General features: G+C 41.9%; 124 protein-coding genes, 1 tRNA gene and 1 pseudogene (1 of these 126 only partly in view). 49 read left to right on the forward strand and 77 right to left on the reverse strand.

The window, feature by feature from the left end:
- From DWY31_RS01390 to DWY31_RS01405, 4 genes are all read left to right on the forward strand, one after another.
- Window positions 1-332, forward strand: partial view of a ZIP family metal transporter gene (locus DWY31_RS01390; protein WP_118519342.1) — the 3' portion only. It extends 442 nt beyond the left edge of the window; 332 of the gene's 774 nt are visible here — the last part of the coding sequence; the start codon falls outside the window, past its left edge; its stop codon occupies window positions 330-332.
- A 49-nt stretch (window positions 333-381) separates the two neighbouring features.
- Window positions 382-2,442: a HelD family protein gene (locus DWY31_RS01395; protein ID WP_118519429.1), complete on the forward strand. Its 2,061-nt coding sequence runs from the start codon at window positions 382-384 to the stop codon at window positions 2,440-2,442.
- Window positions 2,439-2,918 carry a 23S rRNA (pseudouridine(1915)-N(3))-methyltransferase RlmH gene (gene rlmH / locus DWY31_RS01400; RefSeq protein WP_118519343.1) on the forward strand — a complete coding sequence of 160 codons (480 nt, stop codon included), beginning with the start codon at window positions 2,439-2,441 and terminating at the stop codon, window positions 2,916-2,918. Before DWY31_RS01395 ends, rlmH begins: the two co-directional genes overlap by 4 nt.
- A 102-nt stretch (window positions 2,919-3,020) precedes the next feature.
- Window positions 3,021-4,379: an MATE family efflux transporter gene (locus DWY31_RS01405; RefSeq protein WP_118519344.1), complete on the forward strand. Its 1,359-nt coding sequence runs from the start codon at window positions 3,021-3,023 to the stop codon at window positions 4,377-4,379.
- A 57-nt stretch (window positions 4,380-4,436) separates the two neighbouring features.
- Here the strand turns inward: DWY31_RS01405 and DWY31_RS01410 are convergent, their stop codons facing one another.
- Window positions 4,437-5,054: a hypothetical protein gene (locus DWY31_RS01410; protein ID WP_117537207.1), complete on the reverse strand. Its 618-nt coding sequence runs from the start codon at window positions 5,052-5,054 to the stop codon at window positions 4,437-4,439.
- On the reverse strand, window positions 5,051-5,383 hold the full coding sequence (locus tag DWY31_RS01415) for a PadR family transcriptional regulator (RefSeq protein ID WP_021861024.1): 333 nt from the start codon (window positions 5,381-5,383) through the stop codon (window positions 5,051-5,053). The genes DWY31_RS01410 and DWY31_RS01415 overlap by 4 nt, the downstream gene beginning before the upstream one ends.
- 220 nt (window positions 5,384-5,603) lie before the next feature.
- Between DWY31_RS01415 and DWY31_RS01420 the strand changes: the two genes are divergently transcribed.
- Window positions 5,604-6,923 carry a M18 family aminopeptidase gene (locus DWY31_RS01420; protein ID WP_118519345.1) on the forward strand — a complete coding sequence of 440 codons (1,320 nt, stop codon included), beginning with the start codon at window positions 5,604-5,606 and terminating at the stop codon, window positions 6,921-6,923.
- A 140-nt stretch (window positions 6,924-7,063) separates the two neighbouring features.
- On the opposite strand, the gene DWY31_RS01425 is transcribed toward DWY31_RS01420, so the two are convergent.
- Window positions 7,064-7,342 (reverse strand): type II toxin-antitoxin system HicB family antitoxin, encoded by a 279-nt coding sequence (locus tag DWY31_RS01425; RefSeq protein WP_021861022.1) that lies wholly within the window; start codon window positions 7,340-7,342, stop codon window positions 7,064-7,066.
- 325 nt (window positions 7,343-7,667) lie between these two features.
- Between DWY31_RS01425 and DWY31_RS01430 the strand changes: the two genes are divergently transcribed.
- The 31 genes from DWY31_RS01430 to DWY31_RS01575 all read left to right on the forward strand — a co-directional run bounded on the left by DWY31_RS01430 (window position 7,668) and on the right by DWY31_RS01575 (window position 37,819).
- The gene (locus tag DWY31_RS01430) at window positions 7,668-8,111 is read left to right on the forward strand and encodes a GNAT family N-acetyltransferase (RefSeq protein ID WP_021861021.1); all 444 of its coding nucleotides are present in this window, start codon (window positions 7,668-7,670) and stop codon (window positions 8,109-8,111) included.
- Between the two features lie 94 nt (window positions 8,112-8,205).
- On the forward strand, window positions 8,206-8,892 hold the full coding sequence (locus DWY31_RS01435; protein WP_118519346.1) for a SanA/YdcF family protein: 687 nt from the start codon (window positions 8,206-8,208) through the stop codon (window positions 8,890-8,892).
- Between the two features lie 82 nt (window positions 8,893-8,974).
- Complete coding sequence (locus DWY31_RS01440) at window positions 8,975-9,223, forward strand: YabP/YqfC family sporulation protein (protein ID WP_021861019.1); 249 nt, start codon at window positions 8,975-8,977, stop codon at window positions 9,221-9,223.
- A 16-nt stretch (window positions 9,224-9,239) separates the two neighbouring features.
- Window positions 9,240-10,547 (forward strand): sporulation protein YqfD, encoded by a 1,308-nt coding sequence (locus DWY31_RS01445; RefSeq protein WP_118519347.1) that lies wholly within the window; start codon window positions 9,240-9,242, stop codon window positions 10,545-10,547.
- Complete coding sequence (locus tag DWY31_RS01450; RefSeq protein WP_021861017.1) at window positions 10,522-11,520, forward strand: PhoH family protein; 999 nt, start codon at window positions 10,522-10,524, stop codon at window positions 11,518-11,520. Before DWY31_RS01445 ends, DWY31_RS01450 begins: the two co-directional genes overlap by 26 nt.
- A complete protein-coding gene (gene ybeY / locus DWY31_RS01455; protein WP_118519348.1) occupies window positions 11,520-12,014 on the forward strand; it encodes an rRNA maturation RNase YbeY in 495 nt (164 codons plus the stop codon). The genes DWY31_RS01450 and ybeY overlap by 1 nt, the downstream gene beginning before the upstream one ends.
- Before the next feature lie 13 nt (window positions 12,015-12,027).
- Window positions 12,028-13,686 (forward strand): putative polysaccharide biosynthesis protein, encoded by a 1,659-nt coding sequence (locus tag DWY31_RS01460; protein WP_021861015.1) that lies wholly within the window; start codon window positions 12,028-12,030, stop codon window positions 13,684-13,686.
- A 58-nt stretch (window positions 13,687-13,744) separates the two neighbouring features.
- On the forward strand, window positions 13,745-14,095 hold the full coding sequence (locus tag DWY31_RS01465) for a hypothetical protein (protein WP_207722375.1): 351 nt from the start codon (window positions 13,745-13,747) through the stop codon (window positions 14,093-14,095).
- Between the two features lie 61 nt (window positions 14,096-14,156).
- The gene (locus DWY31_RS14090; protein WP_021861013.1) at window positions 14,157-14,390 is read left to right on the forward strand and encodes a DUF896 domain-containing protein; all 234 of its coding nucleotides are present in this window, start codon (window positions 14,157-14,159) and stop codon (window positions 14,388-14,390) included.
- Window positions 14,368-14,925, forward strand: coding sequence for a 5-formyltetrahydrofolate cyclo-ligase (locus DWY31_RS01470; protein WP_243060345.1), 558 nt, complete (start codon window positions 14,368-14,370; stop codon window positions 14,923-14,925). The genes DWY31_RS14090 and DWY31_RS01470 overlap by 23 nt, the downstream gene beginning before the upstream one ends.
- Window positions 14,925-15,101 (forward strand): DUF4250 domain-containing protein, encoded by a 177-nt coding sequence (locus DWY31_RS01475; RefSeq protein ID WP_021861011.1) that lies wholly within the window; start codon window positions 14,925-14,927, stop codon window positions 15,099-15,101. The genes DWY31_RS01470 and DWY31_RS01475 overlap by 1 nt, the downstream gene beginning before the upstream one ends.
- Before the next feature lie 15 nt (window positions 15,102-15,116).
- Window positions 15,117-16,562, forward strand: a complete 1,446-nt coding sequence (gene miaB, locus DWY31_RS01480; protein WP_118287882.1) for a tRNA (N6-isopentenyl adenosine(37)-C2)-methylthiotransferase MiaB — start codon at window positions 15,117-15,119, stop codon at window positions 16,560-16,562.
- Window positions 16,563-16,644: 82 nt separating this feature from the next.
- Complete coding sequence (locus DWY31_RS01485; RefSeq protein WP_021861009.1) at window positions 16,645-17,064, forward strand: putative ABC transporter permease; 420 nt, start codon at window positions 16,645-16,647, stop codon at window positions 17,062-17,064.
- 78 nt (window positions 17,065-17,142) lie between these two features.
- On the forward strand, window positions 17,143-19,788 hold the full coding sequence (gene mutS / locus DWY31_RS01490) for a DNA mismatch repair protein MutS (protein ID WP_021861008.1): 2,646 nt from the start codon (window positions 17,143-17,145) through the stop codon (window positions 19,786-19,788).
- Between the two features lie 3 nt (window positions 19,789-19,791).
- Window positions 19,792-21,912, forward strand: coding sequence for a DNA mismatch repair endonuclease MutL (gene mutL / locus DWY31_RS01495; protein ID WP_118519349.1), 2,121 nt, complete (start codon window positions 19,792-19,794; stop codon window positions 21,910-21,912).
- Window positions 21,912-22,862 (forward strand): tRNA (adenosine(37)-N6)-dimethylallyltransferase MiaA, encoded by a 951-nt coding sequence (miaA, locus tag DWY31_RS01500; RefSeq protein ID WP_118519350.1) that lies wholly within the window; start codon window positions 21,912-21,914, stop codon window positions 22,860-22,862. Before mutL ends, miaA begins: the two co-directional genes overlap by 1 nt.
- Window positions 22,863-22,886: 24 nt before the next feature.
- Entirely contained in the window at window positions 22,887-24,170 is a 1,284-nt protein-coding gene (locus DWY31_RS01505; protein WP_021861005.1) for a methionine gamma-lyase family protein, read from the forward strand.
- Window positions 24,171-24,192: 22 nt separating this feature from the next.
- Window positions 24,193-25,458 (forward strand): NAD(P)/FAD-dependent oxidoreductase, encoded by a 1,266-nt coding sequence (locus tag DWY31_RS01510; protein ID WP_118519351.1) that lies wholly within the window; start codon window positions 24,193-24,195, stop codon window positions 25,456-25,458.
- Window positions 25,459-25,487: 29 nt separating this feature from the next.
- On the forward strand, window positions 25,488-27,113 hold the full coding sequence (locus DWY31_RS01515; protein ID WP_118519352.1) for an NAD(P)/FAD-dependent oxidoreductase: 1,626 nt from the start codon (window positions 25,488-25,490) through the stop codon (window positions 27,111-27,113).
- Window positions 27,114-27,209: 96 nt separating this feature from the next.
- Window positions 27,210-27,470 (forward strand): DUF4321 domain-containing protein, encoded by a 261-nt coding sequence (locus DWY31_RS01520; protein ID WP_021861002.1) that lies wholly within the window; start codon window positions 27,210-27,212, stop codon window positions 27,468-27,470.
- A gap of 42 nt (window positions 27,471-27,512) precedes the next feature.
- Window positions 27,513-28,214 carry a RadC family protein gene (gene radC / locus DWY31_RS01525; protein WP_118519353.1) on the forward strand — a complete coding sequence of 234 codons (702 nt, stop codon included), beginning with the start codon at window positions 27,513-27,515 and terminating at the stop codon, window positions 28,212-28,214.
- Window positions 28,215-28,231: 17 nt separating this feature from the next.
- Window positions 28,232-29,254, forward strand: a complete 1,023-nt coding sequence (locus DWY31_RS01530) for a rod shape-determining protein (RefSeq protein WP_021861000.1) — start codon at window positions 28,232-28,234, stop codon at window positions 29,252-29,254.
- 1 nt (window position 29,255) lies between these two features.
- Window positions 29,256-30,125 (forward strand): rod shape-determining protein MreC, encoded by an 870-nt coding sequence (gene mreC / locus DWY31_RS01535; RefSeq protein ID WP_021860999.1) that lies wholly within the window; start codon window positions 29,256-29,258, stop codon window positions 30,123-30,125.
- A gap of 16 nt (window positions 30,126-30,141) precedes the next feature.
- A complete protein-coding gene (gene mreD / locus DWY31_RS01540; protein ID WP_118519354.1) occupies window positions 30,142-30,660 on the forward strand; it encodes a rod shape-determining protein MreD in 519 nt (172 codons plus the stop codon).
- Window positions 30,653-33,592, forward strand: a complete 2,940-nt coding sequence (locus DWY31_RS01545; protein WP_199671900.1) for a penicillin-binding transpeptidase domain-containing protein — start codon at window positions 30,653-30,655, stop codon at window positions 33,590-33,592. Before mreD ends, DWY31_RS01545 begins: the two co-directional genes overlap by 8 nt.
- 19 nt (window positions 33,593-33,611) lie before the next feature.
- A complete protein-coding gene (locus DWY31_RS01550) occupies window positions 33,612-34,274 on the forward strand; it encodes a septum site-determining protein MinC (protein ID WP_021860996.1) in 663 nt (220 codons plus the stop codon).
- Window positions 34,256-35,047: a septum site-determining protein MinD gene (gene minD / locus DWY31_RS01555; RefSeq protein ID WP_021860995.1), complete on the forward strand. Its 792-nt coding sequence runs from the start codon at window positions 34,256-34,258 to the stop codon at window positions 35,045-35,047. Before DWY31_RS01550 ends, minD begins: the two co-directional genes overlap by 19 nt.
- A 12-nt stretch (window positions 35,048-35,059) precedes the next feature.
- Entirely contained in the window at window positions 35,060-35,272 is a 213-nt protein-coding gene (locus DWY31_RS01560) for a cell division topological specificity factor MinE (protein ID WP_118287876.1), read from the forward strand.
- Window positions 35,269-36,393 carry an FtsW/RodA/SpoVE family cell cycle protein gene (locus DWY31_RS01565; protein WP_118287875.1) on the forward strand — a complete coding sequence of 375 codons (1,125 nt, stop codon included), beginning with the start codon at window positions 35,269-35,271 and terminating at the stop codon, window positions 36,391-36,393. Before DWY31_RS01560 ends, DWY31_RS01565 begins: the two co-directional genes overlap by 4 nt.
- 12 nt (window positions 36,394-36,405) lie before the next feature.
- Window positions 36,406-36,801, forward strand: a complete 396-nt coding sequence (mgsA, locus tag DWY31_RS01570; protein WP_021860992.1) for a methylglyoxal synthase — start codon at window positions 36,406-36,408, stop codon at window positions 36,799-36,801.
- Window positions 36,785-37,819 (forward strand): D-alanyl-D-alanine carboxypeptidase family protein, encoded by a 1,035-nt coding sequence (locus tag DWY31_RS01575; protein ID WP_021860991.1) that lies wholly within the window; start codon window positions 36,785-36,787, stop codon window positions 37,817-37,819. Before mgsA ends, DWY31_RS01575 begins: the two co-directional genes overlap by 17 nt.
- Window positions 37,820-37,870: 51 nt before the next feature.
- Here the strand turns inward: DWY31_RS01575 and DWY31_RS01580 are convergent, their stop codons facing one another.
- The gene (locus DWY31_RS01580) at window positions 37,871-38,074 is read right to left on the reverse strand and encodes a DUF378 domain-containing protein (protein ID WP_021860990.1); all 204 of its coding nucleotides are present in this window, start codon (window positions 38,072-38,074) and stop codon (window positions 37,871-37,873) included.
- 94 nt (window positions 38,075-38,168) lie between these two features.
- On the opposite strand from DWY31_RS01580, the gene DWY31_RS01585 reads away from it, so the two are divergent.
- From DWY31_RS01585 to DWY31_RS01620, 8 genes are all read left to right on the forward strand, one after another.
- Window positions 38,169-39,119: a TIGR01212 family radical SAM protein gene (locus tag DWY31_RS01585; RefSeq protein WP_118287874.1), complete on the forward strand. Its 951-nt coding sequence runs from the start codon at window positions 38,169-38,171 to the stop codon at window positions 39,117-39,119.
- An 11-nt stretch (window positions 39,120-39,130) separates the two neighbouring features.
- Window positions 39,131-40,510 (forward strand): HlyD family efflux transporter periplasmic adaptor subunit, encoded by a 1,380-nt coding sequence (locus tag DWY31_RS01590; RefSeq protein ID WP_118287873.1) that lies wholly within the window; start codon window positions 39,131-39,133, stop codon window positions 40,508-40,510.
- Between the two features lie 12 nt (window positions 40,511-40,522).
- Window positions 40,523-41,218: a YggS family pyridoxal phosphate-dependent enzyme gene (locus DWY31_RS01595; protein WP_021860987.1), complete on the forward strand. Its 696-nt coding sequence runs from the start codon at window positions 40,523-40,525 to the stop codon at window positions 41,216-41,218.
- Between the two features lie 24 nt (window positions 41,219-41,242).
- Window positions 41,243-41,794 (forward strand): cell division protein SepF, encoded by a 552-nt coding sequence (locus tag DWY31_RS01600; protein WP_021860986.1) that lies wholly within the window; start codon window positions 41,243-41,245, stop codon window positions 41,792-41,794.
- Between the two features lie 20 nt (window positions 41,795-41,814).
- A complete protein-coding gene (locus DWY31_RS01605) occupies window positions 41,815-42,570 on the forward strand; it encodes a YlmH family RNA-binding protein (RefSeq protein WP_118287872.1) in 756 nt (251 codons plus the stop codon).
- Window positions 42,571-42,588: 18 nt separating this feature from the next.
- Window positions 42,589-43,110: a signal peptidase II gene (lspA, locus tag DWY31_RS01610; RefSeq protein WP_118287871.1), complete on the forward strand. Its 522-nt coding sequence runs from the start codon at window positions 42,589-42,591 to the stop codon at window positions 43,108-43,110.
- Window positions 43,076-43,996, forward strand: a complete 921-nt coding sequence (locus DWY31_RS01615; RefSeq protein ID WP_118287870.1) for an RluA family pseudouridine synthase — start codon at window positions 43,076-43,078, stop codon at window positions 43,994-43,996. The genes lspA and DWY31_RS01615 overlap by 35 nt, the downstream gene beginning before the upstream one ends.
- A gap of 117 nt (window positions 43,997-44,113) precedes the next feature.
- Window positions 44,114-44,758, forward strand: coding sequence for a cytidylate kinase-like family protein (locus DWY31_RS01620; RefSeq protein ID WP_021860982.1), 645 nt, complete (start codon window positions 44,114-44,116; stop codon window positions 44,756-44,758).
- 71 nt (window positions 44,759-44,829) lie between these two features.
- On the opposite strand, the gene DWY31_RS01625 is transcribed toward DWY31_RS01620, so the two are convergent.
- The 3 genes from DWY31_RS01625 to DWY31_RS01635 form a co-directional block, all read right to left on the reverse strand.
- On the reverse strand, window positions 44,830-45,885 hold the full coding sequence (locus DWY31_RS01625) for a tyrosine-type recombinase/integrase (protein ID WP_021860981.1): 1,056 nt from the start codon (window positions 45,883-45,885) through the stop codon (window positions 44,830-44,832).
- Window positions 45,886-46,338: 453 nt separating this feature from the next.
- Window positions 46,339-47,334, reverse strand: a complete 996-nt coding sequence (locus DWY31_RS01630; RefSeq protein WP_021860980.1) for a dipeptidase — start codon at window positions 47,332-47,334, stop codon at window positions 46,339-46,341.
- Between the two features lie 344 nt (window positions 47,335-47,678).
- Window positions 47,679-48,038, reverse strand: a complete 360-nt coding sequence (locus DWY31_RS01635) for a LysM peptidoglycan-binding domain-containing protein (RefSeq protein ID WP_021860979.1) — start codon at window positions 48,036-48,038, stop codon at window positions 47,679-47,681.
- A gap of 271 nt (window positions 48,039-48,309) precedes the next feature.
- On the opposite strand from DWY31_RS01635, the gene lexA reads away from it, so the two are divergent.
- Window positions 48,310-48,927, forward strand: a complete 618-nt coding sequence (gene lexA / locus DWY31_RS01640; protein ID WP_021860978.1) for a transcriptional repressor LexA — start codon at window positions 48,310-48,312, stop codon at window positions 48,925-48,927.
- A gap of 200 nt (window positions 48,928-49,127) precedes the next feature.
- Here the strand turns inward: lexA and rsfS are convergent, their stop codons facing one another.
- The 37 genes from rsfS to DWY31_RS01825 all read right to left on the reverse strand — a co-directional run bounded on the left by rsfS (window position 49,128) and on the right by DWY31_RS01825 (window position 82,483).
- The gene (gene rsfS, locus DWY31_RS01645) at window positions 49,128-49,469 is read right to left on the reverse strand and encodes a ribosome silencing factor (RefSeq protein ID WP_021860977.1); all 342 of its coding nucleotides are present in this window, start codon (window positions 49,467-49,469) and stop codon (window positions 49,128-49,130) included.
- A gap of 2 nt (window positions 49,470-49,471) precedes the next feature.
- Entirely contained in the window at window positions 49,472-50,056 is a 585-nt protein-coding gene (gene yqeK / locus DWY31_RS01650) for a bis(5'-nucleosyl)-tetraphosphatase (symmetrical) YqeK (protein ID WP_021860976.1), read from the reverse strand.
- Entirely contained in the window at window positions 50,046-50,654 is a 609-nt protein-coding gene (gene nadD / locus DWY31_RS01655; RefSeq protein ID WP_118519355.1) for a nicotinate-nucleotide adenylyltransferase, read from the reverse strand. The genes yqeK and nadD overlap by 11 nt, the downstream gene beginning before the upstream one ends.
- Before the next feature lie 46 nt (window positions 50,655-50,700).
- On the reverse strand, window positions 50,701-50,991 hold the full coding sequence (yhbY, locus tag DWY31_RS01660; RefSeq protein ID WP_021860974.1) for a ribosome assembly RNA-binding protein YhbY: 291 nt from the start codon (window positions 50,989-50,991) through the stop codon (window positions 50,701-50,703).
- 25 nt (window positions 50,992-51,016) lie between these two features.
- Window positions 51,017-52,300 (reverse strand): GTPase ObgE, encoded by a 1,284-nt coding sequence (gene obgE, locus DWY31_RS01665; RefSeq protein ID WP_118519356.1) that lies wholly within the window; start codon window positions 52,298-52,300, stop codon window positions 51,017-51,019.
- A 126-nt stretch (window positions 52,301-52,426) separates the two neighbouring features.
- Window positions 52,427-52,711 carry a 50S ribosomal protein L27 gene (rpmA, locus tag DWY31_RS01670; RefSeq protein ID WP_021860972.1) on the reverse strand — a complete coding sequence of 95 codons (285 nt, stop codon included), beginning with the start codon at window positions 52,709-52,711 and terminating at the stop codon, window positions 52,427-52,429.
- Window positions 52,712-52,716: 5 nt separating this feature from the next.
- Window positions 52,717-53,049, reverse strand: a complete 333-nt coding sequence (locus tag DWY31_RS01675) for a ribosomal-processing cysteine protease Prp (RefSeq protein ID WP_118519357.1) — start codon at window positions 53,047-53,049, stop codon at window positions 52,717-52,719.
- 15 nt (window positions 53,050-53,064) lie between these two features.
- Window positions 53,065-53,373 (reverse strand): 50S ribosomal protein L21, encoded by a 309-nt coding sequence (gene rplU, locus DWY31_RS01680; protein ID WP_021860970.1) that lies wholly within the window; start codon window positions 53,371-53,373, stop codon window positions 53,065-53,067.
- A 95-nt stretch (window positions 53,374-53,468) separates the two neighbouring features.
- On the reverse strand, window positions 53,469-54,272 hold the full coding sequence (locus DWY31_RS01685; protein WP_118519358.1) for an amidohydrolase family protein: 804 nt from the start codon (window positions 54,270-54,272) through the stop codon (window positions 53,469-53,471).
- Window positions 54,262-54,684 (reverse strand): CBS domain-containing protein, encoded by a 423-nt coding sequence (locus tag DWY31_RS01690; RefSeq protein WP_118519359.1) that lies wholly within the window; start codon window positions 54,682-54,684, stop codon window positions 54,262-54,264. Before DWY31_RS01690 ends, DWY31_RS01685 begins: the two co-directional genes overlap by 11 nt.
- A gap of 15 nt (window positions 54,685-54,699) precedes the next feature.
- The gene (locus tag DWY31_RS01695) at window positions 54,700-56,052 is read right to left on the reverse strand and encodes an aspartate kinase (RefSeq protein ID WP_021860967.1); all 1,353 of its coding nucleotides are present in this window, start codon (window positions 56,050-56,052) and stop codon (window positions 54,700-54,702) included.
- Window positions 56,053-56,100: 48 nt separating this feature from the next.
- Window positions 56,101-56,709 (reverse strand): HAD family hydrolase, encoded by a 609-nt coding sequence (locus tag DWY31_RS01700; RefSeq protein WP_118519431.1) that lies wholly within the window; start codon window positions 56,707-56,709, stop codon window positions 56,101-56,103.
- A gap of 79 nt (window positions 56,710-56,788) precedes the next feature.
- Window positions 56,789-57,274 (reverse strand): Cys-tRNA(Pro) deacylase, encoded by a 486-nt coding sequence (gene ybaK, locus DWY31_RS01705; protein WP_021860965.1) that lies wholly within the window; start codon window positions 57,272-57,274, stop codon window positions 56,789-56,791.
- A gap of 54 nt (window positions 57,275-57,328) precedes the next feature.
- Window positions 57,329-58,039, reverse strand: a complete 711-nt coding sequence (locus DWY31_RS01710; protein WP_243060357.1) for a TIGR03936 family radical SAM-associated protein — start codon at window positions 58,037-58,039, stop codon at window positions 57,329-57,331.
- A 19-nt stretch (window positions 58,040-58,058) separates the two neighbouring features.
- Window positions 58,059-59,924, reverse strand: a complete 1,866-nt coding sequence (locus tag DWY31_RS01715; protein ID WP_118519361.1) for a TIGR03960 family B12-binding radical SAM protein — start codon at window positions 59,922-59,924, stop codon at window positions 58,059-58,061.
- 202 nt (window positions 59,925-60,126) lie between these two features.
- Window positions 60,127-61,098, reverse strand: a complete 972-nt coding sequence (locus DWY31_RS01720) for a dipeptidase (protein ID WP_021860962.1) — start codon at window positions 61,096-61,098, stop codon at window positions 60,127-60,129.
- Window positions 61,099-61,239: 141 nt separating this feature from the next.
- Window positions 61,240-62,499 (reverse strand): DUF819 family protein, encoded by a 1,260-nt coding sequence (locus tag DWY31_RS01725; protein ID WP_118519362.1) that lies wholly within the window; start codon window positions 62,497-62,499, stop codon window positions 61,240-61,242.
- Window positions 62,500-62,874: 375 nt separating this feature from the next.
- On the reverse strand, window positions 62,875-63,435 hold the full coding sequence (locus DWY31_RS01730) for a chromate transporter (protein WP_021860960.1): 561 nt from the start codon (window positions 63,433-63,435) through the stop codon (window positions 62,875-62,877).
- Window positions 63,432-63,998 (reverse strand): chromate transporter, encoded by a 567-nt coding sequence (locus tag DWY31_RS01735; RefSeq protein WP_118519363.1) that lies wholly within the window; start codon window positions 63,996-63,998, stop codon window positions 63,432-63,434. The genes DWY31_RS01730 and DWY31_RS01735 overlap by 4 nt, the downstream gene beginning before the upstream one ends.
- A 9-nt stretch (window positions 63,999-64,007) precedes the next feature.
- A complete protein-coding gene (gene bioB / locus DWY31_RS01740) occupies window positions 64,008-64,991 on the reverse strand; it encodes a biotin synthase BioB (protein WP_118519364.1) in 984 nt (327 codons plus the stop codon).
- A gap of 21 nt (window positions 64,992-65,012) precedes the next feature.
- Window positions 65,013-66,302 carry a dicarboxylate/amino acid:cation symporter gene (locus DWY31_RS01745; protein WP_118519365.1) on the reverse strand — a complete coding sequence of 430 codons (1,290 nt, stop codon included), beginning with the start codon at window positions 66,300-66,302 and terminating at the stop codon, window positions 65,013-65,015.
- Window positions 66,295-67,152 (reverse strand): dTDP-4-dehydrorhamnose reductase, encoded by an 858-nt coding sequence (gene rfbD, locus DWY31_RS01750; protein WP_118519366.1) that lies wholly within the window; start codon window positions 67,150-67,152, stop codon window positions 66,295-66,297. Before rfbD ends, DWY31_RS01745 begins: the two co-directional genes overlap by 8 nt.
- 39 nt (window positions 67,153-67,191) lie before the next feature.
- Window positions 67,192-67,494, reverse strand: a complete 303-nt coding sequence (locus tag DWY31_RS01755) for a hypothetical protein (RefSeq protein WP_118519367.1) — start codon at window positions 67,492-67,494, stop codon at window positions 67,192-67,194.
- 75 nt (window positions 67,495-67,569) lie between these two features.
- Window positions 67,570-68,853, reverse strand: a complete 1,284-nt coding sequence (gene hisIE / locus DWY31_RS01760; protein ID WP_021860454.1) for a bifunctional phosphoribosyl-AMP cyclohydrolase/phosphoribosyl-ATP diphosphatase HisIE — start codon at window positions 68,851-68,853, stop codon at window positions 67,570-67,572.
- A gap of 18 nt (window positions 68,854-68,871) precedes the next feature.
- Window positions 68,872-69,459 (reverse strand): imidazoleglycerol-phosphate dehydratase HisB, encoded by a 588-nt coding sequence (gene hisB, locus DWY31_RS01765; RefSeq protein WP_118519368.1) that lies wholly within the window; start codon window positions 69,457-69,459, stop codon window positions 68,872-68,874.
- 14 nt (window positions 69,460-69,473) lie between these two features.
- A complete protein-coding gene (gene hisD / locus DWY31_RS01770; RefSeq protein ID WP_118519369.1) occupies window positions 69,474-70,769 on the reverse strand; it encodes a histidinol dehydrogenase in 1,296 nt (431 codons plus the stop codon).
- A gap of 18 nt (window positions 70,770-70,787) precedes the next feature.
- On the reverse strand, window positions 70,788-71,423 hold the full coding sequence (gene hisG / locus DWY31_RS01775) for an ATP phosphoribosyltransferase (RefSeq protein ID WP_021860457.1): 636 nt from the start codon (window positions 71,421-71,423) through the stop codon (window positions 70,788-70,790).
- A gap of 25 nt (window positions 71,424-71,448) precedes the next feature.
- On the reverse strand, window positions 71,449-72,708 hold the full coding sequence (hisZ, locus tag DWY31_RS01780) for an ATP phosphoribosyltransferase regulatory subunit (protein ID WP_118519370.1): 1,260 nt from the start codon (window positions 72,706-72,708) through the stop codon (window positions 71,449-71,451).
- 106 nt (window positions 72,709-72,814) lie between these two features.
- Complete coding sequence (locus DWY31_RS01785) at window positions 72,815-73,360, reverse strand: Holliday junction resolvase RecU (RefSeq protein WP_021860459.1); 546 nt, start codon at window positions 73,358-73,360, stop codon at window positions 72,815-72,817.
- The gene (locus DWY31_RS01790) at window positions 73,318-74,340 is read right to left on the reverse strand and encodes an RluA family pseudouridine synthase (RefSeq protein WP_118519371.1); all 1,023 of its coding nucleotides are present in this window, start codon (window positions 74,338-74,340) and stop codon (window positions 73,318-73,320) included. Before DWY31_RS01790 ends, DWY31_RS01785 begins: the two co-directional genes overlap by 43 nt.
- Window positions 74,341-74,363: 23 nt before the next feature.
- Window positions 74,364-74,939: a hypothetical protein gene (locus DWY31_RS01795; RefSeq protein ID WP_021860461.1), complete on the reverse strand. Its 576-nt coding sequence runs from the start codon at window positions 74,937-74,939 to the stop codon at window positions 74,364-74,366.
- Window positions 74,940-75,002: 63 nt separating this feature from the next.
- Window positions 75,003-75,764 carry an SDR family NAD(P)-dependent oxidoreductase gene (locus DWY31_RS01800; RefSeq protein WP_118519372.1) on the reverse strand — a complete coding sequence of 254 codons (762 nt, stop codon included), beginning with the start codon at window positions 75,762-75,764 and terminating at the stop codon, window positions 75,003-75,005.
- 4 nt (window positions 75,765-75,768) lie between these two features.
- Window positions 75,769-77,730, reverse strand: coding sequence for a YgiQ family radical SAM protein (locus DWY31_RS01805; RefSeq protein ID WP_021860463.1), 1,962 nt, complete (start codon window positions 77,728-77,730; stop codon window positions 75,769-75,771).
- Window positions 77,731-77,804: 74 nt separating this feature from the next.
- A complete protein-coding gene (locus DWY31_RS01810; RefSeq protein WP_118519373.1) occupies window positions 77,805-78,518 on the reverse strand; it encodes a pseudouridine synthase in 714 nt (237 codons plus the stop codon).
- Entirely contained in the window at window positions 78,518-79,903 is a 1,386-nt protein-coding gene (locus DWY31_RS01815) for an RsmF rRNA methyltransferase first C-terminal domain-containing protein (RefSeq protein WP_021860465.1), read from the reverse strand. Before DWY31_RS01815 ends, DWY31_RS01810 begins: the two co-directional genes overlap by 1 nt.
- A 128-nt stretch (window positions 79,904-80,031) precedes the next feature.
- Window positions 80,032-80,631, reverse strand: a complete 600-nt coding sequence (locus DWY31_RS01820; RefSeq protein WP_243060347.1) for a M23 family metallopeptidase — start codon at window positions 80,629-80,631, stop codon at window positions 80,032-80,034.
- 403 nt (window positions 80,632-81,034) lie between these two features.
- On the reverse strand, window positions 81,035-82,483 hold the full coding sequence (locus tag DWY31_RS01825; RefSeq protein WP_021860467.1) for an aminoacyl-histidine dipeptidase: 1,449 nt from the start codon (window positions 82,481-82,483) through the stop codon (window positions 81,035-81,037).
- Window positions 82,484-82,594: 111 nt separating this feature from the next.
- Here DWY31_RS01825 and DWY31_RS01830 point away from each other — a divergent pair, with 111 nt between their 5' ends.
- The gene (locus tag DWY31_RS01830) at window positions 82,595-83,512 is read left to right on the forward strand and encodes a nucleoside recognition domain-containing protein (protein WP_021860468.1); all 918 of its coding nucleotides are present in this window, start codon (window positions 82,595-82,597) and stop codon (window positions 83,510-83,512) included.
- Window positions 83,513-83,548: 36 nt separating this feature from the next.
- Here DWY31_RS01830 and DWY31_RS01835 read toward each other — a convergent pair whose 3' ends face one another.
- The 20 genes from DWY31_RS01835 to DWY31_RS01925 all read right to left on the reverse strand — a co-directional run bounded on the left by DWY31_RS01835 (window position 83,549) and on the right by DWY31_RS01925 (window position 100,732).
- Window positions 83,549-84,193, reverse strand: a complete 645-nt coding sequence (locus tag DWY31_RS01835; RefSeq protein WP_021860469.1) for a hypothetical protein — start codon at window positions 84,191-84,193, stop codon at window positions 83,549-83,551.
- The gene (gene coaD, locus DWY31_RS01840; RefSeq protein WP_021860470.1) at window positions 84,193-84,687 is read right to left on the reverse strand and encodes a pantetheine-phosphate adenylyltransferase; all 495 of its coding nucleotides are present in this window, start codon (window positions 84,685-84,687) and stop codon (window positions 84,193-84,195) included. Before coaD ends, DWY31_RS01835 begins: the two co-directional genes overlap by 1 nt.
- Window positions 84,681-85,247, reverse strand: coding sequence for a 16S rRNA (guanine(966)-N(2))-methyltransferase RsmD (gene rsmD / locus DWY31_RS01845; protein ID WP_021860471.1), 567 nt, complete (start codon window positions 85,245-85,247; stop codon window positions 84,681-84,683). The genes coaD and rsmD overlap by 7 nt, the downstream gene beginning before the upstream one ends.
- 152 nt (window positions 85,248-85,399) lie before the next feature.
- Window positions 85,400-85,606 carry an alpha/beta-type small acid-soluble spore protein gene (locus tag DWY31_RS01850; protein ID WP_021860472.1) on the reverse strand — a complete coding sequence of 69 codons (207 nt, stop codon included), beginning with the start codon at window positions 85,604-85,606 and terminating at the stop codon, window positions 85,400-85,402.
- A gap of 84 nt (window positions 85,607-85,690) precedes the next feature.
- Window positions 85,691-87,721: an ATP-dependent DNA helicase RecG gene (gene recG / locus DWY31_RS01855; protein WP_118519374.1), complete on the reverse strand. Its 2,031-nt coding sequence runs from the start codon at window positions 87,719-87,721 to the stop codon at window positions 85,691-85,693.
- A gap of 72 nt (window positions 87,722-87,793) precedes the next feature.
- Window positions 87,794-89,455, reverse strand: a complete 1,662-nt coding sequence (locus DWY31_RS01860; protein ID WP_117537187.1) for a DAK2 domain-containing protein — start codon at window positions 89,453-89,455, stop codon at window positions 87,794-87,796.
- A gap of 19 nt (window positions 89,456-89,474) precedes the next feature.
- A complete protein-coding gene (locus DWY31_RS01865; protein WP_021860475.1) occupies window positions 89,475-89,834 on the reverse strand; it encodes an Asp23/Gls24 family envelope stress response protein in 360 nt (119 codons plus the stop codon).
- A 194-nt stretch (window positions 89,835-90,028) separates the two neighbouring features.
- Entirely contained in the window at window positions 90,029-90,217 is a 189-nt protein-coding gene (rpmB, locus tag DWY31_RS01870; RefSeq protein WP_021860476.1) for a 50S ribosomal protein L28, read from the reverse strand.
- 166 nt (window positions 90,218-90,383) lie between these two features.
- Window positions 90,384-90,521, reverse strand: a complete 138-nt coding sequence (locus DWY31_RS13985) for a hypothetical protein (protein WP_186855190.1) — start codon at window positions 90,519-90,521, stop codon at window positions 90,384-90,386.
- 80 nt (window positions 90,522-90,601) lie between these two features.
- Complete coding sequence (locus tag DWY31_RS01875) at window positions 90,602-90,985, reverse strand: GerW family sporulation protein (RefSeq protein WP_021860477.1); 384 nt, start codon at window positions 90,983-90,985, stop codon at window positions 90,602-90,604.
- Window positions 90,986-91,002: 17 nt separating this feature from the next.
- Entirely contained in the window at window positions 91,003-92,031 is a 1,029-nt protein-coding gene (locus DWY31_RS01880) for a DUF2953 domain-containing protein (RefSeq protein WP_118519375.1), read from the reverse strand.
- A 1-nt stretch (window position 92,032) separates the two neighbouring features.
- Complete coding sequence (locus DWY31_RS01885; RefSeq protein WP_118519433.1) at window positions 92,033-92,356, reverse strand: hypothetical protein; 324 nt, start codon at window positions 92,354-92,356, stop codon at window positions 92,033-92,035.
- 16 nt (window positions 92,357-92,372) lie between these two features.
- A complete protein-coding gene (locus DWY31_RS01890; RefSeq protein WP_199537823.1) occupies window positions 92,373-93,704 on the reverse strand; it encodes a peptidoglycan D,D-transpeptidase FtsI family protein in 1,332 nt (443 codons plus the stop codon).
- Between the two features lie 37 nt (window positions 93,705-93,741).
- Window positions 93,742-95,214: an FtsW/RodA/SpoVE family cell cycle protein gene (locus DWY31_RS01895; protein ID WP_118519376.1), complete on the reverse strand. Its 1,473-nt coding sequence runs from the start codon at window positions 95,212-95,214 to the stop codon at window positions 93,742-93,744.
- Between the two features lie 8 nt (window positions 95,215-95,222).
- Entirely contained in the window at window positions 95,223-97,394 is a 2,172-nt protein-coding gene (locus DWY31_RS01900; protein ID WP_118519377.1) for a peptidase U32 family protein, read from the reverse strand.
- A gap of 289 nt (window positions 97,395-97,683) precedes the next feature.
- Entirely contained in the window at window positions 97,684-98,088 is a 405-nt protein-coding gene (gene zapA, locus DWY31_RS01905) for a cell division protein ZapA (protein ID WP_021860483.1), read from the reverse strand.
- Window positions 98,089-98,187: 99 nt separating this feature from the next.
- Complete coding sequence (gene ruvB / locus DWY31_RS01910) at window positions 98,188-99,192, reverse strand: Holliday junction branch migration DNA helicase RuvB (RefSeq protein ID WP_117537183.1); 1,005 nt, start codon at window positions 99,190-99,192, stop codon at window positions 98,188-98,190.
- Window positions 99,193-99,205: 13 nt separating this feature from the next.
- Window positions 99,206-99,814, reverse strand: a complete 609-nt coding sequence (gene ruvA, locus DWY31_RS01915) for a Holliday junction branch migration protein RuvA (protein WP_021860485.1) — start codon at window positions 99,812-99,814, stop codon at window positions 99,206-99,208.
- Window positions 99,815-99,830: 16 nt separating this feature from the next.
- Window positions 99,831-100,322, reverse strand: coding sequence for a Gx transporter family protein (locus DWY31_RS01920; RefSeq protein ID WP_118287862.1), 492 nt, complete (start codon window positions 100,320-100,322; stop codon window positions 99,831-99,833).
- Window positions 100,323-100,354: 32 nt separating this feature from the next.
- Complete coding sequence (locus DWY31_RS01925) at window positions 100,355-100,732, reverse strand: NusG domain II-containing protein (RefSeq protein ID WP_021860487.1); 378 nt, start codon at window positions 100,730-100,732, stop codon at window positions 100,355-100,357.
- A gap of 129 nt (window positions 100,733-100,861) precedes the next feature.
- Between DWY31_RS01925 and DWY31_RS01930 the strand changes: the two genes are divergently transcribed.
- Window positions 100,862-101,848 carry an FAD:protein FMN transferase gene (locus DWY31_RS01930; protein ID WP_021860488.1) on the forward strand — a complete coding sequence of 329 codons (987 nt, stop codon included), beginning with the start codon at window positions 100,862-100,864 and terminating at the stop codon, window positions 101,846-101,848.
- Between the two features lie 172 nt (window positions 101,849-102,020).
- Here the strand turns inward: DWY31_RS01930 and DWY31_RS01935 are convergent, their stop codons facing one another.
- From DWY31_RS01935 to DWY31_RS01980, 9 genes and pseudogenes are all read right to left on the reverse strand, one after another.
- Window positions 102,021-102,878: a DegV family protein gene (locus DWY31_RS01935; RefSeq protein WP_118519378.1), complete on the reverse strand. Its 858-nt coding sequence runs from the start codon at window positions 102,876-102,878 to the stop codon at window positions 102,021-102,023.
- A gap of 13 nt (window positions 102,879-102,891) precedes the next feature.
- Window positions 102,892-103,176 (reverse strand): annotated as a pseudogene (locus DWY31_RS01940) (DUF711 family protein); the annotation flags it as partial.
- A 121-nt stretch (window positions 103,177-103,297) separates the two neighbouring features.
- On the reverse strand, window positions 103,298-104,095 hold the full coding sequence (locus tag DWY31_RS01950; RefSeq protein WP_117537182.1) for an MBL fold metallo-hydrolase: 798 nt from the start codon (window positions 104,093-104,095) through the stop codon (window positions 103,298-103,300).
- Between the two features lie 69 nt (window positions 104,096-104,164).
- Window positions 104,165-104,755 carry a dephospho-CoA kinase gene (gene coaE, locus DWY31_RS01955; protein WP_118519379.1) on the reverse strand — a complete coding sequence of 197 codons (591 nt, stop codon included), beginning with the start codon at window positions 104,753-104,755 and terminating at the stop codon, window positions 104,165-104,167.
- 13 nt (window positions 104,756-104,768) lie between these two features.
- The gene (gene polA, locus DWY31_RS01960) at window positions 104,769-107,384 is read right to left on the reverse strand and encodes a DNA polymerase I (RefSeq protein WP_118519380.1); all 2,616 of its coding nucleotides are present in this window, start codon (window positions 107,382-107,384) and stop codon (window positions 104,769-104,771) included.
- 60 nt (window positions 107,385-107,444) lie between these two features.
- The gene (locus DWY31_RS01965; RefSeq protein ID WP_118519381.1) at window positions 107,445-108,146 is read right to left on the reverse strand and encodes a YoaK family protein; all 702 of its coding nucleotides are present in this window, start codon (window positions 108,144-108,146) and stop codon (window positions 107,445-107,447) included.
- Window positions 108,147-108,165: 19 nt separating this feature from the next.
- Window positions 108,166-108,726, reverse strand: coding sequence for a Fe-S-containing hydro-lyase (locus DWY31_RS01970; RefSeq protein ID WP_118519382.1), 561 nt, complete (start codon window positions 108,724-108,726; stop codon window positions 108,166-108,168).
- A gap of 1 nt (window position 108,727) precedes the next feature.
- The gene (locus DWY31_RS01975; protein ID WP_117537177.1) at window positions 108,728-109,570 is read right to left on the reverse strand and encodes a fumarate hydratase; all 843 of its coding nucleotides are present in this window, start codon (window positions 109,568-109,570) and stop codon (window positions 108,728-108,730) included.
- Window positions 109,563-111,020, reverse strand: a complete 1,458-nt coding sequence (locus DWY31_RS01980) for a B12-binding domain-containing radical SAM protein (RefSeq protein ID WP_118519383.1) — start codon at window positions 111,018-111,020, stop codon at window positions 109,563-109,565. Before DWY31_RS01980 ends, DWY31_RS01975 begins: the two co-directional genes overlap by 8 nt.
- A gap of 136 nt (window positions 111,021-111,156) precedes the next feature.
- Here DWY31_RS01980 and DWY31_RS01985 point away from each other — a divergent pair.
- Window positions 111,157-111,239, forward strand: a tRNA-Leu gene (locus DWY31_RS01985).
- Between the two features lie 157 nt (window positions 111,240-111,396).
- Here DWY31_RS01985 and DWY31_RS01990 read toward each other — a convergent pair.
- Window positions 111,397-111,888, reverse strand: a complete 492-nt coding sequence (locus DWY31_RS01990; protein ID WP_117537175.1) for an OB-fold protein — start codon at window positions 111,886-111,888, stop codon at window positions 111,397-111,399.
- A 160-nt stretch (window positions 111,889-112,048) separates the two neighbouring features.
- Between DWY31_RS01990 and DWY31_RS01995 the strand changes: the two genes are divergently transcribed.
- Window positions 112,049-112,336: a helix-turn-helix domain-containing protein gene (locus tag DWY31_RS01995; protein WP_021860501.1), complete on the forward strand. Its 288-nt coding sequence runs from the start codon at window positions 112,049-112,051 to the stop codon at window positions 112,334-112,336.
- A gap of 155 nt (window positions 112,337-112,491) precedes the next feature.
- Here DWY31_RS01995 and DWY31_RS02000 read toward each other — a convergent pair whose 3' ends face one another.
- From DWY31_RS02000 to DWY31_RS02010, 3 genes are all read right to left on the reverse strand, one after another.
- Entirely contained in the window at window positions 112,492-113,136 is a 645-nt protein-coding gene (locus DWY31_RS02000) for a hypothetical protein (RefSeq protein ID WP_118519384.1), read from the reverse strand.
- Window positions 113,137-113,224: 88 nt separating this feature from the next.
- Window positions 113,225-114,496 carry a diaminopimelate decarboxylase gene (locus DWY31_RS02005; protein ID WP_118519385.1) on the reverse strand — a complete coding sequence of 424 codons (1,272 nt, stop codon included), beginning with the start codon at window positions 114,494-114,496 and terminating at the stop codon, window positions 113,225-113,227.
- On the reverse strand, window positions 114,493-115,209 hold the full coding sequence (locus DWY31_RS02010; protein ID WP_021860505.1) for a TrmB family transcriptional regulator: 717 nt from the start codon (window positions 115,207-115,209) through the stop codon (window positions 114,493-114,495). Before DWY31_RS02010 ends, DWY31_RS02005 begins: the two co-directional genes overlap by 4 nt.
- Window positions 115,210-115,343 lie beyond the last annotated feature (134 nt).

Consider the following 115,343-nt stretch of genomic DNA (forward strand, 5'->3'; position numbering starts at 1 on the left):
CTCTGTCTATTGGTATTGCAATCCAGAATCTTCCGGAGGGATTTATTGTCTCTCTGCCAATAAGAAGTGAAAATGGACGTGGAAAGGCATTTTTCTATGGTATGCTTTCTGGAATCGTTGAACCGATCGCGGGTGGGATTACTGTATTATTTGCTTCTTTTATTACACCGGGATTGCCGTATCTGCTTGCATTTGCGGCAGGGGCGATGATCTATGTTGTCGTTGAGGAATTGATTCCGGAGGCAGCGGAAGGTGAACACAGTAATATTGGAACCATCGGATTTGCAGCAGGATTCGTATTAATGATGATTCTGGATGTGGCACTGGGATAAAAGTGCTGTATATCAGAAAGTAACAATAAATAAAAGGACACGAACAGCTATGGGACAGAACCTTGAGGATATCCGCTTTGACGGAGAACTTTTTTTAGAAGACGTATTAGAAAAATTACATAAAAAGATGGATGAACTGAAAGAGGATCTGACTGCCGGGGAACAGGAGATCCGCCAGATGCATGACTATTACTGGGAAAATTATACCGAGATGGACCAGTATGGATATGAAGATTATGACAATCAGCAGGCACTTTTGCATCAGGTGAATGCAAATCAGGAAAAACTGCGCATGCAGCAGAGAATTGCAAGGCTCATGGATGCCCCTTTTTTTGGACGAGTGGATTTCATCTATGATGGAGAAGACGAATCGGAGCCATTTTATATTGGAATCGGAAATTTTGCGCCGGAAGCGGGTATGTGTCCGCTGATCTATGACTGGCGTGCGCCGGTCTGTGGACTTTTCTATGATTATGATGCCGGAGAAGCTTCCTATGAGGCGCCATCCGGTACGATCACAGGAAAAATTGCATCCAAATGGCAGTATAAGATCCGTAAGGGAAAAATGATCTATGCCTTTGAGAGCGATACGAAGATTGATGATGAGATTTTAAAACAGGAGCTTGGAAGCAACAGCGATGTACAGTTAAAGAATATTGTGCGCACGATCCAGAAGGAACAGAACGCAATCATCCGTAACCGCAAAGACCAGATCCTTGTGATCCAGGGTGTGGCAGGAAGTGGCAAGACATCGGTAGCGCTTCATCGTGTGGCATATCTTCTGTATCATGACAGAGAACATCTGAAAGCGTCAAATGTGCTGATCTTATCGCCGAACAGTGTGTTTTCGGATTATATTTCGCATATTCTGCCGGAACTTGGAGAAGAAAATATCCGCGAGATGAGCTTTGATCTTTTTGCATACAAAGAACTGCATAGTATTGTAAATGACTGTGAAGACCGCTATGACGAACTGGAACATCAGATGCAGTTCCCGGACGCAGCTGCAAAGAAGCAGTATGAATTGAAACAGTCACCGGAGATCATCGGAATGATGGAGGCATTTCTTGCACTTTTGGAAGAAGAGCTGGTTGATCTGAAAGAGATCTCTTATAAAGGATATACTAAGTCAGAGAGTGAAATTATCTCTCTCTTTTATTTCAAATTCCAGAATACACCGCTGCTTGCGAGAATGGATGCAGTCATGGATTATTTTAAAGATGAATTTGTGACCTTAAGAGGCAGGGAACTCTCCGAGGAAGAAGAGGAATATCTGAAAGAAAAGGCAGGGCAGATGTATATGGAACGTGATATTTATCATATTTATAACCGCTTTCTGGAGTTTGCAGGTTATGAAACATTACCAGATCTGCCATATGAAAAAAGGATCCTTTCTTATGAAGATGTCTATCCGATGTTATATTTAAAATACCGCCTGTGCGGAGCCACACAGCATAAAAATGTCAAACATCTTGTCATCGATGAGATGCAGGATTATTCTTATCTGCAGTACAGTATTCTTGCCATGTTATTCCCGTGCAGAATGACGATCCTCGGCGACCGCATGCAGACAATGGATGAAAAGCAACAGGATGTCACCCGGTTTCTTCCGAAGATTTTTGACCGGAAAGTAAGGAAACTGGAGATGAATAAAAGTTATCGTAATACTGTCGAGATCGCAGAGTATGCAAGAGCACTGAGCGGCGATCAGGAGCTGGAACTTCTGATGCGTCATGGACAGGGTGTTACAGAACAGACATTTGCTTCAAAAGAAGCGTTGCTGGATCAGGTTCTTATAGATGTAAATCTGGAAAAATACGAGACTGCTGCCATTTTAACACTGACAGAAGAAGATGCTTTAACCGTCTGTCAGATTTTGAAGGACAGGGGAGAAAATTATCATTATATTGATCGCAATACATCTGCGTTTGAAAAAGGACTTACCGTGACAACCTTTTATCTGGCAAAAGGGCTGGAATTTGACCAGGTATTCACTGCATTTTTCCATCGTGACAATCCACTTTACAAGCAGGCGGCTTATATCAGTGCAACAAGGGCGCTGCATGAACTTTTTGTCTGTCAGACACAAGGAGAATTAAAGAATCTATGAAAATAACTATAATAACCGTAGGGAAAATAAAAGAAAAATATCTAAAAGATGCAATTGCAGAATACAGCAAACGGCTCAGCCGTTACTGCAAACTGGAGATTCTGGAAGTTGCTGATGAGAAGACACCGGATGGTGCAAGTGAGATAGTAGAAGAGAATATCCGCGAAAAAGAAGGCGAGCGGACTTTAAAGCTGATCAAAGAGGATGCATATGTCATCACGCTGGAAATCAGCGGAAAGATGTTAACTTCTGAGGAACTGGCAGACCGGATCGAGACACTTGGAATCCAGGGGAAAAGCCACCTGGTATTCGTGATCGGCGGATCGATCGGACTTGGAAGGGAAGTTTTAAGGCGTTCCGACTATGCACTCAGTTTTTCGAAAATGACATTTCCGCATCAGCTTATGCGCGTCATTTTGCTGGAGCAGATTTACAGAAGTTATCGCATTATCAATGGAGAGCCGTATCATAAATAAGATGATATCAGATAAGGTGTGGTGAAAGTGCATAGTACGTAATTATCTGCAGACATCGCAACATCAACATTATATAGATTATATAGAACAGAAGGTTAGAACATGAACGAAGATAAAGAATTTTTAGGAACAGAACCAATTGGAAAATTATTATTAAGACTGGCGCTTCCAACCCTAGCGGCTCAGATTATCAATATGCTGTACAATATTGTAGACCGTATTTATATCGGGCATATCCCACATGTAGGTGCGGCGGCACTGACAGGAGTCGGTGTCTGCATGCCACTGATTATGATTGTGTCTGCATTTGCAGCACTGGTTGGATATGGAGGCTCGCCGAGAGCATCCATTTATCTCGGAAAGAAAGATGCTGAATCGGCAGAGAAGATTTTAGGAAACTGCTTTACAATGCAGATTCTTGTATCGCTGATACTGACAGCAGTTTTGCTTATCTGGAATCGGGATCTTCTGCTTGCATTCGGTGCCAGTGAAAATACAATTCCCTATGCGAACAGCTATATGAATCTTTATGCACTTGGAACGCTGTTTGTAGAACTGACACTTGGTATGAACGCATTTATTACGACACAGGGATTTGCTAAGACTGGAATGTATTCCGTTTTGATTGGTGCAGTTGCCAATATCATCCTGGATCCTGTGTTTATCTTTTTACTTGGTATGGGAGTGAGAGGAGCGGCGCTTGCTACAATACTTTCGCAGGCTCTTTCCTGCATCTGGGTCGTGAGTTTTCTGTGTGGGAAGAAGACATTTATCCGTATCCGGAAAGAGAATCTGAAACTGATACCAAAAGTAATTTTACCGTGTCTTGCACTTGGATCTGCAACTTTTATTATGCAGGCAAGTGAGAGCGTTATTTCGGTATGCTTCAATTCTTCGCTTCAGAAATACGGCGGAGATATGGCAGTTGGAGCTATGACAATCCTTACAAGTGTCATGCAGTTTGCAATGCTTCCACTTCAGGGATTCGGCCAGGGTGCACAGCCAATCATGAGTTACAATTACGGCGCAAAAAATGTAAAGCGTGTAAAAGCCGCCTTTTTATTACTGTTAAAGATCAGTATGATCTATGCAGTTATTTTATGGGGCTGCGTCATGTTCTTCCCACAGATTTTTGCCGGAATCTTCACAACAGATGCGGCACTGGTTGCATTTACGGCAAAAGCGCTCCGTGTATATCTTGCAGTGATGTTTCTGTTCGGTATCCAGATTTCCTGCCAGATGGCGTTTAATTCACTTGGAAGAGCTGTGGAATCCATTATCGTTGCAGTTGTACGTAAGTTCGTGCTTCTGATTCCGCTTATCTATATTATTCCGCAGATCTTCCGCGCGGATCAGACAACAGCGGTTTATATGGCAGAGCCGGTCGCAGATTTGATCGCAGTTACATTTACGGCAATTTTATTTTCTGTTCGATTCAAAAAGGCGCTTAGAGCAATCTAAGCGCCTTTTTGAATCGGATGCATAATCTGTCATTAGCAGATTATACGTTGCAGTATATTAAATTTCATTTGGAGAGTGTGCTCGGTTACGTCTGGCTCCGATGATATAGATAAGCGTCATCGGATAATCTAATATCAACCCGAAAAGGAAAATAATACAATCACCCGTTTCAATCGGGCTGTCAATACTCATAATGGCATTATAAATGTCATTTCCGGCTATGAATATGAGGAAAATAAGTCCAAGTGCAAGGATTTTATTTCCCTTTTCTGGTGTATTACAGCCATGTTCGGCATAATATCCCATAAAGAAAGCATAAGCTGCAAATATATTATAATAAATAATTTCCGTCGCAGAAAGACCACCAAATACAGCCACCAGTCCCATTGAGATTGGGAGAAGTCCATAAAGCTGAAAATAGATTCCGCTGATTCGCAATAATTTTCTGCCGCCAAGTGCCTGCATTCCGCCGATGGAATATACAAGATCTTCACAGAATTCCCGAATCGGTTTTCCGATAACCTCCATAAAATCTTCCCCTCGTTCCTGTGATTCTAATGCCATTCCAGTAATGTCCTCTTCAATCTGACGAATCTCTTCAGTAGAAAGAGGGAACGTACGGATATATCGTTTTGCTTTTCTCATAATTTTTTCATTTTCCTTTGTTAGTTTCATAATGATTCCTCCATATTTAAGATTTCATTTACTGATTTCTGCACCTGATTCCAACAGTTTATAAATCCATGCAGATAGGTAAGTCCTTCGTCGGTAATGGAATAGTATTTGCGCCTTGGTCCAAGAGGAGACGGACGCAGAGTTGAACTAATATAATTCTTCTTCTCCAATCTGACGAGAAGTGGATAAATCGTTCCTTCTTTAATATCCTCAAAACCATACTCTGTAAGGCTGGTTACAATCTGGTAGCCGTAAGTGGTTTCCCGAGACAGAATCTGTAAAATACAACCTTCCAGTGTCCCGCGCATAAGCTGTGACTTGTCATACATATTGTAATCACCATCCTTTTTTCAAATTCTTTATTTACTACCTTACAATACATAGTAGCTATTGACTATATTGTAACACATAGTAGTGAGATGTCAAGTGAAACATAAAAATGATTTACAGATAAGGAAAGCATATATTGCGTCTGGGAATAGTCCTTGTGAGAAAATGCGATCTGCTGTATGATGTGTATATAATAAAAATTAGAGAGGGCATAATAAAATGGAAATAAACAGGATAACTGAATTAACGGATTTTATAGAGCAGTCACCGACCGCTTTCCATGCGGTACAAAATTTGAAAACCATGCTGGATAAAGATGGATTCCAAGAATTAAAGGAAGCTGAAAAATGGCATCTGGAACCAGACGGAAAATACTATGTCACAAGAAATAATTCCAGCATTATTGCATTGAAAATAGGAAATGCTTTGGATGAATACAGCTTTCATGTGACGGCATCCCACAGCGATTCACCGACATTCAAATTAAAAGAAAATATCGAGATAAATGTCGCTGGAAAGTATACCGTGCTCAACACAGAAGGATACGGCGGTATGATCTGTTCTACATGGTTCGACAGACCGCTTTCAGTGGCAGGCCGTGTTATGGTAAAAGATGGAAACGGTATTGAAACAAAATTAGTGAAAATCAATCGTGATCTGCTTATGATTCCAAGTCTTGCCATTCATATGGACCGCAAAATAAACGATGGAAAATCCTACAACAAACAGATCGACATGCTTCCGGTTTTGTCCGGCAGTGTAAAAGAATCCGGCGAGATAAAAGTGATCATTGCAAAAGAACTGGATGTAGAAACAGAGGATATTTATGGAATGGATCTTTTCTTATATAACCGTATGAAAGCGGTACGCTGGGGAAGTGAAGAAGAGTTTATCGGTTGTCCGAGACTGGATGATTTAGAGTGTGCATTTACTTCTGCAAAAGCATTCCTGACAGCCGGTAATCAGAAAAATATCAATGTCTTTGCCTGCTTTGATAATGAAGAAGTCGGTTCCGGAACGAAACAAGGAGCCAAGTCTACCTTCCTTTTTGATGTATTGTGGCGCGCTAATCAAGCACTGGGATACAGCGAAGAAGATTTTTACCGTGCACTTGCAGGAAGCTTTCTGTTAAGCTGCGACAATGCACATGCTGTGCATCCGAATTACAGGCAGAAAACAGATACGACGAACTGTACTTATATGAACGAAGGAATTGTTGTGAAATCACATGCCGGTCAGAAATATACAAGTGATGCGGTCAGTGTTGCGGTATTTAAGATGATCTGTGAAAAAGCGGGTGTTCCGGTACAGTTTTTCGCAAACCGTTCGGATGAAGCAGGTGGCAGTACGCTTGGTAATCTTGCTATGGCTCAGGTGTCCATGAACACGGTTGATATCGGGCTGCCACAGCTTGGCATGCATTCCGCATATGAGACAGCCGGTGTCAAAGATGTGGATTCTATGATACGTGCCATACAGGAATTTTATCAGACGCACATAAAAGCAAACGCGGATGGGAATTACATTCTCAAAGAATAAAATCAGAAATAAATTTACAAAACATTGTGTGAAAGAGTTCGCTGAACGAAATAATAATAAAAGAAAATCTCTGGGAAAACAGGAGCAGTCACGCTCTTTATTTCCAGAGATTTTTATCTTACATGCTTTCTGTTATCTCTTTATTCATCCCATCCTTCATAAAAACGGATGTTCATGGAAATGTTGCGGACAATATCGCCTTCTTCCAAAGTCAGATCTTCCAGATCACTGACATATGGGATGAGTGGTTCGTCTTCGGATAATTCCAGTGTCAACCAGTCTTTTCCGGCATCGTTGATACTGTCGATGGCGTCATCCAGAGTCTCCCCTTCTCCGTAACAATATTCCAGGTCCGGGAAATAACCTTTGTAGCTGCCTTCTTCAGTCTGACGGAAGATGGCAGGATATATAAATTTCATAAAATAGTTCCTCCTTCATTCGGTAAATGCATATCTTGTACTATTATAGCATCCAGAAATCAGAATGCAAGGTCTAAGAGACTATACAGGCGGAATAAACTCATGTATAATGTTAGATGCCAGGGGCAAAAGCCTAAAACTACGATGTGCTTGCACATGAGTAGTTTTATGGCTTAATGCCCCGCCCCGATATGAGCATAAAAGTGGAGCGTAAGCTTCACGATATGCGAATATTGGGTAGAATTGTGGGAGTACGAAGTGCGAAACAATTCGTATGGAATCTGTATATAACAGATGTGAAATAAGAAAAGTATCGGAGGTTTTTATGTTTACAATCAGAGATGTTAAAGAGACAGACAGAGAAGTCCTTTTTGCGATGGAGAAGGAATTTTATGAAGGACCGGCGTGTGACCACACGGTTCCGGAAGAAAATTTTGAGGCAACACTTAAGGAATGCCTGCGCAGCCGACAGTATGCGAGAATGTTGATGCTGGAAGATGAAACCGGCGTTGTCGGATATTTTAATATGTCTCTTACTTGGAGCAACGAGGCGGGAGGACAGACAGTTCTCTTAGAAGAACTTTTCTTCAAACCGGAAGCGAGAGGCAAAGGTTATGGAACAAAAGTATTTGCATGGGTAGAAGAAGAATACCCGGATGCTAAGAGATACCGCCTGGAGGCAACACCGTGCAATGAAAAAGCAATCGCGTTATACAAAAGGCTTGGATATGAAGGACTTGATTATTATCAAATGATTAAGGAACGTTAAAATACAGCACATGCAAAATTTGCTATTGGCAGTTTTCTTCAGATGCTATGGCGACAAAGAATTGTAGTTAAGTAAAAAAGAAATGGGGAAGTATATGAAAAGACAAAAGAAAAAAAGATTGATACTGCGTATTTTCAGAAATCTGATCTGTATCGGATTGTTTGTTATTCTTGCAGCACTTCTTGGAAATGCATGGGTGATCGGAAGCACGAAAGGTCTGATCAAAAAGGAATCTGAAGTGAAATCTTCAAAAGCAGACTGTATCCTTGTACTTGGAGCAGGCGTACACAAGGACAATTCACCGTCGCTTATGTTACGGGACCGTCTGGAGACGGCATGCAGACTTTATGAAGAAGGAGCAGCATCCAAGATCATTATGAGTGGCGATCATGGCAGAAAAGACTATGACGAAGTACAGGTTATGAAAGATTATGCCATAGACAAAGGGATTCCGTCTTCAGATATTTTTATGGATCATGCCGGATTTTCCACTTATGAGAGTATGTATCGTGCAAAGGCGGTTTTTCAGGTAAAGAATATGATCGTTGTGTCACAGAAATATCATCTGTATCGTGCACTGTACAGTGGCAAGGGGCTTGGAATGAAGGTGACCGGAGTTCCGGCAAAGGAAACGCGCTATGCAGGACAGATGTACCGGGATCTGCGGGAACTTCTGGCAAGAGATAAAGACGTTGTATCGGTATTGCGCAAGACAAAACCGACATATCTTGGAGAAGCGATCCCGGTGAGCGGAGACGGGGATGCAACCAACGATCAGTAAAGTTTTTTGCGTGGATGTGAGCATATTGAAATAAAGATCTGCATAGATTACAATAACATCCATAAGAAGGCAGTCGGTGTGTATGGAGTTTGCAGAGATACCGAAAGATGTACTTCCGGGGCTGTCGGTTCTGACAGTAACCGGTAATGTGGAGCTTACGCTGGAGAACTACCGTGGGATTCTGGAATATACAGGCGAACTTGTCCGGGTGCAGGTAAAAGGCGGCCAGTTAAAAGTTACCGGAGAGCATCTGATGATCTCCTATTATACGAATGATGAGATGAAAATGACCGGATGGATCCGGGATATCGAATATCATTGCAGTGAATAAGGAGGTGTCGGAAAAGATGCTGATCCGTTTGTGGAGATATACCCGGGGATATTTAAGAATCCGTATTACAGGCTCCGGAACCGAGCGTTTTATTAATGGCTGTCGTCACAGGAACATCCGTCTCTGGAATCTGCAGGTGGTAAATGGCGCATATGAAGTAAATATGTTCGTATGCGATTTCAAAAAACTGAAAACGATTCTTCGAAAGACCGGTACGAAAGTCACGATCGTGAAGCGTATTGGTCTTCCTTTTTTTCTGCTCCGCTATCGCAGGAGAAAATTATTTTTTACGGGATGTGTACTGTGTTTTGCATTACTGGTCATGCTGACACGTTTTATCTGGGATATTGATCTGTCGGGAAATCAGATCTATACGAGAGAGCAGATTCTTCATTATTTGGAAAATAATAAGGTACATACCGGAATGGTGAAATCGAAAGTAAACTGCGGCAAGATTGCAGCAGATCTTAGAAGGAATTATAAAAATATCATATGGGTTTCAGCGAGCATTGACGGCAATCGGCTCTGTATCCGTGTCCGGGAAAATATGGATGCATACAGAAGTAAGACAAAGAAACTGACGGAAAATAGAAAAGAGAAAGCCGTGTCCCCTTATGATCTTGTCGCAGATACAGATGGTGTGATCACAGAAATTGTTCCAAGGGAAGGTATTCCCAGAATCCGGAAAGGAAAGAAGGTCAGAAAGGGACAGGTGCTTGTGTCCGGTCAGGTTCCGGTAAAGGATGACAGTCAGACAGTGATCGATTACCAGTATCACAGGGCAGATGCGGATATCAAAGCGGAAGTAAAGATTCCATATAAAGAGGTTTTAGCAAACAGTTATACGAAAAAAGTTTATGGAACAATAAAGAAGAAAGAAGACTATATAAGGATTGCAGACTGGCAGTTTCAGACCGGAGATATTTTCCCCGAAAAACAGACAGAACAGACGAAAAAACAGGAAATTTATATCACAAATCATCCACTCTGCCTTTTTGACCGCATCAAACTGCCGGTTTCTTATGGCACGAAAACAACAGTTTTTTACAGAATAAGTCAGAAAAATCATACAACAAAGGAAAAACAGCAGCTTTTAAGCCATACATTTTCACAATATTGCCGTGATTTGGAGAAAAAAGGGGTAGAAATTCTGGAGAATGATGTTAAAATATACACAGGGTCAGGAAACGCCAGTGCGAGAGGCACAATCACTGCAGTCAGGAGTATCGGTGTTTTGAGACCGTCGAAGATAAAAAAGATTCCGCGAAATTCAAAATCGCAACAAGGAGAGAATATAGATGGGCATGATGGAAACAGTCATTGAGATTCCGACCGAGCATGAGCAGAATGTGTTCGGTCAGTTCGATGTTTATGCGAAAAAAATTGAAAGATCTTTACATGTCACACTTATAGCAAGAGATGAACATGTAAAGATCATGGGTGAAGCTGCCCGCGTTGAGAAAGCGAAAAGCGTACTTGCGAATCTGGTAAAACTGTCCGAACGTGGTGGTGGTATCACAGAACAGCAGGTAGATTATACACTTTCACTTGCAATGGAAGACAGCGAAGACAGTGTATTGGAGATTGATAAAGATATTATCTGTCATACGATCCAGGGTAAGCCGATCAAGCCAAAGACGTTGGGACAGAAAAAATACGTCGATGCGATCCGTAAGCAGATGATTACCTTCGGTCTCGGACCAGCAGGAACTGGAAAGACCTACCTTGCAATGGCGATGGCGATCACGGCATTTAAAAATAATGAAGTAGGACGTATCATTCTTACAAGACCGGCAATTGAAGCAGGAGAAAAACTTGGATTTCTTCCTGGAGATCTGCAGAGCAAGATCGATCCTTATTTAAGGCCACTGTATGATGCACTGTATCAGATCATGGGGGCGGAGAGCTTTCTGAAAAATTCTGAAAAAGGTCTGATCGAGGTGGCGCCACTTGCTTACATGCGCGGTCGTACACTGGACAATGCATTTATTATTCTGGATGAAGCGCAGAATACAACTCCGGCACAGATGAAGATGTTCCTTACCCGTATCGGTTTTGGCTCCAAAGTCATTATCACCGGAGATGAGACGCAGAAAGACCTGCCGTCCGGTCAGATTTCCGGTCTGGATACAGCTGTAAAAGTTGTAAAAAACATTAATGATATCAGCATCTGCCGCTTGTCAAGCAAGGATGTTGTGCGTCATCCACTTGTACAGAAGATTGTAAAAGCTTATGAAGAATATGAAAATAAAGCAAATGCCGCCAAGGTACGCGGACGTGAAAAAAGGAGAAAATAATGACGGTTTACTTTGAAGAAGAGGGTGCCCTCACATTGCCTGTAAATGCAAAAGAGATTGCCGAAGAAGTCGTGGAAGGAGCACTGGATTATATCGGATGTCCTTATGAAGCGGAGGTGAATCTGCTTCTTACCATGAATGAACAAATCCATGAGATGAATCTTGAATTCCGAGAGATTGACAGACCGACGGATGTCCTGTCATTTCCGATGCTTGATTATGAAGAGGCAGGTAATTTTGATTTCCTTGAAGACTGTGAGGAAGCTTTTGATCCGGAAAGCGGAGAGCTTGTTCTTGGAGATATTGTCATATCAAAGGAAAAAGTTCTCGCACAGGCTGAAGAATACGGACATTCTCCCCGTAGAGAATATGCTTTTTTAATTGCACATTCTGTGTTACACTTATGTGGATATGACCATATGGAGGAAGAAGAACGCCTCGTTATGGAACAGAAGCAAAGAGAGATTTTAGAAAAATTAGAAATATTACGTTAAGATGGAGTAGAACATGTCGGAAAAACAACAAAGCGAAAAAAATCTGCTGATCCAGGGGACAATTCTGGCAGCCGCAGGAGTGATTACCAAGATCATCGGTGCGGTATACAGAGTTCCGCTGGTTGGTATTCTTGGTGATAAAGGCCTGGGATATTACGGTGTTGCGTTCCAGATTTATGCGATTGCGCTGACACTGACTTCGTACAGTCTCCCAGTTGCTGTTTCCAAACTGGTATCCGCCAGAGTTGCAGTCGGCGAATATAAAAATGCATATAAAGTATTCCGTGGTGCGCTTGCATTTGCAATCACAGTAGGAGGAACGGCAGCACTGATTATATTCTTCGGCGCGGGAGTCATTGCCAAAAATATTATGGCGATGAGCATGAGTGTCTATGCACTTCGCGTACTTGCACCCTGTATTCTGATTGTAGCGATTCTTGGTGTATTCCGTGGTTTCTTTCAGGGCAACGGCTCTATGATGCCGACGGCAATCTCGCAGATCTTAGAGCAGATCATCAATGCGGTTGTCAGCATCGGTGGCGCTTATGTCTTATTAAAAGCAGGACGTGCGGTTGGAAAGACAAGAGGTGATTCCTCTTACGGAGAAGCTTATGGTGCGGCCGGTGGTACATTAGGAACGGTTGCCGGTGCAGCGGCAGCACTTGTGCTTGTAGTCTTTATCTTTCTCGTTTACCAGAGAGTTGTAAAGAAAAAAATGAAAAAAGACAGAAGCAGGCATAAGGAAACTTATGAAGAGATATTCCGGGTTCTGCTTTTGACGATCGCACCGGTTATTTTAAGTGCGACGGTATATAATATCTGTGGTGTTATTGACAATGCAATGTTTGGCAAGATCATGGCAGCACAGGGGCACAAGGAGAGTGAATACGCAGCACTTCTTGGAATCATCAGTGGTAAGTACGATACGCTGATCAACGTTCCACTTGCCTTTTCCAGTGCGATCGCATCTGCGATGATGCCGAGTATTGTAGCGGCAGTTAAGAACAGAAGTCGCAAACAGTTACATAATAAGATTGAACTTTTCAGCCGTTTTACAATGGTTGTGGCACTTCCAAGTGCAGTGGGATTTATCGTGCTGGCAAAACCGCTTCTGGATCTTATTTTCTTTACAGAAGATAACCGGATTGCAGCCGTGACACTGCAGTTTGGAGCATTGTCAGTTATTTTCTACTGTTTGTCAACAATCACAAATGCGGCATTACAGGGCATGGATCGTATGATGACACCGGTATACAGTGCAGCGGCAGCACTTGTTGTACATATTATTTCATTGTTTATTATGATGGTTGTATTTAAGTGGGGCATTTATGCTGTTGTATTAAGTAAGATTGTATTCTCTGTTACTGCTTGTATTTTCAATGCACATGCCTTAAGAGAATATGCCGGCTTTGTACAGGAACGCAAGAAGACATTTATTATACCTGCGATCGCCTCTGTGATCATGGGTGTTGTGGCATTAGTTGTACACCTGTTCTTTGAGTTGTTCCTTGGAACACATATTGCTACAATTCTGGCACTTCTTGCGGCGGTAGCTGTTTATGGTACAGCAATCATCCTGCTTGGCGGTCTTACCGAAGCAGAAATGCGGCAGATGCCGATGGGAACAAAACTGGTTGCCGTTTGTAAAAAATGCCGTCTGTTTCCGTCTTAGGAGCGTATAAAAAAGATTTTACATGCCAATACTATACTAAAAAGGAGTTGTCCTTATTATGAATAAGTATGGTATTGGCTTTTTCACGACAGCAGTTCTGGCAGTGCTGATCCTGACATTTGCCTATCAGTTCAGTTTCCAGAAGGCAAGAGAACACGCACAGGAAGAAGCGGAAGTAAAAAGAGAGACGCAGACAGTTCCTGCGGATGCAAATAAAAAAGAAGGATATTATCTGATAGAGGAAGGCGGATTCCTGGTTGTATATGCCAGTGATCGTAAAACGGTATATGAATATACAGATATTGCTTATGATGATCTGCCGGAGAAGGTCCGCAATGAGATCCGCTATGGAAAATATATCCGTTCCCAGGCAGATCTGTACGGATTTCTGGAAAATTATTCCAGCTGAAACCATAGAAAATGAAAAGATTTAAATGAATACAGATAAATGACGGAAAGGACAAAAGAGAATGGACGAGAAGAAAATCGCAAGAATTAACGAATTATATCATAAATCAAAAGAAGGAACACTTACTGAAGAAGAGAGAAAGGAACAGCAGATCCTGCGCCGCGAATATATTGATTCTGTCCGGATGAACCTGCGCGGTCAGCTTAATAATATTTCTATCAAAGAACATGACGGAAGTGTTACAGATCTGGGAAAAAGACATGCAGAAAAATATGGAAACAAAAAAGGAAATTAGATCCTGCATTTTAAAACAGCGGAGAGCACAGTCCAAAGAGACATGTGAGAAATCAAGCATGGTGATCGCCGAAAAACTGCTTGCCCTGCCGGAATACCGGAAAGCGAAGAATATTTACGCATATATGGATTTTTCGGGGGAAGTAAAGACAGAAATGATACTGAAAGAATCTCTCCGACTTGGCAAGAATCTGTGGCTTCCGAGAGTGAACGGTAATATTATGGATTTCTTCCGGGTCAGATCGAAAGATGACTTCGAGATCGGAGCATACGGAATCCTGGAGCCAAAAGGCGAGAGTAAAGCCGGGAAAGAAGAAGCAAGAGATGGCTTCATGGTTGTGCCGGGTGTTGCTTTTGATGCAGACAGAAACCGCATCGGCTTCGGCGGTGGTTACTATGATAAATACCTGGAACTATATCCGGAGCTTTTTACGGCTGCGGTTGCATTCGGATTTCAGATTGTGGAAGGTGTGCCGACAGAGGCGAATGATATCCGTCCACAGAAATTGATCACAGAAGAAAGGATATATGAATAATGAATTTACCAAAAGATCCGATGCTGCTTTTAAGCGTCGTGAATACAAAACTGCGCGACCAGTATACATCTCTTGATGCGTTGTGTGAGGATATGCAGGCAGACAGAGAAAAGATGGAAACTAAATTACAGAACATTGATTACACTTACGACGAAAATACCAACCAATTTGTATAGAAGAAAGGAAACAATATGTCAGATCATATGAAATACAACATCGATCTTATGCAAACTCCACCAGAGGAAGATACTGCGAGACAGTATTATTACATAGAAAAAGCAAAAAAATATGTACAGAAAGAGGCTGAGGAAGCAGGACGTCCACTGACTGCATGTATTACTACTTTTGGATGTCAGATGAACGCAAGAGATTCTGAAAAATTAAGGGGAATCTTACTGGATATCGGATATATGGAAGCACCTGAAGACGAAGCAGATTTTGTAATCTTCAATACATGTACCGTGCGTGAAAATGCCAATACCCGTGTGTACGGAAGACTGGGACAGTTAAAGCCTCATAAGAAGAAAAATTCACATATGAAGATTGGACTCTGTGGCTGTATGATGCAGGAGCCGGAAGTTATTGAAAAATTAAAGAAGAGCTATTCATTTGTGGATCTTGTATTTGGAACGCACAATATTTACAAATTTGCAGAGCTTATATGCCAGCGCTATGAAAGCGGTAAGATGGTTGTCGATATTTGGAAAGATACCGATAAAATCGTAGAAGATCTTCCGAATAAGAGAAAATATTCATTCAAATCGGGAATCAATATTATGTTCGGTTGTAATAACTTCTGTAGCTACTGCATTGTACCATATGTAAGAGGCCGTGAGCGAAGCAGAAAGCCGGAAGATATTATCCGGGAGATTGAGCGCCTTGTTTCAGACGGTGTCACGGAAGTTATGCTTCTCGGACAGAATGTCAATTCCTATGGAAAGACACTGGATGAGCCGATAAGTTTTGCGCAGTTATTGCAGAAAATTCAAAAGATTGAAGGACTTAAACGTATCCGATTTATGACTTCCCATCCAAAGGATCTTTCTGATGAACTGATCGATGTAATGGCAACTTCAAAGAAAATCTGTAAGCATTTGCACCTTCCGGTACAGTCAGGAAGTACAGAAATCTTAAAGAAAATGAACCGTCATTATACGAAAGAATCTTATCTGGAACTGGTAGAAAAGCTGCGTGCGAAAGTGCCGGATATTTCTCTTACCACAGATATTATCGTCGGATTTCCGGGGGAGACAGAAGAAGATTTTGAAGAGACGCTAGACGTTGTAAGAAAAGTCCGCTATGACAGCGCATTTACATTTATTTATTCCAAACGTACCGGAACACCTGCCGCAAAAATGGAAAACCAGGTACCGGCAGATGTTGTGAAAAAGAGATTTGATCGCCTTCTTCATGAAGTTCAATCCATCGCAGCTGAAGTATGTGCGGTTCATGAAGGAACAACACAGGAAGTATTGATTGAGTCTGTCAGCGATCATGATTCGACTATGGTGACCGGACGTATGAGTAATAACCTGCTTGTACATTTAAAAGGAGAGGCTTCCATGATCGGAAGCTATGTCAATGCACACCTGACAGAATGTAAAGGATTCTATTATCTGGGAGAACTTGCAGAATAAAATCATTTGCAATATCTTCCACCTATAAAGAGATACAAAAACGCTCAAACTATCTGGTAAGAAGGATAGTGAGGGCGTTTTTATGGGTAGAACCGGAAAATATCTCTGCCTCATCGGAATCGGAGGCAGTCTGTATTATGTATTTGAACAATTGTTTCGTGGATTTTCGCACTGGAGCATGTTTCTGCTTGGTGGAATCTGTTTCCTGTTTATTTATCTGCAGGGCAGCAAGATTGGATGGGATGAACCACTGTGGAAACAAATTTTGAGATGCGATATTTTTGTAGTTTCCATGGAATTTATGACAGGAATCGTTGTAAACTGTATGTGGCATATGAATGTATGGGATTATACAGATATGCCATTTCAGATCTTAGGGCAGATCTGTCTGCCTTTTGCAATCATTTTTGCAGGACTCTGTGCGGTTGGAATTTTTCTTTCCAGCTACCTTGCCTGTTACCTGTTCGGCGAAGAAAAACCTGTTTTTCATGTTCTGAGATGAGAAATTCTATCTTTTCCCACCGGAAAAATAATGTTATAATGAAATGTAAACTTAGAATCGATACAAAGGAGAATAGATGTGGCTGAATTAACACCAATGATGCAGCAATACATGAAAACAAAAGAAGAATACAAAGACTGTATCTTGTTTTATAGACTGGGAGATTTTTATGAAATGTTCTTTGACGATGCAATCACAGCATCAAAAGAACTGGAGATCACCCTGACAGGGAAGAACTGCGGACTAGAGGAACGGGCACCAATGTGTGGAGTACCTTATCACGCTGTGGACAGTTACCTGAACCGGCTTGTGTCCAAAGGATATAAAGTTGCAATCTGTGAACAGGTGGAAGATCCTGCGACAGCGAAAGGAATTGTAAAGAGAGAAGTTGTCAGGATCGCAACACCGGGTACGAATCTGGATACCCAGGCATTGGATGAGACGAAGAACAATTATCTTATGTGTGTCGCATACATTGCAGACCGGTATGGTGTATCGGTTGCGGATGTGACAACCGGAGATTATTTTGTGACCGAGATAGAAGACAGTGAAAAGTTATTTGATGAAATTTACAAATTTATGCCCTCAGAGCTTATTTGCAATGAGGCTTTTTATATGAGTGGCATGGATTTTGACGATTTAAGAGAACGTCTTGGTATCACCGTTTACTCGCTGGATGCATGGTATTTTGATGATGAAATCTGTACGAAGACGCTGGAAGAGCATTTCCACTGTGCAACACTGGAAGGGCTTGGACTTGCGGATTATGACTGCGGTATTGTAGCGGCAGGTGCACTGTTCCAGTATCTGAAGGAGACGCAGAAGAATGCACTGACACATATGTCCAGACTGATACCGTATACGAATGGCAAATATATGCTTCTCGACAGTTCTACAAGACGGAATCTGGAACTTTGTGAAACAATGCGTGAGAAGCAGAAAAGAGGTTCCCTACTCTGGGTTCTCGATAAGACGAAAACTGCGATGGGAGCGCGGACACTGCGCAAGTATATTGAACAGCCATTGTTACATAAAAAAGAAATTGATGAGAGACTGGATGCGGTAGAGGAATTTAAAAACAATGCGATCGCAAGAGAAGAGATTCGAGAATACCTGACACCGGTCTATGACCTGGAACGTCTCGTCAGCAAGATTACATACCAGTCTGCCAATCCAAGAGATCTGACTGCTTTTGAGAGTTCCCTCTCCATGTTGCCACATGTAAAGACAATCTTAAGTGACATGCAAAGTACCCTGAACCGGGAACTGTACGATGCGTTAGATCCACTGGAAGATCTGTGTACACTGGTGAAAAAGGCAATTAAGGATGAGCCACCGCTTGCCATGAAAGAGGGTGGCATCATCCGGGATGGTTACAATGCAGAAGTAGACAAGTTAAGACATGCCAAGTCTGACGGAAAAGAATGGCTTGCCAAGTTGGAAGAAGACGAGCGGGAAAAGACCGGAATCAAGAATCTCAAAATCAAATATAATAAAGTATTCGGCTATTATCTGGAAGTAACTAATTCTTTCAAGAATCTGGTGCCGGAGTACTATACAAGGAAACAGACACTTGCCAATGCGGAACGCTACATTATTCCAGAATTAAAAGAACTGGAAGACACGATCCTCGGTGCAGAAGATAAGCTGTATGCGCTGGAATATCAGCTCTACTGTGAGGTGCGTGACACGATTGCAAAAGAAGTTGTGCGTATCCAGACAACAGCGAAAGCGGTTGCGAAGATTGATACTCTGGCTTCTCTGGCACTGGTCGCTGAACGTAATAATTATGTGCGTCCGAAGATCAATGAGAAAGGTGTCATTGATATTAAAGACGGCAGACATCCGGTCGTAGAGAAGATGATTCCGAATGATATGTTCATTACAAATGATACTTATCTGAATGATAAGAAGAAAAGAATTTCTATCATCACCGGACCGAACATGGCTGGAAAGTCAACTTATATGCGCCAGACAGCCTTGATCGTACTGATGGCACAGATTGGATCCTACGTTCCGGCATCTTCGGCAAATATCGGACTTGTTGACCGTATTTTCACCCGAGTGGGAGCATCGGATGATCTGGCTTCCGGACAGAGTACCTTTATGGTAGAGATGACAGAAGTCGCGAATATTTTACGAAATGCGACAAGCAAGAGTCTCCTGATCCTTGATGAGATTGGGCGTGGAACAAGTACCTTTGACGGACTGAGTATTGCATGGGCAGTGATTGAGCATATCAGCAACAGTAAACTGCTAGGAGCAAAGACATTATTTGCAACGCATTATCATGAGCTGACGGAACTGGAAGGAAAGATTGATAACGTGAATAATTACTGCATTGCCGTGAAAGAAAAAGGCGATGACATTATCTTCCTTCGTAAAATCGTAAGCGGTGGTGCGGACAAAAGTTATGGTATTCAAGTGGCGCGTCTTGCCGGTGTCCCAGCTTCTGTTACAGACCGTGCAAAAGAAATTGTAGAAGAACTGGTGCAGGCAGACATCACGTCACGGATCAAAGATATTGCAGTGGCAGGAAGTGAGTCGAAACACAAAGCAAAGAAATATGATGATGTGGATCTGGCACAGATGTCATTGTTTGATACCGTCAAAGATGATGATGTACTTCAGGAACTCAAAAACCTGGATGTAACGAATCTGACGCCGATTGACGCACTGAATACACTGTATCAGTTGCAGAACAAGTTAAAAAACAGGTGGTAGTTTATGTCAAACATACATGTATTAGATCAGATAACAATTGATAAGATCGCAGCCGGAGAAGTGATTGAACGTCCGGCTTCTGTCGTAAAAGAGCTGGTAGAAAATGCCATTGATGCCGGTTCCGGTTCTGTGACTGTAGAGATCAAAGAAGGCGGCATTTCTTATATGCGCATTGCTGACAACGGCTGCGGAATTGCACGGGACGATGTTCAGAATGCATTTCTCAGACATTCTACGAGCAAGATCCGCGCTGCCGAAGATCTGGAACATATTGCATCTTTAGGCTTTCGTGGTGAAGCGTTGTCCAGTATTGCGGCTGTCTCACAGGTCGAGATGATTACAAAAACAAAGGAACAGCTTCTTGGAACGCGTTACCAGATCGCCGGTGGAAAAGAAGAAGAACTGGAAGATACCGGAGCTTCGGATGGAACAACATTTCTGATCCGTCAGCTTTTTTATAATGTGCCGGCGAGACGGAAATTTTTAAAGACACCGATCACCGAAGCAAGCCATGTCGGCGATCTGATGACGAGACTTGCACTGTCGCACCCGGAGATTTCTTTCCAGTTCATCAATAACGGGCAGTCCAGACTGCATACATCCGGAAATGGAAATTTAAAAGATGTCATTTATCACGTATATGGAAGAGAGATTACTGCTAATCTCATTCCTCTGGAATATAAGAATAACGGGCTTTCCTTAAGCGGCTACATTGGAGCGCCGCTCATTTCCAGAGGAAACCGTAATTTTGAAAATTATTTTATTAATGGCCGCTACGTGAAAAGTAATATTATTTACCGTGCCATTGAAGATGCATATAAAGATTTTTCCATGCAGCATAAGTTCCCATTTACCGTCTTTCACATTACGATTGATGGAGAACATGTAGATGTGAATGTCCATCCAACAAAGATGGAGCTTCGGTTTAACAATCAGCAGGAAGTGTATAATACACTCTATGAAGCAATCGACTCGGCACTTCACGGAAGAGAACTGATTCCGAAGGTGACACTAGATGAGCCGAAAGTGCCGAGGGCAGAGGCTGTGCCGGTAACGAAGGAAAAGCAAAATTTCCGTACGACCGGATCTTCGGTCAGCTTTGCATCAACTGCCGGGAATATGACAAAAAAGGCAGCGCAATCAGAAATGTGGGCTGGGGTGCAGACACCGGTGAAACAAAAAACGAAAATACCGCCGAAAGAAGAGAGGAATCTGGATTATTTCATGGAACAGATGAAAAAGCGTGTAACATCTTATCACCAGCAGAATTCATCTGCGGAAGTAAAGAGCCGGTCAGATATTTTTAAGCCTGAACGGCAGGCAGACCGGATAAGAGAAGCGGTGTCGCAGTACAAAGCGGCTGCAAGGGATGCGAAGAAACAAGAGTTTCCTAAAAAGACAGATGTAACACCAGAAATACCGGGAACTGCTAAAACAACGGCTGAAAAGACAACAGCAAATGGACAAGGTATTGACATCAAAGCAAATGAAAAACCGGAACAGATGGATCTCTTTGAAGATCGTTTTCTTGACAAAGAACGGAAAGCAGATTATACGTTGATTGGGCAGATTTTCGATACCTACTGGCTTGTCCAGTTCGAAAATAGTCTGTATATTATCGACCAGCATGCAGCACATGAAAGAGTTCTGTATGAACGGACATTGCGGGAAATGAAAAACCGGGAATTCACATCCCAGATGATCAGCCCGCCGATCATTCTGAACCTGACGATGCAAGAGGCGGAGCTGCTCAGACAGTACATGGATCGCTTTACAAGAATTGGATTTGAGTTTGAAGAATTCGGGCAGGATTCTTTTGCGGTAAGAAGTGTTCCGGATAATCTGTTCAGCATTGCCAAAAAAGATCTGCTTCTGGAAATGATTGACCATTTATCGGATGAGCTTAACAGAAACCAGCCGTCCGACCTGATTGATGAGAAGATTGCGTCTATGTCCTGCAAAGCGGCAGTAAAAGGCAATATGAGTCTTTCTGCTGCAGAAGTCGACACCTTGATCGGCGAACTGCTTCTTCTGGATAATCCGTATCATTGTCCACACGGAAGACCGACGATTATTTCCATGACTAAACGGGAGTTAGAAAAGAAATTTAAGAGGATTGTATAATGAAGAAAAAACCATTGATCATTCTTACCGGTCCGACGGCCGTTGGCAAAACAAAGGCCTCCATCGGACTTGCAAAAGCAGTTGACGGCGAGATTATTTCCGCTGACTCGATGCAGGTTTACCGGCATATGGATATCGGCTCTGCGAAGATAAAACCAGAAGAGATGGAAGGCATACCGCATCACCTGATTGATGTACTGGAGCCGGATGATGAATTTCATGTTGTAAAATTTCAGGAGCTTGCCAAAAAAGCGATGCGGGAAATCTGGGAACGCGGGCATATTCCGATCGTTACCGGTGGAACCGGCTTCTATATCCAGGCATTGCTTTATGATATTGATTTTGATGAAAATGAAAAAGAAGATGCATGCCGGAAAGAACTGGAAGCTTATGCCAGAGAACATGGAGCAGAAGCTTTGCATGAGAAGCTTGCTTTGGTTGATCCGGCATCTGCTGAAATGATTCATCCAAATAACATCAAGCGTGTGATACGTGCGCTGGAATTTTATGAGCAGACCGGAAAACGAATTTCCGAACACAACGAGACACAGCGTCAAAGGGAGTCCCCGTATGCATTTGCCTATTTTGTGCTGACAGATGACAGAGCACATCTGTACGAACGTATTAACCGGCGTGTCGATCAAATGATTGAGGAAGGTCTGGTAAATGAAGTACAGGCTTTAAAAGACAAGGGCTATACAAAGCAGCTTGTTTCCATGCAGGGACTTGGCTACAAAGAAATTCTGGATTATCTGGATGGCAATTGTACGCTGGAAGAAGCTATTTATACAATTAAGCGGGATACAAGGCATTTCGCCAAACGTCAGCTCACCTGGTTTAAGAGAGAGCGGGATGTAATCTGGATCAACAAACAGTCATTTGGTTATGAGGCGGAGCAGATTTTAGACGAAATGCTTTCAAAACTCCCGTGGAAAGCAGAAAAAAAATAATATATATAATGAGAGGATAAGAACATGTCAGAGATTACAAATATGTATGAAAAAATGGGTATTCGCCCGGAAGTACTGAAATTTGGAAATACTATTGAAAAAGATTTAAAAGAACGTTTTGGCGAGATTGATCAGCGTGCCGAGTACAATCAGTTAAAAGTATTGCACGCTATGCAGAAAAATCACGTAAGTGCAGACTGCTTTAACTATGTCAGCGGATATGGATATGACGATCATGGAAGAGATACACTGGAGAAAATTTACGCAGATGTCTTCCATACAGAAAGTGCACTGGTTCGCCCACAGATTACCTGTGGAACACATGCGCTGGCACTTTCTCTTGCAGCGAATTTACGCCCGGGAGACGAGCTTTTGGCGGCTGGCGGCAAGCCTTACGACACACTGGAGGAAGTAATCGGTATCCGCCCTTCCAAAGGATCGCTTGCAGAATATGGGATTTCTTACAGACAGGTAGACCTTCTGGAAGATGGGACATTTGATTTTGATTCCATCCGTGAAGCAATCAATGAAAAAACAAAGATGGTTACGGTACAACGTTCCAAAGGTTACCAGACGCGTCCGAGCTTTTCTGTTGCACAGATCGGGGAAGTGATCCGTTTTGTCAAAGAGATCAAACCAGGAGTGATCTGCATGGTTGATAACTGCTACGGAGAATTTGTAGAAGAAATCGAGCCAAGTGATGTAGGTGCGGATATGGTTGTCGGTTCTCTGATCAAAAATCCGGGAGGCGGACTTGCGCCGATCGGCGGCTATATTGCCGGTAAAGAAGAACTGATTGAAAACTGTGCATATCGTCTGACTTCTCCAGGACTTGGAAAAGAAGTCGGCGCATCTCTCGGAATCATGCAGTCATTCTATCAGGGACTGTTCCTTGCCCCGACAGTTGTAGCAAGTGCATTAAAGGGTGCTATTCTTGCGGCAAAAATTTATGAAAAACTGGGGTACCCGGTTGTACCAAACGGAACGGAAAGCCGTCATGATATTATCCAGGCAGTAGAACTTGGCTCTGCCGAGGCAATGATTGCCTTTTGTCATGGTATCCAGGCGGCCGCACCGGTAGATTCCTATGTTGCTCCGGAACCGTGGGCAATGCCGGGATATGACAGTGATGTAATTATGGCGGCGGGTACATTTGTACAGGGCTCTTCGATTGAGCTGAGCGCAGACGGACCAATCAAACCGCCGTATGCGGTTTATTTCCAGGGCGGTTTAACATGGCCAAGCGCAAAACTTGGAATCCTGATGTCTCTGGAACATCTTGTAAGAGCCGGTATTGTAAAATTATAAGCAATAAATATAAGGAGTATTTATGGCAAAGATCGTAATCATCGGAGGCGGTGCGGCAGGCATGACGGCAGCGATCGCAGCAGCCTGGGCAGATCCGTCTCATGAGATTCTTATATTAGAACATAAAAATCAATTAGGAAAGAAATTATTATCTACCGGAAACGGTCGCTGTAATTTCACAAATGCTTATATGGAAAAAGAATGTTTTTACAGTGATTCGAAAGATGTGATACCGTGTGTTCTTGATAAATTCGGAACAGATGAGACGCTGGATTTCTTTCGAAAATTAGGTGTATATCCGAAAGACCGGAACGGTTATTACTATCCGAGATCGGATCAGGCACAGACAATCCAGCAGCTGTTGATTCTTGAATTAAAAGCACTGGGCGTAACATATAAGACAGACATTCATGTAACCGAAGTGCAGCGAAATAAAAAAGGATTCCGCATTTTTACAGATACACCGGGAATGAGTATTCATGCCGATCGGTTGATTCTCGCATGTGGTGGACGCGCAGCGGCTGTTCTTGGTTCAGACGGAAGCGGATATACACTTGCAAAGATGCTTGGACATTCGCTTGTTCCGGTTGTTCCGGCACTTGTGCAGTTAAAAGTAAAATCGCATCCACTGGCAAAGGCTTCCGGTGTGCGTACAGAAACAAAAGTTGAAATCTTTGATGGAAGCGATACGAACAATCACCCCGTAATTCTCGGAAGCGACACCGGAGAAGTTCAGATCACTGCTTATGGCATTTCCGGTATACCGGTATTTCAGATCAGCCGTCTGGCGGCAAAACTTTTGTATGAGAAAAAGACGCCGGTTGTACGGATAGATTTCTTTCCTGGAATGTCTGAAGAAGAATTAAAATCCTATTTACAGAAACGTACACAGAACCGTGAAACTTATATGGTTTCCGAATTTCTACTCGGTCTTCTGAATCAGAAACTAATCACAGTGCTTTTAAAAACAGCCGGAATACCGGAAAAACTGTATGTGAAAAAGTTGAAAACACCGGATTGGGATAGACTTATTTCTACATTAAAGAGGTTGGAACTTGTCATTTCTGACACGAATGGATTTGACAATGCACAGGTTTGCGCCGGAGGTGTAAATCTTACAGAGATTGCATCTGATACAATGGAGTCGCGTATCTGTAAAGACCTGTATCTTGCCGGAGAGCTGCTGGATGTTGACGGCATCTGCGGAGGCTACAATCTGCAATGGGCATGGGCAAGTGGGTATCTTGCCGGATGTGCTGCCGCAGGTAAGAAAAACACCGGAAAATAAAAGTAATAAAATAACAGGAGTTAAAACGGATGATCCAAATTTCAAATCTGAAACTACAGATTCCACATACAACAAAGCGTCTTAAGGAAAAAGCTTTAAAACAACTGCACATCCGCGAGCAGGACCTTATCGGATTCCGGATTGCAAAACGTTCTCTGGATGCACGGAAAAAGCCGGTGTTGTATTATGTCTATACACTGGAACTGTCAGTAAAAAACGAAGCAGGATTACAGAAGAAAAATCTGCCGAAAAATGTAAACGTCTGCAAAGCAAAGCCGATATATGCACCGGTTCCAACCGGCACAGAAACACTTGCACATGCGCCGATAATCGCCGGAAGCGGACCGGCAGGATTATTCTGTGCATATAGCCTGGCAAAAATGGGCTATGCACCGGTTCTTGTAGAGCGTGGAGAAGATGTGGATACACGAATGCAGGATGTAGAAGCGTTCTGGAACGGAGGCTCTTTAAAGTCCAATTCCAATGTCCAGTTCGGAGAAGGTGGAGCCGGAACGTTTTCAGACGGGAAACTGAATACGCTGGTTCACGATAAAGAGGGCAGAGGCAGAGCTGTTCTGGAAACATTTGTAAAATTCGGAGCGCCTAAAAAAATTCTTTATGATAATAAACCACATGTAGGGACAGATATTCTGGCTGTTGTTGTAAAACGTATGAGAGAAGAAATCTGCCGTCTGGGCGGACAGGTCCATTTTCATACACAGGTAACAGAACTTTTAACAGAAGAGGGAAAGCTTACCGGAATAAAACTTCAGGATACACATAGTGGCGAAGTGACAGACAAGCCAACGCAGGCACTTGTCCTTGCGATCGGGCACAGTGCAAGAGATACATTTGAAATGCTGAAAAGAAAAGAAATTCCGATGACAACAAAGGCTTTTGCGGTTGGTGTCCGTGTGGAACATAAACAGTCCATGATCAATGAAAATCAGTATGGAAGCGCACAGCCGGATGGACTTCCGGCAGCTCCATATAAATTGACTGCCAATCTGGAAAATGGAAGAGGCGTCTATACTTTCTGTATGTGTCCGGGCGGATATGTCGTGAATGCATCTTCGGAAGCTGGAAGACTTGCCGTAAATGGAATGAGTTACAGTGGCAGAGATGGTCAAAATGCGAACAGTGCAGTTATTGTCACGGTAACACCGGAAGATTACGGCACGGATGATGTACTTGCAGGAATGGCATTTCAGCGAAAACTCGAAGAAGCCGCATACAGAGCAGGAGAAGGGAAAATCCCGGTGCAGTTATTCGGAGATTTCTGTGAAGACAAAGCTTCTGAAGCAGAAGGCAGAGTTACCCCACAGATGAAAGGTGCATATCACTGGACGAACCTGCGTCCGGTATTCCCGGAAGTGATCGCTGATTCACTGGAAAAGGGGATACGCTCGTTTGATCAGAAGATAAAAGGATATGCGGATGCGGATACGGTGCTTTCAGGAGTGGAGAGCCGGACATCCTCTCCGGTACGCATTCTGCGGGATGAGACACTGCAGAGCAGCGTGCGCGGACTTTACCCTTGCGGAGAGGGCGCAGGGTATGCCGGAGGAATTACTTCCGCTGCAATGGATGGGCTTAAGACAGCCGAAGCAATCAGCCGGGTTTACCGTCCTTTCGACATATCTGGTACATGTTAAGAAAAAATTAATGGGATAACTCTATACACTTTTTCGGAAATATGATAAAATGTATTGAGTTTTTCGAAGAGATAAACACGAGGAGGAGTACATATTATGAAGGGAAAAGGAGGCAAAAACGCCTGGGCTTTATTTCTGCTATTACTGGCAGGGATTGTTCTTGGTGGTTTTATCGGCATGCTGGCAGACGGTGTATCTTCACTGAACTGGCTCAGCTATGGACAGACGTTCGGACTGGATGATCCGGTGGTTCTGAATCTGGGACTGCTTGTTGTGACATTCGGACTTACAATTAAAATTACCATTGCAAGCATCATTGGCGTGATTGTAGCAATTTTCATTTATCGTTTCCTTTAATTTAAGATTTTAAAGGGATCGTCGTACGAATCTAAAGATGAGATGAATCAATCAAATACCATGAAAGAAATTCCAAGTGTGGAACGGCCTTATGAGAAATGTGTGGAGATGGGACCGGAGAGTTTGACAGATATCGAACTTCTGGCGGTGTTTCTCCGTACGGGGACCAAAGGTGAGAATGCTGTTGAACTGGCGAAAAGGATCTTATATGATTCCGGTCAGAACGGGATTCTGGGTATTCACCATTTTTCCTTACCCAGGCTTCTTAAGCTTAAGGGAATAGGGAAAGTGAAAGCCATACAGATTCTGTGTCTGTCAGAGCTGGCAAAACGATTGGCAAAAGCGTCTGCGAAAGAGCATCTCAGATTTTCATCCCCCACATCAATAGCTGATTATTATATGGAAGATTTACGGCATGAGAGTCAGGAAGTTATGAAACTTCTGATGCTGAATACAAAAGCGGAACTGATCTGTGAACGAAACATTTCAAAAGGAACAGTGAAAGCATCGATCATTACGCCGCGAGAGCTTTTTGTGGAAGCTTTGAAACAGGAAGCTGTATCCATTGTGCTGTTACATAATCATCCGAGCGGAGATCCGACTCCGAGCACGGATGACCGACTGATCACAGGTCGTATCGCACAGGCAGGAGCGCTGGTTGGAATTGATTTGTTAGATCATATTATTATTGGCAATCATTGTTATATGAGCTTTCGCGAAGAAGGACTATTAGAAAATGCTTGAGAAAGGATAAATATCAGATGGCAAGAAATACTTACGGACTGGATCTTGGATCTTATGAGATCAAGGTATATGATAAGAAAAAAGATACGATCTGGAAAGAAAAAGATGTAATTGCGATCAAAGACGGTACGGAGATTTTCGCTGTCGGAGATGATGCATATGGCATGTATGAGAAAGCACCGGACAACATTAATGTTGTATTTCCAATGAAGGAGGGTGTAATTTCCCATTTTAATGATATGCAGTTTTTGCTCCAGAATCTGTTGAAGAAAGGAAGACAGTTCGCCAGAGGTTCGGAATATGTAATCGCAGTTCCGACGGATGTGACAGAAGTTGAGAAAAAGGCATTCTTTGACCTGGTGATCCATTCTACTGCAAAGGCAAAAGAAGTAAATATCGTGGAGCGTTCCATTGCAGATGCAGTCGGGCTCGGACTTGATGTCAAAGAGACAAAGGGTGTGCTTATCGTGAATTTTGGCGGTGAGACAACAGAACTATCGGTTCTTGCAGAAGGCGGTATGGTTTTGAACCGGCTGTTAAAGCTTGGCGGAACAGCCTATGACCAGGCAATCGTCAATCTGGTGCGGCACAGCCATGATTTCCTGATCGGTCATCATACAGCTGAAATCTTAAGAAAACGTTTCGGCGTTTTTACCGGCGAGAAAGATGCAGCACTGTCTGTTGCAGGACGTGATCTAATCACAGGACTTCCAATGCGTAAGACAATTTCTTATACATTGATCCGTGCAGCGCTTCGTGATCCTTTGCTGGACTGCGTACGCGCCATTCATTCCTTACTTGACAGGACACCACCGGAAGTACGCAAAGCGATTCATGAGAACGGGATCTACCTGACCGGTGGCATGGCATATATGCCGGGACTTGAGACCTATATCGAGAAGGCAACCGGTATCCATACATCGACGTCGTCGGAACCGGACATTTGTGTCGTAAACGGATTGGAGAAAATCATTAAATCAAAAGAATTAAGCAAACTTGCATACTCAATGTTAGATCAAAATTATAGGTGGATGAGATAATATGAAGATAAAGAATCAATCGTCACTTCCAAGCAAATACTGGCTTCTGATCATAGCGGTTGTCTGTATACTTCTGATGGGAATTGAACATTTTACCGGCCATGCCGGTCCGGTTACTTTTGTTGCCAACTATACGGTTATTCCAATGGAAAAAGGGATCAGCTATGCCGGTACATGGATGAGTGACGTATCCAAAAACTTTCAGACAATGAAAGATATGACGAAGGAAAATAAAAAATTACAGAAAAAAGTAGATGAGCTTACAACCGATAATACAAGGCTCCGTCAGGAACAGTATGAACTGGACAGGCTTAAGCAGTTATACAAACTGGATGAAAACTACTCTGATTATAAGAAGATCGGAGCGCATGTCATTGCCGATAATGGCACGAACTGGTTCAGTGATTTTATAATTGATAAGGGAAGCAAAGACGGTATCAAAAAGAACTGCAACGTTCTTGCCGGAAGCGGTCTGGTCGGTATTGTCACAGAAGTCGGACCACATTATGCAAGAGTTCGTGCATTGATTGATGATGCAAGCAATGTCAGTGCAATGATGCTTTCTACTTCAGATACCTGTATTGTCCGCGGAGATTTAAAACTTGCCTCTGACGGACGACTCCGTTTTGAAAAACTTGCCAATAACGACAATAAGATTGAAGTGGGAGAGCAGGTTGTCACATCCCACGTCAGTGACCGCTACTTACAGGGACTGTTTATCGGATATGTCAGTGAAGTGAAGGTGGATTCCAACAATCTGACGCGTTCTGGTTATATTACACCAGCTGTTGATTACAGCAAGATCCAGGAAGTGCTTGTCATTACAAAAACCAAGCAGGAGATGATCAGCAGCCGGTCAAAAAAGAAGTAAGAAGGAGTAAGGATTCATGAAAAGAAAAGTAATTACTTTTTTCATCATATTAATCAGTTTCCTTTTGCAAAGTACGCTATTTGTCAAACTGAAATTCGGTGCAGTAAGTCCGAATCTTATGCTCGTAGTAACGTCCTCCTTCGGATTTATGAGAGGACGCAAATCCGGAATAGCTGTCGGTGCCATATCCGGACTTTTAGTAGATATATTCTGGGGACAGCTCCTTGGATTTCATACACTGCTATATACCGTGATCGGATATCTGAACGGTTCGTTTGAGCGCCTTTTTTACGATGAAGATGTCAAACTTCCGATCGTACTGATCTCCGCAAGCGAATTCTTATATGGAATCTGTATCTATGTATTTGTATATATGCTGCAGGGAGACTTTGCATTTGGAACATACCTGTTCAGTATTATTATACCGGAACTTGTATACACCATACTGGTAACCCTGATCCTTTATCAGGTGATCCTTCATATTAACCGAAAACTTGAATCAGAAGAACAAAGGAGTGCTAGTAAATTTGTCTAATTTATTCGAACGATTGAGAGATCGTATTGCAGAAATATTTAAATCCAGAATATTTGTTGCCGTGGTTGTATTCTGTATTATGTCTGCGGTTTTGGTACAACGTGTCTTTTATTTGCAGATTGTAAAAGGACAGGAATATCTGGATAACTATAAACTGCAAATCCAGAAAACAAAAGATGTTGAAGGTACCCGCGGGAATATTTATGACCGTAACGGAAAGCTGCTTGCTTATAATGAACTGGCATATTCTGTTACGATTGAAGATAACGGAGAGTATGATACTTTAAAAGAAAAGAACAAAGCTCTGAACAAGATCATCACAACGGTAATCAAGATGGTTGAATCAAATGGTGATACGGTGATCAATAACTTTGGTATTATTCTTGACAAGGATAAAGAATATGTATTTGCCGCAGAATCAGATACACAGAGACTTCGTTTTGTTGCCGATGTTTACGGCAAGAAGACGATCGATGAACTCAGCAAAGAGCAGAAAAATGAATCTGCTGCAGATATTATCCATTATCTCTGCACAGACAAGCGGAGTGGTTACGGAATCAATGAGAAGAAGCTGGATAAGCAGAGTGTTCTTAAGCTGATCAATATTCGCTATGCGATCGCTTTGAACAGTTATCAGAAATACATTGCAACAACGATTGCAGAAGATGTCAGCGATGATACCGTTGCAGATGTAATGGAAAATATGGATCATTTACAGGGAGTCAATATCGATGAGAAATCACTCCGTAAATATACGAACAGCAAATGTTTCGCCAATCTGATCGGTTATACCGGACAGATTTCTACGGAAGAATACGATGCGTTGAGCCAAAAAAAACAGAAAGAATACGATAAGACCGATACCGTTGGTAAAGCCGGTATTGAAAAAACAATGGATACAACCTTAAAAGGTAAAAAAGGAACAGTCAAGCTGTATGTTAATAACGTAGGTAAAGTTCTGGATACTGTTCAGGGCAAGAAGGCAAAAGCAGGAAACGACCTTTATCTTACAATTGATGCGGATCTGCAGGTTGCAGCTTATAATATTCTGGAACAGGAACTTGCCGGAATTATATTAAGTAAATTGCAGAATACTTTGAATTATGACCGTACGAAGGTATCCGACGGAAGTGATGTGATCATTCCGGTTGGTGATGTATATAATTCCTTCATTTCCAATGATATTCTGGATATGACACATTTTTCGGATGATGATGCCAAGTCTACAGAAAAGGCAGTTCACAAAACATTTTCATCCAATAAAAAAGCCGTGCTTAAAAAGCTCAAAAAAATGTTAAACAGTTCAGGTGCTGCCGCATATAAAGATCAGTCAAAGGAATATCAGGCATACTTGAGTTACCTTGTTAATGATATGCTGACAAGCAATAATAAAGTACTGCTTTCAGGAAAAATCGATTCCAGTGACAAAACTTACAAAGCATGGCATGATTCTGAGACAATCAACATTAAAAAGTATCTGAACTATGCGATTTCCAAGAACTGGATTGATACTTCAAAATTAACAAATTATATGCCGAAGAGCGGAAAATATTCGGATTCTACAGAGCTATACAAAGCACTTGTTTCGTATATCATGGACGGACTGAAATCAAACAGCAGTTTTGATAAGATGATATACAAGTACATGATCAAAGCCGGTACAATCACCGGACGCCAGATTTGTCTGATGTTATATGAGCAGAATGTGCTGAAGAAGAGTGATGCACAGTATGCACAGTTAAAAGCCGGTAGTCTTGGCTCTTATGATTTTATCCGTGCAAAGATCAAGAAACTGGAAATCACGCCGGGCGAGCTGGGACTGGAACCATCTACAGGCTCACTTGTCATGACGGATCCAAATAATGGAGATGTGCTGGCATGTGTATCTTATCCGGGATATGACAATAACAAGCTGGCAAATACAATGGATTCCAATTATTACAGCAAGCTGTTAAATGACAGTTCCAGACCGTTATATAACAGTGCAACGCAGGAAAAGACAGCGCCCGGTTCCACATACAAGCCACTGTCTGCAATTGCCGGATTATCGGAAGGTGTTATTACAACATCATCTATTATTAATTGTTCCGGTATTTATAAGAAAGTAACACCGAATCCAAAATGCTGGGCTTATCCGAGTGCGCATGGAAGTCTGAACGTCTCACAGGCAATCCAGCATTCCTGCAACAGCTTCTTCTATGAAGTCGGATACCGTCTGAGTCTGAAACAGAATGGACTGAATCAGATACAGTCAGACAATGCAGAAGGAAAAGCAACTTCTTCTTATTATTCCAGCGACCGTGGACTTAATGTACTGAAGAAATATGCGAAAAAATTCGGACTTGGAAGTACTTCCGGTATTGAGATTCCGGAGGCGCAGCCACAGATTTCTGATGATTCTTCTGTTCCGTCAGCAATTGGACAAGGTACAAATAACTACACGACCAGCCAGCTTGCAAGATATATTACAACTGTTGCAAATAAAGGAACTGTATACAATTTGACAGTTCTTGATAAAGTAACCAATGTTAAAGGAAAGAGGATCAAATCTTACAAAGCCAAAGTAAAGAATAAGATCACAGATGTTCCGGATTCCACTTGGAGTGCAGTACACACAGGTATGCGTAATGTGGTACTTCTGGAACATAATGATATTTTCTCGAGCCTGAATCATACAAATCTCGCAATTTCCGGTAAAACCGGTACTGCACAGCAGGGAAAGACACATCCGGATCATGGATTGTTTGTCGGATTTGCGCCAAGCAATTCTCCGGAAGTCGCATGGGCAATCCGTATTGCAAACGGATACAGCTCTTCCCGTGCGGCCGAAGTCGGAAGAGATGTTATGAAATACTATTACAACAAAGGCGACAAGAAGAAGATCATCACCGGAGAAGCTGCAACGATTGGAAGCGGTTCCGGAGGCGACTAAAAGAAAGAGGTGGTTCTATGTGAAAGATCCTGTTCTGATCAAGAGTAACAGATATGGTATGACTCTTCGTTTTGATCCGGAACTTCCGTTTGATCTGTTAAGAGAACGGGTTCACGAAAAACTGCATGCATTTACTCATTTTTTTAATCATGCATGTATGGTAGTAACTTTTGAAGGGCGTACGTTTACGAAAGAGGAAGAACAGGCAATGGCAGAGACAATTGAAGAATCTGCCGGGATTCAGATTCTGTGCCTGACAGACACGGAAGATAATACACAGGAAACACATACTATAACAGATACTCCGGTGTCTGGCAGACATCTGTGCCGTAAGACAAGAGACAATACTTCTAATGATACAGCAGGTGAAGCTTATGACTCCGCAGAGACAATACACACAGAGTATGGACTGTTCTACAGAGGCAATCTGAGAGGACGTGCCATCCTTGAAGCGGATAAAAGCATTGTAATTGTTGGAGATATTGAGACAGGCGCAACTGTCATATGTAAGGGCAGCGTTACAGTGACCGGGACGATATACGGAACAGTCATTGCAGGCGCAACTGGAGATTATAATGCGATGATCGCAGCAATTGATATGAAGCCAGAATTGCTTCGAATCGGTGAGATCGAAGTAAAACCAGTAATAGGAGGAAGTTATTCATGGGCGAGGTTATTGTAATTACTTCAGGAAAAGGCGGTGTAGGTAAAACAACTACAACAGCAAATATCGGTGCCGGCTTATCAGAAGCCGGCAAGAAGGTTGTCGTGATCGATACCGATCTCGGCCTTCGGAACCTGGATGTAGTCATGGGACTGGAAAATCTCATCGTATACAACCTGGTAGATGTGATCGAAGGCTCCTGCCGCTTAAAACAGGCGCTTATAAGAGATAAACGATATGAGAATCTATATCTTCTGCCTTCTGCACAGACGAAGGACAAGTCGGCAATATCACCGGGACAAATGAAAAAGCTGACTTCTGAATTAAAAGAAGATTTTGATTATATCCTGCTGGATTGCCCGGCGGGAATTGAGCAGGGCTTCCATAATGCGATCGCAGGTGCTGACCGCGCACTTGTAGTCACAACTCCGGAAGTGTCTGCGATCCGTGACGCAGACCGTATCATCGGACTGCTGGAAAAAAGCGGTCTCAGGGATAACGCATTGATCATTAACCGGATCCGCATGGATATGGTCAGACGCGGCGATATGATGTCCGTGGATGATGTGACAGAGATTCTGTCGATCCCTCTGATCGGTGCATTGCCGGATGATGAACACGTCGTCATTGGCACAAACCAGGGAGAACCCGTCATCGGAATTGACTCTCTGGCTGGAAAAGCGTATCGTAATATCAGCAGAAGAATTATGGGTGAAGATGTTCCATTTATGGATCTTAACAGCAGCCACAAATTCTTTTCAAAGCTTTCTGGAATTTTCCGGAAAGGGTAGGAGGCAGAGCCTATGTTAAAAAAATCTTCTGTTTTTGTTGCAAAAAACCGTTTAAAAGCACTGGTTACCAGCGACAGGGTGAAATGCACACCAGATTCTTATGATAAAATATGTCGGGAATTGTATGAGACGCTTTCCAAGTATATGGAATTTACAGAAGAGGATTTTAAAGTAGAAATATTCAGAACACAAATTTTAATTAGTTTTTCAGGAGAAGAAGAGTGAAATTACCAAAATTTACGAAACCGTATCGGTTAAGAGATTACAATTTTACATTAGTTACACTTGTTTTTATCTTATCTGTAATTGGAATACTTGTTGTAGGAAGTGCCAAGCAGGTATATCAGAGCCGTCAGGTACTGGGGGTCATGATCGGAATTGTCTTTATGATGATCGTCACATTCATTGATTATGTCTGGCTGCTTGATTTTTACTGGTTTTTCTATGGCTTTTCTATTTTTATACTGGGGCTGGTACTTGTTGCAGGTAAAAAGGTCGGCGGAGCGACTAGATGGATCGATCTGGGATTTACTACCTTCCAGCCATCTGAGATGGCAAAGATCCTGCTGATACTTTTTTTCGCAAAGTTCCTGATGGAACATGAACGGGATGTAAACGACCGTAGCACACTTTGCAAATATGCGATTCTTGCGGGATTACCGTTGGCGCTTATCATTATGGAGCCAAACCTTTCCACAACGATCTGTACTGCTGTGGTAATCTGTTTTCTGATTTATATTGCAGGACTCAGTTACCGCTTTATCGGAACTGTTTTGATAATTCTGATTCCGACAGCAATTATCTTTTTGAGCATTGTTGTGCAGCCGAACCAGCCATTCCTGAAAGATTACCAGCAGGAACGTATTCTTTCCTTCCTTGAACCGGATAAATATGCAGATGATGGAGCCTATCAGCAGAACAACTCTGTTATGGCAATTGGTTCCGGACAGCTTTCCGGAAAAGGACTGAATAATAATACAACAACCTCTGTAAAAAATGGTAACTTTATTCTGGAGCCACAGACTGATTTTATTTTTGCGATCATAGGTGAAGAATTAGGTTTCATTGGAAGTTGCGTTGTTATTGCTTTATTATTATTAATTGTGCTACAATGTATTCTGATAGGAATTCGAGCGAAGGACCTCGCAGGGAGGATCATCTGCTGCGGGGTAGGCGGACTCATAGGAGTCCAGAGCTTTATCAATATCGGTGTTGCGACAGGATTGATTCCGAACACAGGAGTTCCACTTCCGTTTGTCAGTTACGGAATGACTTCTCTTGTCAGTCTGTACATTGGTATCGGAATTGTATTGAATGTTGGTTTACAGCCGAAAAAATACAAATAAGGAGAGAATACAATGAACATAGGTCTAATTGCACACGATTCAAAGAAAACATTAATGCAGAATTTTTGTATCGCATACAGAGGTATTTTAAGCAGACATCATTTATATGCAACCGGGACGACCGGACGTTTGATCGAGGAAGTGACGAATCTTAATATTCACAAATATCTTGCAGGTTCCCTGGGGGGACAGCAGCAGTTAGGAGCACAGATCGCACAGAATGATATCGATGCACTGATTTTCTTAAGAGAACCATATGCACCGAAGCCAAACGATCCGGATCTTAATGATGTGATTCGGATGTGCGATACTTATAATATTCCGTTAGCAACGAATCTTGCTACGGCTGAACTTATTATTTTATCAATTGACAGAGGAGATCTTGACTGGCGTGAAATGTACCGATAATAACAGAAAAAAGAAATCATATTCCAGAAGGAGAAGACAACGTCAGCGGACACTGCGCCTGATGACAGGAATCTTTCTTGTGTTATGTGTTGTTGCCGGCTATCTTATCATTTCCGGCGGAATGGGAACGAAACAGCTTGTCTATGCCTATGAAAAGAAGCAGTATAATAAAGCAATATATACCGGTGAATTATTTGCAAAGGATCTGTGTCTTGTGAATGGCGATACAGAGATGTCCGGTGCTCCGGACAGTTCCACGTATAAAGCTGCGGCGCTGTTTGATGTGAACAATTCTAAGACCACGTATGCATATAATGCAACTGCAAAGATGTATCCTGCAAGTATTACGAAGATTATGACGGCTCTTGTTGCAATAGAGAGTGCAGATCTATCCGAAGAGGTCACCGTAGAAGTAGATTCCTCAGATTTTGCAGCCGATGAACAGACCTGCGGAATCCACAAAGGAGATAAACTGACACTGGAAGCGTTGTTAAACGGATTACTTCTGTATTCCGGCAATGACAATGCAGAGGCAATCGCTTATTACATTGGCGGAAGTATCGAAGGCTTCGCAGATATGATGAATAAGAAAGCACAGGAATTAATGGCTACTAACACTCATTTTGCAAATCCAAGCGGATTACATGATGAGAACCATTATACGACTGCCTATGATATTTATCTGATCTTCAATGAATGTGTCAAACACAAAGAGTTTACAGATATCATCGGAAGATCATCTTATACTGCGGACATTCAGAGTGCCAATGGAACAACACGAAAAGTAACCTGGAAACCGACGAACTACTATGCAACCGGAGAAGCTAAACGCCCATCAGGAGCGACTGTAGTAGGCGGTAAGACCGGAACTACCGCAAAAGCTGGAAACTGCCTTGTTCTTCTTGACCAGACAGATGAGAAGGCACCATATATATCGATTATAATGGGGGCTACATCAAAAGAATTGTTATATAAAGATATGTCATCCATTATTGATCAGATACCAAATACAAATTAGAATTTATATGTAAGGGGCAGCCAGAAATGATTGCCCCTTTTGTGTGTATGATTAATCGGACATGGAACCGATTCTTCCATACAGACTGATCAGATACAGCCCGCAGAGACCTACCAGTGTATAGATAATTCTGGAAAGCCATGTCAGATTTCCAAAAAGAAATGCCACAAAGTCAAAGCGAAAAATACCGATCAGAAGCCAATTGACGGCGCCAATAATGACAAGTGTTAATGATGTATTGTCAAACCATTTCATATTAGAAATACCTCCTTTTTGCTAGTATTACTAATATGACGGAAAATATACAGGATCTGTCATTTTATTCTATTTTAGAGGGACGAAATTCAAAATGGTAAAAGAATCACCGCTATACTATCCTTATTCGGATTATTTAAAAAATAAATATGGAGAGAAAGTATACAAGCTTCCAATTAATCTGCCAATCACCTGTCCAAACCGTTTAAACGGCAAACGTGGCTGCAGCTTCTGCGCAGAATGTGGAACCGGATTTGAATCTTTAGATGCAGTTTATACCGTTACCGAACAGCTTGCAAAAAATCAGGAACATATTGCAAAGAAATACAAAGCGAAGAAGTATATCGCTTATTTCCAGAATTATACAAATACATTTCTTCCACTTAATGATTTCCGGAAATATATGGAAGAAGCAGCACAGTTTCCAGATATTACAGAGCTTGCTGTCTCTACAAGACCGGATTGTATCAAAGTGGAATATCTTGATGTTTTACGTAGTGTTTCTGAACAATACCACTGCAATATCACGATTGAACTAGGACTGCAGACCGCAAATTATCATACACTTTTGAAGATTGACCGTGGACATACACTTGCAGAATATATTGATGCCGCAATACAGATAAAACGATACGGTTTTGATCTTTGCACACATGTAATACTAAATCTGCCGGGAGATACGATCACAGACAGCATCGAAACCGCAAAAATCTTAAGTGCTCTTTCTAATGATTGCGTGAAGGTACATTCCCTTTACATTGCAAAAAACACGCGGTTGTGTGAAGAATACGAAAATGGTACAATAACTTTGTGTTCCAAAGAAGAATATTTCCGGCGTGTAACGGTATTTCTTGAGTATCTGAAACCACGCATTGCAGTAGAGCGGCTTTTCAGCCGTATTCCGGAAAAAGATGCTGTATTCTGCAACTGGCAGACAAGCTGGTGGAAATTAAAAGACGAACTTGAAGCACATATGATAGCCGGAGAGCATTATCAGGGAAGATTATCCGGATATCTTGACGGTGCTGCACTAAATGAAAAATAGGGGGCTGTATTTTGGCAGATAACAAAATGACAAATATTGCGGTTTACCGCAAAAAAACACATATAAATATCGGGATCATTATATTTGGTGCTGTTTTCATTTACCTGTTTGCAACGGTACTGATGTATCTGACCAATAAGCATGTTTCTGCTTATGAAGTAAGAGAGGGATCCATTGTAAAAGATAATACTTATACCGGATTTGTAATTCGTGAGGAGAGTACCATCACCGCAGACCGGGATGGCTACGTGAATTATTTTGCTCCGGAGGAGAGCAAAGTCGGTGCAAGAACCAGTGTTTATACATCATCTGCGAAGAAATTAAATCTAAATAACAGTACTTCCACTGAAACAAATGAACTGAGCAGTGAAGAAGAAGAGGCGATGCTTGTAAAGATTCAGAATTTCAGCGAGAATTTCAAAGAAGATTCTTTTCGGGATGTATATTCCGTAAAGGATTCTGTAAAATCCGTACTGGACAACAAATCCAGTCAGAATCGTCAGGCACAGTTGTCGGATATTCTGACTTCCAATACCGGAACCGTGAGTGTATATAAGGGAACGAAGGACGGCGTTGTTTTTTATTCTTATGACGGATATGAAAGCACGACGGCGAACCAGGTCACGGAGCAGATGATTTCCGGTAAATCTTATGAAAAAAAGATTTTATCCAATAACCAGTATGTAAAAGCGCAGAATCCGGTATACCGTCTTGTTACAGGAGATTCCTGGACAGTGATCATTCCGCTGGATTCCACAACTGCAGATTCTCTGAAAAAGCAGTCCATGGTCAAAGTGCGGTTTCTGAAAGATAATGAAACAGCTTCCGCAGGTCTCACGATCAAAGAGAAAGATGGAGGCTATCTTGCATATTTAAGTTTCCGGAATGGGATGATCCGTTATGCAGATGAACGATTCCTTGACCTGGAACTTATACTGGAAGACGAATCAGGACTTAAGATTCCAAAATCCTCTGTTGTTTCCAAAGATTTTTATGCAGTTCCGGAAGATTACCTGACACAGGGCGGCAACAGCAAGAGTACGGGCGTCCTGCTGGATAATGGATCGGAGAATGCGGAATTTCAGGTCGAAACGATTTATTACCGCGATTCGAAAAAGGGACTTGTTTATCTGAATCCAGCTGATTTTAAAGAAGGGGCTGTACTAATCAAGCCGGATTCTACACAGAAATATACATTAAGTGAGACAAAATCGCTGAAAGGCGTTTATAATATTAACAAAGGTTATGCTGTATTCAAACAGATCAATATTTTATGTAAGAGCGATGAATATTACATTGTGGAAGAGGGAAACGATTATGGTCTGTCTAATTATGACCATATTGCATTAGACGGTAAATCTGTTCAGGATAATGATATCGTCTTTGAATAAAGGAGGTACAACATGTTAAAAGAAAATCTGGAAAGCGTAGAAGAAAAAATTCAGGAAGCATGTAAAAAAAGTGGTCGTAACAGAGAGGATGTAACACTGATCGCGGTCAGTAAAACAAAACCTGTAGAGACACTTCAGGAAGCTTATGATCTTGGTGTCCGTGTCTTCGGAGAGAACAAAGTACAGGAACTGACAGAAAAATACGACTCACTTCCAAAAGATATACACTGGCATATGATCGGTCATCTGCAGCGCAATAAAGTCAAATATATTATTGATAAAGTAGATCTGATCCACTCTGTAGATTCCATCCGTCTTGCTGAGACAATTGACAAAGAAGCGCAGAAACATGATCTGATCGCAAACATTCTTGTAGAAGTCAATGTTGCAAAAGAAGAAAGCAAATTCGGACTTATGCCGGAAGAAGTAGACGGCTTCATTGATGAAATTGCAAACTTAAAACATATTCAGGTAAAAGGACTTATGACAATTGCTCCATTTGTAGAAAATCCAGAAAAAAATCGTACAGTTTTCGCTGATTTACGTAAATTATCTGTTGACATTGCAAAGAAAAACGTTGATAATGTTAATGTGAGTATACTTTCTATGGGTATGACGAATGATTATCAAGTAGCCGTAGAAGAGGGGGCAACAATGGTTCGTGTCGGAACAGGTATTTTCGGTGCGCGCAATTATGCTCAAGTATAAACGGAAGATAGGAGATTATTGAAAATGGGAGTATTAGATAAGTTTTTAGACATCATGAAGTTAAGCGATGACGAAGATTACGATGATGACTTTTATGATGATGAGTATGATGACGATTTTGAAGAAAAACCGAAAAAGAGCTTTTTCAAAAAAAATAATAAGGGAAAAGATTTTGATGATGAAGAAGCAGAAGAGGACTTTGATCTTCCGGAAAAATCTACAAAACCGGTTCATTCAAGCAATAAAGTTACTCCGATGCGTCAGCCTGCAAGAAGAAGCAATGTTAATATGGAAGTTTGTGTTATCAAACCAAATTCCGTAGAAGATGCACGCGAGATTACAGAGACACTTCTGAGTGGAAGAACTGTAATTCTGAATCTGGAAGGATTGGATCTGGAAGTGGCTCAGCGTATTATCGACTTTACTTCCGGAGCTGCGTTTGCAATCAGCGGTAATCTTCAGAAGATTTCAAATTACATATTCCTGGTAACACCGACAGATGTAGATATTTCCGGTGATCTTCAGGATCTTTTAAATACTTCTTTTGATGCTTCTTCCATGCGATCAAGATTTTAAGGATCTTTAACAGCAAAGCTATGAACAAAGAAGAACTTATGTTAAGAAAACGTCTGATTGAATTATCGAATCAGGCTTATCAGAGAGATATCGTAACATTTTCAGATTTTCTGAATCTGAATGAATTAAATATACTTCATACTACGCCAAAGGATCAGTTTCCGGTTGCCTACGAAACTTACGGTGGGTATGACACAGCAGAGCGTCAGATGGTTGCATTTCTACCTGATGCTCTTTGTTATGAATATTTTTATCCAATGAAAACAGTGATAATCGAACCGTTAAATCTGAATTTTTCAGAATCACTGACACATCGAGATTACCTTGGCGCTTTAATGAATCTTGGTATTGAAAGAAGCCGTATGGGCGATATTCTCATTGACGGCCAGAGAGCAATCGTATTTGTTAAACCGGAGATTGCTGACTTTATCGCCGATAATCTGACACGTATCCGTCACACTACAGTACAGACTAAGATTCAGGAACCAGGAGACATTTCCTATGAACCCAAATACCAACAGATAAAGGGGACGGTTCCGTCGGTAAGACTGGATACGATCCTTTCTGTGGCATATCCATTGTCCCGCAGCAAGCTGACCGCTTATATTCAAGCTGGGAAAGTATTTGTAAATGGAAAGCTTATCACAAGCAACGGATGCCATCTGAAAGAGGGAGATTTTATTTCCGTACGCGGGCTCGGCAGGATTATGTATGAAGAAACAATTGCTGCTACGAAAAAAGGGCGTTATATGGTAACTGTCAGAAAATATATTTAAAAGAAAAAGAGGAAAATTATGAAGAAAGAACAATCACGTCCGGTACATTATTTCATTGCAATTATCGCAGTTGCTGCCGGAGTTTTATTTGATCAGTGGACCAAATTGCTGGTACTTACGCATCTTAAAGGACACGATTCTTATATTGTTATAAAGAATGTATTTGAACTTGAATATCTTGAAAACAGAGGCGCTGCTTTTGGAATGCTGCAGGGCAAACAGTTTTTCTTTATTTTCTGTGTCGCTCTTATTGCGTTTTTTTCCATATATTTTTACAGGACAGTTCCGATGACGAAACATTTTTTGCCACTTCGTATCTGTGCGGTATTTATATTAGCAGGGGCGTTCGGTAATATGATCGATCGTGTGATCCGGCATTATGTAGTGGATTTCTTTTATTTTTCTCTCATTGATTTCCCTATATTTAATGTTGCTGATATTTATGTAACGGTTTCGGCATTTGGACTGATTATTTTATTATTATTTTATTATAAGGAGGAAGACCTTGAGCAGATCTTTCATAATCGAAAAGGAAAATAACGGGGCTCGGATTGACCGTTTTCTCGCTGATGCAGCACCGGAGCTTTCCCGATCACGGATTCAGAAGTTAATAAAAGATGCACATATTACTGTCAATGAGAAGCCTGTAAAATCCAATTACAGGCTTCTTACAGATGATGTAATATCTTTGTCCATTCCAGAGCTAAAAGAGCCGGATATCCTCCCTGAGGCACTTCCACTGGATATTCTGTATGAAGACAAGGATGTTATCGTTGTAAATAAACCAAAGGGGATGGTTGTCCATCCGGCTCCAGGCCATTATACAGGTACGCTGGTAAACGCATTGTTGTATCATTGCAAAGATCAGTTGTCCGGAATCAATGGTGATTTAAGACCTGGTATTGTCCATCGTATCGATATGGATACGACAGGCTCTCTGATCGTCTGTAAAAACGATCTGGCACACCAGAACCTGTCTGAACAGCTTAAAGAACACTCAATCCACCGGATTTATATTGCAATTGTACACGGCAATATAAAAGAAGACGAAGGCACCGTAAATGCTCCGATCGGCAGACATCCCATTGACCGGAAAAAAATGAGTACGCATGCAAAGCAAAGCAGGCATGCAGTAACACATTATAAAGTACTGGAGCGTTTCGGCAATTATACTTATATCCAATGTAAGCTGGAGACCGGACGTACACATCAAATCCGCGTGCATATGTCCAGTATCGGACATCCACTGTTAGGGGATCAGGTGTACGGACCGAAAAAATGTCCATTTCCAGGACTTACCGGTCAGACACTTCATGCAAAAACGCTTGGTTTCATTCATCCGCGCTCCGGTGAATATATTGAAGTAGATGCGCCAATTCCAGAGTATTTTAACAATCTTCTTGATATACTTAGAAAAAAAGCATAAATTATCTAAAAATTATATACATTTCACTTGAATTATTGTATAATAATAGATATACAGAGAACCTGTTATCTTCAGCTTCTCTTGTATACGCAGGTATAAAAAAGGAGCGTGATGGATATGGAAAAAACAAATACAATCATTACAATAGGAAGACAATTTGGAAGTGCCGGACGTGAGATCGGATATAAAGTTGCAAAAGATCTTGGAATTAAGCTGTACGATAAAGAAATGCTTGCAAGAGCGGCAAAAGAAAGTGGGCTCTGCGAAGAATTATTTGAGACACATGATGAGAAACCAACGAACAGTTTCCTTTATTCTCTTGTAATGGATACTTATTCTCTTGGATATTCATCCGGAAGTTATGCGGATATGCCAATCAACCATAAAGTATTTCTTGCACAGTTTGATGCGATCAAGAAGATTGCTTCTGAAGGACCGTGTATTCTTGTAGGAAGATGTGCAGATTACGCATTGGAAGATAATGAGAATTTGTTGAGTGTATTTATTCATGCCGATCTGGATGCAAGGATCCGCAGAATTGCCAGAATCTATGATCTGACAGATGCAAAAGCAAAAGATATGATCATGAAAACAGATAAAAAGCGTGCAAGCTATTATAATTACTACAGCAATAAGAAATGGGGATCTGCAGAAAGTTATCATATGAGCCTGGACAGCTCCGTGCTTGGTATCGATGGAACTGCAGAGGCTATTGAGAAACTTGTAGAACTGAAAGAACGCGACAGTAATAAGAAGCTGTAATATCGGAATTTAATTATAGAACCACGCGACTATCGCGTGGTTTTCTTAATACAAGAAAAAGAGAAAGCCGGTCAGCTCTCTCTTAATTTTACAGCAGAAGCGGCAAGACGACGCCGGTTTTCGTCAATTGCGGCATAATGCTTCTTTGTCGTATTTACATCTTTGTGTCCTAGAACATCCGCAACAAGATAAATATCACCGGTTTCTTTATAGAGCGCCGTACCATAAGTGCTGCGCAGCTTATGCGGTGTTATTTTTTTGTTCGGTGTCACCTGTCTGGCATATTTTTTCACCATATTTTCTATAGCTTGAACACCCATACGTGTGCGCCTAGTAGATAAAAAAAGTGCATTTTCATGACCGGAGAGAGGTGTGGCTGCTTTTCTGTCTCCACAGATGTAAGTATCCAATGCATTCGCAACCTCTGACCCAAAATAAACAACCATCTGATTACCACCTTTTCGTGTAACTGTAATTCCATTATTTTTAAAATCTACATCTGTAAGATCCAGTCCCACGCACTCTGAAACACGGATTCCAGTGCCAAGAAGCAATGTCAGGATTGCCAGATCACGATCTCTTGTTTTCCTGTAATATGTTAGTGATTGACCGGTTAAATGTTCGCCTGCATGTTCTACATAGTCAAGCAAGAGCGCTACCTCGTCCGTATCCAGACGAATAATCGCTTTTTCATGTAATTTGGGCATATCAACCAGCAATGTCGGATTTTTCTCAATCATCTGATGTTTGAAATAATACTGGTAAAAGCTACGCAGAGCTGACATCTTCCTGGAAAGCCCTTTTTCACTGTTCGTGATCCGTTCGCCTTCACGGTTATATACTTTCAAATATTCCATATATTCTTCGATATCTACCGGTTTTAAACGCTCCAGATCACTGACTTTAAACTGATCGATTGTGTAATTCTTATAAAACGAATTATTTTCCATCAGGAAATGAAAGAAAACCCGGATATCATATGCATAATTCATTCTTGTTTTTGCGGAAGATCTGGGCTCTATGGCACGAAAATAATCTTTGGCAAATGGCGGCAGCGTCTGCAGGATTTCTCTTAATCGTATCGTTTCGTCAATCTGAATCTGTTCGTGGTATGTTTTGGTCTGCATATATCTTGTGACTCCTTATTATACAATTTATTTACTTTATTTACTATTTGAACTTATTTACACAATATAGATATACTCAACTTAAAAGCTAACTAACATCAATATGAAAAGACTTAGTATCAAGATTAATTTTAATTGCCGTGTATTATATTGACAACTGTATTATACCATATTTTTGATTTTCGTGTCTATATCTTTTGGAAAAATCGGTATTTGTCGTATAGATATATTATGAATAACATTCTCTTTTTGGTAACAGACTACGAGATATAATATTATGAATATGGAAAATAAAAACTTTTATTTTATAATGAGAGAAAAGATGGATGTTTGATACAGCAGGAAGGTCAGATGATTCTCTATCAACTGACCTTCCTGCTAAAAAATATTATGAAGAGATTATGCGTTTATTCATAAATTAAATTATAATAAAATATTTTTTATCTGCATCTCTTATTTTAATACCTGTTTGTATACTCTGTAGAAGTTCTTATAAGCAATCTTTTCAAGATCTTCATCACTGTAGCCTTTTTTCTTCAATGTCTCAATGAAGTTCCAAGCATCTGCTGCAGATAACAGGCCTTTTGTTCCAAGCGGATTCTCGTCCGGTGCACCATTCTTAGAAAGTGCATCTGAACTCAAATAATCTTCAAAATCAAATCCGCATCCGACATGATCAATACCTACCAGATTGACGATATAATCTACATGTTCTGCCAGACCTTCTACGGACTGTTTTGCTTTATCAGGACTGATAAATGCATCCAGACGGTTCATTCCCATTACACCGCCGGTTGCAGCTAAAGCTTTGATCATTTCATCACTTAAGTTTCGTCCATGTGCAGATAATGCTCTTGCGTTACTGTGGGATGCAATAACCGGATGTCCGTCTGATAATTCAATAATATCCCAGAAACCTTTGTCATTCAGATGAGAAACATCCAGAACAATACCAAGTTCATTCATACGTTTGATTGCTTCTTTCCCTTTTGGAGTTAAGCCTCTGTTCTTGTCTCCCGGCCATCCGGAACCAAGAGCATTCTCTTCATTCCATGTTACCATGATATCACGTACACCAAATTCGTCATAATAATAATTGATCTGATCAATATCTTCGCCTATGTAAGATAAACCTTCCAGTCCCATCAATACATTAATCTTACCCTCCGCTGTACCTTTCTCAAAATCCTCATACTTTTTAACGATATTCAGAATATCTTTTGAGTCTTCAATCTCCTGACGTACGGCAGCTTCAATTTGTTTGATACGTTTCTTTGGATCTTCATCATATGGTGGATCAATCCACATTACAAACGTACCACCAAAAACATTACCTTTTTTGAACTTATCCAAATGGTACTTCCTGAAAATATCGCGTTCTCCTTTCAGACTGTGAATTGTAACATCTGACCAGATATCCCCATGTGCATCAAAAAGTTGTTTTTTCATTGTAACATTCCTCCTCTTTTATATTAACGTCTTTTTTCATTGACGTTTTGTATATTTATAATCTCTATATCCGTATTGAAATTCTAAATTCATTATACATCTTTTTGCGAAAATAAACAACATTTTGAAAAATTAAAATAAAAAAGAACAAATTCAGATAACGAAATACCATTATCAAAATCTGTTCTTTTGGTGAGTATAATATATATAAGATAGGGTTTCCCTTATATATCAAAATAGATTACTAATTATTAATCCTTTGAAATCCACGGGATTAATAACTTACAAGACTTGCAACTGACAACTTTCTCAAGATGCTATGACAATTAAACATCCTTACCTGATTACTGGAAATTCGCCTCATAATATGATACTGTCAAATACTGTCCTGCATGAATATCATCCGAATCTAGATGATTCATCTGCTTTAATTCATCTATATAATCGTAAATGGAATCATAGTCCTGACTCATATATTCTTTTGCAATGCTCCATAAACTGTCTCCTCTGGAAACTTCAATGCTCTTGTAGTACTTATATTCAACAGATTCCTTCGCTGCGTTATCATGTGCTGATACAAGCCGGCTTCCACCGACAATACTACCGGTTAATACAATACCTGCCAGTGCAAGCGTAATACATATTTTTTTCAAAAACACTTCTCTTCTTCTCTTTACTGTTCTATGATTACTTCCCTTACGCATAACTGATTCCCCCTCTGTACAGTTTCGAATATATGTTCCTGAACATTTGTTCTAAATGCATTATACAAAACAAATGTTCGGTTGTCAATAGATTTATTTCAAATAATCGAACATATTTTCTAAACATTTGTTTGCTTTTTAAATATCTCTATGATAAAATATTTTTAGGTATTAGAAAATTCCTGACATATAACGAACTACAGGTATCACTGCGGAGGATTTTGCTTTGATATCTTATATAATATATTATAGAATACGGAGGCAATGACATATGGCACAGGGAAAGATAAGCGCAAAACAACAGGAGATTCTGGATTACATTAAGTCACAGATTCTGGAACGTGGTTTTCCACCTGCCGTTCGTGATATCTGCGAGGCTGTTCATTTAAAATCTACTTCTTCTGTACACTCCCACTTAGAAACACTGGAGAAGAACGGATATATCCGCCGTGATTCGACAAAGCCTCGTGCGATTGAGATTTTAGATGAAGCATTTAACTTTACAAGACGTGAGATGGTCAACGTCCCGATCGTAGGGCGTGTCGCAGCCGGAGAACCACTTCTCGCAGAACAGAATATTGAAGAATACTTTCCTATCCCAATGGAATTTATGCCGAATAAGCAGACATTTCTTCTAAAAGTCTGTGGTGAAAGTATGATTAATGCCGGAATTCTGAATGGGGATTATGTTCTTGCTCAGGAAGAGAATACTGCACACAATGGTGATATGGTTGTTGCTATGATTGAAGATGGTGCTACAGTTAAAACCTTTTATAAAGAGGAAGGTGTCATTCGTCTGCAGCCGGAGAATGATTTTATGGATCCAATCATTGTTCCGGACTGTACGATCTTAGGTAAAGTTATCGGTGTGTTCCGCTTTATGCGCTAAGATTAATAATTTTATCATTGATTCGCTGGCGGTTTGAGGCTGCATCTGTACGAGTGCATGCATTTTAAGCGTCGTCATAACAAAAAAGCCTGCAAGCGCTGACTTTAACAGACGCACTTGCAGGCCTTTTATCATTTCTATTCTTTATTCTATAATTATTTTCACAAACGCCTTTTAAATCCTTTAAAAGAATTGTTATTTTACATCTCTACCTCTGTCCCATCGCTCCAGGTGCGCTCCAGATTGTAGAAAGAACGGTTCTCTTTATCAAATACATGTACGATAATATCACCATAATCCAGCAGTACCCAAGTTCCGCTTCTATTTCCTTCTGTCTGCTTTGGATGATGACCGACTCTTGCCAGTTTTTCCTGTACATTTTCGACCAGTGCCTTCACCTGACTGTCACTGGTACCGTTTGTGATGATAAAGTAATCAGCAATTACAGATATCTGTGAGATATCGATTACTTTGATCGCCTCGCCTTTTTTTTCGTCAAGTGCTTCATAAGCGATTTTAGCCATGTCTAATGCCTGATCCATCGTCAACTCTCCTTTCCGAGTTTTTCTTTATAATATAAATATGTCTTTTCCGTCATTGGATCCAGTGGAAGATTCCGGCTGTTTAAATATACCAGCGAATCTTTTAAAATTCTGTAGAGACATTCATCAAGATCCTGAAATGCCATTTTCCGCACATCCGCCATATTCGGCAATTCCCTGCGCCCAGGCTCAATGTAGTCGGCAATATACAAAATCTTATCCAGACGGGACATATGCGGTCTTCCTGTCGTATGACAGGCAATTGCATCTACAATCTCCCGATTCTCAACATGATAATTTCTGGCAGCCAGAAAGGCGCCCAGTTTCGCATGGAGGAGACTTGGATTCTTCATCTCTACTTCAGATATGCTCAGGTGATATTTGTCACAGAGACGGATCTTGGTTTCTGAAGGAATGCATTTGGCGCAATCATGCAGGAGTCCGGCAAGCAATGCCTTCTCAATATCTTCGCCATGGCACATAGCGAGCGATGAAGCTGTATACATAACGCCCAATGTATGTTCATAACGGTCTGTGTCCAGTTCTGACTTTAATTTTTTGCGTATTTTACGTACTTTATGATTCATACAAACCTTCCTTTGCAATAAATGCTTCCACTTCCGCAGGAACAAGCCCGGTAATAGGCTCTCCTGCTCTTATCTTTGCACGCAATTCGTGAGAAGATATTGCAATCAGCGGAGACTGTAAAAGCTTGATACGTGCATGGTATTTATCATTCAGGTAAGAAATATGTTCCAGCATTGTCTGTCTGGTATTCCACTCATCCCTGTAAGCAGCCAGCACGTGGCAGACCGCAAGCAACCGCTCTGGATGCACCCATTTTTCAATATCACGAAGAGAGTCCGCACCAATAATAAAATAAAATTCATCTTCCGGATATACTGCATGAAAATATTCCAGTGTCTCATACGAATAGGAGACTTCTTTTCTTTTTAGTTCATAATCCTGTAATTCAAATGATTTGTGATCTTTGATAGCCAGTTCCACCATCTTTGCACGCATATCTGTGTCTGATCCTATAGAATCTAATGCCTTGTGCGGAGGACGTCCGTTTGGCATAAACCATATAACGTCCAGACCGAACTGATCTCTTGCCGTATCTCCGAGCATTAAATGTCCGTTATGGATTGGATCAAACGTACCACCCATAATACCTATTTTCATGGTTGCTTCTCTCCTGCTTACTTTGTTCCGCTGTTTTTCAATTTCACTATGGAAGCTGTATTTTTTTGTTTTTATCTTTTCCTTCTTTGTAAAGGACTATCTTCTTGCCGATCACCTGTACAACCTGGGAGCGTGTACGTTCAGCAAGCAGTGACGCCAGTTCTTTCGGATCATCTGCACAGTTTTTCAGCACACTGATCTTAATTAGTTCGCGTGCTTCCAAAGCTTCAGCAATCGCTTTTGTAAATTCCGGTGTCATGCTGTTTTTCCCGACCTGGAAGATCGGATCCATTGTCATGGCAAGACTTTTTAAATAAGCTCTCTGTTTCGTTGTCATGCTTTCTCTCCTATTTTGTTATCATTTATTTATAATAATCAAACTGCAATCCATACATTCTTACTGTATCACCTTCCTGGATACCGGCTTCTTCCAGTTCATCTAAAATACCGGTGTCTTTCAGGAATTTCTGGAAGAATGCAAATCCCTTCTCAGAATCCAGGTTTGTATAACCAAGCATCTTCTCAATCTTTGGCCCTTCTACAACATATACATTATCTTCCTTTTCAACGGTATATGGAAGATCGATATATAAAAGTTCTTCCTCAGGGAAATATTCCTGTTCAAATACAATCGGTGTATTATCCAGCTTGGCAATTTCGCCGGATACATAATATAAAAGCTCTGAAATACCGACTCCGGTTGCACCTGAGATTGGAAATACACGAATTCCTTTTGGTTCAAATTCGGCCTTTAATCTTGCAACCGGATCTTCGTCTTCGCTGTATATCAGATCCGTCTTATTTGCAGCAATAACCTGCGGACGAGCTGCAATCTCAGGATTGTAAGCTTCAAGTTCGGCATTGATCTTATGAATATCATCAACCGGATCACGTCCTTCACTTCCGGCAGCGTCTACTACATGGATCATCATCTTTGTTCTCTCGATGTGGCGAAGGAATTCATGCCCAAGACCGACTCCTTCAGAAGCGCCTTCGATCAATCCTGGAATATCTGCGATTACAAAACCGCTTGCTCCTTCCAGATCGACAACACCAAGATTTGGATTCAGTGTTGTGAAATGATAATTTGCAATTTTCGGTTGCGCATTTGTTACTCTGGATAACAATGTAGATTTGCCTACATTTGGAAATCCGACAAGTCCCACATCAGCAATTACTTTCAGCTCCAGATTCACCCAGAGCTCCTGTGCAGGCTGACCAGGCTGTGCATACTTGGGAATCTGCATTGTAGCTGTTGCAAAATGCTGATTTCCCAGACCGCCTTTGCCACCTTTTAAAACAATCTGTCTGCGATTATCTCCGGACATATCTGCGATTACTTTTCCAGACTCAGACTCTTTGATCACAGTACCTTCCGGTACTCTTAAAATGATATCTTCAGCATCTTTTCCATGGCAGCGTCTCTTGCCGCCCTGTTCTCCGTCTTTTGCAGAGAATTTTTTGCGATGTCTGAAATCCTGAAGTGTGTTAAGACCTTCATCAACTTCAAAGATGACATCGCCACCGCGGCCGCCATCACCGCCATCCGGACCGCCGTTCGGGACATAGAGCTCCCGGCGGAAGCTGACATGTCCGTCTCCGCCTTTTCCTGATCTGATAAATATCTTTGCTCTGTCTGCAAACATAAATCTTTCTCCTTAAATATATAAAAACCTGTCTAATCGGTTACAATGCAATTTTCTGTTATTTAAAAAGAGTGCTGCCTCATAACTGTGATCAGTTATATCGCAACACTCTCCTCTGATTCTTAATTATTGAGCAACTGGATAGATAGAAACCTGTTTCTTATCTCTTCCTTTTCTCTCAAATTTAACTACACCATCAACAAGTGCGAATAATGTATCATCACCACCGCGTCCAACGTTAACACCTGGGTGAATCTTTGTTCCGCGCTGTCTGTAAAGGATGTTACCAGCTTTTACAAACTGTCCGTCAGCTCTCTTGGCGCCAAGTCTTTTAGACTCAGAATCTCTACCGTTCTTTGTAGAACCAACACCTTTCTTATGAGCGAAAAACTGAAGGTTTAATTTCATCATGGTTGTTACACCTCCTCGAATGTTAGATCAATATATTGTGCATAGTCTTCATCATGTGACATCTCTGTCAATCCGAGAACCATCGACTTAAGAAGAAGTTCCGCATCCGCAGACACTTCTCCATCAATCCGGTAGGAAATGTATCCTTCCGTCTGTTCTGCCTCAAGTATTGCACGATCACCTGTAAACTGATCAATCGCATTTATTGTATTAATCGTGAGAACCGACGCTGCTGCACAGACAATGTCCTTTCCCTCCGGTGCATATCCTGCATGACCTGATGTCTGAAAACCGATGTATTCTTTTGCTGAATTCACATATACTGTTACATGAAACATGGATATTCTCCAATATTAAGCATTGATTTTTTCAATCTTTACTGCTGTGTACTGCTGTCTGTGACCATTTTTCTTGTGGTATCCTGTTTTTCTCTTGTACTTGTAAACGATTACTTTTTTAGCTTTTCCGTTTTCAACTACAGAAGCTTCAACAGTTGCACCTTCAACTGTAGGATTACCGATCTTTAATCCGTTGTCACTTACTGCAAGCACCTGGTCAAATGTAAAAGTCTCTCCGGCTTCTACACCAAGCTTTTCTACTTTAATGATATCGCCTTCGGCTACTTTGTACTGTTTACCACCTGTTGCTATAATTGCGTACATATGGCACCTCCTATTATCATTACTCGCCAATTACGGTGTCTGTCACATGAATTATGGCAGAACTTCAACCTCATTGTGCGGCATACTATTGTATATTAGCACATGTTTCCCTGAAAATCAAGCAGTTTACAAGCATTTTTATAAAAAATCTTATTTTTTTCTTCCTGTGTAAGTTTAGAATCATTTAACAGATGTACAAATGCCCCCTGATCCCGCCACGGAACATCGGTTCCGAAAAGGATCTTATCAGCACCGTGATTACGCACGATCCGAAGAAACTGATCTTCTTTTATCACATCAAGTACCACGGCAGTGTCCAAATATACATCTTTTCCGACCAGGTATTTTTCTACATCATCCCACATCTCATTGCCGCCGAGATGGGCAAGGACAAGGTTCGCAGGGTGAACCTCATCTATAACTTCTGCAGCCATCTCCGGTGTACAGTGAACGTCATCCGGGCATTTCGGGTCAAGTCCCGCATGGACGACAATGATAAGTCCAAGTTCTGTGGCATAATCTACCAGTCTTTTATAACGGATATCATTAAAATACATATCCTGATAATCCGGATGTAATTTGATCCCTTTAAGTCCCAGTTCTTTTATATGCCGGAGTTCTTCTCGGTAATGTTCTGTCGCCGGATGGATGCCTCCGAAAGAGATGACATTTCCTTCCTGATGTGCAGCGGCAAATGTATTGACCGAATCAAACTGGGAAGGCTTTGTCATAGCCGGAAGTGCAATACTTAAGTCTACACCACCCTTTTTCGCAGACTCTGAAAGTCCCGTGTATGTTCCATCTGTCTGCGGTGGCATCTGACAGACCTCTGCCAGAAATGTAATCGTCTTGTCAGCAATCTTATCTGGAAACATATGTGTATGAAAATCAATTACCATTTTTTTCATACTCTTTTATCTTGTCGTAACAATATTTGATAATATCACGTCTTGTGATCATTCCGATAAAATGTTCCTGATCATCCACAACCGGCACAAAGTTCTGCTCCATTGCACGTCCGATCAGGTCTTCCATCTTAGATTCGGCATTGACACACTGGTAATCATTTCTTCTGTCAATTTTCATGATACTGATATTCTCAGCATCTTTAAGATTCAATAGTTTTAATTTTTTGACAGCCCACAAAAGATCACCTTCTGTGATACTGCCGACATATTTTCCCTCTTTATTCAAAATCGGGACACATGTATATCTGTAGTGTTCCATAATTTCCAAAGCCTGTCTGAGTGTATGATAATCATAAATAAATGCAAGTTCACTCTTTGGCTTCAGGAAAAATAAAATATTCATCTTTTGAACAGCCTCCTAAATTTGTGTAGTTACAAAAATATCATAAATTGCTTTGATCGCACCTTCAAAATCATGGTTGCTGACACCAATGATAATATTCAGCTCACTGGAACCCTGGTCGATCATACGGACGTTAATATTTGCATGTGCAAGCGCAGAGAAAATACGTCCGGAAGTACCTCTGGTTGCTCTCATTCCACGTCCTACAACTGCGATCAGTGCAAGGTCAGATTCCAGTTCCAGATAATCCGGTTCCACTTCTCTGTGAATGCCTGCGATCACTTTCTGCTCTTTTTCTTCAAATTCTTCCTGGTGAACAAAAATTGTCATCGTATCAATTCCGGATGGCATATGTTCGATAGAAACATGGTTCTCTTCAAAAACTTCCAACACTTTACGGCAGAACCCAACCTGAGAGTTCATCATCGCTTTCTCCACAGTTACAGAAGCGAAATCCTTCTTACCTGCAATACCGGTAATAACAAAACGTGGTTTCTGACATGTTGCTTCCACAATCAGAGTTCCTTTATCCTCCGGTGCATTCGTATTGCGGATATTGATCGGGATACCTTCCTTGCGCACCGGGAAAATGGCATCTTCGTGAAGAACCGTAGCGCCCATATAGGACAGCTCACGAAGTTCGCGGTATGTGATCACATCGATCGGTTTCGGATTCGGAATGATTCTTGGATCCGTAATCAGGAATCCGGATACATCTGTCCAGTTTTCATACATCTCTGCATGAACCGCTTTTGCAACGATAGATCCGGTAATATCCGATCCACCACGGGAAAATGTTTTCACACTTCCATCCGGTTCAGAACCGTAAAATCCCGGAATTACCGCACGTTCTATATCTGCAAGTTTTGCAGTCAACACCTCATCGGTCTTTTCTGCATCAAAATTACCTTCTTCATCAAAGAAAACAACTTCGGCTGCGTCAATGAATGTATATCCGAGATATTCAGCCATAATCTTACCATTCAGAAATTCACCGCGGGATGCCGCATAATCTCTTCCAATCTTGGCAAGAAAATTCTTACGGATAATCTTGAAATCTTCCTCCAGCGAAATTTTAAGTCCAAGTCCGTCAATAATTGACTGATAACGTGCTTTGATCGCAGTCAGAAGATTCTCAAAATTCTCCATGTGTTCTTCTTTTTCTTCGTCGTCATATGCAAGGATTGCCTGTCCATAACAACTGTACAGCATATCCGTTACTTTTGTATCGTCAGAGGTACGTTTTCCCGGCGCAGACGGAATCACATAACGTCTGCTGGAATCTTTTCTGATGATCGCACCGACTTTTTCAAACTGTTCGGCGCTTGCCAGTGAACTTCCTCCGAATTTAACAACTTTAATTAACATTTTTGTATTCCTCCAGGTTGCCTTTTCTTTTGCTGCTACTATATTACCTTATTTTCCCATCATCTGCAATGGAATATCTGTATGAAACAGGATGCCCTGTATGCCGAATTTCTCGGCAGCTTCCACATTCGCGACACGGTCATCAAAAAATACTGTATGTTTTGGATCTATGTTATATCGGTCTAATAATATCTGATAAATCTTTGAATCCGGTTTCATACATTTTTCTTGCCATGAAAACACACCGCCGTCAAAACTCTTTAAAAACGCAAGCTTTTCTTCTGACTGACGGAACATTTCATCCGAATAATTAGACAGATAATAAAGCTTCATTCCTTTTTCGCGAAAATATGCAAACCATTCTTCAATAAAAGGAAATGGTACGATAGATGCTCCGAATCCAGCAAAGGTTGTCCGTATCTCTTTCTCATACGCCGGATCATTTTCTATAAAAAGTTCCAGCCATTCTTCGGTTGTTACCAGACCGGAATCTCCTGCATCCCAGTCTTTATTACAAAACATAGCATCCGCCACATGCTTGGTCGTCTCTTCTGAAAATCCTAATGATTCCAGATATTCTTTCCACGCAAAATAAATTAATACATTTCCAATATCAAAAATAACTGTATTGGTATTCTCCCTTAATTCAGGTATCATTTTTTCTTCCTTCTCTTCTTGATTGTACTTTGTTTCCAAAAACTGTATACGGAAATATTTCCCATATATCCGCAGATTTTTAATGATCGCGGATAACGTCTGCAAACTGTGCTTTTGCTGCCTTCTTAAGATCCGCCGGAGCAAGTTTTAACTGCATTCCTAATTTACCGCCACTGACATGCATCTGCGTAAGTTCTTCCGCATCTTTTTGTATGACTGTCGGAAACTGTTTTTTCATTCCAATTGCCGTACAGCCGCCACGCACATATCCGGTTACTTTTGTCAGATTTTTTAAATGCAGCATCTCCAGCGATTTCTCACCGACCGCTTTTGCTGCCTTCTTAAAATCAATCTCTGCTTCGATTGGAATGACAAACACATAATGTTCACCGCTCTTGCCGGTCGTCACAAGCGTCTTGTATACAAGCGCATGGTCATATCCAAGTTTATCTGCAGTTTCAATACCATCCGTGAAGTCTTCACATTCATAAGTTTCATATTCATAAGGAATCTTCATGCGGTCCAGCATACGCATGGCATTTGTCTTTAATTCCTTCTTGCTCATAAGAAGTTCACTCCTTTATATCATTCATGTTTATATCTGTATAAGCACACATATTTAAGTGGTTACAATGTCTTTTCCCAGGTCTTCCAACGAAATGAAATCGTTTTTTGTTGTTCCACCTGCTGATTCCGGATTCTTCGCATATACTTCCAAGCGGTGGAAATGAAGCGGTACTTCCTCCGGATTTTCACCGATGAAGCGCAGGAACGCTTTCATTACGAGATCCGGTTTCAAATTCTGCTCACTACCTGTTGCAAGGAACAGAAAAATGCCGTCATCCTCTGCATGCATATCGTAAATCATCGGTTTGATATCGACTTCTTTCTCACTTCGTTTTGTTTTCTTCCATACGATGATCTGCGGTTCTTTCATAAATGCACACACACTGTCTTTCCATTTTTCCGAAAGTACTCTTATATCTTCCGCATGCTGAAAAGTCTGTGGCTGAGTCACTTTGTAATCTGCCGCAGCTACGATCGTCATACCGCTTGCTTTTTTATCCGAAGAGATCTCACGGAAACCGGTAACTTCAATTCCCTCGACCATCACAGCATTTAACTGTGCAACTGCCTGCTCTGAGGCGATTGCTTCTGTCAACTCAATATCAAAATATTCTCCGTCACTTGTCACACCGACACCAAGCGGCTGCGCAAATGACATGATCATATGTGGGCTGTATCCACTCGTAAATGCAATCGGGATCTCTGCCCTGCGGATCGCTTTCTGAAAGAAACGCATCACATCCAGGTGTCCAATAAAACGCATTACTCCATATTTACGGAATTTAATTCTTGCTTTCAATACAGACACCTCCTTTCCATTTTGCCACACCACAACCGGAACATTTCATCCGGCAATTCGGTGTGACTTCTGCGTTCATTGCATGATTCCATTCCCGTTTCAGGAAATCTTTCGTCACGCCAATGTCTATGAAATCCCACGGGAACACTTCCTCAAGTGAACGCTCTCTGTGATTATAAAATGCAATATCCAGTCCTGTATTTTCAAACGCTTGCATCCATTTATTATTATCAAACTGATCGCTCCAGGAATCATACAGACATCCCAGACGATAAGCTTCTTCGATAACTGCGGAAGTCTTACGGTCTCCTCTGGCAAAAACACCTTCCAATACCGTTACTTCTGCATCATGCCAGTTATATTTCAGACTCTTCCGGTTCAACTGATCGTTAAATGCGTGTTTTACAATCGCAGCTCTGGAGATGTATTCTTCATTCGTATACATTCTCGCCCACTGGAACGGAGTAAACGGTTTCGGTATAAAGAACGATGTACTTGTCGTAATCTGGCATTTTCCGTTCCGCTGATCCTTCGGGATCTCGTAATAACGTCTTGCAATTTTATCTGCCAGCTCTGGAATAGCACGCATATCATCTTCGGTCTCTGTCGGTAATCCCAGCATGAAATAAAGTTTTACCTTATTCCAGCCTCCTTCAAAAGCCTGTCCTGCGCCATCTAAAATAATCTCCTCTGTCAGTCCTTTGTTGATGACATCACGCATACGTTGGGACCCAGCCTCCGGCGCAAATGTCAGGCTGCTCTTGCGGATATCCTGCACCTGTCCCATTACATCCAGCGAAAATGCATCTATTCGAAGCGATGGCAGACTGATGTTAATTCCCTTGGACTTAAACTCATCAATCAAAAATGTGACCAGCTCTTTTAAATGACTATAATCACTGGAACTTAAAGAACTTAGAGAGATTTCTTCGTGTCCTGTATTTTTCAGCATCTTATATGCATAATCTTTTAAAACTTCTACGTCTTTTTCTCTTGTCGGGCGATATAGCATTCCTGCCTGGCAGAAGCGGCAGCCACGGATACAACCGCGCTGGATCTCCAGTACGACACGATCCTGTGTTGCTTTAATAAAAGGTACAACCGGTTTTTCCGGATATGGCGCACTAGACATATCCATTACAACCTGCTTCTTAATCTTCTCTTTTGCATGAACATTGTTCGGTGTAAAAGAGAGGATGGTACCATCTTCCTTATATTCTACATCATAAAAAGACGGAATGTATATTCCTTCTACTTCTGCAGCCATCTCAAGGAAATCCCATCTGGAGCCTCCTGCTGCTTTATTCTTCTTGTAAAGATCCAGTAATTCATCATAAACGGTTTCGCCTTCACCCATATAAAACAGGTCAAAGAAATCTGCCAGTGGCTCCGGATTGTACGTGCATGGACCACCACCGATCACGATCGGATCTTCTTCTGTTCTGTCTTTTGTTTTTATCGGGATCCCGGACAGATCCAGAATCTGTAAAATGTTCGTATAACACATCTCATACTGGATCGTAATGCCTAAGAAATCAAAATTTTTGATCGGATCCTGCGATTCCAGCGCAAACAACGGAATCTTCTTCTCGCGCATAACCGCATCCAGATCTGTCCACGGTGAATAAACTCTCTCACACCAGACATCCTCTCTACGGTTAAACATATCATAGAGAATCTGGATTCCAAGATGTGACATTCCAATCTCGTACACATCCGGGAAACACATGGCAAACCGGATATCGACTTTCGTCTTATCTTTCATGACCGAATTCACTTCGTTTCCGATATAGCGCGCCGGCTTCTCGATCTTCATCAATATATCATCAGTTAATGCTAATTTTCTCATGGTTACTCCTTGGTTTTTAAATGTTCTCTTTGCATACACTCGTTTAATTGTACCACAAATTGAACACATTGGTAAATAGGAAGTATTTTTTCCCAAATCACTTCATAACCTGTCACTGGCAGCTTTCACTGGTTATTATGGTAACCTAAAAAGGGCTCCCTGAAAAGGGAGCCTTCGAATTGCATGTTTTTAAATTTTTTTATTATCCAATTGTCCGTTTAACAAGATTTTGAAAATTAACTCTGGCAATCTTATCCATCTCTTCTTTGGTCATTCCCATCTTCTCGAAACAGCTAAAGAGATTCGGAATCTCTGAAGCATCCTTCATACCGTGTGCTGCCGGGCTGGAATCTTCTGTCATAGTTCCCATCGCCTCATCATTGATAAACTCAAAGAAATCAAATCCACAGCCAACATGATCGATGCCCATTACATTGATCATATGATCTGCATGTCTTGCAAGATTCTCAACGGTCTGTTCCGGTCCTCTCGGATCAATGAAGTCTTTGAAAGAATTAAGTCCGACAACACCGTCTACATCACGGATGGCACGAAGCTGATCATCTGTCAGGTTACGCGGCACATCACAGAGCGCACGGCAGTTTGAATGAGAAGCAATGATTGGCTTCGTAGCAAGCTTCATGCAGTCCCAGAAACCAGCTTCATTCAGATGTGACATATCAAGGATCATGCCCTTATCCTGTACTTTTCTGGCAGCTTTCTTACCTGTTTCCGTAAGTCCGTAGGATTCGCCGGAGTTTGCGCCTGCGCCAAGTGCATTTGCTTCATTCCACGTAAGGATTGCATGCCTGCAGCCAAAATCATAATATTCATCGATCTTAGAAATATCTTCCCCGATTGCTGCGAGTCCTTCAATTCCATGAAATACATAAATCTTGCCATCAGCTTTCGCCTGCATCATCTCTGCGTAGTTATGTACAATACGGATTTCATCACATTCCTCAGCCTCCGCTTTTGCACATTGCATAATCTCTTTTGTTCTCTTTACATAATCTACATCATACGGCGGATCTACCCAGATTACAAAAATGCTTCCTTCTACGCCGCCTTTTCTAAGCCTTTCCAGATGACGTCTGCGTAATACATCGGTTTCGCCCTTTAATCTACGTGCGGTTACATCACACCAAATATCCGAATGTGCGTCAAAATACATAATCTACCATCCTTTCTTACATTGTCTAATCCATTCTGCTTTCAGTTCCGACATTTATAAAATCCCATTTTTTATAATCGGCGCGTCCCCTTTTACGGGAACGCGCCGTTTACCAGTCGCTTTCAATATATTATGTAATTCTTATGCTCCTAAGAGAACTCCAATCATAGTTCCAAGGTAGTTACCGATTACATATCCGAGAGTACCTACTAACATTGCAGGTCCAACCAGACGGCTCCATCCCTGTGAAATAGCCATACCGGCAGCTGTTGTCGGTCCACCGATATTTGCATTGGAGGCAATAATCGCATCTTCCAAATCGCATTTGAAGATCTTTGCTCCGATGAAACAGAATAACATGTTTACACAAACCATGATAGCTGTAAGTACAAGAAGCAGAGGTGACTTTGTAACTACTGTGATAATGTTTGCCGGAACACCGATTACAAACAGGAATAAGTAGATTAAAAAAGTACCAATCTCCTGTGAGCCATGCAGATTCTCTTCTACCTGTTTATGGAAGAATGTTGCAACGATTACTGAGAATGTTGTGATCCATACATACTGGCTTCCGAAGAATTTACCGATGAAATCCATAAATCCAGTTGCATTCTCACCAACAGCTCCGCTGATCGTTCCAGCGATAAACTGTGAAACCCATACGATTGTTACAGAATATGCAATATTGTAAGCGATATCCTTCAAAGAGATATCTTTACGGCTCCAAAATGCTGCAGCCTGTGTCTGAGCAGCGTCTTTTGAAATTCCCGCTTCTACTTCGTCAATATGTGGATGTGCGAAGTGTGAACGGAAGAATTTCATACCTGCAAATGCGATCAGTACGAAGAAATATGCAGCCATCAAAAGGTTATCTGCAACTGTTGCTGCCGCTGTTAAATCTTCACCTGCCGCATACTGTGATGCCATTGCTGCAAAGTTTACACCACCACCGATATAAGAACCGGTCATCATACTTGCTACTTTTGCGAGTCCGCTTGCATCACCGAATGGTCCACGCAGTGCAAAGAATGCAATAATTGCACCACATACTGTACCAACTGCACCGATCAGGAATACGATCAACATCTTACCGGTATCTCTCCATACACGGGAAAGGTTACACTGAAGAAGCAATAACGGAATACCCATTGGTACGATCATACCCCAGACAATATCGTCATACAGTACACTGTGAATAGGAATGATACTTAAGTTTGCAAGTACCATTGCAATGATCAGTGCCAGGATCGCACCGGAAACTTTCGATGCCCAATTGTACTTTTGCTCTAAGTAGATAGAAAAAGCAACACCAAGACACATGATTGCGAGTAATGCCCATGTATCTTCTGCTGCGATGAGCGATTCCCGCCCGACTAGATTTTGAAATACTGAACTTAACATAGAATACCCTCCTTCGTTCTCATTGTTTCACGACTGTTATAGATGAACCTTATATATTCATCTGATTTATCCCTATTATACATACATTTTTCAACAATAACAATAGTTTATTGAAATTTTGGTCAATATGCTGAAAAATATTTTCAATTCACTGTAGCATTGTGAAAGCTGTTTGATATTATCTTATTTGTATAAAAATTAGATAGTTTTTTCATCTTTTCCACAATTCATACACTTTAAGTTGATCTATTTTAATCTGATTGTACATAAAAAAAACACCTTTTTGTATATTTTGCAAAAAGGTGTTTTAAATCGTATATGCAAATGAATAAAATCTGTACCTTAGTCTTTGGTAAAATCCCCAAAAATTCTTCACTATTTGACATAACAAAATATGACATTTAGTATGCCTGCCAGTAGCATGACTATAATCGGGTTCCATTTTTTCCAGCATAATAATATCAGACAAATCAGAAAAATTACGAAAAGCGGTATATTTATACCAGTGACAGACAGTACACTGCCTGCTTCCAAGAAAGCATTTTTTAAAATACTGACTCCTGCAGAGGCAATTAGTGCGACTACTGCCGGGCGCAGGGATTTCAAAACTCCCTGCAACAAATCTAATTTCCGGTATTTTAAGTATAGTTTCGCAATAGCTGTCACAATAATACAGGACGGAAGGATATTCCCAAGTGTTGCTGCAAGCGCTCCCGGCACTCCTGCTACTTTAATTCCGACAAATGTTGCCGAATTGATGGCGATCGGTCCGGGTGTCATCTGTGATAATGTAATAAGATCTGTAAATTCTTTAACATCCAGCCATCTGTGCGCATCGACGATTTGGCTCTGAATAAGCGGAAGCGCTGCATAACCACCGCCAAAGCTGAATAATCCAACCTGAAGGAAACTAAGGAAAAGCTGGATATAAATCATTTCCGCACCTTCCTTTCAAGCATAGTCCGTATAACACCAAGGATTCCGCATCCGAGAATAATCCAGACGATATTAATTTCCCCGCTGCATGCAAGAAGAAATGAAAGAATCAGAACAAGCAAGGATATCACATCTTTCTCCTTTATAACCGAACATCCCATCCCAAAAGTAACAGAAGCAATCACAGCTCCCACACCCGCCTGCATACCTTCCAGCATCCGTGCAACCAGCAGGTTGGAGCGGAATGCCTGATAGCAGACAGATAATATCGATATAATGACAAAAGGAGGGATAACTGTTCCGAAAATAGCAACGAATGCGCCTAGAATTCCTGCCAGTTTATATCCGACAACAATCGCGCCGTTGACAGCAATTGCCCCCGGCGCTGACTGGGCGATTGCCACAAGATCCAGCATCTCCTCCTCATCGATCCAGTGTCTGGCATCGACAAAATCTTTTTTCATTAATGACACAATGACATATCCACCTCCAAAGGTGAATGTGCTTAAATATAAAGTTGATAAAAATAAAGTCCGAAGTATTTTACTATTCTTTTTTTTCATTGTATTATCCTACTCTTCGTCTGTAGACTCTATTTCACCATCAAATCCGGCATCTCGAATCATCTGCATTGTAGCATCAATCCCCTGACCGTCTGCGGTCAGATATCCGGATGCGAAAATCGAATCAACAACTTTGAAAAGCGTCGGCTCTATTCCTTTAAAATATACTTCTCTTCCGGCCGCACAACGGATATCTGAAGTCGGGATCATAAGTCTTGCAAGGCATAAAACTTTCATGCAGTATTCCGGTGTAAGTCCGGAAATATCCCTGTCTGCAAGTCGTGTCCCCGGAATCGGAAGCAGGAAATTGATTGGTACAGATTCCGGATGAATTTCACGAAGATCCAGAAGCATGTCCACAACATCTTCTTTGCTCTCTCCCATTCCGATAATACCACCGCTGCAGATCTCGAAGCCGATATCCTGAAGCATATGTATATTTGCCACACGCTGCTCGTAAGTGTGCGTCGTACAGATCTCCGGGTAAAATCTCCGGCTGCTGTTCAGATTATGATTGATCCTGTCCAGTCCGGCATCTTTTAAAAGTCTCGCCTGTTTCTCCGTCAGAAATCCAATAGAACAGCAGATCTGCGTTCCTTTCTTCTTCATTTCCCGGATACGTTCTGCAAGATCTTCAATCTCTGCATCTGAAAACTGAATTCCGCTCAGACCGATACAGTGTCTTGCCAGATGCTTGTCATCTACCAGATCGTTATCCCCGTAAAGTTTTTCATCCGAAACACGACGATATTTTTCAATGGCCGCATGCGACTCGCAGGACTGTGCACAATATGCACAGTTCTGTGAACAGTTTCCGCTGCGGACATTAGTCAGAAGCTGTACGCTTACTTTCTTGCCTTTATACTTTGTACGGAGCGCATAGGCACATGCGATCAGATCATCCATGTCTTCCTTTGGAAGATTTAAAATTTTAATTGCTTCCTCTCTCGTAAGTCTCTTTGTCTCATCCCAGTGTTTCAACCATTCTTTCATAGAAGCATCTCTCCTTTTATCTTAAGCTTTTTCTTCCTTTTTATTAAATACCTCACGATCCAGCGCCTTGTTCTGATGTGCAACGATTGTTGTACATACAGCATCACCTGTAATATTAACGGCTGTTCGTGTCATGTCAAGAATACGGTCAATACCCATGATCAGTCCGATTGCCTCAACCGGGAGTCCTACAGAATTAAATACCATTGTAAGTGTAACAAGACCTACACTTGGTACTCCGGCCGTTCCGATAGATGCAAGTGTCGCTGTCCCGATAACCGTAACATAATCGGTAAGAGAAAGATGGATTCCAAATGCCTGTGCCGCAAACACAACAGCTACACCTTGCATAATCGCTGTTCCATCCATATTGATCGTCGCACCAAGCGGGATCGTAAAGGACGAAATTTTCTTGGATACACCCATTTTTTTAGACAGCGTATCGATGGAAAGCGGAATGGTAGCATTGGATGTTGCTGTTGAAAATGCAAACGCCATAACCGGGAAGAATTTTTTAATAAATTTGAACGGATTCAGTCCTGTAAATCCTTTTAAAAGTCCCAGATATATAACAAAACACTGCAGGGCAAGTGCAAGCAGGACACCGATCATGTATTTTGCAAGCGGAATGAATGCGCTGAAACCGATATTGGCAAAAGTACGTGCGATCAGGCAGAATACTCCGATCGGAGCAAGTCCCATGACCATCATTGTCATTTCCATCATGATGTCATTGAACTGACTGAAGAAATTGCTGACTGTCTCTGTACGCTCTCCTAGCTTTGCCAGAATAACACCGACGATCAGTGCAAATACAATAATCTGAAGCATTGTTCCGTTTGCCAGCGCATTCAGCGGATTGTCCGGAATGATATTCAGGAGCGTTTCTGTCAGTGTAGTTGCTTTCATGGACTCCACTTCCGCAGCATTCTGCTGAATACTGCTCATATCCAGTCCTTTGCCAGGATTAATCAAATTACCGACAGATAACGCAACTGTAACTGCAACGGCTGTTGTAAACAGATAAAAAACGAGTGTACGCACGCCGACTGTTCCAAGTTTTTTTGTATCTCCAATCGACATACTTCCACATACGATCGAACAAAATACAAGTGGAACAACAAGCATCTTCATCAAACGGATGAATCCTTGTCCGATTACATATAAAATTCCTTCTACGATTACATCATCTTTGATACTGCTTTTCGGGACAAGATAACATAAAATCACACCAAACAGCGCTCCTGCAAGAAGGGAAATGAATATTTTCGTAGTAAGTCCCATCTTTTTCTTTTCTTTTGTATTACTCATGAGTCTCCTCCTTCCACTCGGCAATGTATTCCTCAAGAGACTGTTTCCATTTCGGCATTTCATATACATCAATGATCCGTAAAATAAAATTATCCAGAACCGCATATGCTGGCCGTACCAGATGTTCTTTAGAATCTGCAATTGAAATCTCTTTTACTTCTGCATGAAGACCTGCCAGAGATAGAATCTCTCTTGCAAAATCATATCGACTGCAAAGTCCTTTACATGTTGCATGATAGGTTCCATATTCATTCGTTGTAACAAGATACAAAATAATACGTGCCAAATCCTTCGCACTGGTCGGACATCCGGTCTCATCTATTGCAGCCTCGATTAGTTCTCCACTTTCCGCCTTCCGCAATACATATGTCACAAAATTATCGCCATGTCCGAAAATCCAGCTACTCCGAATCACAAAATGTTTGTGTGTAAATTCCCGCACATAATTTTCACCGGCTCTCTTAGAGCGTCCGTACACGGTCTTCGGATTCGTATCATCAAATTCACTGTAAGGCGTATTTTTGTTACCATCGAAGACATCATCTGTAGATATCTGAACGATTTTAGCACCGATCTTACGTGCGACAATACTTAAATTTCTTGCACCGAGCGCATTAACACGGTACGCCAGTTCCGGTTCTTTTTCACAAAGTTCCATATCTGTGATTCCGGCACAGTTGATGATCACATCCGGACGGTTGATCTCACCAAAGCTTAATACTTCATCTGTCTGTGTGATATCCAACTCATCTTTATCTGTGTTAAAAACTTCCATCTCCAGTGGATCTAACACTTCGTTAATAGCAGTTCCGATCTGTCCTGCCGATCCTGCAATCCATATTTTTAACATGTTTCATCCTCCTCTTTCGTTCCTCATTTACTCATGAAATTACCGGTGTTCCAGAATCGGAAACGCCGATGTATCTTCAGAGATCATTTGAATGATTTCTGAGCTGTTCACACTCATAAACTCATCCTTTTTGTAATCCATTGCAACAAATGCAGCAAACAGCAGAAAGCTTATGAAAAGCCGGAGCCCCAGTGTACCGCTCTTAAATTCCTGCGGCTCTTCATAAAGCAAACGGTATGCCACTCCATATCTCGGGTGTACCGCCGGAGAGTCATAAGAATCCCGGTACAGTTCCCGTGTCCGCATTAATAATTTCTGCCTTCGTCTTTCTGCTTCATTCAATCCCGGTCACATCCTTTCCACTCTAGGATATGCATGGATATTCGGTTCTATACCTGAAAAGACAGTGCACGCGCATTAGCGGCTTGCCAGTTCTTTTACAATATCTTCCCAGTTCAGTCCTTTTTCAACCATTAATACAATCATATGATAAAGGAAATCCGAGATCTCATACTTCGTCTCTTCTGCACTTGGATTCTTGGCAGCGATCACAATCTCCGTTGCCTCTTCGCCGATTTTTTTCAAAATCTTATCAATTCCTTTATCAAATAAATAATTCGTATAAGAACCCTCTTTTGGATTCTCTTTTCTGTCTACAACGGTATTATAGATGATTTCAAAAACTTCCAGCGGATTTGCTTCGTTATATTCCGTTCCTGCAAGGTGCTGGAAAAAGCAGGTCGGATTACCGGTGTGACATGCCGCACCAACCTGATCTACTTTTGCAAGTAACGTATCATAATCACAGTCAATTGTCAGCGACTTGACATACTGGAAATGCCCGCTTGTCTCACCTTTCACCCAGAGCTTCTGGCGGCTTCTGCTGAAGTAAGTCATTTTCCCTGTTTTGATCGTCTGATCAAATGATTCTTCATTCATATAGGCTAACATCAATACTTCTCTCGTCTTATAATGCTGTACAATAACCGGGATCAGCCCCTGCTCATTTGTCTTAAACTGTGAAAATTCCATAATACTTTCAAAAGAAGTCATCTGGATGCCTTCCTCTGAACACTCTTTCTTAAATTCCACAAAATCCATATCCGGCTGACTGACATATTTTCCTGAAAGCCCTTTCACTCCCGGACATTTAAGTATCTTGAATAACTCCGGTTTTTCCAGCGTATCTGTTACGATTACACATGGAATATCCGTTACGTCCATAACCGAATTAAGATCCAGACGATGCATGAACACAATCTCACTGGAATATTCATCAATTAGATGCTGATGTTTGAAAAGCGCATCAAAATCATTCAGCGATACTGCAATTTTCTCTTTTCCAAAACGTTTTGCCGCCTCTTCCACTGCCTTCGCACTGTCCGGTTTGGAAAAATTCAGCATTGCACGCTTTGCTCCGGCATACAAAATCTTCTTTACATCCTCCTGCCGTTTGATATTACCACCCGCTACCATTGGGATACGGATCAAGCGATTAATACGGCGCATCAAGTCAATGGCTTCTTCGTGCTCATCATCAGATGTAGAAAGATCGAACACAAGCAACTCATCTGCCCCGTGATCGCTGTAGTATTTTGCAAGTGCGATCACATCGTCCTGTAATACGCTCTTATCATTAAACCATTTTACAGCCTTCCCACCTGCAATAAAAATGCAGGGAATCAATCTTTTATAACTCATATATGTTCAAAAACTCCTTTAAAGACTTCCTTTTGTCGTCCACGCTTCTTTGATCCGTGGTTCATCCATAGTTGCCATATCAAGCGCTTTTCCAAAACTTTTGAAAAGTGCTTCAGCCATGTGATGATTGTTCTCACCATCCATGATCTTAAGATGGATGTTCATTCCTGCGCTGTAAGAAACAGCATAGAAAAATTCTTTCACCATCTCTGTGTCCATGTCACCAATCTTCGGAACTGTAAATTCTGCATCATAGCGAAGGTATGGACGACCGGACAGATCTACCGCGCAAAGTGCTAGCGTCTCATCCATCGGAAGGATCATATTCCCAAAGCGTTTGATACCGGCTTTATCTCCGATGGCTTTTAAAATGGCATTTCCAAGCACAATTCCTGTATCTTCGATCGTATGATGACTGTCTACATCCAGATCGCCATTTACTCGAACAGTCAGGTCGAACAGTCCATGTCTTGCAAATCCGTCCAACATATGGTCAAAAAATCCAATCCCCGTATGAATATCGTTATTTCCGGTTCCATCCAGATTCAGCGTAATGGAAATGTCGGTTTCTTTTGTTTTTCTTTCACAAGTAACGATTCTGCTCATTTTTTACATCCTCCTTACTTCTTCTCAAAACGTACTTTGATGGAATTTGCATGTGCTGTCAGATGTTCTGCTTCTGCAAATTTTTCAATATCGGTATGGATCGCACCAAGTGCCTCCTGTGAGTAGGCAATAATGCTTGATTTTTTAATAAAATCATCAACAGAAAGCGGTGAGAAGAATTTTGCTGTTCCGTTTGTCGGAAGGACATGGTTCGGTCCTGCAAAATAATCTCCAAGCGGTTCACTGGAATATTCGCCAATGAAAATAGCTCCTGCGTTGCGGATGCGTGTCATAATGTCATACGGATTCTTTGTCTGGATCTCCAGATGTTCCGAAGCAATCTCATTCGCAATGTCAATCACTTCTTCCATGGTATCTGCTACCAGTATGTATCCATAATTATCCAGTGATTTGCGGATGATCTCACTTCTGGAAAGTTCATTTAAAAATCCGTCTACTTCTTCAGATACCTTCTCTGCAAGCTTCTGGCTGGTTGTCACTAAAATTGCAGAAGCGAGCTCGTCATGTTCTGCCTGGGACAGAAGATCCGCAGCTACATAGCGTGGATTTGCTGTCTCATCAGCGATTACAAGGATTTCACTTGGGCCTGCTATCGCATCAATGCTTACATGTCCGTATACAGCACGCTTTGCAAGTGCAACATAAATATTTCCAGGTCCTACAATTTTGTCAACCTTCGGGATACTCTCCGTTCCATAAGCAAGTGCAGCGATCGCCTGTGCGCCGCCGACTTTATATACAACATCAGCACCTGCTTCATGTGCTGCAACCAGTGTTGTCGGTGTGACTTTTCCGTCTTTTCCCGGAGGTGTTACCATTACGATTTCGTCAACTCCTGCAGCTTTCGCTGGTGCGATATTCATAAGGACAGAAGACGGATAAGCAGCTTTTCCGCCTGGTACATAGACGCCGACTCTCTGAAGAGGTGTAACTTTCTGTCCAAGCATTGTTCCATTCGGTTTGCTCTCAAACCAGCTGTTTTGACGCTGTCTCTCGTGATAATCACGGATATTAAATAATGCCTTGCGGATAATACCTGTTAACTCTTCGCCGACTAATTCGTAAGCTTCTTTAATCTCTTCTTCTGTTACTTTAATATTCGATGCATCAATCTTTGCTCCGTCAAATTTTTCTGTATATGCAAATACAGCCGCATCTTTTTCGCTGCGTACATGATCCAGGATTTCTGCAACACCTTGCTCATATTTGCCATAGTTATTCGGACTTCTCTTTAAAAGATCCTCCAGCAGATTCATTTTTGTATTCTTATCGAGATGCTGTATTCTCATTTTATCACTCCTATATTCCTATATTTGTGCGCGTAATTTCATTAATAATGCCTTAATTCTGTCACTCTCCATACGCATGCTTACCGGATTGACGATCATACGCGCAGACAGTGGGCAAACTTCCTCCAGAACTTCCAGACCGTTTTCACGCAGTGTGGAACCCGTTTCTACAATATCCACGATCACTTCAGAAAGACCAACGATCGGTGCCAGTTCAATCGAACCGTTTAATTTTACGATCTCTACAGTCTGGTGTTTTGTGTTGTAGAAATAGTCTTTTGCAATATTCGGATATTTTGTTGCGACACGGATCAGCTCATGATGTTTCAATAACGGTATTGCATCTTTATAACCGCACACACACATTTTACATTTCCCATAACCAAGATCCAGAACTTCATGAACTTTACGTCCTTCTTCAAGGATCGTGTCTTTTCCGACAACTCCGATGTCCGCTGCACCATATTCTACATAAGTCGGTACATCCGGTCCTTTTGCAAGGAAGAAGCGAAGCTTCAATTCTTCATTTGTAAAGATCAGTTTTCTGGAATCTTTGTCTTTCATCTCTTCACAGGTTATACCAATTTTCTCAAACAGTTCCAGCGTCTGTCTTGCCAGACGCCCTTTTCCAAGGGCAAATGTAAGATATCTCATAGTAAAAACTCCATTCTCTTATATATTATGATGTGGTCTTCTTTCCGTTTCCGGCAATCTTGTGTTCACCTGTCACAAGATTGATCATGACCACTTCTCCATCTTCTCTTATATATACAAGGTTTCCTGCATAATACTCTTTTCCATAAGTAATATATTCTTCCAGGATCTTGCCATCCGCTTTCTTGATCAGTTCCACATTCTTTGCTTTGTTACGGAAATCTTTTGCAAGCATAACCGCCTGTTTTGTCTTCCCTTCATCATATAAAATGATCGTATTCTTTCTTGTATATACGATGCGGAGTTTCTGTCGGTTCATCGCATTCATCAGCTCATCAATGACAATTGCAAATCCAATAGAAGGTGATTTCTTACCAAACTTCTCCAACAGATGGTCGTAACGTCCACCTTTTACGATCGCATCTCCGGTTCCAAAAGTATAACCGCGGAAAACAATACCGGTATAATATCCGTAAGTTCCTGTCATGCTCAGATCAAATGTTACAAATTTTTCCATTCCATATAATTTTAGAATGTCGTATATATGTTCCAGACGTCTGATTGCCATAATACCGGCAGAGTTAGGCGCAAGATCTTTTGCCTGGGAAAGGATCTCTACTCCGCCAACCATTTCTCCAAGTGCTGCAAAAGCTTCCTTGGAGCTTCTCTTTACAAGAATACTGTCCAGATATTCTTCCACACCGAAATAATTCCGGTTATTGATTAGTTCAATGACGCGTTCTCTTGCATCCTCATCCAGCGATGCATCTTCAATCAGGCTCTGGAAGAAATCAACATTCCCCACGCTGATTTGAAATTCCTTCACGCCAATTGTAAGCATCGATTCAATCACAAGTGCAAGCATCTCTGCATCTGCTTCCACGGAATCATCACCAATCAGCTCTGCGCCCATCTGTGTGACTTCTCTTAATCTCCCCTGATAGTTGGAATGATTAATAAATGTATTACCTGTATAGCAAAGCCGAATCGGCACTTCTTCCTCACCAAACAGTGTTGCTGCTGCTCTTGCAACGGACGGTGTGATATCTGGCCTCAGTGCAAGTGTATTTCCATCTTTATCAAAAAACTTATATAAATCTTTGGATGCCGTTGTTCCGATTTCTTTACGAAACACATCAAAATATTCAAACATCGGTGTCTGGATATCATGATAGCCATATAAATGGAACGTCTTCTTTAAACGGCTCTCCAGTGCAAGTTTCTTTCCGCATTCTACATTATATATATCCCGGACTCCTTCCGGTGTATGCAATACTTTCTTCATATGACCTCCTGTTAGCTCTTTCACTTTAGCGTGCTAATACGTTAAAACCCTTTCCGTATTATATACATTTTCTGATTCTTTGTCAAGTATATGACAAAGCCTGCCATTACTTCTGTTTCTGCTCCCGGACATCCAGGTCTTTATTAATCCCGTCCAGATACGGAACAAGACTTCCACGCCTTAATTCCATAAAAAATTCCGGATCCAGTTCTTCCAGACGGAAGCTTTTTCTGCCGCCTTTTTTTGCACGGTTCCAGAACTTCATCATTTCTTCATAGCGCATATAATACAGTATATTTTTTGCTGAATAATAAAGCAAAAAAAATGCAATTCCTTCCTGTTTTTCAAATCTGCCCATAAACTCTATCTGATGCTCATGGATATTCTGTAATGGAAAGGTATCTGCCACACATTCTTTTGCATCAAAGCATACCGGAATGCCCTGCACAACACCGATATAATCAACTGTACTTCTCTGTTCAAAATATGCCAGTGTGATCTGCCGGTGTTCCTTATCCATGCGGACCGGCGTGATCGGTGTCGGGATCTTCTGGATCAGCGCCAGATTTTTTTCCATATAATATTCATTGGTCCGGTTTACGAAATCCTCTAATGTTGAACCTCTAAGACCTCTTGAGTTCCATGTTCCCATGTTATCTCCTTTATGATTTTATAGAAATCTTCCGGAACCGGAGCTGTAAACGTTCGCCCGGAAAGTTTCTTTAATGTCTTATTCATCTCCGGCATTACAAGTTCATATGCATGCAGCATCTGTCTTGTCTGTGCTGTCTTCATTCTTCCGTTCCATTTCCGGTTCCACTTTGGATCACCATACTTCGGATCACCAAGAAGCGGATGTCCCTGCCATGCCAGATGTGCGCGGATCTGATGCGTCCGTCCGGTGATCAGATGCACTTTCAAAAGTGTTATTTCCTGATTCCATGCAACCGGAACATATTCTGTCTCGATTGGAACTGCATCAGCGCCGGCCTGTTTTGCAATTCGCACCTGGTTGGTCGCTTTGTCTTTCTGTAAATAGCCGCAGATATGTGCTCTTTTATCGATTGTTCCTTTCACAAGACAGAGGTAATATTTTTTCAGTGTCCTGTCTTTGAAAAGTTCTGAAAGCTTCTGTAATCCCGCCAGACTTTTTCCGGCAGTAATAAGGCCGCTCGTATTCCGGTCCAACCGGTTGCAGATGGATGGTCTGAATGTCTTAAGATCATCTTGCCTCAAAGCTTTCGTTTCAAGCAAATGTTCCATTAAATATTCGACAACCGATACATCCGAAGGCTTTGCTTTCTGGGATAGCACCCCGGCCGGTTTGTTATAAAAAACAACATCTTCATCTTCGTACACAACAGGCATCTGGATCTTTGGAAGCTTTTTCTTACTATGTGCAGTTTCCTGCTTTCCGGTAAATTTCTCCAGTGTTTCATCAGCAAGAAACAGTTTCACCTGATCCCCTTTTTTTAACTTTTCACTACCTGTTGCCTTTCTGCCGTTCAGCACAATATTCTTCTTACGCAGCATTTTATACAGGAAACTTCCCGGAGCTTCACTTAAATATTTCTTTAAAAATTTATCGAACCGCTGTCCGGATTCATTTTCCTTAATATATATTTCTCTCATACACGATTCCTTATATAAATATTTTACATGGATGTTGTCAGAAGGAGATGCCGTATCCGCCGTTCTCTTCTCCGGTTATCCGGCTTCTCGATTGCTGCAATACTGTTCATTCCCTCCGCACGTGATAAAAACGCAACATAATCATGAAAAACTTTTACAGTAACTTTCTCATATTTATGGTTGTGAAGCATTTCCTTAATATATCTTGCCGCCTTTGTCTCATCCGTTTTTTCATTGCTGGTGTAGCCGCACACCGTATGTCCGGAAATGACGATTGCATCTACCTGCATGACTTTTTCCGGACTTGTAATGACAAGATCATAGACTCTTGTCAGAAGGGGTGCTTTTTCTTCAATTTCTTTGCACTTGTCCGACGCAATGCTCTGATAAGGAGCCATTGTAATATACTCAACAAGCATCTTTGCAGCCGGAAGACATCCGACAACTGCTACTACAGTGAGCAAGTTCATGCGGGAACCACTCTGTACAATACCGATCACAACAAGCGCTATGACCACTGCAAATTCAATGACCGCCCAGAGCAGATATTTTGTTTTGCGGAAACGGATATATCCCGGACGTCCTTTTTCAATCTTCATTTATTATTATCCTTCTTTCCTGTTATTCTATCCTCTTTTATCAATCAGCATGCCTGATACGAATCAGATTCCATTTAACTTACGCATCAAATATGCGCTAAGAACATCCGGCAGCAATTTTCCTGCAATTCTGGCAACTTTCATAGATGTGCCGTATACAGAAACACATCTACGATCCACCGCATCCAGCAATGCTTTTCTGGCAACCGCTTTTGGATCCACTTTTGTAACTTTGTTACTTTTTCCAAGAAGTTCACCGCTGTGTGCAAAAAATTCTGTGTCCACAGGACCCGGGCACACCACTGTTACAGATATCTCCGCCGGTTTCCATTCCTCGCGGATCGCCATGGACAGACGGTAAACATATGATTTTGACGCAGAATATATTGCAAATCCCGGCTGTGGTGCGAATGCCGCTGCACTCGCCAGATTGATCACGCGGCTTCCTCTGCCAAGAAACGGCCGGCAGAGCAGAAGCATTCTTGTAAGACTCTGACAATTCAGTTTTACCATGCGAAGTTCTGTATCCTGCTCTCTTTCTCCGAAACAGCCGGACAATCCGCAGCCCGCGCTGTTAACAAGTATCCGGATCTCTGCATTTTTACGTTCCAGCTCTTTTTCGATTCTTTCATAAATATAATCTCGGTTCAGATCTCCGTCAAAGATCCGTACCGGAACAGTAAATTCCTTTTCCAGTTCCTGCAGGCGCTCTGTTCTTCTTGCCACAAGCCAAATCTCATCCAGATTCCGGTACAGTTTTACAATCTGTCTTGCAAATTCTCTGCCCATGCCAGAAGAAGCTCCTGTTACTAATGCAATTTTCATAGGATCATCTGCCTTTCTTTTTGTGTACGTTACGGATTGCTTTCTTTTTATACGGGCGCTTTCCGCCAGAAGCATTTCCACTACCAGATGTATTTCTGTGACCGGAATCATTTCCCCGCTCCGGCGCACGGCTCTTACTATAGGATGTTCCCTGATTCTTCCCACCGTGCCGTTTTGGACGCAGCAAACAGTGTTTATCATAACCTACCAGATCCATACGTCCCGCTTTCTTAAGCGCTTCCAGCACGATATCATAATTCTGCGGATTGCGATACTGGATCAAAGCACGCTGCATCGCCTTTTCGTGCGGATTCTTCGGAACATACACCGGTTTCATCGTCCTTGGATCCACACCTGTATAATACATACAGGTAGAAATCGTTGACGGTGTCGGATAAAAATCCTGTACCTGTTCCGGCATATACCCAAGGTCTCTCAGATATTCCGCAAGCTCAACAGCTTCTTTTAATGTCGATCCCGGATGGGAAGACATCAGATAGGGCACAAGGTACTGCTTCATACCAAGCTGTTCATTGATTTTTTTATATTTCTCAGTAAATTTCTGATAAACTTCATTCCGCGGCTTACCCATACAGGTAAGTACCGCATCTGAAACATGCTCCGGCGCTACCTTAAGCTGACCGCTCACATGATATTTACACAGCTCTTTAAAAAATGTATCATCCTTATCTGCAAGCACATAATCAAATCGGATTCCCGAACGGATAAAGACTTTTTTTACTTTTGGAATCTTCCGCAGTTTCCTGAGAAGCGATACATAATCTTTGTGATCCGCTTTAAGGTTCTTGCAAGGTGTCGGGAACAAACACTGCCTGTTCTTGCAGACTCCATATTTTAACTGTTTCTCACAGGATGGATGTCTGAAATCAGCCGTTGGTCCGCCCACATCATGGATATAACCTTTAAAATCCTTATCCTGTGTGATATGTTCTGCTTCTTCCAGCAGGGATTCATGACTTCTCGTCTGTATGATGCGTCCCTGATGGAACGTAAGCGCACAGAAATTGCAGCCGCCAAAACATCCTCTGTTGCTGATCAGGCTGAATTTGACTTCCGAAATAGCCGGGACGCCACCATCTTTCTCGTAAGACGGATGATAAGTCCGCATGTAAGGATAGCTATATGTCTCGTCCATCTCCTGTTGGGAAAGAGGCTTTGAAGGCGGATTCTGTACGATATACATATGTTCGCCGTACGGCTCTACCAGTCTCTTTCCGGTAAATGGATCTGTATTACAATACTGCGTATAAAAACTTCTGGCATAGTTGAGCTTGTCCGCTTTTAAATCCTCAAAAGCCGGCAGCATAACTGCATCATACACACTGTCCAGACTCTTTACTCTGCAGACTGTTCCATCAATAAAAGTAATATCTTTCACATCGATCCCACTGTCCAGAGCCTCAGCGATCTCGATGATCGAACGCTCTCCCATTCCATAAGAAATAAGATCTGCGCCGGAATCTAAGAGTACGGATCGTTTTAATTTATCTGACCAGTAATCATAATGCGCCATACGCCTGAGACTCGCTTCAATTCCCCCCAGAATGATCGGCGTCTTCTTATAGACCTGCCGGATCAGATTACTGTAAACGATTGTCGCATAATCCGGTCTTTTTCCCATTACGCCGCCCGGAGTAAAGGAATCTTTGCTTCTTCGTTTTTTTGATACAGAATAATGATTGACCATCGAATCCATATTGCCCGCAGACACAAGGAAACCAAGCCTTGGTTCTCCATATATCATTATACTGTTTTTATCTTTCCAGTCCGGCTGTGCAATGATCCCGACTTTGTAACCAAAAGCTTCCAGTTCTCTCGTAATAATTGCATGTCCGAAAGACGGATGATCTACGTAAGCATCACCGGAAATATATACAAAATCCACCTGCTCCCATCCACGGTCGATCATGTCTTGTCTGCAGATTGGCAAAAATTGCTGTTTCATTAATCGTTATACCTCTTATCTATCTCTTCTGAGATTCATGTTTTCTCATATTAATTACTAGTTATCTTACTAAATTATAGGATACTCTTCAATTCGCTGTCTGTAAGTTTCCGGTATTCTCCCGGAGCAAGCTCTTCATCCAGTACAAGTGCACCCATACGTTCCCGTTTCAGATAGACAACTTCCTTACCAACAGCCAGAAACATACGTTTTACCTGATGAAATTTCCCCTCCCGGATTGTCAGCCGGATACGTGAAACCGTGCCTTTTTCCAGAATCTTCAGTTCCGCAGGCATTGTCCACTCTGGTTCTTCCTGAGTACCAATATTGATTCTCTCTTTGAATACACGGACATCCTCCTCCGTCACGCCACCGCTGATCTTCGCATAATAGCACTTATCGACATGTTTTTTGGGCGATAACAGTCTATGTGCCAGTGCTCCATCATTTGTTATAAGAAGAAGCCCCTCTGTATCTTTATCCAGACGACCGACCGGAAATAAATCTTTACGTTTTTTCTCTTTTATGAGATCCAGAACTGTTTTATCTCTTTTGTCTTCTGTTGCAGATATCACACCAGCCGGCTTATTCAGCATATAATATTCAAATGTTTCATAAGCAACCGGTGCACCGTCAAACGTAATTTTATCTTCGTCTTCCCGGATCTTATATTCCGGCTTCTTTATAATATCTTCATTTATCTTCACGCGTCCCTGACGGATATATTTCTTTACTTCCTGGCGTGTACCGATACTCATATCTGCCAGATATTTATCCAGTCTGATCATTAGCAAAGCCTCCATCCCGGAAGATATTTATTTTTCAGCGTCTGTCCTGATAATTTACCAAATCCAAGCGGATAGCCGTCTACGCAAACCAGATACCAGCCTTTTTCCTTTGATCCAGTCATATCTTCTACATCCAGTGTCTCCCCTTTCAGATAACGTTTCACGCGCTCATCTGATACCGGGAAATCTAATACTTTTTTGTACTCGTCCTTTTTCAGGCACATGGCAAGCGCCTGACTTGGTTCAAACCGTTTTTTCTTAAGTTCGCCAAGCAACAGCCCTGTTCGCAGGAAACGAATGCCACATACATCCGGCAGATCTTCCGGCATGTAGTAAACCCGTTCTCCATGGACATCCAGCCTTGCTGCATCCAGTTCCCACGTAGTATCCTCAAGGAACACTTCCAGATCTTCCGGTAATTTTTTTTTGCTTTTCTTGCCAGGAAGCAGTTTCTTATCGGTTGCAGGGAGTGGCTTTCCTTTTCTCAGAAGTGCAAGGTAGTGTCCTTCCCCTTTCATCTTATGAGGAAAGATACGGACTGTTTTTGCAAATTCTTCAGACTTTGAAGCTGTAAGCTCCGGCATTCCTTTTTCAAATCCTTCGTAGCCTTTTATACCTAATATCTCAAATTCCGGATATTTTTTCAATAAATATTCAATTGTCCCTTCATTCTCCCTGCCATCAAAGGTACAGGTAGAATAGAGCAGCATGCCACCAGGTTTTAACATTCTCGCTGCCTGCGTAATAATACTTTTCTGGATATTAGCAAAAAATTCAGGGCCATGTTCTTCCCATGCCTTCACCATCTTTTTGTCCTTCCGGAACATACCTTCGCCGGAGCACGGTGCATCGATCAGAATTTTATCAAAATATTCCGCAAAATAATCTTCCAGCTTTCCAGGCTCTTCGCTCAGCACCAGAACATTGCCAATACCAAATACTTCTATATTTTTTAGCAATCCTTTTGCTCTGGAATTGCTGATATCATTGGCTATCAGAACCCCCTCTCCTTTTAGCTTTGCACCTAATTCTGTCGCCTTGCCACCCGGAGCTGCACAAACGTCCAGCACCTTATCGCCCGGTTCTACCGGCAGACGATTGGCAGGTGTCATGGCACTTGGTTCCTGAAGGTAATACAATCCAGCAAAATAATATGGGTGTCTGGATGGTGTTACCTTGTCTCCATCGTAATAAAACCCATTTTCAATCCACGGAATCGGCGTGATCTCAAATGGACAGATCTTCTTAAAATCTTCTACAGATATTTTATTTGTATTTACACGCAAGCCGTAATATCTCGGCTCATCATAGCAGGACAAATACTCCGGAAATTCATCTCCTAAAAGTGCCTGCATCTTTTCTTCAAATTTATCGGGCAGTTTCATGTCTTACCTTCCTTATGTTCTTTGCAAAATATACGCATAACATATCGCTGATTCATCATCCGTTTCGCAAATGCCTATACGCTTTTTTAGTATAACATATAACAATACTGATTGCAAAATCGGCACCGTCAAAAATGATATTTAAGCTTTTGTCGTTTGCATTTTTGTAAAATGTAATATGGATTTACACTGATTTCCATTCCTTTATCGTATTTATAAATTCCGACATGCAGATGTACTGGGAATTTTCCTGTTTTCCCCTCTTCCCCATAGCCGGAATCCCCCATAAACCCAATCACCTCTCCCGCTATAACTGTATCCCCTCTTTTCTTATTGCCAAAGCTATGCAAATGTGCGTAGTAGTAATAAGTACCACTGTCAGAAGTTACGCCGATTCTATATCCGCCTTTTTCTGTCCACCCAAGATTCGTAATCGTCCCATCCGTCATACTTACAACCGGACACGTTCCCGCTTTACTGTTCGCAACCATAAGGTCGCAGCCTTCGTGTCCTCTTTTCCCACCATAAGTGCGTTCCAACATCCAGGAGTTTTCAAAAGTGATTTTAAATTTTGCATTATCTACCGGTTCGGGCAGTGGAAAATACACCACTTCTTTTTTTACCTGTTTCGTCCACCTGTGGTATTTTTGCAGGACATCTGTATTTTTGCTACTGGATTTTTCAAGTTTTTCCGACGCGAATCCCGCGCGTATTTCTTCAACAAGCATATTCTTTTCTATGCTTTTATTCGCGCTATTATCATAGGTGGTTTTAATTAGAACCACTATCACCATTATCAAAATATACATTCCCACTTTTCGGCAGTTATTTCTTTTTGTTTTGAATCTTCGTTTCATTTCGCATTTATTATTAGTTCTTTTTAATACCACTATATGTATTTTAAGCATATCATTATGCCCTGGCGTATCATACAACATAATTCTTTATATAATCTTCTGTTATAGCGACTCTGCTTTCGATTAATGATTGAAAAAGCAAAACACAGGCACTACAGATCGTTATGATCCACAGTGCCCGTGTTTTATTTTTCTTATTCAATTATTAAACTTATTAAACTGCTAATTAAACATCCTTCAGCGTTCTGTATTATTACTCTTCAGATACTGCGTATTATTTTAATTTCGCAAGAATTGCTTTCAGATAATCCCATGTTCTCTCTGTAGAAGCAATATCCAGTTTTTCATTGAAAGAGTGTACATCCAGCATATCCGGTCCCATAGATACGCAATCCAATCCCGGACACTTATCCATGAAGAAACCACATTCCAGCCCACTGTGCGTAGCAAATACAACCGCTTTCTTTCCATACATATCTTCGTATATATCAGACATCAATTTCTGTAATTTAGATTCCGGATTGTACTGCCATGCCGGATACTCTCCGTTGATAACAGCTTCCGCTCCGACTGCTTTACAGCACCGTTCGATTTCTGCACGCATCTCCTGCTTCTTGGATTCGAAAGAGCTTCGCATCTGGTATCTTACTTTTACATGATCTTCATCCGTGCTGACAACACCCATATTCAGGGAAGTCTCTACAAGACCTTTCAGGGAACGGCTGAATTCAACCAATCCGTTTGGCGAAATTATAATATATGTAATAATATGATCTGTTGCTTCATCATCAAAAGCATCCATCGTTGTCTGACCTTTGACTTCTACATCCAGTTCCAATGTTGGTTCTTCACCGACAAATTCAGCTGTCCAGATTTCTCTCATCTGATCTGTACATTTTTTTACTTTCTCAATATCACTCTCAGCTACAAGTAAAACTGCCTCACAATTCCGAGCAATAACATTATCCTTGGATCCTCCATTGATGGATACCATATGGAATTTAACTTCTTTGGAAACGGCATCCAGAAGACGTCCCATCATCTTATTTGCATTACCGCGCTGTTTGTCAATCTCCATACCGGAGTGTCCCCCAAGCAGTCCGTGAACTTTCACCAACACCTCTGTTCCATCCATCTTTTCTCTGTGGAATGGAATTCTTGCTTCAATGTTAATTCCACCTGCACATCCAGTTGTCAGAATGCCTTCAATCTCAGAATCCACATTGATCAGTGTCTTGCCTTTTAAGTTACTGAAATCTAAAGCAATCGCACCATACATGCCTGTTTCTTCATCAATTGTAAAAACTGCTTCGATCGGTGGATGTGGAATATCGTCACTGTCTAATAATGCCATTGCCATCGCAACCGCAATACCATCATCAGCACCAAGCGTTGTATCTTTGGCTTTTACAAAACCATCTTCTACATAAAGCTCCAGTCCATCTTTTTTGAAATCATGTGTACTTCCCGGTCTCTTCTCGCAGACCATATCCAGATGTCCCTGAATGATCACCGGATCGCTGTTCTCATATCCTGCTGTTCCCGGTTTCTTGATAATTACATTGTTCGTGTCGTCCTGAATGTACTCAAGATTTCTTTCTTTTGCAAACTCAACGCAAAAGTCACTGATCTTCTTCGTATCAAATGTTCCCCTCGGAACTTTGCTGATTTCCTCAAAAAAGTGAAATACTTTCTTAGGTTCTAAATTTTCTAATACTGCCATTTTTCTTACCTCTCTTTTCGACAAATTCTATCTATATTATGGTATACAAATCATAAAAAATCAACTTAATTCATAAAATAAATTAAGAATCTTCTTACGAAAGTCTGAATTATGGATTGTTATTTTTTTATCGTAGTTACAATTATCATTTTTTTCCTGATGCTGTTTTTTCCGCAGACTGCGATCTGTGGGGCAAGCCTTGGTCTGATGCTCTGGTTTCAGACAGTCCTTCCTGTATTGCTGCCATTTTTAATACTGACAGCCCTGCTTTTAAAAAGCAACGGATTCTTCTTGATCTCCAGACTTGTCCGTCCCATACTCCGTCCTCTGTTCGGTATCTCCGACTATGGTTCTTTCGCACTGCTTGTCGGTTTCTTATGCGGCTATCCGATGGGAAGTAAAGTCACGGCTGATTTAAAAAGAGAAGGTAAAATCACAGTAAACGAAGCCTCTTATCTGCTTTCTTTCTGCAACCAGACAAGTCCAATGTTTCTGATCAGTTACATTTTCTACATTCATTTAAAGCGTCCGGATCTTCTGTTCCCCGGTATGCTCCTGATCGAGGGCGTTCCTATCCTTATGAGTATTCCGTTCCGCAAAATATACTGCCCCGCTGTCACATCCAGCGCTTCTTCTCCTTCACCTCATTTTACCTGGAATATGCTGGATGACTGCATCATGCAGTCTTTTGAGACAATCACAAAAATTGGCGGTTATATTATTATCTTTTCCGTTTTTCTGCAGTTTGGTAAAGAATTGCCATTTACACATCCGTTGTTGACCTTCCTATTTCTTCCTTCCCTTGAAATTACAAATGGTATTGCTTTAATCTGTAATTCGGGAGTTCCGACAGACCTGGCTTTTGTACTTGCAACCGGACTGGCTTCGTTTGGAGGCTGGTGTTCCGTGGCACAGACGTACAGCATGATCCGTGGAAGCGGTCTTTCTATTGGCGATTACATAGCAAAAAAGCTGATCATCACAGGGATAACCAGCTTGCTTGCTTACATATATATCTTTTGTTTTTAAAACAGGATCTATATTATATTCTGTTTTATACAGAAATTATTCCTTGTATTCAACATTCTCTGCCTCTTCATAGACCGGTTCTTCTACTTCCGGAATCTCTTCCGCCTCTTCGTAGACCGGTTCTTCTTGAACCATATTCTGATCCGGAACTTCTAATTCTTGACGATTGTTATGTACGCGGTCATAACACTCCTGCAGAGAATTGACAAGCCCATCATATTTTGTAGTGTAGCTGTCCAGTGTATGTCCAATAATGCTCTCTGCATTGGCAAGCAGATCATCAGTATAACGGATCGCTCCGATACGGATATCATTCGCATCTCTTGTCGCATTATCCAGAATCTCCTGTGCCTGGTCAGTTGCTGCGGTTACGATTTCATTTGCCTGGGCATATGCCTGCTGCATGATCTCGTGCTCACTGACAAGTTCATTCGTCTGAATGTGCGCTTCCTCGATCATATTGTCTGCTTTGTTCTGTGCATCAGCAAGGATTGCATCTTTATTTGCAATAATCTTCTGATAACGCTTGATCTCTTCCGGCGTACGCATACGCAGTTCACGAAGAAGCTCGTCCATCTGGTCTTTATTTACAATAATCTTCGTTGTAGATAACGGCTGAAATTTACAACTGTCGATATACTCCTCAATTTCTTCAATAATCTGCTCAATACGGCTGCTCATTATTCACACTCTCCTTTTTTCGTGATCTTCGATTTTATTTTCTCCTCAACATGTTCTGGAACAAATTGAGATATATCCCCTCCAAAAGCTGCCACTTCCTTTACTATCGTGGAACTGAGATAAGAATATTCCAGACTTGTTGTTAAAAACACTGTCTCAATATCCTCTGCCAGCTTGTGATTCGTCTGTGCCATCTGCAATTCATATTCAAAATCTGTCACAGCACGCAAGCCACGCACGACCATCTTCGCTGACATCTCTTTCGCAAAATCGATCAGAAGTCCTTCAAATGGTACAATCTTCACTCCCGGCAGTTCTTTTGTAACTTCTTTTAACATTTTAACACGTTCTTCTACGGAAAACAACGGGGTTTTTGCCTTATTATTCAGCACTCCGACAATGAGTTCGTCAACAAGTCCGCTTGCTCTTCTGATCACATCCAGATGTCCGTTCGTCACCGGATCAAAACTTCCCGGATAAATTGCTCTTAACATACCGTTCCTCCTGTTTTCTCCAAAAATACATGTTTATTTGTCTTATATAATTTCTCCTTGATAATCGAATAACCGAGTGCTTCTACATCGTCAAACGTTGTCTCTTTGGACGCTTCTACGATCAGCAGTGTATCTTCATCCACCAGATTTGAATCATTCAGACTCGCAAGTACTTGTTTCTCCAGATTATGGTTATACGGCGGATCCATGAAAATAATGCCAAACGCACTGGTTCCGCGAAGTCTTGCCAGTGCACTTAATACATCTGTTGCCACTACCTGTGCATTGGAATCCAGTTTTGTATATTTTAAATTCTCTTTGATACATGAAACTGCTTTCGGATTTTTCTCAACAAACACGGCTTCCTTCGCGCCACGGCTTAAAGCCTCGATTCCGATACCGCCGCTTCCGGCAAACAGATCCAGAAACCGGCAGTCATAAAGGCTCGGTGTAATCATATTAAATAATGTCTCTTTGATCCGGTCGGTTGTCGGACGTGTGTCCATTCCTTCAATCGTTTTCAGTTGTAATCTTTTGGCAGATCCTGCTATTACTCTCATAACATCCTCACTTGCTTCGCTTATTATATAGTTCTTCTATTAATATTTCTTCTTTCAGCAAAATATCTTTTTCCCGTTCATTATACGTATTTACTATATAAAAGTCAAATCGGCACACAGCATTTTCTGCCATGCGCCGATTTTTCTTTTCCTTATTTACCGGACATCTGTTTTTCCTGTTCTTCGATCATTTTCTTAACCATATAACCACCAACAGATCCGTTCTGTTTTGATGTCAGGTCTCCGTTGTACCCGTCTGATAATGGTACACCAAGTTCACTTGCTACCTCGTATTTGAATTTGTCTAATGCTCCTTTTGCCTCCGGTACGGCGGCTCTGTTTGATGAACGATTTGCCATTTTATACTCCTCCTTTTAATCTCTGTGTTGTTCTGTAACCTTTTGTAATATTTGTTTTGGTTACAATCCTAGTATATGGAGGAATTAAATTATTACACTAGAAGTTCTTTCATAATCTGGAATTTTTTTCAACCATTCCGGATATTCTTCTAAAATCCAGTCTGCCGCTTCATTTGCCATTTGCAAGATTGCCGCATCCTGATAAATATCTCCGATTTTAAAATCCATAAGACCGCTTTGACGGATGCCAAACAGATCACCCGGACCACGAAGCTTCAGATCTTCACTTGCAATTTTGAAACCATCGTTGGAATGATTCAGAATATCCAGTCTTTTTTTCGTCTCTTTTGCATCAGAACCGGTCATAAAAATGCAATAAGACTGATATGCACCTCTTCCGACACGTCCCCGGAGCTGATGGAGCTGGGCAAGTCCAAAACGTTCCGCGTTTTCAATCAGCATAACTGTCGCATTCGGCACATCGATTCCGACTTCAATTACCGTAGTGGATACAAGGATCTGAATCTGATTTTCTGCAAATTGCTGCATGATCTCATCTTTGTATACCTGTTTCATCTTTCCATGCAGGCAGCCCACCTGCACATCTGCGCCCATCTCATCCTGAAGCATCCTGCTGTAGTCCGTGACATTTTCTGCTTCCATGTTCTCACTCTCTTCGACCATCGGACAGATAACATAACACTGTCTTCCTTCTGCGATCTGTTTTTTCATAAACTGATAGGCAGTCTGCCTGTATCCGGTATCTACGACGCAGTTTTTGATCGGGATACGGTTTGCCGGAAGCTCATCAATCACCGATATGTCCAGTTCACCGTATAAAATGATTGCAAGCGTGCGCGGAATCGGTGTCGCACTCATAACAAGCACATGCGGTGTACCGCCTTTCTGCGCGAAACTCTCTCTCTGCTTCACGCCAAAACGATGCTGTTCATCGGTCACAACAAGCGCCAGATTATCATAATTTACCGCATCCTGTATAAGCGCATGGGTTCCGATGATAATCTTCGCAAATCCGCACTCTATCCGGTCATAGGCACGCCGTTTTTCCTTTGCGGTCATGGAACCTGTCAGGAGCACTGCTTTCACTGGAATATCATAGGTTTCCAGCATATTACATATTGACGCGTAATGCTGTCTTGCAAGAACTTCTGTCGGAGCCATCATTGCGCCCTGGCATCCTGAAAGCGCTGTATTAAAAAGCGCCAGAACTGCAACGATCGTTTTTCCGGAACCGACATCCCCCTGCACCAGACGTGACATGGTCATCTCTCCCGCCATATCTGTTGCAATCTCTTTCCAGACTTTCTTCTGTGCATTTGTCAGTTTATATGGAAGCTTCGCTATAAATGCATCTATATCCGGGTGTACCGGGATCACATATTCATTTTCCAGTTTTTCATTCTTATCTTTTAATTTTCGGATTGCAAGAATAAACTGAAGAAATTCTTCAAATACAAGACGCTTTCTTGCATGCATGAAAACAGCCTTGTCCTCTGGAAAATGAATTCCCCGGACCGCATAATTGTACTCTGCAAGTTCATAACGCATACGCAGTTCCTTCGGCAGACGTTCTCTGGTCAGATCCATCCCGTCAAGCGCCTGATGCATTGCTTTCATAATGGCATGATTGGAAAGTCCGGCTGTCAGACCATAGATTGGCTGCAGCGTATTTTTTTTCCCGTCATACTGTTCCGGCGGATAAAAGACCTCCGGATGTTCCATGACAAGTTCGTTTCGTTTTCGCACAATCTTACCGCGAAGCGTAACTGCACCGCCTTTTTGAAATGTATTACGAAGATACGGCATCCGGAACCAGATAACCTTAAGCGTTCCGGTCAGATCTTTCACATGCATCGTCGTCACCTGCAGGCTGCGGTTCCCGGATACCTGCACACGGCCAAAAATCATGCCGTTTACTGCCACTACCTGTCCTTCTCTTACATCGCTTATTGACACCGGCTCTTCATATATATCATAGCCTCTCGGATAATAACGGAGCATATCTCCTACCGTAGAAATACCAATCTTCGCAAACAGTTTTTCTGTTTTCTCTCCGATTCCTTTTAATTCTTTAATACTTGTTTCTGTGATCATAACTGCTCCTGCGTAGTAACATCAATAACAAAAAGAGGACCGCTTAAAGTCCCCTTTTATCCTGCTTTTTTTCTATTCAACTGCCAATACGTAATAATAGATCGGCTGTCCACCAAACTGCGCATCAACGTCTACATCCGGATATTTCTCCGTTACTTTCTCTGTAAATGCATCTGCATCTTCTTCTGATACATCAGCTCCATAATACAGGCTGATCAGTGCCGAATCATCATCTACAAGCTGCTCCAGCATATCCAGCGCTGTTGCCTCCACTTCCGTTCCAACAGAAAGGATTCCGCTGTCACCGATTCCCATGATATCTCCTTCATGAATCTCTTTCTCATCAATCTTCGTATCACGGACTGCATATGTGATCTGTCCGGTCTTAACATTCTTAATCTCTTCCAGCATCGTCTCTTCGTTGCTCTTCGCATCTGCGTCCGGCACAAAATTGATCAGTGCTGTGATTCCCTGTGGTACTGTCTTTGTCGGAATTACAATGATCTCTTTATCTTCCACAAGCGCTTTTGCCTGATTTGCAGCAAGGACAATATTCTTATTGTTCGGAAGGATAAATACACTGTCTGCATTCACTGCATCAATTGCCTTGAGCATATCTTCCGTACTCGGATTCATTGTCTGACCGCCTTCGATAATATAATCAGCTCCAAGTTCTTTGAAAATGGAATTCAGTCCTTCACCAATTGATACCGTAATAAATCCCATTGGTTTTCTAGGCTCTTTGGCCTTCTCTTCTTCCTGTGCTGCCGCAAGTTTCTCGGCATCACGGATCAGTTTTTCCTGATGCTCCTCGCGCATATTGTCAATTTTCATGCGGGAGAGCTGTCCGTATGTCAACGCTCTCTGAATCGCAAGTCCCGGATCATTTGTATGCACATGGATCTTCACAACATCGTCATCTGCAACACATACGATAGAATCGCCGATGGATGACAGATATGCTTTAAAATCATGTTCATCTGCTTCTGTAAATTCTTTCTCTGTAAGGATAATGAACTCTGTACAATATCCGAACTTGATATCTGCCGTATCTTCTGCATTCACTTTCGTTACAGTCACACCGCCGGCAGGCTGGATCGCACTGTAATCTACTTCTTTTCCAAGGAATGCATCATATGCTCCTGAAATCACTTCCAGAAGTCCCTGTCCGCCGGAATCTACAACGCCGGCTTCTTTAAGAACCGGAAGCATCTCCGGAGTCTTTGCAAGCACTTCTTTTGCATGTTCGATCACTGCCGGGATGAACTCTTCGAGATCATCTGTCTCCTGTGCCAGCTCAGAAGCCTTCTCAGCAATACCGCTGGCAACTGTAAGAATTGTTCCTTCCTTCGGCTTCATAACTGCTTTATAAGCTGTATCACGCGCTCTTGTGCATGCTGCTGCAAGTGCGATCACGTCAATCTCTTTCTCTTCGCGGATTGACTTGGTAAATCCTCTTAAAAGCTGTGACAGGATAACACCGGAGTTACCTCTTGCGCCACGCAGGGAACCGGATGAGATTGCTTTTGCAAGCTCTTTCATACCCGGATTCTCAAGTGCTGTTACTTCCTTTGCTGCAGACATAATTGTCAGTGACATGTTCGTTCCTGTGTCTCCATCCGGAACCGGAAAAACATTCAGCTCATTGATAAATTCTTTCTTTGCCTCTATATTCTGTGCACCTGCAAGAAACATCTTTGCAAGCATGTCCACATTAATTGTCTTTGTAGCCACTTCTTATGTTCCTCCTTAACTAATCGATGACTCTTACACCTTCGATATAGATATTGATCTTATCAACCGGCATACCTGAAAATTCTTCTACTTTATACTGTACATTGCTGATCAGGTTCTCTGTTACTGCAGAGATACTGACACCATATGCGACGATCGCATGAAAATCAAGACTGATGTGATTGTCATCAGAAATGTGAACCTGAATACCACGTGTCAGGCTCTCTCTTTTAAGCAAATGTACAAAACCATCCTTCATATTAACAGCAGCCATACCAACGATACCAAAGCATTCTACTGCAACGGTTCCGGCATATTTTGCAATAACCTCAGGATCAATTGTAATAATTCCAAGATCTGTACTAACGCATCCCTTCATACTGCAACCTCCACTTCTTCTATTTATCATTTTAAGTATAGTCTAATCTTCTATATTATACCCTGTTTGCTCATTTATTACAAGTCACGCATAGCAGACAGCGCCTGTTCTGTCATAAAAATGTAATTTTTTGTCATATAAAAAACTCAGATTCCAAATCGAACCTGAGTTTTTAATTCCAATCACATTCTTGATTAAGCACGTTCAACTTTGCCTGATTTTAAGCAAGAAGTACAAACATACATTTTCTTTGTAGCTCCGCCTTCTGTCTTAACACGAACTGATTTTACGTTTGATTTCCACATCTTTGGTGATCTTCTATGTGAGTGACTTACATTGTTACCAAAGTGAGCACCCTTTTCACAAATAGCACATTTAGCCATGACTGCACCTCCTAACGCTCATAATAAGTCTGTTCTCCAGACTCGCAACATTGACATTGTAACAGACTTGTTATCTAATTGCAAGTATTTTTTATAAAAATGTAATCTTAAGATGAAAATATGTTTTCAAGGCGGCAAAAGTGTTCTCTCCTGTCTGCACCGCCTGCTAGCAGCAGAACAGATTATACCCTGCCAGTATACATAAAATAATACAGATCACTTCTATAAAAGCATTTGGTAAGATCATAGACAGAATAAGCCCGACAGCAACCCAGAACAAAGCAAATCCGATTACTTTCTTCATAATTCTCACTGCCTTTATCAATTCTTTTCATATTATTTTATGCAAATTTGCCGGAAAACATTACAAAGTTCTCTGCCTGGTTATTCCTCGTCAAGAATATCCATAACATCTTTCTCCGTCATCTTGTCATCTTTATCGCCGGTAAACTTGTCGATGGCATCCGGAATCATATCCAGGATCTTCGTCATCGTATCCTGATTCTTGATATTTACAAGTTTTGTTTTACCATTCTGGATCACAAGCACCGCACACGGAGACATCTTACCGCCGACACCTCCTGCCCCTTTTTCCTTCTTATCGCCGCTGAATGCGCCGGCTCCGATACCAAAAGAGACATCTACAAGTGGAAGAATGATCGTATCTCCGATGTGAATTGCATCTCCGACAACTGTCTTTGATGAAACAACACTATCCATTCCCCGGAACAATGCTTCTACTGTTCCTTTAAAATTATTGTCTGCCATATTATTTCCTCCTGACTTTATCTTTCATAATTTTTTATATCCCGATAGGTCGTTCTGATATTCCGGTTCCAGAACAATACCCATGCAAGTCTCGCAAGATGATTTAACCGTAAGTTTCCTTTGCAGAGAAGGCTTCCTCCAAATACTGCCTGTTCAAAATCCGGATGCACTTCAAATGCCGACCCAAAGAGCGGATAAAATACACTTAATACAGCCAGCACTTCACCGGTATAAGCCGGATCTTCAAATCCAAATCTTATCTTTCCTTCCAGCTTCTTTGGTTTCCACGCTTTCAGAAAACGGAAAAGCTCTTTTTTAGCTTTTTCAAATGCAGCTTTATGCGTCTCGTCCCGAAGAAAGGACATCAATTGCTCTTTCTTATCCACAACTGTCTGCTTCTGCTCACGCATCTTATCGCGCGTTCTCTTTATCTTCTTTACAATCCTCTGAATGTAAGATTCTTTTTTATCCGGATTCTTCCGTTTAGATTTTTTCTTTTCAGTTTTTTCAGGATCTTCTGAAATTTGTCCAGATTTTTCTTTATCTTCTTCACACTGTACCGTCTGCGGAAGTTTCTTAACATCTTGTGCTTTTTCAGCCACCTGTAATTCTTCTTCCACTTCTGGCTCTTCATACGCTTCAACAGACCTCTTTTTCTCTGGCTCTTCATGCGCTTCATCAGTTTCTTCCACTGCTGTATCCGGTTCTTCGTTAACAGACCGTTCTTTTTCGTCATCTTTCTCATCGGCTTTCTCCTCCTTTATTTCTGCGCTTCGCTTCTTTGCAGATCTTCGTTTCCAGAACACAATCCGTAATTTCCATATCAGATGGTTGTCCTTATACAGCAGATCGATTCTGAACAAATGTAAAAGCCACGTTATGCACACCTTTCCTTTCAAGCTGTCTGTAGTCCCTCTGCGTACGCCCTGTGCTTTGTAACGAACAGGAACAAACAGCAGGATCAGAATCAGCAATAGCAGTATTCCCAGTATCACTGCGATTATGATTCCTATTATTTTCAAGATCAACAACAATATATGTAGCATCTTAACCTTCCCGTTCTTTTTCTAAAATATAGGAACGGATATCCGCACCTTTGGTTTCATTATACACTTCCTGTGTGATTCCTTCCACTATTTCCAGCGCATCCTCAAAATCTTTTGTAAGGCCCACGACAAGCGGCAGCTCCTCCGGATAATTTTTCTGCCTGCGCATACATGCCGGGAAAATATCCAGCTGGTTCTGATCTGTCGATGCAAGTGTGATCAGATAAACTCCGGGTAATAATTTCCCGTTTTTCAGTTTTTTAATCAGATTTTCTTTTTTCTTCTGCAGGCCTTCCGGCACATATAAATATTTATAAATATGCATATGCCGCCCTCTTTCTTTAATAATAGGCATCAAAAACTTTCCTTGCCACATTGACTGCTTTCGCATTACCGTCTGCTGCTTCGATCACAACGCTGACAACAAGATCCGGATCATCCACGTTCGACATACCGATAAACCAGGAGTGGTCTTTGTTCTTATCCGAACTGTACTCTGCTGTTCCAGTCTTTCCTGCTGTTGTATAACTTGTTCCGCTCATTGCTGATGCTGCTGTTCCGTATTTTGTTACACTGGACATATAATCCTTTAACATGGAAGCTTCTTTCGCTGTCATCAGTTCTGCATATTTTTCCGGTTTCGTCGAGCTTATCACAGCGCCTTTGTAATTTGTCACAGAATCCACAAGGTACGGCTTCATCAATGTTCCGCCATTTGCAATTGCCGAAGTAATGAGTGCCATATGATATGGACTTACCTGTGTCTTTCCCTGTCCGATCGCTGTCATCATACGTTCCGCGATTCCTGCCTGGTCACTTAATGCAAAATGACTTTCTTTATAAGAAATATTCCCCGGAAGTTTTGAATCAAACAGCAGCTTCTTTGTAGTCTTCTTAAAATCCGGGATCTTCAGTCCCTGTCCGATATTACTGAAAGAGGTATTGCAGGAATAAGCAAGGCTGTCTCTGAAACTTACCTGTCCGTGCACTTTTCCGCCAAAGCAGTGGATCGTATTCGATCCAGCTTCGATCTGTCCCTGGCACACATAAGAATAATCATCCGGATTGCCATGTTCTCTTATATACTCCAGTGCTGTTATCACTTTAAATGTAGATCCCGGCGGATACTGTCCCTGTGTTGCACGGTTTAACAGTCTTGCCGATGAATCCGTATTGAGTGTCTGCCATTTGTCTTCCACTGTCTCCGGATTGAAGTCCGGCTTTGATACCATGGCAAGAACTTTGCCTGTCTTCGGATCCATGGCAACAACCGCACCCTTTCGGTCTCCCAGCGCATCATACGCTGCTCTCTGTAATTTCACATCCAGTGTTGTGACAACATTGTCTCCCGGATTCTTCTTATCCTGAAATTCATTCGTTAGCTTCTCCAAAAAAAATGCATTTGACGACAGAAGTTCGGAATTCATTCTGGATTCCAGACCGTATTTCCCTTTTGCCGTATACCCGACTACATGGGCAAATTCTCTTCCATACGGATATTCCCTCGTCTCGCTTCCATCTGCGGAAGTTGTCGTCTGAGCAAGTACTTTCCCTCTTTTGTCCAGAATCTTACCTCTTGTAACACGTTTGGCAAGCGTATCTGATCTCCGGTTGTACGGACTGCTTATGAAATCTTTACTTTTTACAACATTAAAATAGGATATATATCCCATCATGACTAAGAAAAGTGTGACAAAAACATATGTTACTCTAGCGAACTCTTTGTTGCGGGCGCGTTTGCGCTTTGCGCGGCGCTTTTCTTCCCTGCGGGCGCGCCTGCGGTCTCTGGCGGTCATATGCCGGCGTTCTTCTCTGCGGCGCATGTTCCTGTCTGCTTCTCTTTGCTCGTAACCGTTCCTTCTTCTTTCTTTCAATGTCCTCTTCCTCGTCTTCTCTTAAAATATAAAGTCCCTGAATAATCGCAAACATGATCACTGTACTGAACAGTGAACTACCACCATAGCTGACCAGAGGAATGGTCACACCGGTGGATGGAATAAACTTGGTCACACCTCCAATGGCAAGAAACACCTGGAAAATATAACAGGTTCCAAGCCCCAGCGCTACCAGCTTGTAAAATCCGTTGTGAAGCTGCATTGCAATATTTAAAAACATAATATAACAGCTCACACAGATCAGTATCATACAAAGTCCGTAGATCAGTCCCATCTCTTCACCGATCGCTGCAAAAATGAAATCGGATACTGCAACCGGGATCGTATTCGGCACTCCCTCAAATAAACCAAGTCCGAACCAACTTCCGGTGCCGATTGCAAATAAAGACTGTGCTACCTGCTGTCCGCCGTTCGCGTATACAGCAAGCGGATCTTTCCATACGATGACACGCACACGCACATGGTTGAACAGATAATATGCCGCCACGGACGCCAGACTCCCGGCACCCAGTCCGGCAAATATATACAGAGGCTGTCTCGTTGCCACATAGAGCATAACGAGATATACAACAAATATGATGAGTGCCGCACCAAGGTCTTTGGATACAACCAGAATCAGCACATGGAATGCTGCCAGCGCTGTCGTGATCACAATATTCTTAAATTCCAGTGAAAGCTTAAAACTGGAGGCAACAAAGAATACAAAAACAATCTTCACAAGCTCTGACGGCTGGATATTCGCAACCTTTGTTGAAAATCCAAGCTTTGCACCTCCGGATACGCCTCCCCAGACAACAACTGCCGCCAGTGAAAAGATACCGATCACTGCGTAAAATTTTCTCCATTCTGCCAGAAACTTGAATTTCCGGATGATCACTGGTACAACCAGACTGCATGCAATACCTGCCGCCGCGATCATAAACTGCTTGATCGCATAAGAATAATTCAGCCTCGTCAGCATGATAAATCCAATGCATAACAGCATACACATATTATTGACGACCAGTCTGGATACCTTTGGATATAGCAATGTGTACAAAATGATCGTAGCTCCAAACAATACTACCTGCATCAGATAAAACGCCAGCATTTTGATGTCATCCGTCTGTAAATACATCACTGCAAATGCGATCGCATGCATCAGAAACATTAATATATTCTGTCGGCGTAGAAGATAACGTTTTCTGTCCGGGTCCTGATAACCAAATATGCTGAAACATAAGAATGTGTACATAATGATCAGCAGAATCATCACATATTTGGATAGTTGTACGATTATATTTACCAAACTCTCACCTACTTCACTCCTCGTTTAAAATGTCCTTTTGTATAGGAGGCTTCCGGAAGCTGTGCATTTCTTTCCCGTAAAAATACATCTCCATATACATTTATAATATCCCGCGTTTCTTTTCCGGATTCCATCGTGAAATCCAGCCGCAGTGCCGATGGCTGTAAATTCCGGATCTCTTTATGCTGTTTCATAAGCATAAGCGGAACCGGGTTATAAATAATATTATAGCAGAAACTGCACTCATTCCTTACCGAAAATCTGTTCTGATAACGGTCCGTCAAATATAAAAGTGACGGCTTTCTCTCACAGCTCCTCGTATTCTTCTGTATACAGTTTGCCGTGATCATCACCGGCTGGTATCCGTAAATACTCAACATACCACCCAAAAGACCGCAGTCTTTTAATTCTCTGCCATTGAGTTCAACAGATGCCGTAAACCGAGAAATGCCTTCCTGCTTCAGAAAAGCTTTTCCACTGTGATTAAATACATACATATTGTAATCTGTCAGAATCTCATCCGTGTAATTTTTCTCTTTCAACCATGCAAGGCTCTCGAAATTGCGGATCATCACGCCATCAAAACTCTTCTTAAGTTCTGCACAGTACTGTTCAAACAGCTTAACTGCACGTTTCCGGAAAATATATGGCATAGCAAGATATAGTTTCTGATCATCAGAGAGCTTCTCTCTGAGATTTTTCCATTCTTTCGCCTCACAAAGTGTACTTTCTGCCAGGATCACTGCAACATCTTCTCTGCCTGCTGCGGCTTCAAACTGTTCCGGTGTGCATACGCGCACTGTAAATCTCTCATCCGCCGGAACATTATTATATTCGCTGCAGATCTCATCCTGTCTCTCAAAAAATGTTTCGACACATTCCGATGACTCTGAAGTTCTGCGATATGGTTCTAATAATTTTTCTTCTAATAATCCCAGACTTTCCCGTCGCAGTTCATTGATTGCCTGCATTGGTAGAAAAATACTGCCTTCCGTATGGATTTCCAACTCATCAAATGTAAATGGCGTCTGACCTGTCTTGCGCATCTGCTTATCAATACGCTTCTCATCTAACGGCTGCTTCAGTGCTTTCTGCACTTCGGCGCCTTCACAAGAAACAGATACCTCCCGACAGCATAAGTCTATTTTAGCACGACTTCCTTCGGAAAGTGTGAAGACTCCCTTAATTTTTTCTTGCTTTTTTGAAAATTCCGGAAGCGTCTCTACCTGTTCTTCTCCTTTTGGCCGTTTTAGTGATAACATCGATCTGCCATTTTCGCATTGATAATAACCCTTCATATAGCCTCTTCTTCTGTAGGCATTCTCCAGAGTTTTAAGATCTTCCGGCTTCACACGGAAACCATCGCGCCCTTTCTGCAAATAAAGATTCACGTATTTGCGGTACATCCGTACAACCGTATAGACATATTCCGGCTGCTTCATCCTGCCTTCAATCTTAAAAGAGTCAATTCCGGCTTCGATCAGATCCGGGATCATCTCTATTGTGCACAGATCCTTAAGGCTCATCAGATCCTGCGGTTTCTTTCCCTCTACTGAATATGGAAGACGGCACGGCTGTGCACACTGTCCCCGGTTACCACTTCTTCCGCCAATCATACTGCTCATCAGACACTGGCCGGAATAACAGTAACACATTGCACCGTGAACAAAGCATTCCATCTCCAGACCTGTCCGTTCTTTCATCCGACGCACTTCCTCAAGACTGATCTCTCTTGCCGGAACAATACGCGTTGCACCCTTTCTGCCGAAAAATTCTGCTCCGTACTCGCCTGTCACTGTCATCTGCGTGCTGACATGCACCGGCAGATCCGGAAAAACCTCACGGATAAACGAAAAAACACCCAAATCCTGAACAATTACGGCATCCAGCCCCTGACGGTAATATGGCAACAGATACTCATACAATTCTGCAAGTTCATAATCCTTCAGCAGCGTATTCACCGTCATATAAATCTTCCTCTGCTGTAAATGTACCTCATCAATGGCACGCAGATACTGCTCTTCATCCAGATTGCCTGCATATGCCCTTGCGCCAAAACGCATCCCGCCGGCATAAATCGCATCCGCTCCGGCGGCAAGTGCCGCAGTCAGACTTTCATAGGAACCTGCCGGTGCCAGTATCTCTATATGATTGTGCCTATTCTCCGCCTCTCTGTTCATCCAACTACTCCTTGTTCTATAATATCTGCCCTGCCAGATATTTCACATCTCATCTGAATATCTCTGGCAGCGAAGTTTCCTTTTAAACAAATAAATTGTGTCCTGGCATATTTCCGCACCGAGCGCGTTGCTGAGCGCCTGCGACGCTCGTTTAGCAACGACCGGAGTGAAACGTAGACAGTTTACAACAATCTACCTCTTCGTGCGAGTGCGCATCCCGCCGGAGGTTTTTCATGTAACAGAAAATGCAATTTCCTGTTACATGAAAAAGGCTGTCACTCGACAGCCCTTACTTATTTTTATTCTCTGTCTCCAACTGAACGATCTTAAGCTGAAGTTCTTTGTTCTCTTCTTTTAACTTATCCATCGCTTTCTCAGCATTCTCAAGCTTGATCTGCACGGATATCAAGTCATGTTTCAGTTCGTACATGTCCTTGTCTTTCTCCTCGATATCGTTTTCCAGTGAAGTTCCCTGCTTCTTTGCTTTGAAATAATCATCCGCAATATTAAGTGCCAGAAGGATACTTCTTGTCTCAGCGTTCTGCTTGCGATATCCGTCGCTTGCTCCGAGCTCGTCCAGTTTATGATTCAGGTAAGTAGATACTTTCTGCAGATAGTCTTCGCTCTCAAATCCGCTCAGTGTAAATACCTTTCCCCCGATTAATACTTCTGTAAAATTCTTTGATGATGCCATAAATGCCTCCCGCATACATTCATAATCTTTTTACCATTATAAACTAATCTGTGCAAAAAACCAACCTTTTTTTCATCTGATGGTTTTTCTGCCGATTTTTCAGACTTCCATATTCATCTCAATGCCAAGATGTATATATGCTTTTTCTGTGACAATTCTTCCCTTCGGAGTACGCTGGATAAATCCATTTTTCAGCAGATACGGTTCGTATACATCCTCGATCGTTCCTGCATCTTCTCCGACAGAAGCTGCCAGTGTGTCCAGCCCTACCGGGCCTCCGGCAAATTTATTCACGATCGTAAGCAAAAGTTCCCTGTCTGTCTGATCAAGACCTTCTTTATCTACATCCAGAAGATCCAGTGCATAGTCTGCAACTTCCTTTGTGATATCTCCGTCATACTTTACCTGTGCAAAATCCCGCACACGCTTTAACAGACGGTTTGCCAGTCTCGGTGTTCCTCTGGAACGTCTCGCCAGCGCCAGAGCGCCCGCTTCATCGATTCCTACTTCCAGTACTCTCGCTGAACGCTTGATGATCGTCACCAGTTCCTCAGTTGTATAATATTCCATCCGGTGTACAACTCCGAAACGGTCCCGGAGCGGCGCTGTCAGCATACCTGCTCTCGTCGTTGCACCTACCAGTGTGAATTTTGGAAGATCCAACCGAATAGATCTTGCAGTTGCGCCCTTTCCGATCATGATATCAATCGCATAATCTTCCATCGCAGGATAAAGTACTTCTTCTACCTGGCGGTTCAGCCGATGGATCTCATCTACAAAAAGAACATCCTTCTCCTGCAGATTATTTAAAATTGCTGCCATCTCACCCGGTTTTTCAATTGCCGGTCCGGATGTGATCTTAATATTCACGCCCATCTCATTGGCAATAATCCCGGCAAGTGTTGTCTTTCCAAGTCCCGGCGGGCCATAAAACAGGACATGATCCAGTGCATCTCCTCGCTCTCTCGCCGCACGGATATATACATTCAGCATCTCCTTCGCCTTTGCCTGTCCGATATAATCGTCCAGAAGCTGCGGGCGGAGATTGTTCTCGATCTTCGCATCTTCTTCCAGATTCTCTGTTGTTATGATTCTTCTGCTCATCTTTATCGATCCTTTACAGCATCTGTTTCAAAGCCTGTTTTAATACAGCTTCGACATCCATTGCTTCTGTTATTTCTATTTTCTTCACAGCTCTTAAAGCCTCTGTACTGCTGTAGCCAAGCGCTGTCAGCGCCTGAACAGCTTCGCTCTGGACTCCGGACGGATCTCCGCAAGAAATATCCCCGGCGTCTCCGGTCATCGTATGCTCTAACGCATCCTCAAGGCTTAGCTTGTCCTTAAGCTCTAAAATGACCTTTTCTGCTGTCTTCTTGCCGATTCCCGGTGCCGCACAGATTGCTTTCACATCACCGGATAATACTGCAAAACGCAGATCATCCGGGCTTAATACAGACAGTACTGCCTGACCGCCTTTTGGTCCGATCCCGTTCACACCGATCAACAACTTGAATACCTGCAGATCATCTCTTGTCAGGAATCCAAATAACTGCATCGCGTCTTCTTTTACATTAAGATAAGTATAAATACGCACCTCATTGCCGACCGGCGGCAGCTGGCTGATCGACTCTACCGGCATGAAAATACCATAGCCGACGCCACCGACATCTACGATCACGCGATCTGCTTCCACAACCGCAAGTTCACCTCTGATATATTGAATCATCTGTTCCTCCATTTACCTAAAACTGTATATTCACAAGCCTCTTAAGCATCATCTCCGCAACAATGCCGATCACAAGTCCGGTAAGCAGCCCTGCTACCAGAAGTACCGGGAAATAATAAGTAACGCTGAATGTCTCTACCACAACAGCCGCAACAATAAGCTGTCCGATATTGTGGAAGACACCGCCTGCAATACTGATTCCCTGCAAGCTGAATCCTCCCCACTTCTTAAGAAGCGCCATTACAGTCAGACTTAAAAGTCCTCCGGCAAGGCTGTATATAATACTGAAATAATTTCCAAAAATAAATCCTGCCAGCAATACACGCACGACAGAAAGAAGATACGCCTCTGAAAGGCGCATCTTATATAAGGCAACAACAATGATCAGATTCGCAAGTCCAAGTTTCACACCGGGAATCCCGAGGTTGACCGGAATCAATGTCTCTACATAACTAAAAATCAATGCCAATGCCGTAAACACTCCAAAATATGCTACTCTGCTCTTCACGTACTCCTTATCTTCCTTCCTGCTACAATACCTTAATTTGATACAGCATCAAATTCACTGTTCTCACTGCTCTCAACTTCAACAACCACTTTATTCGGAAGACAGATAATGCTCTCATTGTTTTTTGAAATTGCTTTCTGGTTCACGCAGAGTTGATCCGGGCAGTCTGCCTCTTTCATCTTCGCTCTGTTATTTTTAATCACAAGTGTATTCGTTCCACCATTGATGGAAATCTCCTGATCCTCTCCAAGAGAATAGGTTCCCTCAATCTTCCCGTCTACTTTCACCACAACACAATTCGCACCTTTGGCGCCAAGAAGGTTATGGAGAAAGAAGGCAAGACCCGCTACAACAATGATAATCGCAATTAAAACCCAGTCTTTTTTCTTCAAATGCATCTTTTCTTTCATATACACCGTTCCTCTCTGCGTTACATTCTAACACAAGAAATCAAACACTGCAATCACATGTTCGATTGCATATCTTATTTTTCATGGTATAATAACTTAAGATTATGACTGCCGACCTGGAGGTGTATTATGAAACTAAAAAAAATCACGGCAGCAGCCATGTGTGTTTCACTTCTTCTGACCGGTTGTTCCGGACTTTCCGGAAAACGCGGGCTTACTTACAGTGACACATTATTTGACACCACAATTAAGGTGCAGATCCTGGATTCTGCCAATACTTCTGTCATCAAGGGCTGCGAAACATTATGTAAGAAATACGACGCTATGTTCTCACCGGACAACAAAAAAGGCGATGTATATAAGATTAATCATGCAAAAGGAAAAGCTGTTACCGTTTCGGACGATACGATCAGTCTGATCAAAAAAGGGCTTTATTATGGAAAGTTCTCGAAAAGTGAATTTGATATTACCATCGGTTCTGTTTCCCGCCTGTGGGATTTCCGTTCCGGCAAGAAAAAGGTACCATCTTCCGCAAAAATCGACAAAAAGCTTTCCCACGTCAATTATCACGATGTAATAATAAATGGCAATGCTGTTACGCTGGCAGACAAACATGCGAAAATTGACCTCGGCGGAATCGCCAAAGGTTATATTGCAGACCGCGTAAAAGACTATCTGAAAAAGAAAGGCGTGAAACACGCGACGATTAATCTCGGCGGCAATGTACAGACGATTGGTACCAAGCCGGATGGTTCGGATTATCACATCGGCATCCAGAAGCCATTTGGAAAAAACGGCGAAGCGATCGCTTCTGTAAAGATTGATGATCAGTCTGTTGTCACCAGTGGCATTTACGAACGATATTTTGAAAAGAACGGAAAGATTTACCATCACGTGCTCTCGCCTTCAACCGGAAAGCCATGCAAGACAGATCTGTACAGTGTATCTGTTATCACAGATTCATCACTAACAGCAGATGCGCTGAGTACCATCTGTCTGATGATGGGATATGACCGCGCACTGAATATGGTAAACCAGTTAGATAATGTTGACGCCATTTTTATTACAAATGATGGCGAACTTCATTATTCGAATAATTTCCAAAAAAATCACTAGTAGCTGGTATTCTTTAGATGTTTCAGCTGACGATCACAGATAATGGAATAAAGCAAAAGAAAGACGATCACTTTACTGCGATCGTCTTTCTTTTGCTTTATTCCATTCATATGTGCCACCAGGTATCCGCGAATGGCACATATTGTCGTCCAGTCTTGATTGTCCCAGCTACCTATACTTCTATATATTTACTGCAGGCAACAGCCATTGCTCCAGGACCGATATGACATGCCACGCTCAGAGATAATTTTTCTGTGCGAATCTCATAATCAGGAAATCTCGCCTGTAACTCCGCGATCCATTTGTCTTTCTCTTCTTCTGAGCATGTATATGCAGCTTCCAGATGAACCTTTTCTCCTGCGAAACGGGAATGAATATCCTTGTCAATTGCATCCAGCATTGTCTTTTTGGCAGCCTTCCATCCGCGCACTTTTGCAAATGCATCCAGTTTCTCGCCCTGGATCTGGAGTACCGGTTTCAGATTCAGTACCGTTCCGATTGCTGCGGCAGCAGGTGTGATTCTTCCACCTTTTTTCAAATATTTCAAAGTATCAACTGTAATATAAATGCTGGATTCCAGCTTTTCACGCATCAGAGCATCGACGATCTCTTCACCGGACATTCCTTTATCGCGCATCATCATGGCGTCTTCCACAGATTGGCGTAGTGTTACGGAAATACGCTGGTTATCCACAACATACACTTTTCCTTCAAATTCTCTGGCGAGCATGATCGCATTCTCGCAGGAACTGCTCAGTCCGCTGGACATCGGAATATGAATGACTTCATCATACTCCTCTAGCAGTTCTTCCCACAGTTCCATAACATCTCCCGGTGACGGCTGAGATGTTGAAATATCCGCACCGGTTTCCAGTTTTTCATAAAATTCATCCTGTGTCAGTGTAATATCTTCGTAATACAGTTCCCCATTGATATAAAATGGCATCGGCACAACACGGATCCCCAGTTCCTTTGCTTCTTCCTGTGTAATGCCACTGTTGCTGTCTGTTACAATTGCTATTTTTCCCATTACCTATACCTCACTAATTTTTAAAGCTGTGGATCGGTGCCGGAATACGTCCTTTCCTGTTCACAAATGAACTGCAGTCGTATTCGTTTACCGGCATGATCGGTGCATAGCCTAACAGCCCACCGAACTGCGCCACATCTCCTACATCTTTTCCAATAACCGGAATGAGACGAACCGCTGTCGTCTTCTGGTTCACCATTCCGATTGCCATCTCATCGGCAATGATCCCGGAAATAGTTGTTGCTTTTGTCTTTCCCGGTATTGCGATCATATCTAACCCAACGGAGCAGACACATGTATATTCGCACCGGCAATATAAGCCGTTACTTTTGCGATAATCCCGACATTGTCTTTTCCAACTACTGTAATGATACATTTCTTCATATGCGAGTCCTCCTTCAAAGCCTGTTCATCTCTTCCTACAGCTGAATAATGTTAGAAACGGATGTTCTTTTTGCAACTGTGATCGGAAGTTCTTCTCCCTTGTACGGATTGTCTCCCATCGTAACTTCCAGTTTCACAGTTTCATAAGCAAGACTTTCATAATTATTTTCCTTGCTCAGATGTCCGAGTACAACTGCGGACATATCATCATGCAGTATATCACAAAGAAGGCGCCCTGACAATTCATTTGATAAATGTCCTTTGTCGCCCATAACTCTTCTTTTCAGAGGATAAGGATATGGACCGACTTCCAGCATATGTATGTCGTGGTTCGCCTCCAGCACAATACCATTCAGATTTTTAAGGTTCTCAATGGTATAGTCATCATATATTCCAAGGTCTGTTGCAACTGCAGCAGACTTACTGCCATTCTCAATCCGGTAACCGGACGGTTCATTTGCATCATGGGAAATTGCAAAAGGACGGATGTCCATATCTCCCAGACGAAATGTCTGATCTACCTGTACCTCATGCAGAAGACCTTCCGGTAGCCTGCCAATATTTTTATTGGCTTTGATTCCTTCAATCGTTCCATGAGTTGCATAAACAGGAACTGCATATTTTCTGCTGAATACACCCAGTCCCTGAATATGATCGACATGTTCATGTGTAATGAGAATCCCCTGTAGTTCATCTCCTTTGATCTCCAGCTCTTTCAAGCCTTCTTCAATTCTCTTCTTGCTGATTCCAGTGTCTACCAGAAGATGCGTAGTATCATCTCCTATGTAAATACAGTTTCCGCTGCTTCCACTGGCAATGCTGCATAATCTCATCTGTTATTTCCACCTGTTCTTTACAATGTTATTTTTTCTACTATGTACTGTCATGCTGTCTTTTAACTGTTACAGATTCTTTACGATCTGATCGATCTGGATCATTGTCTCGGCGAAAACACCATTATTGTCAATAACTCTGTCACATTCCTTCATAAACTGCTCTTTTGTAAGCTGGGAAGCCATGATATCATCAATCTTGGATTCCTTGTATCCTCTGGAATAAAACAGACGGTTTTTACGTACCTCTGTCTTCACGTATACATACCAGAGTTCGTCATAGATCTCTTCATAATGATCTTCGATCAAAAGTGCAGATTCCAGTATAAACAGATTCGTATTCTTCCGCTCTTCATGACAGATTTTTTTCTTAATCTCTTCCTTTACAGCCGGATGCACAATTGCATTGAGTGTTTCTAATTTGGCTTTGTCTGTAAATACGATATCCGCAATTTTCTCACGGTCCAGCTCTTTCTTCTCATCCAGGATGTCTTCTCCGAAATAAGCAACAATCTGATCATAACATTCTGTTCCTTTTTTCTGTAAATGCTTTGCGACTTTGTCAGCCTGACAGATGGTTGCACCATATTTGTCATTCAGATATTCCAGAATCTGTGTTTTCCCGGAACCAACGCCACCTGTTAATCCTATTACCTTCATGTCTTTTCACCTCTTATTTTGCTTCGTACCAATTCGTTCCAGTATGCATATCTATCTCAAGCGGTACCCGGAGGTCAGCCGCATGTTCCATTTCTTCTTCCAGGATTTTCTTCACTTCTTCAACTTCCGGTTCGTACGCTTCGATCAAAAGTTCATCGTGTACCTGAAGCACAAGTCTTGATTTTAAATGCTCTTCTTTCAGTCTGCGTTCCACACCGATCATGGCAATCTTCATAATATCTGCCGCTGTTCCCTGGATCGGTGCATTCATCGCCACACGTTCTCCAAATGAGCGCTGCATGAAATTGCTCGATGATAATTCCGGAACCGGACGCCGTCTGCCAAACAGTGTTACTACATATCCGTTCTCTTTTGCATGTGCGACTGTATCATCCAGAAACTTTTTGATTCCCGGATATGTCCGGAAATAATCTTCGATGTATTTCGCCGCTTCTTTTCTCGTAATGCTCAGATCCTGGCTGAGGCCAAAGGAACTGATTCCATATACAATACCAAAGTTTACTGCTTTTGCATTTCTTCTCTGCAACGGTGTCACTTCATCGAACGGAATGTGAAATACCTGTGATGCGGTAATTCTGTGAATATCTGCTTCCTCCCTGTATGCCTGGATCAGCTGCTCATCCTGCGAGCAGTGTGCAAGCACACGCAGTTCAATCTGCGAATAATCAGCATCTACAAATACATATCCTTCTTCCGGCACAAATACTTTACGGATCATTCTGCCAAGTTCCACTCTGACCGGTATATTCTGCAGGTTTGGTTCCGCACTGCTCAAACGCCCGGTTGCCGTCACTGTCTGATGGAACTTTCCATGGATCCTTCCATCTTCCTGAATGTACCCCGCCAGACCGTCTGCGTACGTAGACTTAAGCTTCGTAAGCTGTCGGTATTCCAGTACTTTTGATACGACCGGATAATCCGGTGCCAGCTTGTCCAGCACATCCGCCGCAGTTGAATATCCGGTCTTTGTCTTTCTTCCGCCCGGAAGTTCCATTTTTTCAAACAGAATTACTCCAAGCTGCTTCGGTGAATTGATGTTGAACTCTTCTCCTGCAAGCTCGTAGATATCTTTTTCCAGTTCAGTAATCTTACCAACAAGCTGATCTCCGTAAGCTTTCAGCGCTTCCGCTTCCACTTTCACACCATTTTGTTCCATCTCATATAAGGTAAATACAAGCGGCATCTCAATGTTTTCAAAAAGCTCCCAGCTCTTTGTATCTTTTAAACGGTTCTCCAGCGGTTCTTTCGCCGCAAATGCTGTATATGCTTCATAGCAGGCTTTTGTTCTCCCGTCTGCTTTCTCATCAATCATAAGTCCGAGCTGTTCTCTTGCGACATCTTCATACATATAATCGCTTTTCAGTGGATTCAGAAGATACGCCGCAACTGTCGCATCAAAACAATTCGCCCTGTTTTCTATCGGCAGTTCAGCTATGACATTTTTCAGATCAAATACAACAAATTGTCCGGCTTTCTGCTGAATCTGCGAGACTTGCTCTAATAACCATTCTGCGGAAATCTCTCCACCTGTAAGAATTAACGCTGTCTTTTCCTGTGATGCACAGAATGCAACTCCTCCAAGAGCTGCCTGCATGGCAAATAATGGCAATATATTTTCTGTATCTTTGTAAACAGCCGCGCCAACAACTTTTGCTTCCTTAAGCTTCTTCAGATATGTTTCTGCTTCCTTCTTTGTCTCGATCGCACAGAAAGTCTCTTCAATCGATGGTGCTTCTGGCTGTACATCAAAACGGGATAACAGGTTCTTAAACTGTAATCTCTGGAAATATGCATAAGCCTCTTCCGTATAGAGATTACCCAGTTTTGCTTCTTCAAAATCATATTCCACATCCGCATGTACTTCAATCGTCGCCAGAGTCTTACTTAATACTGCTAGATCCCAGTGTTCATTTAATGCCTTGGATGCTCGTGGTGGCTTCAGTTCTTCCACATGCTCATGTGCATTCTCAATAGAATGATACTCGGTAATGATCTTCGTTGCTGTCTTCTCGCCGATGCTTGGAACTCCCGGAATATTATCGGCAGTGTCACCCATCAGCGCTTTCAGGTCGATAAATTCAACCGGATTCACCTGATAGCGTTCTTTTACATCTGCCGCATAATAATCTTCCACTTCGGTGCGTCCCTGCTTCGTCTTCGGGATTCGAATCTTCACATGCTCTGTCGCAAGCTGCAGAAGATCTCTGTCACCGGAAATCACAGATACTTCCATGCCCTGTTCTTCTGCTCTTCTCGACAGCGTTCCAAGCAGGTCATCTGCCTCCAGTCCCGGCTGCTCGATAATGCGCACTCCCATCGCCTTTAACACTTCTTTGATCACCGGAACCTGCTGACGCAGTTCCTCTGCCATAGGCTTACGCGTTCCTTTGTACGCATCGTACATCTTGTGACGGAACGTCGGTGCATGCACATCAAAGGCCACCGTCAGATACTCCGGCTTCTCTTCTTCTAATATTTTAAACATGATCGTCAGAAAACCATAAATGGCATTCGTATGAAGCCCCTCTGAATTTGTCAGATCCGGAAGCCCATAGAATGCCCTGTTCAATATACTGTGTCCGTCGATCAGAACTATTTTCTCGCTCATAAAAACAACACTCCATGTATTTTTTCGCTACCTTAATACTATACACCAAATCCTTTGATTTTAAAAGTGCTTTTCTTTTTCTTCTTTCTCTTCTTCCTCAGCCTGGATAAACATCAGGACAAATACAACAAAAAGCAGGATACACACGGTATATACAGATTTTGCGCCAACCCCCGTCGTCAATTTTGTACTGATAACTGCGCCGAAGATAAATGCTGCAATAATTCCGTAATACTGAAGACTGTTATTGCGTACTTTCCGGTCTCTGTGCACACCGGAATAAAAAAGATTCTCGGTAGCTGTCCTTAAGTTTCCGGTACACATCGTTGTTGCGTATTTCTTTCCTCCGCCAAAAGCCCTGAAGCTCTCTACCTGCATAGAGCAGACGAAAGAAACTGACGCATTGACCAGATCATTGCATATGCCTTCCGGGACAAAAGAAACTGCCAGAAGCACAAGAATTTCCAGTGCAATAACGATCTGACGCCAGTGAATCTTTGTGCTGTAGCGGAAATTCAGTTTTACAATTTCCGTAATCATAACTCCGACCATAAACGCAAGAATCGGCAAGGTATACGTTGTTATTTTTTCAAAATTATGCTGTGCAATATGAATTCCGAGAAGGACGATATTTCCCGTCTGTGCATTGGCAAATACGCCGCCCCGGCTTATATATGTATAGACATCCAAATAGCCTCCTGCAACCGCAAGAAGAAGTCCAATGAAATAGGATTCTGAAACCTGTCTATTTAACTGTATCATGAACTTACTTTCACATCCTTTATTTCTCTTTTTTCTGTAAATACGCCGCTCTTCCTTCTTTGTAAAGGTTGTTTCCCTCGCTGTCTATCACGACAACTAACGGCATCTCTTCTACATATAATCTGCGAAGCGCTTCCGCTCCAAGATCTTCATATGCGATCATTTCTGCTTTTTTGATACATTTTGCAAGAAGTGCTCCGGCGCCTCCGATTGCTCCAAAATACACACCGCTGTATTTCTTCATTGCTTCAACAACTTCCGGAAGTCTGGCTCCTTTTCCGATCATGCCTCTTGCACCTACAGACATCATCGTCGGCGCATACGCATCCATACGACCGCTTGTTGTCGGTCCCGCAGAACCGATCACATGTCCCGGTTTTGCGGGTGTCGGTCCGACATAGTAGATCGTTGCGTTTTTTGGATCAAATGGAAGTTCTTCTCCTCTTGCAAGCGCCTCACACATCCGCTTGTGTCCTGCGTCTCTTGATGTATAAATGGTTCCGGTCAGATACACGGTATCTCCGGCATGTAATGTTTTTGCAAGTTCCTCTGTCAAAGGAAGTGTGATATGTTTTTCCATTTTAGATCACCTCCGTTTTATGTCTGGTCACATGGCAGTTGATATTGACTGCACAAGGCATACCTGCGATATGCGTTGGCAATGTCTCGATATTCAGCCCGATTGCTGTCGTACGACCGCCAAATCCCTGTGGTCCGATTCCAAGCTCATTGACCTTTTCAAGCATCTCTTCTTCCAGATCTGCATAGTATGGATCCGAATTTTTGGAATCTACCGGACGCATCAGCGCTTTCTTCGCAAGAAGTGCCGCTTTGTCAAACGTACCTCCGATTCCGACACCGATCACCATTGGCGGACATGGATTCGGTCCTGCTGTCTCAACGACTTCCAGAATAAAATCTTTGATACCCTGCAGTCCTGCAGATGGCTTGAACATACGGATCTGGCTCATATTTTCACTGCCAAATCCCTTCGGGCCTACTGTGATCTTCACCTGTTCTCCAGGAACGATCTCCGTGTAGAGCATTGCCGGTGTATTATCTCCGGTATTTCCTCTGCGCACAGGATCTTTCACAACAGATTTGCGCAGATAGCCCTTGTCATATCCTCTTCTTACGCCTTCATTTACCGCTTCTGTAAGATCACCGCCTGTCAGGTGTACATCCTGTCCGATTTCAAGGAAGACACATGCCATACCGGTATCCTGACAGATCGGTACTTCCTGTGCACCTGCAATCTCATAATTCTCTATAATATTGTCTAACACGCCTTGCGCAATCTCCCAGTCTTCACATGCACGGCACTTCTCGATTGCACCTTTCACATCTTCCGGAAGAAACTGGTTCGCCTGAATGCATAATTTTTCTACAACTTCTGTAATTTTTGCCACATCAATTTCACGCATTATGCAGTACCTCCATTGCATTTTTATTCACTTTTTCTATCATATTCTCTTTTGGCAGATTTTTCAATTCTTTTTTCAGATCATACCGGGTACTCATATGCCAGAAAAATTCTCCTGTAAATAAAACTTTATGCATCCAGTCTTCTTTAAGCCATGCTCCGATCAGCCGTCTCACAGAATAAATCCGTCTGCTGGCATCTATCTGTTCAAGCTGAAGTTCGTACGGTGTCATCTGCTTTGGATAATGTACCGTATTTCCATTATATTTTGCCCAGTTTCTATGTATCAGACGGTCTTTATTTGCCTCATATGCCGGTGTCCCCGGTACAAAATACATGCTCTGGATCAGTACGCCCTGAATATGATTGCGGATCACGAAATCCGCCAGTTCTTTTCCACAACCCTTTTTCTGATTGTCCGACCCAAGAATAAATAATCCGCGCACGCTCAGTCCATGTTTCTGGATATTGCGGATAGATTTTTCAATCTCTTTTCTTGTACTCTTTTTGTGATAAGTTTCAAAAGATGCATCATCAATAAACTCGATACCCATATCTAGCTCAAAAAATCCAGCTTTCTTTAACAGCTCTAACATCTCATCATCGAAACCCACTTCATATCTTGCCTGGATATTAAAACGATATTTGATTCCGCTGTCTATGATCGCATGCAGGACTTCCATTGCCCATTTCTGGTCAGCAAAGAAATTATCATCCGTGATCCACAAATCCTGCACAATTCTGTGATTTCCTTTTTCAAAAAAATCAATGGAATATTTAATATCTTCTATAATATTTTCCGGTGTACGTTTTCTGACACATCTGCCAAAATGTCTCACAAGCGCACAGTAGTCGCAGTTATGCGGACATCCTCTAGAGGCATGTACCTGCGGCCAAATCGTCATATGTTTTGTCATCTTCTTATAATTATGAATCAGACTTCTGTCCGGGATCACATCGATATTTTCCGGCGGAACCGTCTTTCCTGTGCTGTAAAATTCTCCCTCTTCCAGCCAGGCGTATCCAGCCGTATCCGGTTTCTTTTTCTCCTGTATCATTTTTATAAGTGGAAGAATCGTCTCATCACCTTCACCCAGCATCACATAGTCGCAATAGTTCACTGCTTCTTTCACATTCATGGATGCATGTAACCCACCCATCACAATGGTTGCATTCGTATGCTCCTTCAAATATGTTGCGATCTGATACCCGCGAACCGCCGCATAAGTAAAAATGCTGATAAATATAATATTCGCATCCTGAAGATCCTTCATCGGAATCTTAGAAATCGACTCACTATACATATAAGTATCCGGATACTCCCGCTTCACAATCGTCGCAAGTGTATTTAAGCCCACCGACGGTGTGCGGATATAGCGGTCATATACGAAATAATTTAAAATTGTGGGTTTATACGGGCGATTGCCCGGCTCAATAAAACGAATTTTCATCTGTTTCTTTCCTCCACCCTGTCTTTTCTCGTTTGCCGTTATTATTATAAGCCTCTTTTCTATTTTTATAAAGAATTTTCTTGACATTCGTTTCAAAATACATTATCATAATTTTGTTGCTTTGAGTAACAAGTATGCGGATATGGCGGAATGGCAGACGCACAAGACTCAAAATCTTGCGAGGGTGACTTCGTGTGGGTTCAAGTCCCACTATCCGCAGGTATTAAGAAAGCAGTAATGATTTTTGGTCATTACTGCTTTTTCTTTACATAAAACTTCCCGTTTCCGCAAAATATAATTCATCTTATAAAATAACCTCACCTGATTCTCATATCATCAGAAACAGGTGAGGTTCGTTAATTATTATTAAGAGATATTATTGTGCCATAGCATCAATATCCAGGCTGTATCCCATAACTTCTCCTACATCTGTACATTTCCCTTTAACAACAATTTTTTTGTCTTTTGATAATTTTTTTACATCATTTTTTTGTTTATCATTTTGTGTATTACATTGAATTCCAATTATAGCGTATTCATCATCATCCGGAAGTACAGTAATGTATTTACAATCACTATCAATTGTTGATACTCTTCCTGTAATTCTTAAATATTTCCCTTTGTATTTGTCAGATGCAGCAGCAGCATTATCTTCCAAAGCTTTCATTAATTCACTTGCAGATACATTTTTATATTCTATTTTTTTCTTTTCGCTTTTCTTAGTATCTTTCTTTTCCGAAGATGCAGTATTACTTTCTGTATTCCCTGTTGATGAATCATTGTTTCCTCCTTTTGTAGCCATACTAATTGCTGCAATAACAATCACTATGATGACTATCCATTTTAACTTACCACCCTTTTTCTTCATTCTGTAATCCTCCTACTTTGGTGTGACAGCATAATTTTCAATTCTGCTATCCAGATGTTATTAGTTTACTATTAGTTGATTGTAAAGTCAACTAATTAAAGGTATTTTCCACCAATCAAATACATATAATGTAGTACACTAACCAAAAGGAGATTTTGGTATGGTTGATTTTGGAAACACATTAAAGACATTACGATTAAGAGAAAATATGACACAGGCGCAGCTTGCCCAAAAACTTGGTTTGACCAAATCCGTTATCAGTGCATACGAAACTGGTTTACGTCTGCCGTCTTATGATGTGCTCATCCATATTTCTAAAATTTTCAAAGTATCTACGGATTATCTGCTTGGTGTAGAATCACAGCAGGGGATAGATTTATCCGGTATTTCTGAAGAAGAAGTAACTGCTCTTAAGAATCTGATCAAAGCCATGCGCAACAGGCATTAAAAACTCTGCAATTTTAATATTCATAATACGAAATAAACCTCCCCGGAGTTACAACTCCAGGGAGGTTTATTTCGTATACCCATTGAATACTCATATCATTCTTTGCCTGACGGCAGTATAACATATGTATTCCGCCATTTCAAATTATATTTCATCTACATAGGGAACATTGCCGCATCCAGCGAAGTCAGATCTTTCTCCCGGATGGAATACACGCCATCATCATCCTTCTCGATCTGGACTTTACGAACTTCCGCTTTCCCATACTCCGGACTTTTAAGCTTGTCAGCCATGAGATCATACATTTCCTGCAGCATCAGCTCATTGAGCTTATCGTCTGACGGAATCTTCTTTAACGTCTTCATCTTCGCTTCCAGCTTCTTCGTCAGCTCGTCCTGTAATCCTGAGAAGCACTTAAGCGGTTTCACTTTTACTTTCACCGAGAACCCCTCGTCTATTTTTTCGGCGCTCTGCACTTTGTAATTCGCGGCTTTTAAAATGTCCTGAAACAGCAGGCGGAACTTCTCTGTCATCTTTTCGGAAGCACCTATACTGTCCAGACCACTGCTCTGCATCATCGTATCAATATTTTCCTGATATAAGTTCTTTACTTCTTTCTCTGTAGCATCTGTCTGCTTCTTGTATTCCTTGAACTTCCCTTTATAACTGGCATCCAGTGTTGCCGTCACATAGGCTTTTGCGTCTTTTTCACGCATCCCGCAGCCGGACAGGAGTCCCACAAGCAGTATGCAGACAATGAAAATACTTCCATATTTTTTAAGAACCATCTTTCTACTCATATCTTTTTCCTCCATTTTCCCGTAAGCTATCGCTTATAGCCTGTCTTTACGATACCTTACAGGATGGAAGTTTTCAATATGTATCCGTTTATTTTACCAGTTTTTTTCCGATATCAAAACAGTCAAATGTCGCAAAATAGTCCTTTGGTGTCTCAGCGCGTCGAATGAGCTGTGCTGTGCCGTCTTCTTTCAGTAACACTTCTGCTGATTTTAATTTGCCATTGTAATTGTATCCCATTGCAAATCCGTGTGCGCCGGTATCATGGATTACAAGCAGGTCTCCAATATCGATCTTCGGGAGCATACGGTCGATTGCAAATTTATCATTATTTTCACAGAGAGAGCCTGTGACATCATATTTGCAGTTGCATGGTTTGTTCTCTTTGCCCATAACTGTAATATGATGATAAGCACCGTACATTGCCGGACGCATTAAGTTTACAGCACATGCATCTACACCAATGTATTCTTTGTATGTATGTTTCTCATGGATTGCTTTTGTAACAAGACAGCCGTACGGTCCCATCATGAAACGTCCAAGCTCTGTGTAAATCTCAACATCTCCCATTCCTGCCGGTGTCAGCACTTCTTCATACACACGTCTTACGCCTTCTCCGATCACACGGATGTCATTTGGCTCCTGATCCGGGTTGTAAGGGATACCGACACCACCGGATAAGTTAATAAATTTAATATGAACGCCTGTTTCTTTCTGTAATTTGACAGCCACTTCAAAAAGAACTTTCGCAAGCATCGGATAATATTCATTCGTAACGGTATTACTTGCCAGGAATGCATGAATACCGAATTCTTTCGCACCTTTTGCTTTCAAAATCTTAAATGCCTCGAAAATCTGCTCCGTTGTCATTCCATACTTGGAATCTCCCGGATTGTCCATGATGTCATTACTGATTTTGAAAAGTCCGCCCGGATTGTATCGGCAGCTGATCGTCTCCGGAATATGTCCGATTGCTTTCTCAAGAAAATCAATATGTGTAATATCATCCAGGTTGATGATCGCACCTAATTCTTCTGCTTTTTTGAACTCTTCTGCCGGTGTATCATTGGACGAAAACATGATGTCATTTCCTCTTGCTCCGATTGCCTCTGACAGCATCAACTCTGTATAAGAGGAACAGTCGCATCCGCATCCATATTCTCTCAGAATATTAATCAGGAAAGGGTTTGGAGTTGCCTTTACAGCAAAATATTCTTTGTATCCTTTGTTCCATGAAAATGCTTCTTTTAATGCTTTTGCATTCTCGCGGATCCCTTTTTCATCATAAAGATGAAACGGAGTCGGATATTCTTTTACAATCTCATCAAGCTGTTCTTTTGTTACAAATGGTATTTTTTTCATCGCTTCTCATTCTCCTTCTTCATTGCAAGTAATTCTATTTCATTCGCCAGTGTACGTTTATATAACTCAACAAAGTTCTTCTGTCCGGAATAGAGGCATGTATTCATACTGCCTTCCCCATATTCTCCGGTCAGTACATACTTAGAATCTGTGATCACACCGATTGATGTGCCTCTCTGTTCACCGATATAAACCTTTGCTCCTTCGTAGTTGACCGGCTGATCCGTAACGATCACAACTTTTCTCTTCGCATCAATCAGCTCTTCTAACTCTTTTACAAATAGGAGCAGATAGTTACGTGTACAGGATACGTACACCCGTTCTCTGGCATCTTCCAGCAGGTTACGCATCTTATCCAGCACATTTTCCGAACCTTCGATCGTAATATATCCTTCGACATGCTCCTTCTCCAGCGGTCTGTGCTTGCACAGCCACTTCTTGTTCTCTTCCATATGCCGGATACGGTTCTTGCAAAACTCATCCAGCACAACCGGAACGTATTTCTTAGTTGTACCTTCTTCAACTAGATATGCCGCACCCTTCTCTGTCATGCTCGCCAGCGAATTGTAAGCATTCGACCGGGAAATTCCAAGCTGTTTCGCGACTTCATATCCGGTTGTTTTGCCTTCTCTGAGCAAGCACTCGTAAATACCGGCCTCCTGTCTGGTCAGTCCAAAATCCATTAATCTTTCAACAAATGATGTATGTTCCATAACTCCACCTTTATTCTTTAGTAGTTCTCCACAGGAACACTATATAGCATATTTTATCGTATGTCAACGGATACTACTGGAAAATTTTATCAAAAAAGGATAAACGATGGCGGTTACTCTGGTTACCGTCATTC

Source organism: Dorea sp. AF24-7LB, assembly GCF_003478575.1.
Classification (GTDB): domain Bacteria; phylum Bacillota; class Clostridia; order Lachnospirales; family Lachnospiraceae; genus Dorea_D; species Dorea_D hominis.

Bases quoted from the DNA above. Each gene is read 5' to 3' on its own strand.
- DWY31_RS01395 (WP_118519429.1), top strand. From the start codon at position 382: ATGGGACAGAACCTTGAGGATATCCGCTTTGACGGAGAACTTTTTTTA.
- rlmH (WP_118519343.1), top strand. From the start codon at position 2,439: ATGAAAATAACTATAATAACCGTAGGGAAAATAAAAGAAAAATATCTA.
- DWY31_RS01405 (WP_118519344.1), top strand. From the start codon at position 3,021: ATGAACGAAGATAAAGAATTTTTAGGAACAGAACCAATTGGAAAATTA.
- DWY31_RS01410 (WP_117537207.1), bottom strand. From the start codon at position 5,054: ATGAAACTAACAAAGGAAAATGAAAAAATTATGAGAAAAGCAAAACGA.
- DWY31_RS01415 (WP_021861024.1), bottom strand. From the start codon at position 5,383: ATGTATGACAAGTCACAGCTTATGCGCGGGACACTGGAAGGTTGTATT.
- DWY31_RS01420 (WP_118519345.1), top strand. From the start codon at position 5,604: ATGGAAATAAACAGGATAACTGAATTAACGGATTTTATAGAGCAGTCA.
- DWY31_RS01425 (WP_021861022.1), bottom strand. From the start codon at position 7,342: ATGAAATTTATATATCCTGCCATCTTCCGTCAGACTGAAGAAGGCAGC.
- DWY31_RS01430 (WP_021861021.1), top strand. From the start codon at position 7,668: ATGTTTACAATCAGAGATGTTAAAGAGACAGACAGAGAAGTCCTTTTT.
- DWY31_RS01435 (WP_118519346.1), top strand. From the start codon at position 8,206: ATGAAAAGACAAAAGAAAAAAAGATTGATACTGCGTATTTTCAGAAAT.
- DWY31_RS01440 (WP_021861019.1), top strand. From the start codon at position 8,975: ATGGAGTTTGCAGAGATACCGAAAGATGTACTTCCGGGGCTGTCGGTT.
- DWY31_RS01445 (WP_118519347.1), top strand. From the start codon at position 9,240: ATGCTGATCCGTTTGTGGAGATATACCCGGGGATATTTAAGAATCCGT.
- DWY31_RS01450 (WP_021861017.1), top strand. From the start codon at position 10,522: ATGGGCATGATGGAAACAGTCATTGAGATTCCGACCGAGCATGAGCAG.
- ybeY (WP_118519348.1), top strand. From the start codon at position 11,520: ATGACGGTTTACTTTGAAGAAGAGGGTGCCCTCACATTGCCTGTAAAT.
- DWY31_RS01460 (WP_021861015.1), top strand. From the start codon at position 12,028: ATGTCGGAAAAACAACAAAGCGAAAAAAATCTGCTGATCCAGGGGACA.
- DWY31_RS01465 (WP_207722375.1), top strand. From the start codon at position 13,745: ATGAATAAGTATGGTATTGGCTTTTTCACGACAGCAGTTCTGGCAGTG.
- DWY31_RS14090 (WP_021861013.1), top strand. From the start codon at position 14,157: ATGGACGAGAAGAAAATCGCAAGAATTAACGAATTATATCATAAATCA.
- DWY31_RS01470 (WP_243060345.1), top strand. From the start codon at position 14,368: ATGGAAACAAAAAAGGAAATTAGATCCTGCATTTTAAAACAGCGGAGA.
- DWY31_RS01475 (WP_021861011.1), top strand. From the start codon at position 14,925: ATGAATTTACCAAAAGATCCGATGCTGCTTTTAAGCGTCGTGAATACA.
- miaB (WP_118287882.1), top strand. From the start codon at position 15,117: ATGTCAGATCATATGAAATACAACATCGATCTTATGCAAACTCCACCA.
- DWY31_RS01485 (WP_021861009.1), top strand. From the start codon at position 16,645: ATGGGTAGAACCGGAAAATATCTCTGCCTCATCGGAATCGGAGGCAGT.
- mutL (WP_118519349.1), top strand. From the start codon at position 19,792: ATGTCAAACATACATGTATTAGATCAGATAACAATTGATAAGATCGCA.
- miaA (WP_118519350.1), top strand. From the start codon at position 21,912: ATGAAGAAAAAACCATTGATCATTCTTACCGGTCCGACGGCCGTTGGC.
- DWY31_RS01505 (WP_021861005.1), top strand. From the start codon at position 22,887: ATGTCAGAGATTACAAATATGTATGAAAAAATGGGTATTCGCCCGGAA.
- DWY31_RS01510 (WP_118519351.1), top strand. From the start codon at position 24,193: ATGGCAAAGATCGTAATCATCGGAGGCGGTGCGGCAGGCATGACGGCA.
- DWY31_RS01515 (WP_118519352.1), top strand. From the start codon at position 25,488: ATGATCCAAATTTCAAATCTGAAACTACAGATTCCACATACAACAAAG.
- DWY31_RS01520 (WP_021861002.1), top strand. From the start codon at position 27,210: ATGAAGGGAAAAGGAGGCAAAAACGCCTGGGCTTTATTTCTGCTATTA.
- radC (WP_118519353.1), top strand. From the start codon at position 27,513: ATGAATCAATCAAATACCATGAAAGAAATTCCAAGTGTGGAACGGCCT.
- DWY31_RS01530 (WP_021861000.1), top strand. From the start codon at position 28,232: ATGGCAAGAAATACTTACGGACTGGATCTTGGATCTTATGAGATCAAG.
- mreC (WP_021860999.1), top strand. From the start codon at position 29,256: ATGAAGATAAAGAATCAATCGTCACTTCCAAGCAAATACTGGCTTCTG.
- mreD (WP_118519354.1), top strand. From the start codon at position 30,142: ATGAAAAGAAAAGTAATTACTTTTTTCATCATATTAATCAGTTTCCTT.
- minD (WP_021860995.1), top strand. From the start codon at position 34,256: ATGGGCGAGGTTATTGTAATTACTTCAGGAAAAGGCGGTGTAGGTAAA.
- DWY31_RS01560 (WP_118287876.1), top strand. From the start codon at position 35,060: ATGTTAAAAAAATCTTCTGTTTTTGTTGCAAAAAACCGTTTAAAAGCA.
- mgsA (WP_021860992.1), top strand. From the start codon at position 36,406: ATGAACATAGGTCTAATTGCACACGATTCAAAGAAAACATTAATGCAG.
- DWY31_RS01580 (WP_021860990.1), bottom strand. From the start codon at position 38,074: ATGAAATGGTTTGACAATACATCATTAACACTTGTCATTATTGGCGCC.
- DWY31_RS01585 (WP_118287874.1), top strand. From the start codon at position 38,169: ATGGTAAAAGAATCACCGCTATACTATCCTTATTCGGATTATTTAAAA.
- DWY31_RS01595 (WP_021860987.1), top strand. From the start codon at position 40,523: ATGTTAAAAGAAAATCTGGAAAGCGTAGAAGAAAAAATTCAGGAAGCA.
- DWY31_RS01600 (WP_021860986.1), top strand. From the start codon at position 41,243: ATGGGAGTATTAGATAAGTTTTTAGACATCATGAAGTTAAGCGATGAC.
- DWY31_RS01605 (WP_118287872.1), top strand. From the start codon at position 41,815: ATGAACAAAGAAGAACTTATGTTAAGAAAACGTCTGATTGAATTATCG.
- lspA (WP_118287871.1), top strand. From the start codon at position 42,589: ATGAAGAAAGAACAATCACGTCCGGTACATTATTTCATTGCAATTATC.
- DWY31_RS01620 (WP_021860982.1), top strand. From the start codon at position 44,114: ATGGAAAAAACAAATACAATCATTACAATAGGAAGACAATTTGGAAGT.
- DWY31_RS01625 (WP_021860981.1), bottom strand. From the start codon at position 45,885: ATGCAGACCAAAACATACCACGAACAGATTCAGATTGACGAAACGATA.
- DWY31_RS01630 (WP_021860980.1), bottom strand. From the start codon at position 47,334: ATGAAAAAACAACTTTTTGATGCACATGGGGATATCTGGTCAGATGTT.
- DWY31_RS01635 (WP_021860979.1), bottom strand. From the start codon at position 48,038: ATGCGTAAGGGAAGTAATCATAGAACAGTAAAGAGAAGAAGAGAAGTG.
- lexA (WP_021860978.1), top strand. From the start codon at position 48,310: ATGGCACAGGGAAAGATAAGCGCAAAACAACAGGAGATTCTGGATTAC.
- rsfS (WP_021860977.1), bottom strand. From the start codon at position 49,469: ATGGATCAGGCATTAGACATGGCTAAAATCGCTTATGAAGCACTTGAC.
- yqeK (WP_021860976.1), bottom strand. From the start codon at position 50,056: ATGAATCATAAAGTACGTAAAATACGCAAAAAATTAAAGTCAGAACTG.
- nadD (WP_118519355.1), bottom strand. From the start codon at position 50,654: ATGAAAATAGGTATTATGGGTGGTACGTTTGATCCAATCCATAACGGA.
- yhbY (WP_021860974.1), bottom strand. From the start codon at position 50,991: ATGACAACGAAACAGAGAGCTTATTTAAAAAGTCTTGCCATGACAATG.
- obgE (WP_118519356.1), bottom strand. From the start codon at position 52,300: ATGTTTGCAGACAGAGCAAAGATATTTATCAGATCAGGAAAAGGCGGA.
- rpmA (WP_021860972.1), bottom strand. From the start codon at position 52,711: ATGATGAAATTAAACCTTCAGTTTTTCGCTCATAAGAAAGGTGTTGGT.
- DWY31_RS01675 (WP_118519357.1), bottom strand. From the start codon at position 53,049: ATGTTTCATGTAACAGTATATGTGAATTCAGCAAAAGAATACATCGGT.
- rplU (WP_021860970.1), bottom strand. From the start codon at position 53,373: ATGTACGCAATTATAGCAACAGGTGGTAAACAGTACAAAGTAGCCGAA.
- DWY31_RS01685 (WP_118519358.1), bottom strand. From the start codon at position 54,272: ATGGTAATTGATTTTCATACACATATGTTTCCAGATAAGATTGCTGAC.
- DWY31_RS01690 (WP_118519359.1), bottom strand. From the start codon at position 54,684: ATGAATATTTTATTTTTCCTGAAGCCAAAGAGTGAACTTGCATTTATT.
- DWY31_RS01695 (WP_021860967.1), bottom strand. From the start codon at position 56,052: ATGTTAATTAAAGTTGTTAAATTCGGAGGAAGTTCACTGGCAAGCGCC.
- DWY31_RS01700 (WP_118519431.1), bottom strand. From the start codon at position 56,709: ATGATACCTGAATTAAGGGAGAATACCAATACAGTTATTTTTGATATT.
- ybaK (WP_021860965.1), bottom strand. From the start codon at position 57,274: ATGAGCAAGAAGGAATTAAAGACAAATGCCATGCGTATGCTGGACCGC.
- DWY31_RS01710 (WP_243060357.1), bottom strand. From the start codon at position 58,039: ATGCGTTTTATTGGACACCTGGATGTGATGCGTTTCTTTCAGAAAGCG.
- DWY31_RS01715 (WP_118519361.1), bottom strand. From the start codon at position 59,924: ATGAGAAAATTAGCATTAACTGATGATATATTGATGAAGATCGAGAAG.
- DWY31_RS01720 (WP_021860962.1), bottom strand. From the start codon at position 61,098: ATGTATTTTGACGCACATTCGGATATTTGGTGTGATGTAACCGCACGT.
- DWY31_RS01725 (WP_118519362.1), bottom strand. From the start codon at position 62,499: ATGTTAAGTTCAGTATTTCAAAATCTAGTCGGGCGGGAATCGCTCATC.
- DWY31_RS01730 (WP_021860960.1), bottom strand. From the start codon at position 63,435: ATGATTTATATCCAGCTTTTCCTTAGTTTCCTTCAGGTTGGATTATTC.
- DWY31_RS01735 (WP_118519363.1), bottom strand. From the start codon at position 63,998: ATGAAAAAAAAGAATAGTAAAATACTTCGGACTTTATTTTTATCAACT.
- bioB (WP_118519364.1), bottom strand. From the start codon at position 64,991: ATGAAAGAATGGTTGAAACACTGGGATGAGACAAAGAGACTTACGAGA.
- DWY31_RS01745 (WP_118519365.1), bottom strand. From the start codon at position 66,302: ATGAGTAATACAAAAGAAAAGAAAAAGATGGGACTTACTACGAAAATA.
- rfbD (WP_118519366.1), bottom strand. From the start codon at position 67,152: ATGTTAAAAATATGGATTGCAGGATCGGCAGGACAGATCGGAACTGCT.
- hisIE (WP_021860454.1), bottom strand. From the start codon at position 68,853: ATGAGTTATAAAAGATTGATTCCCTGCATTTTTATTGCAGGTGGGAAG.
- hisB (WP_118519368.1), bottom strand. From the start codon at position 69,459: ATGAGCAGAATCGTTACTTGTGAAAGAAAAACAAAAGAAACCGACATT.
- hisD (WP_118519369.1), bottom strand. From the start codon at position 70,769: ATGAGAATACAGCATCTCGATAAGAATACAAAAATGAATCTGCTGGAG.
- hisG (WP_021860457.1), bottom strand. From the start codon at position 71,423: ATGAGATATCTTACATTTGCCCTTGGAAAAGGGCGTCTGGCAAGACAG.
- hisZ (WP_118519370.1), bottom strand. From the start codon at position 72,708: ATGAAGAAAGTATTGCATACACCGGAAGGAGTCCGGGATATATATAAT.
- DWY31_RS01785 (WP_021860459.1), bottom strand. From the start codon at position 73,360: ATGGGAACATGGAACTCAAGAGGTCTTAGAGGTTCAACATTAGAGGAT.
- DWY31_RS01790 (WP_118519371.1), bottom strand. From the start codon at position 74,340: ATGAGAGAAATATATATTAAGGAAAATGAATCCGGACAGCGGTTCGAT.
- DWY31_RS01795 (WP_021860461.1), bottom strand. From the start codon at position 74,939: ATGAAGATTGAAAAAGGACGTCCGGGATATATCCGTTTCCGCAAAACA.
- DWY31_RS01800 (WP_118519372.1), bottom strand. From the start codon at position 75,764: ATGAAAATTGCATTAGTAACAGGAGCTTCTTCTGGCATGGGCAGAGAA.
- DWY31_RS01805 (WP_021860463.1), bottom strand. From the start codon at position 77,730: ATGAAACAGCAATTTTTGCCAATCTGCAGACAAGACATGATCGACCGT.
- DWY31_RS01810 (WP_118519373.1), bottom strand. From the start codon at position 78,518: ATGATCAGACTGGATAAATATCTGGCAGATATGAGTATCGGTACACGC.
- DWY31_RS01815 (WP_021860465.1), bottom strand. From the start codon at position 79,903: ATGAAACTGCCCGATAAATTTGAAGAAAAGATGCAGGCACTTTTAGGA.
- DWY31_RS01820 (WP_243060347.1), bottom strand. From the start codon at position 80,631: ATGCTTGTTGAAGAAATACGCGCGGGATTCGCGTCGGAAAAACTTGAA.
- DWY31_RS01825 (WP_021860467.1), bottom strand. From the start codon at position 82,483: ATGGCAGTATTAGAAAATTTAGAACCTAAGAAAGTATTTCACTTTTTT.
- DWY31_RS01830 (WP_021860468.1), top strand. From the start codon at position 82,595: ATGGATTGTTATTTTTTTATCGTAGTTACAATTATCATTTTTTTCCTG.
- DWY31_RS01835 (WP_021860469.1), bottom strand. From the start codon at position 84,193: ATGAGCAGCCGTATTGAGCAGATTATTGAAGAAATTGAGGAGTATATC.
- coaD (WP_021860470.1), bottom strand. From the start codon at position 84,687: ATGTTAAGAGCAATTTATCCGGGAAGTTTTGATCCGGTGACGAACGGA.
- rsmD (WP_021860471.1), bottom strand. From the start codon at position 85,247: ATGAGAGTAATAGCAGGATCTGCCAAAAGATTACAACTGAAAACGATT.
- DWY31_RS01850 (WP_021860472.1), bottom strand. From the start codon at position 85,606: ATGGCAAATCGTTCATCAAACAGAGCCGCCGTACCGGAGGCAAAAGGA.
- recG (WP_118519374.1), bottom strand. From the start codon at position 87,721: ATGATCACAGAAACAAGTATTAAAGAATTAAAAGGAATCGGAGAGAAA.
- DWY31_RS01865 (WP_021860475.1), bottom strand. From the start codon at position 89,834: ATGAAGGGATGCGTTAGTACAGATCTTGGAATTATTACAATTGATCCT.
- rpmB (WP_021860476.1), bottom strand. From the start codon at position 90,217: ATGGCTAAATGTGCTATTTGTGAAAAGGGTGCTCACTTTGGTAACAAT.
- DWY31_RS13985 (WP_186855190.1), bottom strand. From the start codon at position 90,521: ATGAAGAAAGTAATCGGATTTGCTTTGTTCTGGGTTGCTGTCGGGCTT.
- DWY31_RS01875 (WP_021860477.1), bottom strand. From the start codon at position 90,985: ATGGCAGACAATAATTTTAAAGGAACAGTAGAAGCATTGTTCCGGGGA.
- DWY31_RS01880 (WP_118519375.1), bottom strand. From the start codon at position 92,031: ATGCTACATATATTGTTGTTGATCTTGAAAATAATAGGAATCATAATC.
- DWY31_RS01885 (WP_118519433.1), bottom strand. From the start codon at position 92,356: ATGCATATTTATAAATATTTATATGTGCCGGAAGGCCTGCAGAAGAAA.
- DWY31_RS01890 (WP_199537823.1), bottom strand. From the start codon at position 93,704: ATGGGATATATATCCTATTTTAATGTTGTAAAAAGTAAAGATTTCATA.
- DWY31_RS01900 (WP_118519377.1), bottom strand. From the start codon at position 97,394: ATGAACAGAGAGGCGGAGAATAGGCACAATCATATAGAGATACTGGCA.
- zapA (WP_021860483.1), bottom strand. From the start codon at position 98,088: ATGGCATCATCAAAGAATTTTACAGAAGTATTAATCGGGGGAAAGGTA.
- ruvB (WP_117537183.1), bottom strand. From the start codon at position 99,192: ATGAGCAGAAGAATCATAACAACAGAGAATCTGGAAGAAGATGCGAAG.
- ruvA (WP_021860485.1), bottom strand. From the start codon at position 99,814: ATGATTCAATATATCAGAGGTGAACTTGCGGTTGTGGAAGCAGATCGC.
- DWY31_RS01925 (WP_021860487.1), bottom strand. From the start codon at position 100,732: ATGAAAGAAAAGATGCATTTGAAGAAAAAAGACTGGGTTTTAATTGCG.
- DWY31_RS01930 (WP_021860488.1), top strand. From the start codon at position 100,862: ATGAAACTAAAAAAAATCACGGCAGCAGCCATGTGTGTTTCACTTCTT.
- DWY31_RS01935 (WP_118519378.1), bottom strand. From the start codon at position 102,878: ATGGGAAAAATAGCAATTGTAACAGACAGCAACAGTGGCATTACACAG.
- DWY31_RS01950 (WP_117537182.1), bottom strand. From the start codon at position 104,095: ATGAGATTATGCAGCATTGCCAGTGGAAGCAGCGGAAACTGTATTTAC.
- coaE (WP_118519379.1), bottom strand. From the start codon at position 104,755: ATGAAGGTAATAGGATTAACAGGTGGCGTTGGTTCCGGGAAAACACAG.
- polA (WP_118519380.1), bottom strand. From the start codon at position 107,384: ATGAGCGAGAAAATAGTTCTGATCGACGGACACAGTATATTGAACAGG.
- DWY31_RS01965 (WP_118519381.1), bottom strand. From the start codon at position 108,146: ATGATACAGTTAAATAGACAGGTTTCAGAATCCTATTTCATTGGACTT.
- DWY31_RS01970 (WP_118519382.1), bottom strand. From the start codon at position 108,726: ATGGAAAAACATATCACACTTCCTTTGACAGAGGAACTTGCAAAAACA.
- DWY31_RS01975 (WP_117537177.1), bottom strand. From the start codon at position 109,570: ATGCGTGAAATTGATGTGGCAAAAATTACAGAAGTTGTAGAAAAATTA.
- DWY31_RS01980 (WP_118519383.1), bottom strand. From the start codon at position 111,020: ATGAAAATTCGTTTTATTGAGCCGGGCAATCGCCCGTATAAACCCACA.
- DWY31_RS01990 (WP_117537175.1), bottom strand. From the start codon at position 111,888: ATGAAGAAAAAGGGTGGTAAGTTAAAATGGATAGTCATCATAGTGATT.
- DWY31_RS01995 (WP_021860501.1), top strand. From the start codon at position 112,049: ATGGTTGATTTTGGAAACACATTAAAGACATTACGATTAAGAGAAAAT.
- DWY31_RS02000 (WP_118519384.1), bottom strand. From the start codon at position 113,136: ATGAGTAGAAAGATGGTTCTTAAAAAATATGGAAGTATTTTCATTGTC.
- DWY31_RS02005 (WP_118519385.1), bottom strand. From the start codon at position 114,496: ATGAAAAAAATACCATTTGTAACAAAAGAACAGCTTGATGAGATTGTA.
- DWY31_RS02010 (WP_021860505.1), bottom strand. From the start codon at position 115,209: ATGGAACATACATCATTTGTTGAAAGATTAATGGATTTTGGACTGACC.